The 90,545-nt window shown below is 44.0% G+C and carries 67 protein-coding genes (1 of these 67 cut by a window edge); 28 read left to right on the top strand and 39 right to left on the bottom strand.

What is annotated here, in order from left to right:
* The 4 genes from F0364_RS19435 to F0364_RS19450 all read left to right on the top strand — a co-directional run.
* Positions 1-296, top strand: partial view of a dienelactone hydrolase family protein gene (locus tag F0364_RS19435; protein WP_153799468.1) — the 3' portion only. It extends 556 nt beyond the left edge of the window; 296 of the gene's 852 nt are visible here — the last part of the coding sequence; the start codon falls outside the window, past its left edge; it ends in the stop codon at positions 294-296.
* A gap of 249 nt (positions 297-545) precedes the next feature.
* Complete coding sequence (locus F0364_RS19440; RefSeq protein WP_153799469.1) at positions 546-1,046, top strand: hypothetical protein; 501 nt, start codon at positions 546-548, stop codon at positions 1,044-1,046.
* A gap of 355 nt (positions 1,047-1,401) precedes the next feature.
* The gene (gene ypfJ, locus F0364_RS19445) at positions 1,402-2,235 is read left to right on the top strand and encodes a KPN_02809 family neutral zinc metallopeptidase (RefSeq protein ID WP_153799470.1); all 834 of its coding nucleotides are present in this window, start codon (positions 1,402-1,404) and stop codon (positions 2,233-2,235) included.
* 410 nt (positions 2,236-2,645) lie between these two features.
* Complete coding sequence (locus F0364_RS19450; protein WP_153799471.1) at positions 2,646-4,097, top strand: YitT family protein; 1,452 nt, start codon at positions 2,646-2,648, stop codon at positions 4,095-4,097.
* Here F0364_RS19450 and F0364_RS19455 read toward each other — a convergent pair.
* Positions 4,094-4,303 carry a hypothetical protein gene (locus F0364_RS19455; protein WP_153799472.1) on the bottom strand — a complete coding sequence of 70 codons (210 nt, stop codon included), beginning with the start codon at positions 4,301-4,303 and terminating at the stop codon, positions 4,094-4,096. The genes F0364_RS19450 and F0364_RS19455 overlap by 4 nt on opposite strands.
* A gap of 139 nt (positions 4,304-4,442) precedes the next feature.
* Here F0364_RS19455 and F0364_RS19460 point away from each other — a divergent pair, with 139 nt between their 5' ends.
* The 4 genes from F0364_RS19460 (at position 4,443) to F0364_RS19475 (ending at position 10,322) form a co-directional block, all read left to right on the top strand.
* Positions 4,443-5,576 (top strand): sensor histidine kinase, encoded by a 1,134-nt coding sequence (locus F0364_RS19460; RefSeq protein WP_207632775.1) that lies wholly within the window; start codon positions 4,443-4,445, stop codon positions 5,574-5,576.
* Between the two features lie 3 nt (positions 5,577-5,579).
* Positions 5,580-6,308 (top strand): LytR/AlgR family response regulator transcription factor, encoded by a 729-nt coding sequence (locus tag F0364_RS19465; RefSeq protein WP_153799473.1) that lies wholly within the window; start codon positions 5,580-5,582, stop codon positions 6,306-6,308.
* Between the two features lie 390 nt (positions 6,309-6,698).
* Entirely contained in the window at positions 6,699-7,034 is a 336-nt protein-coding gene (locus tag F0364_RS19470; protein ID WP_153799474.1) for a hypothetical protein, read from the top strand.
* Between the two features lie 720 nt (positions 7,035-7,754).
* Entirely contained in the window at positions 7,755-10,322 is a 2,568-nt protein-coding gene (locus F0364_RS19475; protein WP_153799475.1) for an alpha-L-arabinofuranosidase family protein, read from the top strand.
* 69 nt (positions 10,323-10,391) lie between these two features.
* On the opposite strand, the gene F0364_RS19480 is transcribed toward F0364_RS19475, so the two are convergent.
* The gene (locus F0364_RS19480) at positions 10,392-12,755 is read right to left on the bottom strand and encodes a PDZ domain-containing protein (protein ID WP_235921160.1); all 2,364 of its coding nucleotides are present in this window, start codon (positions 12,753-12,755) and stop codon (positions 10,392-10,394) included.
* A 300-nt stretch (positions 12,756-13,055) separates the two neighbouring features.
* Between F0364_RS19480 and F0364_RS19485 the strand changes: the two genes are divergently transcribed.
* Both F0364_RS19485 and F0364_RS19490 read left to right on the top strand, forming a co-directional pair.
* A complete protein-coding gene (locus F0364_RS19485) occupies positions 13,056-13,673 on the top strand; it encodes a hypothetical protein (RefSeq protein WP_153799476.1) in 618 nt (205 codons plus the stop codon).
* 269 nt (positions 13,674-13,942) lie between these two features.
* Positions 13,943-16,750: a TonB-dependent receptor gene (locus tag F0364_RS19490; protein ID WP_153799477.1), complete on the top strand. Its 2,808-nt coding sequence runs from the start codon at positions 13,943-13,945 to the stop codon at positions 16,748-16,750.
* A 619-nt stretch (positions 16,751-17,369) separates the two neighbouring features.
* Here the strand turns inward: F0364_RS19490 and F0364_RS19495 are convergent.
* Complete coding sequence (locus F0364_RS19495; RefSeq protein ID WP_153799478.1) at positions 17,370-18,092, bottom strand: GLPGLI family protein; 723 nt, start codon at positions 18,090-18,092, stop codon at positions 17,370-17,372.
* A gap of 113 nt (positions 18,093-18,205) precedes the next feature.
* Here F0364_RS19495 and F0364_RS19500 point away from each other — a divergent pair, with 113 nt between their 5' ends.
* The 4 genes from F0364_RS19500 to F0364_RS19515 all read left to right on the top strand — a co-directional run bounded on the left by F0364_RS19500 (position 18,206) and on the right by F0364_RS19515 (position 21,243).
* The gene (locus F0364_RS19500) at positions 18,206-19,738 is read left to right on the top strand and encodes a sensor histidine kinase (RefSeq protein WP_153799479.1); all 1,533 of its coding nucleotides are present in this window, start codon (positions 18,206-18,208) and stop codon (positions 19,736-19,738) included.
* Positions 19,735-20,421 carry a response regulator transcription factor gene (locus tag F0364_RS19505; protein ID WP_153799480.1) on the top strand — a complete coding sequence of 229 codons (687 nt, stop codon included), beginning with the start codon at positions 19,735-19,737 and terminating at the stop codon, positions 20,419-20,421. The genes F0364_RS19500 and F0364_RS19505 overlap by 4 nt, the downstream gene beginning before the upstream one ends.
* Positions 20,422-20,600: 179 nt before the next feature.
* Complete coding sequence (locus F0364_RS19510; RefSeq protein WP_153799481.1) at positions 20,601-20,864, top strand: hypothetical protein; 264 nt, start codon at positions 20,601-20,603, stop codon at positions 20,862-20,864.
* Entirely contained in the window at positions 20,854-21,243 is a 390-nt protein-coding gene (locus F0364_RS19515) for a retropepsin-like aspartic protease (protein WP_153799482.1), read from the top strand. The genes F0364_RS19510 and F0364_RS19515 overlap by 11 nt, the downstream gene beginning before the upstream one ends.
* Before the next feature lie 163 nt (positions 21,244-21,406).
* Here the strand turns inward: F0364_RS19515 and F0364_RS19520 are convergent, their stop codons facing one another.
* The 6 genes from F0364_RS19520 to F0364_RS19545 all read right to left on the bottom strand — a co-directional run bounded on the left by F0364_RS19520 (position 21,407) and on the right by F0364_RS19545 (position 32,343).
* Positions 21,407-22,648, bottom strand: a complete 1,242-nt coding sequence (locus tag F0364_RS19520) for a glutamate-5-semialdehyde dehydrogenase (RefSeq protein ID WP_153799483.1) — start codon at positions 22,646-22,648, stop codon at positions 21,407-21,409.
* Between the two features lie 294 nt (positions 22,649-22,942).
* Entirely contained in the window at positions 22,943-23,977 is a 1,035-nt protein-coding gene (proB, locus tag F0364_RS19525) for a glutamate 5-kinase (protein WP_153799484.1), read from the bottom strand.
* A gap of 292 nt (positions 23,978-24,269) precedes the next feature.
* On the bottom strand, positions 24,270-25,628 hold the full coding sequence (locus F0364_RS19530) for a Gfo/Idh/MocA family protein (protein ID WP_153799485.1): 1,359 nt from the start codon (positions 25,626-25,628) through the stop codon (positions 24,270-24,272).
* 927 nt (positions 25,629-26,555) lie between these two features.
* Positions 26,556-29,789, bottom strand: a complete 3,234-nt coding sequence (locus F0364_RS19535; protein WP_153799486.1) for an error-prone DNA polymerase — start codon at positions 29,787-29,789, stop codon at positions 26,556-26,558.
* A gap of 232 nt (positions 29,790-30,021) precedes the next feature.
* Positions 30,022-31,524, bottom strand: coding sequence for a Y-family DNA polymerase (locus F0364_RS19540; protein ID WP_153799487.1), 1,503 nt, complete (start codon positions 31,522-31,524; stop codon positions 30,022-30,024).
* A gap of 84 nt (positions 31,525-31,608) precedes the next feature.
* Positions 31,609-32,343 (bottom strand): ImuA family protein, encoded by a 735-nt coding sequence (locus F0364_RS19545; protein WP_207632776.1) that lies wholly within the window; start codon positions 32,341-32,343, stop codon positions 31,609-31,611.
* A gap of 439 nt (positions 32,344-32,782) precedes the next feature.
* On the opposite strand from F0364_RS19545, the gene F0364_RS19550 reads away from it, so the two are divergent.
* Complete coding sequence (locus tag F0364_RS19550) at positions 32,783-33,280, top strand: hypothetical protein (protein ID WP_153799488.1); 498 nt, start codon at positions 32,783-32,785, stop codon at positions 33,278-33,280.
* On the opposite strand, the gene F0364_RS19555 is transcribed toward F0364_RS19550, so the two are convergent.
* Positions 33,281-35,785: a ligase-associated DNA damage response DEXH box helicase gene (locus tag F0364_RS19555; protein ID WP_153799489.1), complete on the bottom strand. Its 2,505-nt coding sequence runs from the start codon at positions 35,783-35,785 to the stop codon at positions 33,281-33,283.
* Between the two features lie 828 nt (positions 35,786-36,613).
* Here F0364_RS19555 and F0364_RS19560 point away from each other — a divergent pair.
* The 4 genes from F0364_RS19560 to F0364_RS19575 all read left to right on the top strand — a co-directional run bounded on the left by F0364_RS19560 (position 36,614) and on the right by F0364_RS19575 (position 39,435).
* Positions 36,614-37,297, top strand: a complete 684-nt coding sequence (locus F0364_RS19560; protein WP_153799490.1) for an adenylate/guanylate cyclase domain-containing protein — start codon at positions 36,614-36,616, stop codon at positions 37,295-37,297.
* A gap of 23 nt (positions 37,298-37,320) precedes the next feature.
* The gene (locus F0364_RS19565; protein WP_153799491.1) at positions 37,321-37,713 is read left to right on the top strand and encodes a DUF6010 family protein; all 393 of its coding nucleotides are present in this window, start codon (positions 37,321-37,323) and stop codon (positions 37,711-37,713) included.
* 250 nt (positions 37,714-37,963) lie between these two features.
* Positions 37,964-38,314 carry a hypothetical protein gene (locus F0364_RS19570; protein WP_153799492.1) on the top strand — a complete coding sequence of 117 codons (351 nt, stop codon included), beginning with the start codon at positions 37,964-37,966 and terminating at the stop codon, positions 38,312-38,314.
* A 176-nt stretch (positions 38,315-38,490) separates the two neighbouring features.
* A complete protein-coding gene (locus F0364_RS19575) occupies positions 38,491-39,435 on the top strand; it encodes a GlxA family transcriptional regulator (protein WP_153799493.1) in 945 nt (314 codons plus the stop codon).
* A gap of 298 nt (positions 39,436-39,733) precedes the next feature.
* Here the strand turns inward: F0364_RS19575 and F0364_RS19580 are convergent, their stop codons facing one another.
* From F0364_RS19580 to F0364_RS19605, 6 genes are all read right to left on the bottom strand, one after another.
* Positions 39,734-40,432 carry a 3-keto-alpha-glucoside-1,2-lyase-like domain-containing protein gene (locus tag F0364_RS19580; RefSeq protein ID WP_235921163.1) on the bottom strand — a complete coding sequence of 233 codons (699 nt, stop codon included), beginning with the start codon at positions 40,430-40,432 and terminating at the stop codon, positions 39,734-39,736.
* A gap of 203 nt (positions 40,433-40,635) precedes the next feature.
* Positions 40,636-43,104, bottom strand: a complete 2,469-nt coding sequence (locus F0364_RS19585) for an ABC transporter permease (RefSeq protein ID WP_153799494.1) — start codon at positions 43,102-43,104, stop codon at positions 40,636-40,638.
* Positions 43,105-43,497: 393 nt separating this feature from the next.
* Positions 43,498-44,157, bottom strand: a complete 660-nt coding sequence (locus F0364_RS19590) for an energy transducer TonB (protein ID WP_153799495.1) — start codon at positions 44,155-44,157, stop codon at positions 43,498-43,500.
* 86 nt (positions 44,158-44,243) lie between these two features.
* The gene (locus F0364_RS19595; protein ID WP_153799496.1) at positions 44,244-44,744 is read right to left on the bottom strand and encodes a VOC family protein; all 501 of its coding nucleotides are present in this window, start codon (positions 44,742-44,744) and stop codon (positions 44,244-44,246) included.
* Positions 44,745-44,928: 184 nt separating this feature from the next.
* Entirely contained in the window at positions 44,929-45,681 is a 753-nt protein-coding gene (locus tag F0364_RS19600) for a DUF1835 domain-containing protein (RefSeq protein ID WP_153799497.1), read from the bottom strand.
* 403 nt (positions 45,682-46,084) lie between these two features.
* Positions 46,085-46,942 carry a hypothetical protein gene (locus tag F0364_RS19605; protein WP_153799498.1) on the bottom strand — a complete coding sequence of 286 codons (858 nt, stop codon included), beginning with the start codon at positions 46,940-46,942 and terminating at the stop codon, positions 46,085-46,087.
* Positions 46,943-47,163: 221 nt separating this feature from the next.
* On the opposite strand from F0364_RS19605, the gene F0364_RS19610 reads away from it, so the two are divergent.
* A complete protein-coding gene (locus F0364_RS19610) occupies positions 47,164-47,418 on the top strand; it encodes a hypothetical protein (protein WP_153799499.1) in 255 nt (84 codons plus the stop codon).
* A gap of 1,216 nt (positions 47,419-48,634) precedes the next feature.
* On the top strand, positions 48,635-48,982 hold the full coding sequence (locus tag F0364_RS19615) for a phage integrase N-terminal SAM-like domain-containing protein (RefSeq protein ID WP_153799500.1): 348 nt from the start codon (positions 48,635-48,637) through the stop codon (positions 48,980-48,982).
* Between the two features lie 81 nt (positions 48,983-49,063).
* Here F0364_RS19615 and F0364_RS19620 read toward each other — a convergent pair whose 3' ends face one another.
* From F0364_RS19620 to F0364_RS19680, 13 genes are all read right to left on the bottom strand, one after another.
* A complete protein-coding gene (locus tag F0364_RS19620) occupies positions 49,064-50,530 on the bottom strand; it encodes a WD40/YVTN/BNR-like repeat-containing protein (protein ID WP_153799501.1) in 1,467 nt (488 codons plus the stop codon).
* Positions 50,531-50,790: 260 nt separating this feature from the next.
* Entirely contained in the window at positions 50,791-51,363 is a 573-nt protein-coding gene (locus F0364_RS19625; RefSeq protein ID WP_153799502.1) for a hypothetical protein, read from the bottom strand.
* Positions 51,364-51,600: 237 nt separating this feature from the next.
* The gene (locus F0364_RS19630) at positions 51,601-53,088 is read right to left on the bottom strand and encodes a hypothetical protein (RefSeq protein WP_153799503.1); all 1,488 of its coding nucleotides are present in this window, start codon (positions 53,086-53,088) and stop codon (positions 51,601-51,603) included.
* 200 nt (positions 53,089-53,288) lie between these two features.
* Positions 53,289-53,831 carry a hypothetical protein gene (locus F0364_RS19635; protein ID WP_153799504.1) on the bottom strand — a complete coding sequence of 181 codons (543 nt, stop codon included), beginning with the start codon at positions 53,829-53,831 and terminating at the stop codon, positions 53,289-53,291.
* Positions 53,832-54,035: 204 nt separating this feature from the next.
* A complete protein-coding gene (locus F0364_RS19640; protein WP_153799505.1) occupies positions 54,036-54,788 on the bottom strand; it encodes a hypothetical protein in 753 nt (250 codons plus the stop codon).
* Positions 54,789-54,814: 26 nt separating this feature from the next.
* The gene (locus F0364_RS19645) at positions 54,815-55,327 is read right to left on the bottom strand and encodes a hypothetical protein (protein WP_153799506.1); all 513 of its coding nucleotides are present in this window, start codon (positions 55,325-55,327) and stop codon (positions 54,815-54,817) included.
* Between the two features lie 334 nt (positions 55,328-55,661).
* The gene (locus F0364_RS19650; protein WP_153799507.1) at positions 55,662-56,306 is read right to left on the bottom strand and encodes a hypothetical protein; all 645 of its coding nucleotides are present in this window, start codon (positions 56,304-56,306) and stop codon (positions 55,662-55,664) included.
* Positions 56,307-56,552: 246 nt separating this feature from the next.
* Complete coding sequence (locus tag F0364_RS19655) at positions 56,553-56,819, bottom strand: hypothetical protein (protein ID WP_153799508.1); 267 nt, start codon at positions 56,817-56,819, stop codon at positions 56,553-56,555.
* Between the two features lie 362 nt (positions 56,820-57,181).
* Positions 57,182-57,496, bottom strand: a complete 315-nt coding sequence (locus F0364_RS19660) for a hypothetical protein (protein ID WP_153799509.1) — start codon at positions 57,494-57,496, stop codon at positions 57,182-57,184.
* A 276-nt stretch (positions 57,497-57,772) separates the two neighbouring features.
* Positions 57,773-59,728, bottom strand: a complete 1,956-nt coding sequence (locus F0364_RS19665; RefSeq protein WP_207632777.1) for a sensor histidine kinase — start codon at positions 59,726-59,728, stop codon at positions 57,773-57,775.
* A 1,174-nt stretch (positions 59,729-60,902) separates the two neighbouring features.
* A complete protein-coding gene (locus F0364_RS19670; protein ID WP_153799511.1) occupies positions 60,903-61,379 on the bottom strand; it encodes a hypothetical protein in 477 nt (158 codons plus the stop codon).
* 251 nt (positions 61,380-61,630) lie between these two features.
* Positions 61,631-62,386: a suppressor of fused domain protein gene (locus tag F0364_RS19675; protein ID WP_153799512.1), complete on the bottom strand. Its 756-nt coding sequence runs from the start codon at positions 62,384-62,386 to the stop codon at positions 61,631-61,633.
* A 168-nt stretch (positions 62,387-62,554) separates the two neighbouring features.
* Positions 62,555-64,195, bottom strand: coding sequence for a DUF3863 domain-containing protein (locus F0364_RS19680; protein WP_153799513.1), 1,641 nt, complete (start codon positions 64,193-64,195; stop codon positions 62,555-62,557).
* Positions 64,196-64,452: 257 nt separating this feature from the next.
* Here F0364_RS19680 and F0364_RS19685 point away from each other — a divergent pair, with 257 nt between their 5' ends.
* A complete protein-coding gene (locus F0364_RS19685) occupies positions 64,453-65,205 on the top strand; it encodes a sulfite exporter TauE/SafE family protein (protein ID WP_153799514.1) in 753 nt (250 codons plus the stop codon).
* A 353-nt stretch (positions 65,206-65,558) separates the two neighbouring features.
* On the opposite strand, the gene F0364_RS19690 is transcribed toward F0364_RS19685, so the two are convergent.
* The 4 genes from F0364_RS19690 to F0364_RS19705 all read right to left on the bottom strand — a co-directional run bounded on the left by F0364_RS19690 (position 65,559) and on the right by F0364_RS19705 (position 68,498).
* Positions 65,559-65,996, bottom strand: a complete 438-nt coding sequence (locus F0364_RS19690; RefSeq protein ID WP_207632778.1) for a protein-tyrosine phosphatase family protein — start codon at positions 65,994-65,996, stop codon at positions 65,559-65,561.
* 133 nt (positions 65,997-66,129) lie between these two features.
* Positions 66,130-66,690, bottom strand: coding sequence for a dihydrofolate reductase family protein (locus tag F0364_RS19695; protein WP_153799516.1), 561 nt, complete (start codon positions 66,688-66,690; stop codon positions 66,130-66,132).
* A 279-nt stretch (positions 66,691-66,969) separates the two neighbouring features.
* Positions 66,970-67,728, bottom strand: coding sequence for a hypothetical protein (locus F0364_RS19700; protein ID WP_153799517.1), 759 nt, complete (start codon positions 67,726-67,728; stop codon positions 66,970-66,972).
* A gap of 245 nt (positions 67,729-67,973) precedes the next feature.
* Positions 67,974-68,498, bottom strand: coding sequence for a helix-turn-helix domain-containing protein (locus F0364_RS19705; protein ID WP_153799518.1), 525 nt, complete (start codon positions 68,496-68,498; stop codon positions 67,974-67,976).
* A gap of 248 nt (positions 68,499-68,746) precedes the next feature.
* On the opposite strand from F0364_RS19705, the gene F0364_RS19710 reads away from it, so the two are divergent.
* Together F0364_RS19710 and F0364_RS19715 are read left to right on the top strand one after the other, a co-directional pair.
* Entirely contained in the window at positions 68,747-69,169 is a 423-nt protein-coding gene (locus F0364_RS19710; protein ID WP_153799519.1) for a hypothetical protein, read from the top strand.
* Positions 69,170-69,497: 328 nt separating this feature from the next.
* On the top strand, positions 69,498-71,852 hold the full coding sequence (locus F0364_RS19715; RefSeq protein WP_153799520.1) for an ABC transporter permease: 2,355 nt from the start codon (positions 69,498-69,500) through the stop codon (positions 71,850-71,852).
* A 218-nt stretch (positions 71,853-72,070) separates the two neighbouring features.
* Here the strand turns inward: F0364_RS19715 and F0364_RS19720 are convergent, their stop codons facing one another.
* Positions 72,071-72,730, bottom strand: a complete 660-nt coding sequence (locus tag F0364_RS19720; RefSeq protein ID WP_153799521.1) for a hypothetical protein — start codon at positions 72,728-72,730, stop codon at positions 72,071-72,073.
* Between the two features lie 281 nt (positions 72,731-73,011).
* Positions 73,012-75,033: a serine hydrolase gene (locus tag F0364_RS19725; protein ID WP_153799522.1), complete on the bottom strand. Its 2,022-nt coding sequence runs from the start codon at positions 75,031-75,033 to the stop codon at positions 73,012-73,014.
* A gap of 239 nt (positions 75,034-75,272) precedes the next feature.
* On the opposite strand from F0364_RS19725, the gene F0364_RS19730 reads away from it, so the two are divergent.
* Entirely contained in the window at positions 75,273-76,319 is a 1,047-nt protein-coding gene (locus F0364_RS19730; RefSeq protein ID WP_153799523.1) for an NAD(P)-dependent alcohol dehydrogenase, read from the top strand.
* Positions 76,320-76,687: 368 nt separating this feature from the next.
* On the opposite strand, the gene F0364_RS19735 is transcribed toward F0364_RS19730, so the two are convergent.
* Positions 76,688-77,326: a response regulator gene (locus F0364_RS19735; protein WP_153799524.1), complete on the bottom strand. Its 639-nt coding sequence runs from the start codon at positions 77,324-77,326 to the stop codon at positions 76,688-76,690.
* A 314-nt stretch (positions 77,327-77,640) separates the two neighbouring features.
* The gene (locus F0364_RS19740) at positions 77,641-79,194 is read right to left on the bottom strand and encodes an ATP-binding protein (RefSeq protein WP_153799525.1); all 1,554 of its coding nucleotides are present in this window, start codon (positions 79,192-79,194) and stop codon (positions 77,641-77,643) included.
* A 779-nt stretch (positions 79,195-79,973) separates the two neighbouring features.
* Between F0364_RS19740 and F0364_RS19745 the strand changes: the two genes are divergently transcribed.
* Together F0364_RS19745 and F0364_RS19750 are read left to right on the top strand one after the other, a co-directional pair.
* Positions 79,974-81,764, top strand: coding sequence for an MEDS domain-containing protein (locus F0364_RS19745; protein ID WP_153799526.1), 1,791 nt, complete (start codon positions 79,974-79,976; stop codon positions 81,762-81,764).
* 375 nt (positions 81,765-82,139) lie between these two features.
* On the top strand, positions 82,140-82,940 hold the full coding sequence (locus tag F0364_RS19750; RefSeq protein WP_153799527.1) for a ceramidase domain-containing protein: 801 nt from the start codon (positions 82,140-82,142) through the stop codon (positions 82,938-82,940).
* A gap of 764 nt (positions 82,941-83,704) precedes the next feature.
* Here the strand turns inward: F0364_RS19750 and F0364_RS19755 are convergent.
* Positions 83,705-86,464 carry a TonB-dependent receptor gene (locus F0364_RS19755; protein WP_153799528.1) on the bottom strand — a complete coding sequence of 920 codons (2,760 nt, stop codon included), beginning with the start codon at positions 86,462-86,464 and terminating at the stop codon, positions 83,705-83,707.
* Between the two features lie 303 nt (positions 86,465-86,767).
* Positions 86,768-87,286 (bottom strand): hypothetical protein, encoded by a 519-nt coding sequence (locus F0364_RS19760; RefSeq protein WP_153799529.1) that lies wholly within the window; start codon positions 87,284-87,286, stop codon positions 86,768-86,770.
* A gap of 402 nt (positions 87,287-87,688) precedes the next feature.
* Here F0364_RS19760 and F0364_RS19765 point away from each other — a divergent pair, with 402 nt between their 5' ends.
* On the top strand, positions 87,689-90,094 hold the full coding sequence (locus tag F0364_RS19765) for a beta-L-arabinofuranosidase domain-containing protein (RefSeq protein ID WP_153799530.1): 2,406 nt from the start codon (positions 87,689-87,691) through the stop codon (positions 90,092-90,094).
* Positions 90,095-90,545: the final 451 nt, after the last annotated feature.

The raw sequence follows: 90,545 nt of genomic DNA on the forward strand, positions 1-90,545 counted from the left end.
TACCCATGCTAAAAGCGGCCGTGCCGTTTTACGGCAGGCAACCTGCGGCTGAAGATGTGCCTAAAATAAAAGCGGCACTTCAACTGCATTACGGCGGTCTTGATGAAAGGGTAAATGCGGGTATCGGGGCTTATGAAGCGGCTTTAAAGCAAAACAACATAAGTTACGAATTGTACATGTATGAGGGCGCACAGCATGCCTTTTTTAATGATACTTCAGGTGAGCGTTATAGCCCAGCCGCAGCAAAACTTGCCTGGGAAAGGGTGTTGGCATTCTTTAATAAAAAGCTTGCCTAACACAGGCTTATAAGTTGAAAGATAACTGGTAACCAAACTGTTAAATTCAACTTTTATTCAATTTCAATTCTTGCCTGCCGGTATCACTCCGCAAATTTGTTGTACGTAATTACTTCACATTTTTCTGAGGAGTTTTGTTGAAAGTTTAATTACCTGTTAGCTGCCAGGAGTCCATTCAAATCTCAATGAATTAAAAATTGTAAATATTTCAGTTTCTATACCTTTACGCACTACTAAAAATTAATATTTATGGCTAAAGCTGGTACTCGTACAAAAAAGTATGACAAGATTAATTTAGAAAATCTTTCAAAAAAAGACCTGGATCATCTTACCCTAAAGCCCCAAGATGTAATGAAAAAATATAAACTGGATAAACAATCTGTTTATGCCAGGCGCTTTGCGTTAAACAAAAAAATCTCTTCCGCGGGTGTTACCGTTGAGCAATTAACCGGCCAGGCGGCTGCGCCTGCTGCTGTTGAGGCAGAGGCCCCTGTTAAAGCAAAACGCGGCCCTAAAAAAGGCCGGCCACGCAAAGTAAAAGCAGCAAAACCTGAAGCAGAAAAACCCGCCGCCCCTGTGGTGGAAGTAGCGCCTACTACAGGCCGTGAATTGATGATTGTAGATAAACAGGTGCCGGTAATTATGAAGCCTATTGAAATTAATTTTGACAATTTCTCTGTAAAACTCAACGGCGTTCCCAAGAAAATATCTGTTAACCCTGATACGAACGCTATTGAAATAGATTTATAAATTTCATTTTCTTTTTCAGCACATATCAAAACCCGATGTCAACTTATAAATCAGCCCCTGCAGCATGGCAGGGGCTTTTTGTTTTTACTACCGTTTGTACAAAATCATTTCAATCAGGGGCTGTGGGCCGTACAACTTTTATCAACTTCAGTTCCGGCCATCCGTTCCAAGTCCTCACACCGCCTTCGGACGGTGTTGCGGGCTTTCCACTTCTGTCCGGCAGCCCGTCATCAGTATATCTCTTCCCGGCTTTTCCCGCAGTATAAATCTTTCCTCATCCCTGCACCCTGAGGTATTTTTTCAACATATAAAATCTGGCTTTCTTTTTGCCTTTTGAGTTATAAAACTAAACTATATGCTTTGGCAAGGAAGAAGAGAAAGCACTAATGTTGAAGACCGCCGCGGTATCGGCGGAAGGGGAGTAGCTGTAGGCGGCGGTATTGGCGCTATTGTAATAGCCGCTATTGTGTACCTGCTGGGGGGAGACCCCGGCGCTATCCTGAATAACCAGCCTGGCGCCGCTACAGAGTTAACGCCTGAGCAGCAGGCAGGGGAGGATAAATCAGCCAAGTTTATTAAAGTGGTATTGGCAGACACAGAAGACGTATGGACAAAATTATTCAGCCAGGCCAACCAGGCTTACCAGCAGCCAACCCTGGTAATGTTTAACCAATCTACCCCAAGTGCCTGCGGCCATGCCAGCGCTGCAACAGGTCCGTTTTATTGCCCTGCTGATGAAAAACTTTACCTGGACCTTTCTTTTTTTAACGAGATGGAACATCAGCTACAGGCTGGTGGCGATTTTGCCCAGGCCTACGTAATAGCTCACGAAGTAGGGCACCACGTTCAAAAACTGATGGGCACCACCCAAAAGCTGGATGCCATGCGTGGCCGTGTTAGTGAGAAAGAAATGAACGCTATGAGCGTGAAGCTTGAATTGCAGGCAGATTTTTATGCCGGCGTTTGGGCGCATTACAATAACCAGGCGTTGCAGGAAGGGGATATAGAGGAAGCCTTAAACGCTGCCAATGCCATTGGCGATGACAGGCTGCAAAAACAATCGCAGGGTTATGTAGTGCCGGATGCTTTTACACACGGCACCTCTCAACAGAGAATGTACTGGTTTAAAAAAGGCTATACTACCGGCGATTTACGGCAGGGAGATACATTTAATTCCCATGAATTGTAGCATAGATAAACCTGTTAATACCAGTTAGGCGGCGCCGCGGCAAGCGGCGCCGCTTTTGTTTTACGGGGTAGTAAGGCAAGGCTATTGCTATATGGTTAATTTTTATTCTTGCGTGGTTAATGCTGATAAATACTTTATTTTGGGCTCCGGTAATGCGGCCCTGTAACTAACATGGTTGTATTAACCGGCATTGAATAAAGCTGCCTGGCATATTGCCGGGTATGTAAAACCAGAAACTGAAGATGCCACAGGCACTGCGGATGAAAGGATTGCGACGCAAGGGACGATGCCATGAAAACCGATGCCGGTATTAAAAAAATGTTCACTTGCAGCATAAATGTTCAGCATTTGGTTGCTATTTGTAACGGCCGGTATAATTACCATAACCATTTTTAAATACGCTATTGTTTATGAACCTGGAGGCGGCAAAAGCTTTTGCAATTCAGAAACTGGAAAAAGAACTACCCTCTCATCTCAGTTATCATAGTGTACAACATACCCTGAATGTGTTAGAGCATGCAACCGTAATTGCAAAAGAAAACAGTATATCCGGCCAGGAACTTGCGCTTTTACAAACGGCAGCATTGTTTCATGATATGGGTTTTATACAGGATGCGGCCGGCCATGAAAAAATTTCCTGCGATTATGCACGCCAGTATTTGCCCGGCTTTGATTATAATGAAGCACAGGTTAACGAAGTGTGCAGCATGATTATGGCCACAGAATTGCCTCAACGCCCTGCCACCACCCTGGCCGGTATATTATGCGATGCCGATTTGTATTACCTGGGCACTGACAATTACGCAGAAATAGCAGAAACACTGTTCCAGGAACTCAACAGTGCAGGCCGCCACCTGGAACGTGCAGACTGGCAGCGTGAGCAAGAGAAGTTCTTGAAAGCGCACCATTATTTTACAAAATCTGTTACTGACAGGTTGTATGCCAAGCAGCAAAAAAACCTGGAAACGTTGCAGGCAGATGAGCATGAAGCCAAGGCTGTACAACATGGCGATTTTGGCGTGGGCGACATTATTTTGATTATCGTAGGCGTGCTGATAGCTGGTTTTGCCTTAATGGGTTTCCTGGTACCCAACCAATTTTTTGATGGGGGCGTAACCGGCATTTCGTTATTGATTCATGAGCTTTATCATTTCCAGATAGCGTACGTAATTATACTGGTCAACCTGCCGCTTATAATAATGTCGGCATATATCATTAATATCAGGTTTGCGTTAAAAACATTTTTTTGCATAGTACTGCTCGGGTTGTGCCTGCTGTATGTGCCCTACCCGGTAATAACATCCGATAAATTGCTGGTATCTATTTTCGGCGGCTTTTTTCTGGGTATGGGCATTGGCCTTACCATGCGGGCCGGCTGCGCGGTGGATGGTATTGAAGTACTGGCCCTGTACACCTGGCGCCGCACCAGCTTTACCATCAGCGAAATTGTACTGGCATTAAACATCATTATATTCAGCCTGGCGGCGTTTAAGTTTGGTTTGCAAACATCCCTGTATTCCATGCTCACCTATTTTACCGCCTCTAAAACGGTGGATTATGTGGTGGAAGGTATAGAAGCTTATACCGGTGTAACCATCATATCCGGAAAAAGCGAATTGATAAAACACCGCCTGGTTAACGAGCTGGGCAGGGGAATAACCATCTACAAAGGAGAGCGTGGTTACCTGCCGGGCAAGTTTGATGTGCACAGCGATGCCGATATCATTTTCACGGTAATAACAAGGCTTGAAATGCGCAGGTTAAAAAACCTGGTTAACGAGGTAGACCCTAAAGCTTTTGTGTTTGCCAGCACCATTAAAGAAGCTTCCGGGGGTGTTATTAAAAGAAGGCATGTGCACTAATGCTCATCGGTCAGGTACAGGCCAAACGTTTTCATAAATCCTTCGTCCTTCATTATTCCTTGTTCGATATTTGGTGGTGAATGGTGAATGGTGAATGGTGAATGGTGAATGGTGAATAGTGAGTTGCTTTTTCCTTCGTCATTCATTACTCCTTGTTCCCTTTCGATATTCAGTCGTGAATGATGGGTTGCTCTTTCCTTCGTCATTCATTACTCCTTGTTCGCTGTTCGATATTCGGTCGTCGGGTTCCTTCGTCTACCAAAAATGTATTTCTGTCGCCAATGGGCCTTGTTGCCTCCGCCCCAAAGCAAATTAGTTGTAGTTTCAGGTTGTTAACAGGTATGCATGAAGCCTTCGCCCTTTATATTTTCAAATCAAAGAAAGTACCGCCTGCGGCGGCATATTGCCTTCTGGGTTTTCTGGTGGTTGTTTATGGGGTTTCTGTATGCGTTTATGCCAAACCGCCAGGACTATTTTACTGAGCAATTGCCCCTTTCAATGGTAGATGCCTTGCTGTACATGCCGGCGCACATTTTTCTTACCTACAGCCTCATTTATTTTATTATACCCAGATACCTGGTAAAAGGTAAATACCTGCCCGCCGCCTTACTGGTGGTAGCGGCTTTTTTGCTTACGGCACTTATTTCCAATTTTATCTTTATACAGGTACTAAGCAAGGTAAATGTTTGGCTGTTTCCATCTGCGCCCAGGATTCAGGAAAAGAAAAGTTTCTTTTTACAGTTGCTGGCAGGCTTGCGGGGCGGCATAACGGTAGGTGGTATTGGCGCGGCCATTAAGCTGATGAAGTATTTTTATTTTAAAGAGCAGCAAAACCTGCAATTGCAAAAAGAGAATGCCGAAGCGCAGTTGCAGATGCTGAAGGCGCAGGTGCACCCTCATTTTTTGTTTAATACGCTTAACAATATTTACGCTTTTACGCAGCAGACATCGCCCGAAGCATCCCGGCTGGTGATGGACCTGTCAGACATTTTGCGATATATGCTGTACGAAGGTATAAAGCCCACCGTGCCGCTGGAAAAAGAGATTAAAATGATAGAGGAATTTATACGGCTGGAGCAGGTGCGTTACGGCAATATGCTGGAGCTGCATGTAAACCTGCCGGAAGATACCCGGGGCTATTATATTGCCCCGCTGCTGCTGATACCTTTTGTTGAAAATTGTTTTAAGCACGGCATCAGCGATATGTATGAGCGGCCATGGCTTAGCCTGGATATTGTGCTGGACGATGGCATGACCATGAAGCTGCTGAACGGTAAACCCGCCAGGAATGCCGCAAGAAAACCGCCACCCGGCATAGGCATACAAAACGTTCGCAAAAGGTTGCAACTGTTGTACCCCGGTGCCCATGAACTTACCATTAAGGAAGAAGACGAAATGTTTATTGTAAACCTTAAACTGCGCCTGGAAAAGAGGGCGGTTAAACCCACGGCCGCATATGCGGAGGTAAACCATAATTAATGCATGAATACACCTGCATCAACCATACAATGCCTGCTGGTAGATGATGAGCCGCTGGCAAGAGAAGTGTTGAAACGCTACATTGCCGAAGTGCCCCTGTTGCGGCTTGCCGGCGAATGTGCCAACGCGGTAGAAACGCTGGTGTTTTTGCAAAGCCACCCGGTTGACATTATTTTTCTTGATATACGCATGCCGCAGTTGAATGGTACAGACCTGGTGCGCACCGTAAAAAACCTGCCCAAAGTTATTTTTACCACAGCCTACTCCGAGTATGCGCTGGAGGGCTACGAACTGGATATTGTAGACTACCTGATGAAACCCGTACGCTTCCACCGCTTTTTACAGGCTGTAAACAAGGCTTTCTCCCTTCAGCAATACAAACCCGTGGTTGCGGAAGCGCCGGCAAAGGAAAGCCGCGACGGCTCATTTGTGTACCTGCGTGTTGACCGTAAGATGATCAAGGTGCTTTTCTCCGATATACTGTACGTAGAAAGCATGAAGGATTACGTAAAAGTAGTAACTGCCGGCGCCACACTGGTTACCAAACAGTCACTGTCTTCCGTTGAAGCCATGTTGCCCGAAAGTTTATTCATGCGCATACACCGCTCCTTTATTGTTTCTGCAGACAAAATAAAAGCCTACACCGGCGACAGTATAGAAGTAGGCAAGCCTGCCATATCTATCCCTATAGGAAAGTTATACCGCGATAATGTGCAAAAACGCCTTGCCTGATGGGGAATGCCCTGCCATGTGGGAAAGAGTTTTAGGGGGTGCCCCCAAGCTATCGCAAGGGGTCGGGCTTTCCGCTATTACTCCGCCACAAGGCCCATGCACAAAGGCCTCAACGGGGTAACCGCTTCAATCCCTCACCCACGGGTGATACTTCGTATTTGTTTGCAGCCAGGCTGCCTGGCAGGGTTCATCTTCACGCTATCTTTATTCTCTGCGTTTATGTTGCGTTGGGTGTATTGTTTAGTGGGGTTCAATCTAACACAAGTACTTTTTTTAGTCGCCATATATACCCGTTTAGTCTTTCTGTCTTTCAATGGATGATGTTGGTCTACTTAGATAAAATAGCCTGCTTTACCATTTTAGTTTTACGGCATGATTAACAAAAGAAATATGAAAATAATTGCCATCATAGTCGCCACCCTGTTGTTTCACCTGCTGGTTATTTCATCTGTATTTTCACAGCAGCCTGTTTCTTTTAACGAAGAAGGCTATTGGGTTGTGGAAAGCAATATATATGTAAAAAAGCAAGCGACTATACGCTTTTACAGCAACGATAACCGGCTGATATACGAGGAAAAAATTACGGGCCAAAAGCTGCGGATAAACCAAAGAAAAACGCGGCGTTGCCTGCGCCTGGGCCTGGCCAAAGCCATACTTGCCTATAAAGAATGTAATGCCGTGGTAACCGGAAAAAACTGGGTGGCTTCCCTACTTGCTGCCAGGTAAATTATCTGTAATTGACAAAGCCCTGAAGAGCTACCGTGTGTACACAAATATTAAATGGAACACGGATGACACGGATAGAACGGATACGCAGGATTTTTAATGCTGCATTGCAGCATTAGCCGTGCAAATCCCTTTTCCTGGTGTGTAAGTTTGATTTTTCACTGTTTGTTTTCGCATTTGCGAAAACAAACAGTGAAAATCCATTTTAATCCGTGTCATCCGTGTTCCTTTTGGTTCTTCGAAAAATGTGTACACACGGTAGCCCTAAGAGTGCGACGCAACAGGCTTAATAGTAGCAATTCAGTTTGGCTCATTAAAGAAAGCTGCCCGGCCTTTGTCGGGCAGCTTTCTTTTGTAAAAAGTATTGAACTGGTTGCGCAGCTCTGTGCTGATAGCCGGGTTTGTTGTGGGCAGAGATGTAATGAACCGATATTTTTTCTCAAAATAATTGTCATTTTTACTATTTTTCCATCCCGGGAGAACAATCTTGCTTCTTCGTTATGGAAATCACCTTAAATAAATGGTTATATGTTGATCACTAAAAGGGGCTGAAAAGTCGCCAAATGAACCGGACGATGAAGTGATTGCGACGCAACGAAGATGCTATGAAATACCGCTGCTGGTATTACAAAATTTTCAGTGTTATTGAAATTGAAGTAAATAATGCAACTGTGATTGCACCATATGTTCTTTAAGTTTAAACTTGACAAGCCTGCTAACATGAAAAGAATTTTTGCTCTGCTGTTGATAACTGCTTTTTCATTGCCTGCATTGGCAAATGAGCCAGATTCAGTGTATCTTTTTTCTTACGCTACTGAAAAGAATAACAACCATAACGGCTTACAGTTTGCCTGGAGTACAGACAAAACAAATTGGAAGACCATCGGCAACGATTATGGTTTTTTACGGTGTGATTATGGCCGCTGGGGCGCGGAAAAACGTATGATAACCCCCTATCTTTTACAGGGGCCTGATGGTGTATGGCAATGCGTTTGGAGCCTTAATGAACGGGAAAATAAATTGGCACATGCAGCATCTAAAGACCTGTTGCATTGGGGGCGGCAGAGTTATCCTTTATTTGAGAAAGGGGAAAACTGCATGATACCTGTTATAGCTTACGATAAGGCCGCGGCAAGGTTTGTTGTAGCTTATAAAGACAAACGTGGCGAAAAATATGTTTTGCATACCAACAATTTTAAAACCTATAGTTATAATGATGCGGCTTCGTATCAGCAGGCGGATATGCGCACCACAGTAATGCTGCCAGGTGGAGAAGCTACAGGACAGGTTCACCGGGTGGCATGGGAACTGGTGGATAAACTGCTTAAAGCTTATGACCTGCAACAGTATAAAAACAGCCTCAACTATCAACGTGCAGCGCAGGATGTGCAAAGGTTTGAAGGCCTTGCACCGGTAATAGCAAAAATCACGATAAACGCTGCTAAACCAAAACGTATCAGTGATATCTTGATGGGTGTTTTTTTTGAAGATTTAAATTATGCGGCAGACGGGGGATTGTATGCTGAACTCGTTCAAAACAGGGATTTTGAATATGCTTTGTCAGATAAAGAAGGTCACGACACAGGCTGGCACAGCACACACTCCTGGACTTTGAAGGGAGCTAATGCCAGCTTTGTGATTGATAGCGCGGCGCCGGTTCACGAGAACAACAAACACTATGCTGTGCTTACCACAACTGCAACAGGGGCTTCCCTGCAAAACAGTGGGTTTGATGGAATTGCCGTAAAAAAAGGAGAGGCGTATAACTTTTCAGTGATTGCAAAAAATGCAGGCAGCAAGGCCGGCAGGTTGAAAGTGCGGTTGGCCGGAAGCGCAGGTAATGTATTGGCAGAAACAGTGATAAAAGTTGACAGCAAAAGCTGGAAGAAAATTTCTGCTGTACTGGCTGCAGCAAACGATGCCAGCGATGCGCACCTGGAGCTTGTTCCTCAGGCAGAAGGCAAGTTAATGCTTGACATGGTATCCCTGTTTCCGCAGAAAACTTTTCGCGGCAGGTTCAATGGCCTGCGCAATGACCTTGCAGAAACCATTGCCGGCATACATCCCCGCTTTGTGCGTTTTCCCGGTGGTTGTGTGGCGCATGGTGATGGCCTTGAGAATATTTATCGCTGGAAGAATACCATTGGGCCGCTTGAAAGCCGCAAACCCCAGCCCAACCTTTGGGGATATCACCAAAGTGCAGGGCTGGGTTATTTTGAATACTTCCAGTTTTGCGAAGATATCGGCGCCGTTCCTGTACCTGTGATAGCTGCCGGCGTGCCCTGCCAGAACTCTGGCAATGGCGGACAGCAGGGTGGCATACCCTTACAGGAAATGGATGCATACATACAGGATATTTTCGATCTTGTTGAATATGCTAACGGGGATGCCAGTTCAAGGTGGGGTAAGCTAAGGGCGCAGGCTGGCCACCCTGCACCATTCAATTTAAAGTACATCGGTATCGGCAATGAAGACCTTATTTCTGATGTGTTTGAAGAACGCTTCACCATGATATTTAATGCGATGAAGCAGAAGCACCCGGAGATAACCGTTATCGGTACCGTAGGACCGTTTTATGAAGGGACAGATTACGAACAGGGATGGGATATAGCCGCCAAACTCGGGGTTGAAAAAGTAGATGAACACTATTACCAGCCGCCGGGATGGTTTATTTACAACCAGGATTTTTACGATAAATACGACCGCTCAAAATCAAAAGTGTATTTGGGTGAATATGCTGCCCATTTACCCGGCCGCCCCAACAACATAGAAACGGCGCTTTCTGAAGCATTGTACCTTACTGCCGTTGAACGCAATGGCGATATTGTAAGCATGGCATCCTATGCACCCTTGCTTGCCAAAGAAGGACATACGCAATGGAACCCGGATCTCATCTACTTCAATAATACACAGGTTAAACCAACGGTAGGTTATTACGTGCAACAGTTATACGGCCTCAACAGCGGTGATGAATACCTGCCCGGCAGCATTACCGTTAACAACAACCAGGACGCTGTTAAGAACCGGGTTGCTTACTCTTCTGTGCGGGACAGCAAAACCGGCGACCTTATTATTAAACTCGTAAACATGCTGCCGGTAACGGTGAGCACTTCCCTGCAACTGGATGGCTTTACAACGCAGCCGCAGCAGGTAACAAAAACTGTATTGCAGGGAAACCCGGCAGATAAAGATGCCAAGCCGGTTAGCTCTGCTTCTTCTTTTGCTGAAGTGCAGTCGCCGCAACTGCCACCGTATTCATTTGTTGTATATAGGGTTGCCGTTAAATAAGCTGTCTTGCATACATGTTTGCGTACATAGCCGCATTGTTGCAACCTGCTGCATCTAACAAACAGGAAACTACTTTAGCAACAGTTCCAGTTTTACTACCTGCTGGTTGCGGATAATCTCAACCGGTATCTTACCCTTCCAGTTAGAAGACTGGTTTACTTCAAGCAGGTCTTTTATTTCTTTAACAGCCTTGCCATCTGCCTTGCGGATAACATCTTTTGCCTGCAGGCCGGATTTTGCCAGCAAGCTATTGCTAACCGCATCAAGTACCACTACACCCGTTTCATCAGGAAGTCCGTAAGCAGAGCGGTCGCCAAGGCCATCAATAGATTTTATTTTACCCCCTAAAAAGGAAATGGTTGCAGATTTATCAGCCTGGTTTTTGCTGTTCATCAGCATGGGTATAGCTGGCTGTTCCGCTATTCTTTTAAGCGATGGTTTTTGTACGCCAAAGCTGTTCATGGAAAAATTAATAAACCCTGCTGCAAGGGCCGGCGAATTGGCCGGCACAGTATAGTCACCCGCAGCAGCATTCGTAAACAAAGGGTCGCCTGCTTTGCTGTGTACATCGGTGTTATGCTGTTGCGCCTGTTGCAAGGCAATGCTGTCGGGAAAAAGATTGTAATCAACTTCCTTTCCCCAGTTGTTCACCTGTATAGGAAAATAGGGCTTCATCACAATATTGTGCTTAAAAACATCGCCGCTGTTATTAAACCATACATGTGGGTGAAAGGAATTGTTGACTAAAACATTGTTCTCTACCACCCTGTAAAAACCCTCCCTCAGTTTAAGGCCGCCATTCAGGCACACGTTGTTGTAAATATGGTAGTTGGATGAGCCATCGTCCAGGTCTATATCCCAGCCATGGTCGCAACGGAAACGGTTGTTGCGGATGGTGGTTGTTTGCTGTGCATCCAGCAGTATAAGTTCCGGGTGCGCCGAAGTAATGCTGTCCATATAGTTCCTGTCCGGCGACCAGTAGCGGTCACGGCCCCAGGAGTTGAAAGCCCCGTGGTCGCCGGTTTCCAGCACGCTGTTAAACACGTCGTTGTATTCCAGCAGGTGGCCGCCAAAGCAGCCATCGCCAATGTTAATCCCGGCACGGGGCGTGTTGTAAATGCTGTTATGGCTAACGGTAATGGCAGATGATATTTCAATCTGCACACCGGTGGCCTGCTTTTCAATTTCGCCCAGGTTATGCAGCAGGTTGTCTGTTACCACGCATTGTTGCGGGTAGTTATTGGTTAAAGGCCCGGGTGTTTTATCCAGCTTATCGTAAGGCGTGTAATCTTCATAGCGGAAAGATGGCGAACGTACTGATTTTGTATCACCAATAAAACAAACAGCGTTTGCGCCAATATGGGCAATATGGCAACCGCTAACGGTATCCTGCTTGTTGTAGTTGCTGAACATAATGGCGTTGCCGCCTATATGGCCAAAGCTGCAGTTTGTAATACTGCAGTTTTCTGTGCCCTCCAACAGTATGGCGCCGCCGCGGTAAATAGTCCAGTCGCTGCGCAGCAGTGGCTCTTTGGTTTCCCAAAAACTGCGTTCGTTGTGTATGAAGTTGAGGTTGGTAATCCGCACATTCTTTAACGGCTTTTCCACGCTGCCAAGCAGTTCAATACTGTTCTTTAGCTGGGAAACATCAACCACTGCCTGTGGCAGTTTAACGTGTGCAGGAGGGTAGTAATAAAGTATGTGCCGGTCTTTATCCAGCCACCATTCGCCGGGTGCGTCCAATTCTTCAAAAATATTTTCAACAAAACGGTGTTCCTTATGCATGTCGTTAGGCCGGTTGTTTTGCCAGCCACCTTCCAGTTGCAACTCGCCATCTGCTGCAGCGCTTTTAATGCGGTAATGAAAGCCGCCCCATTCATGCGCATGCAGGGCATGCACATAACCGCCTGCCGGGTTCTTCCATTGCTTTACACGCTGTGGCGATAAAGCATCGGCGGCAGTACCGTTAAACACCCGTGCCGAAGAATCAAAATTGGGATACCTCGCCAATACCTGCGGCTGGTTGTTAATGTACAATCTTTCAAAAACCACACCTGCGGTAACCGCAGCCTGGTAAATGCCGTTACGGTAAGGTTTCCATTGCAGGCGCAGGCGTCGGCCGGCGCTGATGTTCACCTGTTCATCTCTATAACCCGATATGGTAACAGATGCGGCCGTAATATCTTCCGCATGTAACTGCAGGCTGTTGTTAAGGTAATATGTGCCGCCACGCAGTTGTATGTTTACGTGGCTGCCCGTCGCTTTTTGTTTGGCCAGTACTAAGGCTTTAGACACCGTTTTGAGCGGGTGCGTCAATGTGCCCTTGTTATTGTTATTGCCGTTTGTTGAAACATATATGTTAAGCTGTGCCCTTACCGGCAACAGGCAAAGCATGCAGTACAATGCAAAAGCGGCGGCAAAAAAATTCTTCATAAGTAGTAATGCTGGTTCCTTCTTTACAAATGTATATGCCTGTTAATAATCACCCGTAGAAAAATGTGTTGGGGCTTTCGGCTTTTGTTCATCTATGCGGCGTAAGTCCCGGCTTTTCACTGCAACTCCGCCACAGGAACCGCCGCACGGAGCCCTCAGCGGGGTTTTCGTTTCAATCCGGCAGCCATTAGGCTTTGCCAATACTGACCGGGCAGCAGCATAAACGAGTGTAAATTGATTATAAACGGTTATATATTTGAGTACGCCAATATAACGTTGGCACTATACCATTTTCACTCTATGCTAATTAAAATTAACAGGCAAGACTGCTTAAAGAACTATCCGTCTTTCCCTCTCCGTAGCTACAACTATGACAAGGACGAAGAAGAATTTTATTATCCGGAGGTTTTTAAAAGTTATATACTGACGCTTACTTCAAAGTCTTTTAAAGGACATATCAAACAACTGGCGACGGGTTTACTAAAATTGACAAAGCAATTAGGTTATGACAGATTGATTTTTCTTGGCGACACGGAATTGCCTTGGCTTAATCAAGACAATAATTACAAGCCTGCAAAAGAAGCGCAGCAATATTTGGTTGATAATAAAATCGGGAAAAGATTCAATGGAGCTTTACAAATTGAAAGCTCAGGGCTGCAGGTTTTTGTTAAACATCTTTCGTGGCTCACACGATGTAACGCAGGATTGCCTTACTTTCATTTTACAGATAAGGAGCAAAATATTATCGGCAATATCTGTAAATATGGCAACCTGCATCTTGATACATTAAATGAAAAAACTGATACTTTGGTGAAGGCATTTGTTGACGCAAGTAAATTTTTAATTTTAGAAGATAACAATTGTTTTAATCAGTTTGGGAAGGCAAATGCAATTGGCGGACGACGTATCATTGTATGACCGAGAAGTCAAGCCTGGTTATATTGTATTGACATATTTATCTCCCTCTTCGCTTCAATAAAAGCCGCATAGCGAATCCACCAGTACAAGAGTGCGACGCAAGTAAAGCCTCATGCATGTTCCTCCTGCCGGGCCCATAAAATTTTCCACTATAGATGACTTAATTCCCCTTCCGAGGGATGGGATGTTTTAACCTTCATTAACCTTTCTCTAAAGCTGGTTAACCATGTTTGCACGGGGTGGCCAATACATTTGGCAAAACAGCTTTTATGCCCAAAATTGTACTCTGCGTTATCTCTGTTTTTTTGCTCGGTCATGCATTCTCTCAAACATCCACTGTTAAAGGCCGCATTGTTGATACCTCCGTAAACAAGGGGCTTGCTTATGCAACGGTCTCACTGGTAAACGCCGGCGATTCAACACTGGTAACCTTTTCACGGGCCGATTCATCCGGTTGGTTCAGGTTCAGCAATATCGAAAAGGGCAGCTATCTTATCTCCGCTTCTTATGTGGGGTACGGGCCGGTATGGCACCCGGTAAAGGTTACCGGTAATATGGCAACGCAGGATATCGGGCTGGTACATTTAATCAATATAGCCCGCTTGGCAAACGTAACCGTAGCAGATAAACGGCCGCCCGTTACCATTAACAATGATACGCTTGAGTTTAACACAGAAAACTTTAAAACGCAGCCCAATGCCGTGGTTGAAGAGATGCTGAAGAAAATGCCGGGCGTTACCATTGACAATGACGGAACCATTAAAGTAAACGGGCAAACCGTAAGGCGTGTGCTGGTTAACGGCAAAGAATTCTTTACCGGCGACCCCAGGATGGCGACAAAAAATTTATCGGCCGATGCTGTTGACAAAGTGCAGGTGTTTGATAAAAAAAGCGACCAGGCGGAGTTTACCGGCATTGATGATGGTAACCAGCAAAAAACCATTAACCTTAAGCTGAAGAAAGATAAGGCCAATGCTTTGTTTGGCCGCGTTACGGCAGGGGCGGGACCAAAGCGGTATGATGCGCAGGCTAACCTTAACCGCTTTAATGGGGATGAACAGTTGTCTTTTATCGGCATGGGTAATAATACCAACCGGCAAGGCTTTAGCATGCAGGACGCATTGAATTTTTCCGGGGAATTATCACGCGGTATGCGCAATGGCGGGGGCGTTGTTATAAGAACAGGCGGCGATGATAACAACAATGGTTTGCCTGTTACCGGGCTTGGGCAAAACCAGCAGGGCATTGCCAAAACCTTTGCCGGCGGTGTTAACTACAGCAATGCCTGGAACAACCGCCGCAGCGACTTTAACATGAGCTATACCGCAAGTGATATTAACCTGCAAACCAATAAGCAAACCTTTACCCAAAACCTGTCTCCGCAAAACCCTTTTAACCGGGTTGATAGCAGCAACAGCGTTAAAGAAGTCACCCAGCACCGCATTAACTTAATGCTCGATCAGAAGCTGGACACATTTACATCGCTTAAAATAACACCCTCTGTAACGTTCCAGGATAACCGGTCTGTAAACAACAGCCTGTACCAGTCAGTTAACGAAAAAAGCGTACTGCTTAACAATGGGTACTCCAATACCAGTACCGATGCCAGTGCTTTCAATTTTACCAGCGATATGTTGCTGCGCAGGCGATTTGCTAAAAAGGGGCGTACTGTTTCGGCCAATATCAGCCTGGGGTATAATAACAGTAAGTCGGCAGGTGCGCAGCACTCACTAAACACCTTTTATGATGTGGCACAAAACCCTGCGGACTCACTGATTAACCAGCGCAACAACCGCGACGCGGTTACGAAAAACTTTGGCGCCAACATGGTTTATACAGAACCGCTTGGCAAACATGCTTTGCTGGAGGCAAGCGCTTATTACAACATTAACAAGGGAGAGAGCGATAAACAAACATTCAATTTTAATAATGGCAGTAACAAGTACGACAGGCTGGATAGCCTGCTGAGCAACAGTTTCAGCAGCAGGTATGCATATACCGGCGGAGGCCTGCGTTTAAGGAGCAATAAAAACAAAACCTCTTTTTCAGTTGGCGCACAGGTGCAGTATGCCATCCTAAACAGTTACAACAATACTACAGGTAACAACATACGCCAAAGTTTTAATGATGTGTTGCCCGGCTTTAACTACCAGTACCAAATCAGCCGTACAAAGAACCTGCGTGTTGATTATTCAACCTATACCACACAGCCTTCTGTTATGCAACTGCAGCCCGTTGCAGATATAAGCGACCCGCTTAACATCAGCATCGGCAATGCCTTGCTCCGGCGGCAGTATAACCATAACATGAGCATCAATTATTTTGGCGCCAACATGGCTACCCGCAAAAACCTGATGTTGTTTTTTAGCGGAACCATAAGCAAAAGCGCTATTGTTTATTCAGACGAATTAGCCCCTAACGGCAGCCGCGTTACCCGGCCCGTAAATGCTGATGGGGTGTACAGCATCATCAGCAATATTAACTATGGCTTTCCGTTAAAGAAACTTAAATCAAGGCTGGAGCTGGAGTTAACCACCACTTACAATAACAACATCTCGTTCATTAACGCGAATAGGAACACCATCAAAAACTTTTCCGCAGGCCCCCGTATCAATTACAATTTTGATATAGATACAACCATCAGCCTGCAGTTTACGGCAAGGCTTACTTACAATAGCACACAATACACTTTACAGCCCTTGTTTAACAATAAATATTTTCAGCAGTCTTATGCTGTGGATATGACCAATTTTCTGCCCGCCGGGTTTACGGTTAATAACCAGTTTACTTATACCATCAATACGGGCCGTACCAGCGGTTTCAATGCAAGGGTGCCATTGTGGAATGTATCATTGGCACGGGGTTTTATGAAGAACAAACGGGCCGAAGTGAAGCTTGCCGTTATGGATGTACTAAACAAAAACATCGGCATTACCAGGAGTGTTAACCAGAATTATATTACCGATCAAAAATACAATGTGCTTAACCGTTATTTCCTGCTCAGCTTTACGTACGGCCTCAACAAATCTGGCTTGCAGGGCGGCCCCAGGGCTGTGATAAGAATGATAGGAGGGTAGTTGTTACCAACAGCAATTACAGCAGCAATCATCATTGTTCTCCATGCACCGGTAATAGTACTCAAGCTTAAGCTTGCTGTAAAGCAGCAGTATTGCAATCGTTATTAAAACAATCATATACCTGGCCCTTTGTGTCATTGCTGTTGTTTTATGTTGGCGCCTGCTGCCAGGCCGTTTTTTGTATTTATCACTCACTATTCAATGCCGTTTATTTAACAAACGAATGTTAGGTTGAGCTTGTAGAAACCGTTTTTACGTCCGTTGCTTTTTACGCATCCGCCTTCGACAGGCTCAGGCTGACATCTTTAACTAAACGACATTGACTCACTACTCACTACTCACCACTCACTATTATGATACCAGCCGCGGCCTTTCATGGTATCGTCCCTTGCGTCGCAATCACTTTATCGTTCTGTTCATTGGGCGGCTTTTCAGACCCTGGTAGACCGGGACTATATAAGTTTTTACAATACCCCTAAAGATTAAATGTTAACAGGATAAAAACTGCAAGGGGTTGGATGTTCCTGCTGCGCATTGTTGTGTTGTTTGCTATGTAACAATATCGTTCAACAAAAAATTCCTGCCGCATGCGGCAGGAATTTTTCGAAAGCCTGAACAATTACATTCTTATCATACGCCTGCCACCCGGGCCTGGAGGGCCGAATAACTCATCCATCTTTTTTTGAAAATCCGCTCTTGTAATATGCTGGCCATCTTTGGGCAGGGCCAGTTCTTTGCTGTTCACTTTTTGCTCAATAGCTGCTGCGGAAAAAACAACTTCCCCCTCATTCATGTCAAGCAGTAAAATGGCGCCGGGCAGGCCGCCAAAGTTTTCCGGGCCCGCGGGTGTGGCAATATCTTCCGCGTACCAGGCAGTTACATTGCTTCCGTTCCTGGTAGTAAGTGTGGCTTTTTTACAGTTGTGGCCTAATATGTTCTTTGTTTCTTCGGCCAGCTTCCAGGGCTGCAGCCTTATGCTGTCATCAATAATATAATTTTTGTCTGCCAGTTCTGTTTGCTCCTGTAACAATTGCCTGGAGAAATTTTTGTAAATAACACTGCCTTCGCCGGGGCCCATGCGTATTACAACCCTGGCGCCGCCATTATCCTGGTCAAATGGGTCTGGTGCCTCTTCTTCCTTAATGGCCTTATACACAGAAATGCTGTCGCTGAAAAGCAGTATGTGTTGCGTGGTCCTGAATTGCGGCAGCATGGCCTTCATTTGCTCATCTTCCATCCTGCGGTGTACATCTACCTTGCGTTGGTAGGTAATGGCGCCCTGCTGCGCATGCAATGCGGTAAGGCTGCTAACCAGCAGGCTGCACAGTATCATATTTTTCATAATTTAAAGTTTGGTTTCAAAACTATGCCCGGGGCTTGTTAACCATTCTTGCTCTTAGGTTAATTAAGGTTAATGCGTTGCCGGTGGCTAATGCTGCCGCTTATTTTTGCAGGATGAAGAAAAAACTTGGTTTATCTAAAATACTGATGGCCGCTACCATTATGTTGATAGCGGCGTTTCAGTGTTACTGGATAACCAGGCTGTATAAAGAAGAACGAGATAACCTGCGCAAAGAAACGGATGTGCTGTTTAGAGAAGTACTGTACAAACTGCAGTTGCAACGCCTTAAGTCTGATACCAACTACACAAAGCATGGCCTGCCGGATAACCTGTTTGCATTTGATGTAATGAATGAACTGAGGCAGAGAAGAATAAACGGCCCGGGGCCAGGAAACAGGAAAGGGGATACCATGGAAAAAAAGCTGGTTATTTCCATGAACGTCAGAACGCCGGGGGAAGAGCCGGGATTTTTTCCCGGTACAGATTCCTTCAATATGCCGGTTTTGCCGCCGGGCCCGCCACGGGTGGTAACGTTTATAAACAAGGGTGGGGGCCTTATAGATTCGTTGCCACTGTCAGTAATTGACTCTGCCTACAAAGCAGAACTTGCCAGGAACAGCATTAGTCTTTCCTACGGTATCCGGTGTATAGCTGCCAGGCCGGAACAGGCAGCTATGCCGCGGCTGCGCCGGGACGAACTGAAAACCAGTTTTATATTCGTTGGTTTAAACCGTTCCTATGCGTACCAGGCAGAATTTGATAATCCTTTTTCCTACATTATACGTAAGCTTAGCTGGCCTATAGTGGTATCGGTATTACTGGTATTGTTAACATTGGTATCCTTTGTTTTTTTGTACCGTAACCTCCGCGAACAACAGCGCCTTTCCGCTGTAAAAAATGAATTCATCAGCAATATTACCCATGAATTAAAAACACCCATTGCTACTGTAAACGTGGCTGTGGAGGCGTTGCGCAGCTTTAATGCACTGGATGACCCTGCCAAAACAAAGGAATACCTGGATATTTCCGCTGCTGAGCTGCAACGGCTTTCGCTGCTGGTGGAGAAAGTGCTGCGGCTTTCCATGTTTGAAACCAGGGAAACCGAACTTAACAAAGAAACCTTTGACCTTAAAACCCTTACGGAAGATGTGATGGCGGTTATGCGACTGCAGTTTGAAAAGCAGGGCGCTACCGTATCGCTGGTAACGGAAGGTGATAATTTTACCATTCTTGCCGACCGTACGCATATGACAAGCGTATTGTATAACCTGCTGGATAACGCGTTGAAGTATAAAAGGGATAACCCTCAAATTGACATATTTTTAAAGAGCCACAGCATGCATGTGGAAGTAAAAGTGAAAGACAATGGTATTGGCATTGCGCCGGAATACAAGAGCCGTGTATTTGAGAAGTTTTTCCGTGTGCCATCAGACAATGTGCACAACACCAAAGGTTACGGGCTGGGCCTTAGCTATGTTAGCCATATACTTAAACGGCACATGGGTTTTATAGAACTGGAAAGCCAGCCCGGCATCGGCAGTGTTTTTACAGCGCATATACCTTACCGTGAAGCGGATGTGATTTATTTTGACGACAAGCGCCGGGCCTTTAAAGAAACCATTTCACTAAGAAGAAAAAAGCAATGAGCACAAAAATACTTTATGTGGAAGATGAAGTGTTCCTGGGTAAGGTGGTGAAAGAATCGCTGGAAACAAGGGGTTATGAAGTGGTGATGGAGGCTGATGGCGCCAATGTATTGCCTGTGTTCAGGAAGATAAACCCTGATATCTGCGTACTGGATGTAATGCTGCCCAACAAAAACGGCTTTGAACTGGCGGAAGAGATCCGCAGGATTAACCACGACTTACCGCTTATTTTTCTTACAGCAAAAACGCAAACGCAGGATGTGGTGCGGGGCTTCCAGAGTGGCGGTAACGATTTTATCCGCAAGCCTTTTAGTATGGAAGAGTTGATTGTGCGGATAGAAAACGCGTTGCGCAACAAAAAATCCGCTGCACCGCAGCCTGTACCCGACAACGGTATAGCACTTGGCGCTTACACCCTTAACCTTAAGCGGCAGGTTTTGCAATGCGGGAGCGAAGAAAAAAAGCTTTCTTTTCGTGAAGCGGAGCTACTGAAATACCTGTGGCAAAACCGCAACCATATTATTGACAGGAGAAATATGCTTAACGCCATCTGGGGCAACGACTCCTTCTTTAACAGCCGCAACCTGGATGTTTACATTACCAAACTCCGCGGTTACCTCAAAGATGACCCGGCCATTGAAATACTCACCATCAAAGGCGTGGGTTACAGGTTTGTGTGTTAAGAGGGGTAAGCTGTTAGCTACGAGTTGCGGGCTGTGAGCTATGAGTTAAGAGCTGCGAGTTAAAGCCAGCAAGCAGTAGCCTGCATCCTGCAACCAGTTGCCAGAACTTTCCTGGAAATCTCCCGAACCCAGGAGTGACAGTTAAAAAGTTTAAATTTGCATCGAAAAAGCACAGTAAAATGGGACAACTACTAAATATAGCCGACATCAAGGCACTATACCCAGATGAATGGGTATTGCTTGGAAATCCAATTATGGACGAGAGCAAAATTGACGTTCTTTCAGGAATTCCTTTGTTTCACAGCAAGGACAAAAAAGAAGTTTGTTATATCGGTAGGGACAAAACTTCAAACTTTAACAAAATAACACTGATATATACAGGTACTTTCAAACCGGCCAGAAAAATTACAGGCATTTTTAATCGTGTTAAGAATGACCAGTAAATTTAAACGGGAGCCAGAAAGCGGGCTAATGCTTGTAAATATTGAGATTGACAATAAGTATGAGTTGAAAATGATTTTGGATACGGGTGCTACAAATACAACTATTGACAGCAATGCTTTGTATTTACTTGGACACGACCTTAAAGACAGCGCCGGAACTGTGAAAATTGAAACTGCCAATGGAATTATTGAAACCGAAATTTTTGAGATCGATACTTTTGCATCTCTTGGTTTAACAAAAGAAAAATTTCAAATTCAGGTTTACGACTTTTTAGCTCACGGTATTTTTTCAGACTACAATGGGCTTCTTGGACTTGATTTTTTAGAAGGTACAAAATTTTGCATTGACACAAGAGAAAATACAATAACGCTATCTTAGGAAAAGCAATCTCGACAACAGCCTGTTGGCAAGATTGCAGGGCAATGAATATTTTTTGCCGCACCTGCGGGCTCGTTATCGTCAAAGAATTTCACTTCCTATATTCTTTCCTGATAACTTTATTCAGCAACAATTACGGGTCACGACTTGCAAATACCACTTCCTACCTCACCTGTCCGCTGCCTTCCAGCAGCCATTTTTCTGTTACCAGCTTTTCCAGGGCAAAGGGCCCGCGGGCATGCAGCTTTTGTGTGGAAATGCCTATTTCTGCGCCCAATCCAAACTCCTCCCCATCTGTAAACCGGGTGGAGGCATTGGTATAAACGGCGGCAGCATCCACTTCCTGTAAAAAGCGTTTGCAGTGCTGCCTGTTTTCTGATACTATCGCCTCGGAATGTTTTGTGGAGTACTTACTGATATGTGCCAGCGCTTCATCAATGTTCTTCACCACTTTAACGGCACATTTTAGGCTCAGGAATTCACGGTTGTAATCAGCTTCTGTGGCACGCTGCAGGTAAGGGTATTTTTTTAGTATGGCCTGCGCTTTGCTATCCGCGAATATTTCAACTTTTTCTTTTTCCAATAAGGGGGCAAGTTCTCTTAATACCTCTTTGGCTACCGCCGCATCCACCAGCAATGTATCCATAGCGTTGCAAACAGATGGACGGGATACTTTGGCGTTGTAGGCAATGCGTATTGCCTTTTTTAGGTTGGCTTCTTTTTCCACATACACATGGCAAACACCGGCGCCGGTTTCTATTACCGGTACCAGGCTGTTCTTGCGTACAAACTGTATCAATCCATCGGAGCCGCGGGGTATTAATACGTCAATATATTTGGTGGCTGTGAAAAGCTCATTAACCGTTTCCCTTGCTGATGGCAGCAACGTAACACAATCCGGGTTAATGCCGTTTTGTTTCAACACCTTCTTAATGAGTTTTATGGAAGCCAGGTTGGTATGTTCCGCTTCGCTGCTGCCCTTTAGTACGCAACCATTCTGGCTGCGCAGGCATAGTGCCGCAATATCAAAAGTTACGTTGGGCCTCGATTCATACACGGCCGCGGCAACACCCAGGGGCACCGCTATCTTTTGCAGCTTAATGCCATTGGGCAGTGTGTATTTGGTAAGCACTTTGCCGGATGGATTGGGCAGCCTGCTTACCTTTCTAATGCTGTTGGCAATGCTTTTAATGCGTTCTTCGTTCAGCATCAGGCGGTCGTTGCGTTCGTTGGCCGGGTCTTGTTTGGCCAGGTCTTTTTTGTTGGCGGCAATAATTGTTTTGCTTTCTGCTTCCAGCGCACTGGCTAAGGCCAGCAAGGCTGTTTTGATGGTTTTATCTGTAGCCGCCCGTAAATCCTTCGCTGCTTTATGTGTTGTAATAATCAGGTCAGTTGTTGTTTGCATGGTTGCAAATTAATGCAGTTTGAAAAAATGGTTCTTAGGGTCGGTGTTGCTGATGAAAAACTGTGACGCCAAAGGCGGTAACAGCCAAACTACCCTGCGGGAAAAGCCGCGCAGAGAATCCAACAGCAGAAGAGTGCGACGCAACGGAAGCCTCATTCATGTTCCTGCTGCCGGGCCCATAAAGCTTATTCAAATAATTGCGCAGCAATTATTCCTCCGTGTTTCCGTGGCAATATACATCGCCTCACCCCAATTCCTCTCTGCCCGGAGAGAGACAATTACCTGCGTGGCAAACTAAAAAACAACAATGTCATCCGCATGTGCAGCCACGCTGTTTTTCTGGTGCAGGTTTTCCATTATTGCCAGGTAGTTCATCTTTACTTTGGCCACACCTATAATCTGCTGCTCTTCGTTGGTAAGCTGCACTACTTCGCCGGTTTCAAACCTGCCGGATATAGCTTTAATGCCCACGGTAAGAAGGCTTTTGCGCTGTAGCAGGGCTTTGGCGGCGCCTTTGTCAACCTCTATACTGCCGATGGTAATGGAGCCGCTGGCCAGCCATTTTTGCCTTGCCTTAAGGTTGCTTTGCTGTGGTAAAAACGTGGTGCCGTTGCGCTGCTGCATCGCATCCTGAAAAGGGGTGTCGCCCTTAAGCCCGCAGATAACAACACGTATGCCCAGCGAGCTGGCGAGGCGGGTAAAGGTAAGCTTGGACGTCATGCCGCCCAGCCCCACGCTGCTTTTATCGCTGCGTACATAGCCAAGTATGGTGCTGTCAATTTTTTGCACCAGGGGTATAATGTTCTGCGACGCATCCATAAAGCCGCCGGCCGAAGTGCAGAGCAGCAGGCTGTCAGCATCGAAACTGATGGCCAGCAGTGTAGCCAGTTCATCGTTGTCAGAAAACTTCAGCTCCACATTGCTCACCAGGTCGTTTTCATTCACTACCGGCAAAATGCCGTTTTCCCAAAAAGTGTCAAAAGTTTCTTTCAGTTGCAGAAATTGCGGCCGGCTGGAAAAATGGTGCCTTTCGCAAAGCGCCTGCGCTACCGGTATGCGGTGGGCCGAAAAATATTTTTGATAAAGCTGTATCAGCAGCGGGTTGCCAATGGCTGCCGCGGCTTTGCGTTCTGTAAGCGTGCCTTTATAGTTGCGTATATATGCTTTGCCACTGCCTACCGCGCCGCTGGATACCAGCACTACGCGGTACCTGGCGCTTAATTCCGCAATGCCGGCCGCCACTTTTTTAATAACCGTTTTGCTGATGGCGCCATCAGCGGCGGTAAGTACCGCCGAGCCTAACTTAATAACTAATACGGGGTATTGCATCGCCGCAAAAGTAATGCAGCGGCATGTAACACTGCCAGCAAAAAACTAACCGGGTTTTACCGGGCAGCCTTTGGGTAATTTTTGGTAGTGGGCCAGGTGTTTTATATGTTTCAGTTTGGGGCTTTCTGCTTCAGGAATTTTAATCAGGCGGCAGTCCGGGCTATCCGCTGCAAGTCCTCACCACCTTCGCTAAGGCTACGGTGGTTGCGGGCTTTCCGCTTCTATCCCGCAGCCCATCAACTGTATAATTTCAATTAAGCAGCCCACATGGTAGATGTAACAATGATACCACCTACGGCATCGGGTGTACCCATGGCCCGCGGTAAGGCCTTGCCAATAAAGCCGTGGCTTCAGCATCGTTCTTAACGGTGCGTGTTTGCGGGTCGTACACCAGTGGCCGGCCTGTTTTCATAGACAGGTTGGCCATTATGCAGCAGGCGGTGGAAATATGGCCTTCTTCAATATCTGCAACGGGCCTGCCGCCATTTTCAATAGCCTGCAGAAAATTAAGCATGTGCAGCCGGGTGGCCGGTGCGGCGTTTAGCTCTATGTCTTTTTCTTTCAGGTCTTCCGGGTACTTTTCTTTTTCATACACCACATCCTTATGAATTTTTTCGCCTTTCTCAACCGGTATAAAATCATACTGCATGGTGCTGCCTTTTAGTGTGCCTTTTTCGCCATACAGGGTAAAGCTCCAGGGGTATTCAGGGTCTGCAGGGCCACCCCAGGTGCGGTGTTCCCAAACGCAGTTAAGTCCATCATATTCAAACAGGGCAGTTTGCGTATCGGCTATGTTGGATTTGCCTTCTTTCTGCACATAAATGCCGCCGGATGAGGTAATGCGTTTGGGCCAGCCCAGCTTCAGCATCCAGCGGACGGTATCAAACATGTGTACGCACATATCGCCCATAATGCCATTGCCGTATTCCATAAATGTACGCCACCACCGCACATGGGGTATGCCATCGTAAGGCCGCAGCGGTGCAGGGCCTGTCCACATGTCATAATCAAAATAATCAGGCACGGGCTGTACCGCCGGGTTGCCATTGTTGCGCATGTGGTAATAGCAGCACATTTCCACATGGGATATTTTGCCCAGCAGGCCGGCATCTACAATATTATTTTTAGCCTCAATTAAGTGAGGTGTGCTTTTGCGTTGCGTACCTACCTGCACTACACGGTTGTATTTGCGTGCCGCGGCCACCATAGCTTCGCCTTCCAGCACATCTACACTAATAGGTTTTTGAACATATACATGGGCGCCGGCTTTTACCGCGTCAATCATTTGCAGGGCATGCCAGTGGTCGGGCGTGCCGATTAATACAATTTCCGGGGATGTTTCTGCCAGCAGTTTCTGGTAATCTGTGTAAAGCTTTGGTTTTTTGCGGCTTTGCTGGCGCTGGCTTACCATTTCACCCGCGGCGTTTAGCTGGTTTTTGTCCACATCGCAAAGGGCCACCACTTCTACCGGCGCCACCTGTATCAGTCGAAAAAGGTCACTCTTGCCGTACCAGCCTGTGCCGATTAACGCAACACGGTAAGTTTTGGCCGGGGCAGCGCCATAGAGGCCGGAAAAGTTGAATGCACCGAGAGCAAGCGAAGCGGCTGCGCCTTTCAGCAGGCGGCGGCGGTTAATGTCGTACAGGTTCATCAGAAACTCTTAATTACGTTTGGGAAAATATGTTAGCAATCTTCAGCAGGCAAAGCGTTTTCACAGATATGCTTTACAAAAGAAAGATACGATATCACTTTAAAACAGTTTTAATTGTTTTGCTGTTGCAATGGTTTTCATCGGTAAATGGTGTTGGGTTGTTTAATGTCCGGTTGTTTAATGTTCAATGTGGAGGTAAGTGGAATAAACGCGAAAGCTTATTATTTCCCGGAGAGCAATGTCATTAAGTTAAGCATTAAGAAACATGCCAGCCAAAAAAGCCTTCTATAAAAGCCTGCAAGGCTTTACTAAGAATAGCCCCGGTTGCAAACCGGGGTTGCCGCATCGGGGCAGATCAACCCTACAGGGGTTGAACCTTCTGAGTATTCACCCATACAGGGTTGTTGTACGGTTAATTATTCAACCACGGGTTTCACCCGTGGCTATTATCATTTGTGCCCTTCGGGCAAACGGCAGGGTTTTCTGTACCCGGAACATTTATTCAAAACACCGTATCAACGTATCGCACCTACGGCGCTCATTCCAAGCCGGTTCTTTTCTTATCTACTAACATGCCGCCTCTACGAGGCTTTGGTTGTTCAATGTTCTTTTGTTCAACGTTTAATGTAAGCGGTTTAATGAAGACAAACTGGCTTTAATATTCAACAGACTGGTAACTTGTAACCGGTAACTTTCTTCCGGGTGAGGGATTGAAGCGGCTACCCCGGTGAGGCCCCCCTCCAACTCCCCCTGAAGGTGGAGGGTCAGCGCTGCTTTGTGCCGGAGTAAGAGCACAACTGAGTTAAAAGCAACTAAACGTTGCTTTTGACGAAAGTTGCGAACGCAGTTCTGCCCAGTCCGAGGTACGAGGGACAACCCTTGAAAAATTCAATCAGTTTTGCTGTGTTTTGTGAAATGTTGATGCTCCTATTTGAAATTTCTCGCCCCGGGAAAAAGCTCTTCCTGGTACACCTGCCGTACCTGTGTGCGTTTGTTTTCTGCTTTAAAAGGAAAACCATCATTCTCATCCCTTGGGGATAAGGTGAGCACGGGAATACTTTCTTTATTGCTGGCGGTTAAGCTCCGCAGCAGTTTAGACCAATCCTCACAATGCCTTACAATTACATGGATTACTTCTCCCTCTTTCTGCAGCTTGCCTTCTACCATCAACAATTTGGAATGAAGTATTTGTTTGCGGTAAATGTTTTCAAACAGGTTTCTGAACACTACCAGGTTGGCCGTGCCTGTTTCGTCTTCTATAGTAATGAAACATACGCCGCCGGCAGTACCGGGCCGCTGCCTTACAAGCACAAGGCCTGCAACTCTGATAATATCGCCGTTATTACCAGCCGAAAGGTCTTTGGCCTGAACAATATGCAGCAGGTTTAGTTTTTCGCGTATAAAACTTACAGGATGGGCTTTAAGGGAAAGGGCGGTGGCGCCATAATCCTGCACCACATGCTCTGATAAACTCATTTGCGGCAAGTTCACACCTGTTTCGGTGTGGCTTTCTGATGGCTGCCCTGTAAACACTCCGGTGGGGTGATCGTGCAGCGCCGTTATCTCCCACAAAGCCTGCCGCCGGTCAACACCCAGCGACCTGAAGGCATCCGCATCCGCCAGTTTTTCCAGCGCGGCTATAGTAACACCGGCATCCACCAGTTGGTTAATGCTGGTAAATTGTTCTTTGCGCCCGGTAATGAGTTTTTGCATATCATCCTGCCGTAGTCCTTTTACCTGCCTGAAGCCGAGGCGAAGGGCAAAAAGATGGGTAACTTTTTCTTCCAGTATATTATCCCATTGCGAATAATTGATGTCCACCGGCCTAACCTCTACCTGGTGCCTGCGGGCATCGCTTACTATCTGCGCCGAGGCATAAAACCCCATGGGCTGGCTATTTAGCAGTCCGCAGGCAAATACATCCGGGTAATAGCATTTTAGCCAGGAGGAAACATACACCAGCAATGCAAAACTGGCGGCATGGCTTTCGGGAAATCCATAGCTGCCAAAGCCTTCCAGTTGCTTGAATATTCTTTCCGCATATTGCTGCGGGTAACCTCGTTGCAGCATACCGCTGATGAGCTTATCGTGAAACTGTTTAACCATGCCTTTCAGTTTAAAGGTGGCCATGCTTCTTCTCAGTTCGTCGGCTTCTGTTGGTGTAAAGCCGGCTGCTACAATGGCTATTTGCATGGCCTGCTCCTGGAACAAGGGCACGCCCAATGTTTTTTTGAGTATTACTTCCAGCTCCGGTGAAGGATATTCTTCTTTTTCTTCACCGTTACGCCGGCGCAAATAAGGGTGTACCATATCGCCCTGTATGGGGCCGGGCCTTACAATGGCCACTTCAATTACCAGGTCGTAAAAACTTTTGGGTTTAAGCCTGGGCAGCATGGACTGCTGTGCCCGGCTTTCTATCTGGAAAACACCAATGGTATCCGCATGGCCAATCATGTCGTACACGGCAGGGTCATCCTGCGGTATATTGGCCAACGTAAAGTGCCGCCCATGGTGTTGCCTGGCTTCATCAAAACATTTGCGTATACAGGTTAACATGCCCAGTGCAAGCACATCCACTTTCATAAAGCCAAGGGCATCAATATCATCTTTATTCCATTCAATACAGGTACGGTTTTCCATACGGGCATTAAGGATAGGGCAGAGGTGGTGCAGCTTTTCCTGTGTAATAACAAAGCCGCCGGTATGCTGGCCCAACTGGCGTGGAAAGCCGATATACTGCTGTGTTAGTTCCAGCACTTTTTTAAGATGCGAATCTTTAAGGTCAATACCCTGTTCGTTCATGCGGTGCTCATCAAACCATTCATCGGTAAACTCCCACACAGATTTGGATAGCCTGTTTACCGTATCTACCGATAAGCCCATGGCCTTGCCCACATCTCTTATGGCGCCTTTCTGGTGCTGCTGTGTTACGGTGGCTATAATGGCTGCCCTGTCCCTGCCGTATTTCTGGTAGATGTACTGCATCACTTCTTCCCGGCGCTCATGTTCAAAATCCACATCAATATCCGGTGGCTCATTGCGTGCCGAAGAAATAAAACGCTCAAACAGCAGATCGAATTTAGATGGGTTAACAGATGTAATGCCCAGGCAAAAGCATACTGTGGAGTTGGCGGCAGAACCACGGCCCTGGCAAAGAATATCTTTGCTGCGGGCAAAACGCACAATATCATGCACCGTAAGAAAATACGAAGCATAATTCATACGCTCTATAAAGTCAAGTTCGTACTGTATGGTAGCGGCTATTTTTAGTTCAAGCCCGTCTTCAAATATTTGCTGTGCGCCCTGCCAGGTAAGCATTACCAGCTCTTGTTGCGGCGTTCTTCCCCCGGTGGTAAGTTCTTCAGGGTATTGGTACTTCAAACTGTCAAGGCTAAACTGGCAGGCTTCGGCAAAAGCAGCGGTTTGTATTATGGCATCAGGGTGCTGGCTAAACAGCCGCTGCATTTCATCCGCTTTTTTAAGGTAACGTTCTGCATTGGCATGTAATAAAAAGCCGGCATTGTAAATGGTCTTTTTTTCGCGGATGCAGGTTAGTATATCCTGCAGCTCCCGCCGTTGCGGGTTATGGTAATACACATCATTGGTGGCCACAACAGGTAGCTGATAATGGTTTGCCAGTTGCAGTATGCGGAAGATTTTTTTATAATCATTGCTTTCATAACAGCGGGTGGCGCCAATATACAAATCCCTTCCCAGGGCTTCATGGTATTCCTTTACTGATTGCTTAAAACCATCATCAACATCAAAGTTTTCTGTCAGTTGCTCCGGCGCCACTGCAATAAATTTCATGCCTTTGGCATGCTCATATACATCTTTTTTATACAGCAGGCATTTGCCTTTTTCTGTTCTCAGGTTGCCTTTTGTTAGCAGGCTGCACAGGTTGGCGTAAGCTTCTTTATGGGTAGGGTAGGCCAGCAGGCTGGTGCCATCGGCTATGTCTAACCGGCAGCCGGTTATAATGCTGATTCCCCTTTTTTTGGCAGCGGCATGTGCCCGTACAATACCGGCAACGCTGTTCCTGTCTGTTATGGCTATTTTTTTGTAGCCCAGCAATGCGGCTTGCTCCACCAGTTCTTCAGGGTGCGAGGCGCCCCTTAAGAAGCTGAAGTTGGTGGTTACCTGTAATTCAATATAGCTCATAACTGCCTGTTTGTTGTATGTGGGCTGCTGCGGTGAGCAGGTATATTATTTTGATACCAGCAATGGTTTTTCATGGGGACTTCGTTGCGTCGCAAGCACTTCATCGTTCGGTTCATTGGGCGGCTTTTCAGACCCGGAGAGAGAATATCGAACAAGGAACAAGGAATGCTGAATGAAGAATAAAAAGCCACTCACGATTCACCATTCACCACTCACAGATATTTAGCATTCCTTATTCAAAAAACCCATGGATAAACCATCCGGGCTTTACCTGCTCATCATAATGTCCCAACCGGAAAAGCCAGTACCTTTTTCCTTCCTCATCTTCCACAACATAATAATCACGGTGCAAGCCCCTTGCTATCCACCATTCGGCTTCAATGCGTTCACAGGCATCTGCTTTCTTCACTGTATGCAACTTTCCTTTATACCTGAAATTCATGGGTGGGTAATCAGGTATGGGCGCTGTTACTTCAATTTGTTGTGGCTCTCTTAGTAAATGAATGGGCCTTACTTTGCCGGAAGGCCAGGCTATGGAAGGTTGTTCATCCAGGGAACTGGCCAGTTGCAAAGACTTTTCCGGCAGGTGATGTTCCGCAGGCAGGTAACGGTTGATGGCTGCATTACCAAACCTCGCGGCAAGGTTATCCAGCAGTTCTGCCAGTTCGCGGCTTTGAAGGCTGCTGTTGAGTGTAAAAAAAGTTTCCTGTACTGGTTTTACATCTTCTGTTTTTACAGCTTCCAGCACAAACAATTCAATGCCCCATCCCGGTTTTAGCAAACTTATTTCCAGTTCAAAAAGTTTAAAAAGGTGGCTGCCGTTGAGTGATGCATGGTTGGTTTCAACAGAAACCGTTTGTATGTCATCATCTACCCGGTAGCAGTTAAGTACAGCTTTGCGGATTCCTATACCGTTCCGTTGCATGCGGCTGCATAGCTGCTGTAAAAGTTGTTCCAATGCTGCTTCAATGCCTTTTCTTGTAGTAATGGGTTCCATGCAGGGCAACCTTTCCTGCCAGGGTTCAACAGGGCATAAAGGAGTAATGATTTCCTCTTCTAACCCCAATGCCTGGTTTAGCCTTAACAATAATTCTTTACCAAACCTGCGGCGCAATACAGAGCGTTGCATGTTCATAAAACTACCCACCTGGTATAGGCCAAGCTTGTGTAAGCGTTCTGTAACCTCGGCAGGTAAACGTAATGCGGCGGGTGGTAAAGGTGTTATGGACGCAGCTTGTTCTCCTGTACCAATAATGGCTTTTACCCTGCCATATCTTGATATAGCCCATGCTGTACCAATGGTATCTGCTATAGCAACCCTGGTATGGTAGCCTAATTTTTTGAACCTGTTAAGCATATCTTTCAGGTAAGTTTCTTCCCCGCCCCATAAATGGGCGCAGCCGCTAACATCCAGTATTAAGCCATCCGGAAAATCAACAGCTGCAACCGGCGTAAAACGAATGCTCCAGTGCCCCATCTTTTCCAATAACCCGGCCGACAGATTTTCCTGGTCATCTACAATTTGAATGCCGGGCACCAACACTTTTGCATCTGCTGCCACCATACCTGCGTAAATTCCCTTTGCTTTAGCAATAGCCGATACTTCAGTAATGCGTAACCTTCCATGATCCTGCAATGCCAGTGCAAATGCTGTTTGTGCCAGTTGTGGCTGGCGTTTAATTAGCCAGTCTGTTTTTAAATGACGGAACCATATTGCGACAAATCTTTTTTGCATATTCCTTTTCCTGGATTGTTCAAAGTTTAATCTGAGTAAGCTTTACCATTTACTTTGGCCTGGTGTCTTATTGCATTGAACCTTTTAGCCTACTTTCAGCAAAGGCATGCTGATAATTTTACTATCCTGTTTGGTAACATCTGCAAAACTATTACCGGCCCATTCTATCTGCCAGTTGCCGGGAATGCCATTACGCACTTTTTGTAACGCAACATTCCACCTGGGGAAGCCTACACCCGGCATACCTGCCTGCGGCTCACTGGCAATGGAACTGATGCGCCATCTTGAAACACAGGCAATGGTATTGGCGGTACGCGGCTGGTGGCGAAGTATAAAACCGGTAACCCTGCTTTTCTCTGTTGCCAGTTGAAACCTCCTGGACATTTTAAAATCAACATCTTTTACTTCTGCTATTACGGTGGTAAGCCTGTTGCATTTTAATGCTTCTTCCATGGCAAACAGCACTTCTTTTTCTTTTTGCAGGTCTATAAAAATGATTTGATGCGGTTCCAGTCCAAATCTCTTTAACGCAGAAGGAAAGAGTGTCCTTGTGGCGCTTATCCATGCACAGGCGCCCCCAAACTGCATTAACCTGCCTGATAACGCAGCAACAAATGCATTGGTAGCCGCTGCATCTTCAATAGTTTGACTGATGAACTCATGCATGCAGCCGGTGGGAAAAACTGCATTGGGAAAATTTGCTTCAATGGTGGGTATTCCTATGCGCACTGTATTATCAGCAGGTAATGTTTTAAAACCCTGCAGGGTTAAAATATCCTTTTTAACCCGGTTGATAATATCGAGGTTTATTGATTTCAAAATGCTAAATTAATTAGTAATTAATTACTAAACAATTAAGCGTGTAACGTTATTTATATTGTTGGGGCAGTTTAATGTGAAACAGGAGGCGGGGCGGACACAACAATCCTCTTGCAAAGAAATAACAGGTTACTCTTCGGGTGAGGGATTGCAGCGGCTACTCCCGTGAGGCCCCCCTCCAACTCCCCCTAAAGGTGGAGGGCCAGCGCTGCTTTGTGCCGGAGTAAGAGCACAACCGAGTTAAAAGCAACTAAACGTTGCTTTTGACGAAAGTTGCGAACGCAGTTCTGCCCGGCCCGAGGTACGAGGGACACCCCCTGAAAAATCAGTGAGTTTTGCTATGTTTTTAAATCTTTTATGTTGAACCAGCGTATAATGCAACAGTATTGTTATTTTTAAATGTCTAAAAAAATCACATAGCTATTAAAAAACTCTACACATGGATCAGCACTATCTTGACCCGATGCAGGAGAAAAAACTGCCGGGCTCTATTAATGTATTAACCATTCTTACTTTTATTGGAAGCGGTATAACGCTTTTATTTAGTGTCTTCGGCTTTGTGCGTGCAGAACAGGGTTATAAGGATATGGAAAAAGCAATAAACAGCGATGACTTTGAGAAAATGCCCTCCTTTCTTAAAAACATGATGACCCCGGAAATGTTGGAAGCAGCAAAAAAAAGTTTTGAAAACAGGGTGCCTATTTTAATCCTTAACCTTATTGCTGTTGGCCTTTGCATTTACGGCGCTATGGAAATGCGCAAGCTTAAAGCAGGTGGCTACTGGATGTGGCTGGCGGGAGAATTGTTGCCTTTTATTACAATTATTTTGTTTTCGGGCATGGCTTATCTTACAGGTTTTAACGGGTACATAGGTATTGGTATAGCTTTACTCTTCATCATCCTCTACAGCACGCAACGCAAATACTTAACCAAATAATTACTTCCTTTTTTCCGTTTGCTGCTGCATGCGCCTTACCCTGTCTTCCAGCTTTTCTGATGAAAGGTTGTAACGGCTAAGTCCATCTACAATAATGGGGAAGGATAGCGGTGTGTACCTTTCAGGAAACGTAATAACAATGCGGCTTTGCTGTATGCGCTGCAAAGCGTTGCGCAGCCTTACTTCTTCCATCTGCTGGTCAAAAACTTCCTGGTAAGCCTGGCGCAGCAAAATGTTTTTGGGGTCGTGTTCACTAAATACTTTAAACAACAGCGAGGCCGATGACTGCAGGTGCCTCGCTTTTTTTTGCTCACCGGGATAACCCTGGAAAATAAGGCCCCCGATAACTGCAATGTCGCGGAATTTGCGGGTGGCCATTTCAACACTGTTAACGCTGCGCTGTATATCCGCTATCAGGTTATCGGTGGTAAACAGGTCTTGAACATTGGTATCGTCAACAGGTATGGGTTGGTCGCTCAGCAGTTCAAAGCCATAATCGTTCATGGCTATGGAAAAAGTAATGGGCGTAATGTTGCTGATGCGGTGCCCCATTAACGAACCCATGGCTTCATGCACCTGCCGCCCTTCAAAGGGGTACACCATCAGGTGATAGCCGTCTTTGTCTTCAATATGTTCAATCAGCAATTCGTCTGCCTGGGGAATATGCGATAGCTGTTGCTGTAGCTGAAACAACGGTAACAGGCTTTCCATTTCCCGCTCCACTTTAGCGCCCGGCGGCAGTTTGTCGCCGGTAATCAGCGCAGCCTCGCTGAATGTTTCCCGCAGTACCCTGCCCAGGTTAGCGGTAAGGCTCATACGGCCGCCCATCCAGCTTGGTATAACCGCTTTTTTGGCGTTAGATTTACGCACCAGCGCCGTCATGTCTTTTATGGAAACCAGTTCCAGCTTTTTGCCGCCAAAAGTAAAGGCATCGCCAGGCTCCAGGCGGCTGATGAACCATTCTTCAATAACGCCTATATAACCGCCGGTAATAAACTTAACCTTCATCATCGCGTCGCTTACAATGGTACCAATGTGCAGCCTGTGGCGCATGGCTATGCGCCGGTTTTTAATGCGGTAAATACCATCTTCGCCCACTTCCACCTTTTTGTATTCATCATAATACTGCAGGGCGTTGCCGCCGTTGGTAATATGTTGCAGCACTTCCTGCCATTCCGCGTCATTCATGTCGGCAAAACAATGGGTGCGTTTAACCTCCTCAAAAATTGTGGCAGGTGTAAAGCCTTCTCCAATGGCCAGCGTGCACAGGTATTGCGTAAGTACATCAAAGCAAAGCAGCATTGGTTCGCGGCCTTCAATAAGCCCCTCTTTGCTGGCCCGTTTAAGGGCCGCGGCTTCCACCAGTTCAAGGGAATGAGTGGGCAGAAAAAAAATCTTGCTGATATCGCCGGGCCGGTGGCCGCTGCGGCCGGCCCTTTGTAAAAAACGCGACACACCTTTGGGCGAGCCCACCTGTATCACGGTATCCACCGGGCGAAAATCAACGCCCAGGTCAAGACTGGCCGTGCATACCACCGCTTTCAATTTTTGGGTATGCAGCGCTTCTTCTACCCAAATGCGCAGTTCCTGTTCTATGCTGCCATGGTGCAGGGCGATGGCGCCTGCCAGTTGCGGCGCAACCGTCAGCAATGTCTGGTACCACATTTCGCTCATGCCCCTGGTATTAATGAAAATAAGGGTGGTATTGCTCTGCTCAATAATAGGCACTACTTCATTCGCCAGCTTAATGCCCAGGTGGCCGGCCCAGGGAAATTTCTCAATTTCCTCCGGTATAATAGAAAATATGGACGTTTGCTTGTGTATGTTGGCACGTATGATTTTAATATGCTTTGCGGCTTCCTTGGGTAAAGGCGCCAGTAAAACCTCCGCAGCCTGCTGCAGGTTGCCGATGGTAGCGCTGATGCCCCACAGAGAAAGCCGCGGATTTATACCGGTAATACGGCTAAGCGCCAGCTCAACCTGCACACCGCGTTTGCTGCCCAGCAGTTCGTGCCATTCATCAACAGCCACAACGGCAAGTGTTGTAAACACATCGTGGTAGCCCTTCTGGCCAATCAGCAGGTGCAGGCTTTCGGGGGTAATAATCAGCGCTTCGGGCATATTGCGCTTTTGTTTTTGCCTTTCAGCGGTGTCTGTATCGCCGTTGCGAATGCCCACTTTCCATTGCATGCCCAGGTCGTTAATCACTTCTTCCATAGCACGGCCAATGTCTTTTGCCAGTGCCCGCAGGGGCGTAACCCACAATAGCTGCAGGCCATTCTTAGCTCTTGCTTTATAGTCTTTGGGATGGTGATTGATGAATTGGAGAATACTGCCGAGAAAAACGGAAAATGTTTTACCGCAACCGGTAGGCGCATTCACCAGGCCGCTGCCGCCGTTGATGATTTGCTGCCAGGCCTGCCGCTGAAAATCGAAAGGCTCAAACCCTTTACGCTCAAGCCATGCCGCCACAATTTTGTACCCTTCTGTTTGTGTAAGTTCCATCGCTGTAAACGATGAATGTAAACAATTTTTAAAAAGCAGCCTGCTGTTTTTGGTGATAGCAGGGGGGCAAAGTACTGCCACGGAAACATGGAGTAATAATTGCTGCGCAATTATTTGAATAAGTATTATGGGCCCGGCATGGGGAATAAGAATGAGGCTTTGGTTGCGTCGCACTCTTGTGCGGTTAGGTTCGCTATGCAGCTTTTCCCACAGTACAGCCTATGCTTCTGCCGCCTTTGGCGCCAGAAGCTTTACCTAACGCGGCTGCACAAACACAGCAATTATTTTTGTTACGCCGCAGCAGGATGACCAGTTTAACCTGGAAAGGCAGGTAACAGTTTACGCATCAACCAGAATTAATATCCTTCAAAATGTTCATTCTTCAACCAATGTCGTTTAGTTATACTCCATCCCGCATAAAACTGTGCAAAAACAGCCTGGCCGAACATTGCCGAATATAATTACCAGGCGTAGAAGTGAGTGACACAATCCCGAAGTTTCGGGACCTCATAGTAGCACTATTGCTGGTCACCAAAAAATTGTTGAACAAATTTATCAGGCAAGCAGTATAAGGATGACAGCCTGGGCCTGTCAAGGACGGGTACGCCAAAAGCAAGGGACATAAAACGGTTTCGGAATGCTTCGATAAACTCAGCATGACAATACTCAACCTGGCATTGGTTGCTTAAGTAAACGACATAAGTTCCTCAACCAGGAATTTTGTTTTGCCAGCGATGGCTAAGTTGTTGTCCGTTTTTGACATTTTGATGTCTGTTAGGCTCTTTACACACGGGATACCTTTGTATTACAAAACAACAGTTAAATTAAATGGAAAAAAATATTGCCATCCTCATAGCTGATTTATCAGGTTACACCGCGTTAACAGAAACCCATGGGCCGGTAACGGCTGCCGATTTGATAGACAGGTATGTGCAGATTGCTGAAAAGTGCCTGGTAGGCGGCAGCAGTATTCACGAACGCAGGGGAGATGAAATTATGTTCGTCTCCGATTGCCCGGAAATGTTACTTGCAACGGCACTTAAATTAGAGGCCAATACTGTTTGCGAAGAAAATTTTCTCCAGGTGCATGGAGGGCTTCATTTCGGCAAGGTTTTAAAAAGGGCTGACAGCTATTTTGGTTCTGCCATTAACCTGGCATCAAGGATTGCCGCAAAAGCGTCGCCTGGTACTTTCTGGTGCTCGGATGATTTTATAGGTTCGATAGAGGATAAATCTGTTTGCGGCTTCCTGTCAAAAGGCAATCATACATTTAAAAATATTTCAGGCGCAAAAGAAGTGTTTGAGTTACAGGTAGAAAGATTAAGCAGCAGTTCTATTGATCCGGTTTGCCGTATGTTAATTGTTGACCGCCAAAAAGCAATTTATTCTCCGGATAATGCCGGGCATTACTTCTGTTCAGCCCAGTGTGCTGAATTGTATCATGCAAGCCACAGCTTCCGTCAAGCTTTTCTTGGTAACTCTAATTACCAAATTAGCCAGGCATTTAATTAAGGTAACCATTAAAAAGCAAAGCTATGATACCCGTTATTATTGGCATTTCATCGGGGCTGTTAATCATCTTCGTGTTTATTTTGCTGAAGCAGTTTGACAAACCACTGATTTATGGCCTGGTTCTTTGTGGCATTGGGTTTCTATATGTAGGGTTCGACTGGTCAAATACCCGGGCCCTGGTTATTAATTCTGCCCAGGCTGTACTGTTCGTCTTTATTGCCTACTATGGAATTAAAAAAAGCAAGAACATTTTAGCATCCGGTTATTTCCTTCACGGTATATGGGACTTGCTATACCACAAGTTCCAGGATTCAGGTTTAATCCCACCTCAATACGACCTGTTTTGCCTGTCTATTGATTTTACCATGGGTTTTTATATACTGGCGATTAAAAAAGCGGTAAATAAAGCGAAGTAAGCGAACAATTTAAGCTAACCGGCAAACATGTAAAATTTTAAAAACAAATATCATGAAATCAACATTTGAACTGAGCAGCAACAATCAAAAAGACAAACACACATGCGGCAACCCCGGTTGCACCTGCGAAAATTGCAAATGCGGCAGCAATTGCACCTGCAAAAACTGCAGGTAACAAAACATGCCGCCTTCCTGAAGATGGGCCGCTCTGCCAAAGGGTGGCTCATTAAATAAATTAACCGCAAAAAAAATGAAAAGAATTATTATTTCAGCGTGTATAGTTCTGGCGTCATCTGCCTTATTTGCCCAGGCGGATACTTCAAAAATTGAACAGTATTGCCAGGTAATTGCTACACCAAGACTTTTAAGCAATAGGGTAACTATTGACATTGATTTTGGTGAGCAAAAGAGTTTTTGGAGAGACGAAAGGCTCAGAAGTTACGATGGCAGGTTAAAAAAATTCAATACAGTTATAGATGCCCTGAATTTTATGGGAAAAGATGGCTGGGTTTTTATCAATGCCTACCCGGTTATCAATGGCAGTGCCCAGGTATATCATTTTGGTTTTAAAAAGCTATTCAACCGGTCAGAGGTTCAATAGATAAAGAGTTGTAACTGCCTGTTTTTAGCATTGTAATGTCCTGTCATGCTTTAACATTCATGATACTTCTACATCATCAGTAAATAAAACGATTAAAATACAGCTTTGATATTTCGTTATCTTACAAATGGGCGTAAATACCGGGAACCTTTTTGTTTTAAACTTAAATAGGAACAATGAAAAAATTTGCTTTTATAATTCCACCTTTTGTTGAAATATTGGATCTGGGTGGCCCTGTACAGGTATTTACTGAGGCAAAATTTAACGGTTACGAGTTATGCCTTGAGTATTATACTTACAGCGATGAAGTTGTCAGCACCTCTGGTTTGGGTTTTGGAAAAATTGCCAGTTACAAGGAAGCGGTACTTGGGGATGGTGATTTTGTTTTTATGCCGGGGATGGATGATAAATATGTGAGAAGTGTAAGTTTTAAAGCCGAGATTGAATTTTTTAAGTGGCTGAAAGAATGTGCTGATAAAAAAGTTTTCGTTTGCTCAATTTGCAATGGCGCATTCGCATTAGGCTATGCAGGTTTGTTAAGGGATACTGAATGTACCACGCACTGGCGGAGAATAGAAGAAATGCAGGCTGCATTTCCAACGGCTAAGGTAATAACAGATATACTTTTCAAAAAAAGTAACAATGTGTACACAAGCGCAGGTATAAGCGCAGGTATTGATCTTGCTTTATCTATTCTTGAAGAATTAAAAGGGGCTCTCTTTACACATAAAGTAGCAAGAGGGCTTGTGGTATACCACAGGCGAAGTTACAACCATACCCAGCAAAGCATTTACCTCGACTACCGCAACCACATTAACCCAAACGTACATGTGGTGCAGGATCATCTTATAGATCATCTCTCAGATGAAAACAGCATAGAAGATCTTGCCTCACTTGTTTCGATGAGCCCAAGGAACCTGAGCAGGGTATTCAAAGAAAAAACCGGTACTACCATACTTGAATATCTTACAAAGCTGCGATTGGAATTTGCGAAAACGATGCTCAATAACCCGGAGTTCACCATTGAATTTATTGCAAAAAAATGTGGCTTTAAAACAGCAAGGCAATTGCAACGTATTTTAAAAGCAAATCAAGCGCCTTTAAAACCAGTAAAGGTTTAAAGCGTAGTTAGTTTGCAGCAATATCCTGATGCTGAGCGAAGGTGCGGTTGGTATAAATTTTTAAACCAGTAAAGAGCATTTGAATTATTGCCACTAAAACACGGAGTAATAATTGCTGCGCAATTATTTGAATACATAGTATGGGCCCGGCATGGGGAACACCTGTTGAGCATCGTTGCGTCGCACTCTTGTGCGTTCTGTTCTCTATGCAGCTTTTTAGCCCGGGTAGTAAGGTTCAGCAGCATTGAGCTGTTGAACCCTGCTACGAAAGAAACTGGTGGAGGTATCAGAGAAAACCTTAAGGTTCTTTTGCCACTTTAATGTCCCGGAAAAATGCATCCGTACCACCATCCACCCAAAGTCCAATAGCTCCGCTGTTGTCGGTGCCCAGCTTCAGGTCGTTCACAATTAGCACCGGCTGCAGGTTATCGTTCAGGTAAAGTTTGGCCTGGGCATCTTTTACCACAATCTTCATTTTTATCCATTCATTCAATCCCATGTCGGCATAGGATTCATACTTTCCCTCTGCCTCTTTCCGCAGCCTGTCGAAAGGATAGTCAGGATAAGAAAAATATTGCGTGGAATGGTTCCTGCGAACCTGGTCCTCAGCCCTTCCGTTGGTGGGCCGTATATAAATGGATTCAAACTTACTGTTGTCTTTATTAATCCGGAATGCCAAACCAACAAAGCCCCTTGCATACGCACCAGCGGTGGGCAGCAACCGGCTTAGCAGCATTACTTCAATGGTGCCATTGCGGAAACCGTCTGTATTATTTAGTCGCACAAAGGTGGGCAAATCAGATCCTTTGGTCGCGGTGTCCCTTGACACCCTCACTGCTTTTTTGCCATCAATATCTGTAACAGACATATTTACCAGCACCGGTTGCAGGTGATGGTTTTCAAAAAGCACCTCCTGGGCAAATACCATGCAGCAAGGCAACAATAACAACATACCCATTATGGTGCCGCGCAGCAGAGAAATGGTTGATAAAAACATAACGATCTTTTTGAATTGTATAATGAGGTTTTAATGATTATCCGCTATTAGAAATAAACCCGCCAGTGTTGCTGCGGTTGTTGCACAATGGCGAATAGAAATACCAAACGCAGAAGAGTGCGACGCAAGTAAAGCCTTATAGCAGCAACTTCAGCCGGGCCCATAAATCAAAGAGCCCAATAACGGGTAGTTATTGATGATTGTTATTCGCTCCTGAGGCTTTTGGTAGGATTGGCAATTGCGGACCGCACCGTTTGAAAACCAATTACCAGCAATGCAATAACCAATGACAGCAACCCTGCCAATGCGAATATCCACCAACTGATGTTGATACGATAAGCAAAATCCTGCAGCCACAGATGCATGATATACCATGCAACAGGTGAAGCGATGATGATTGCCAGCAGCACCAGTTTGATAAAATCTTTAGACAGCAGCAGTATGATGCCCGTTACGGAAGCGCCCAGCACTTTTCTTATACCGATTTCCCTGGTGCGCTGGGAAGAAGTGAGCAGCGACAACCCGGATAAACCGAGGCAGGCAATCAGTATGGCCAGTGCTGCAAATAAGCCGAACACTTTGCCGAACAGGTAATCGTTGTTGTATTGCGTATTGAATTTTTCATCAAGGAAATAGTAATCAAAAACATTCCCGGGAAAATAGCTGGCGTATAGCTCCCGTATCTCTTCAATAAGGGCGGTAAGATGTTGAGGGTCCACTTTTACGGAGATCTGGCTGTACCGCCCCTGTAGCTGCAGGGTGGGCAGCAGTAACACCGGCTCTATCCCGCTCTTTAATGATTTCTGGTGAAAGTCAGCCACTACGCCGATGATATTCCAGGTGCGGTTGAATGCCGTTAGCGATTTGCCAACCGCTTCCTGCGGCGATTGAAAATGCAGTTGCCGCAAAGCAGTTTCATTGATGACCAGGTGATGTACTTTGGCGAAGTCGTCATTATAATCCAGCGGAGAAAAATTTCTGCCTGCCAGCAGCTTTACCTGGTATAGATGAATGAAACGTATGTCCACGCCCATGTTCGTCATGGTGGCCGGGTTATTCATGGCAATATCAGTGCGGTTTACATTGTTGATCTTGCCCAGTTCTTCTCCCGGTATACGGCTTGAAATTGCAGCGCCTTTTACACAAGTAAGCCGTTGTACCGCATTTACAAATTCATGCGCATTGTTCAGGAACCCGGCGCTCGGGTTACTCAGCACCGGCTTGCGTAAAATAAGCATCTGCTCCATGTTGTATCCCAGCGATTGGCCGGTCATAAACCGGAGTTGCCTGTACACAACAAAAGAACCGATGATCAGTAATATGCTGATGGCGAATTGCGCCGTAACCATGCTCTTCCTGAGAAATACACCGGATACAGACCGTGTAAATTTTCCTTTCAAAACTTTTATCGGTTTGTAGGCGGAAAGTACAAATGCAGGATAAAAACCGGATAAGAAAATACCCGCAACGGAAAACAGCACAAACAGGATGGTAATGCCGGTATCCGACATTTGTTTTGAAAACAGCATGCCGATAGAAAGTTCACGGTTCACCAGTTGGTTAAAACTGTTCTGCAGCAACCCTGTAAGCAAAACCGCAATGATAATCGCAACTGTGTTTATCAGCAGCGCTTCGGTAAGGAACTGTTTAACCAGTTGCAGCCTTGACGCACCTGCTACTTTCCTTATGCCCACTTCTTTTGCTCTTTCCAGCGACCTGGCAGTAGATAAATTGATATAGTTTATCCAGGCCAGCACCAGTATAAACAGTGCGATTACCAGCAGGCTCCATACAATGCGGTAATTGCCTGTTTTACCTATCTCATATTCAAAATCGGAATAGAGGTAGGCCTTTTTCAATGGCTGCAGGTGAAATACTTCTTTTATACCGGAGGCTTCCGCTTTGGGAAAGTATTTTGTGTCCAGCGCTGCAAATTTCCTTTCTACTGTTTCAGGGTTGGCGCCTTTCTTCAACTGAATGTATTGCCAAAAAGAGGGTTGTGTAAAATCATAATCGGCCTGCGCAAACCGGTTGTTGCCGCTGTTGCTGTAAAGTGAGATATACGATATCAGCAGATCGAAATGTAACTGTGATTTACCGGGTGCATCCTTGCAGATACCTGTTATTTTGTAAGGAATGGAATCCGTATCAAATACTACCATCTGCCCAAGTAAGGATTGCGGTTCTTTTACACCCAGTTGTTCCCTTGCCATTTTTTCCGAAAGAATAATACTGTTAGGCTCCAGCAAAGCTCGGTGCGGGTCGCCTGCAAGCAGGGTATAAGTAAACATGGAAAGAAAAGAGGCATCCACCAAAACGGCACGCTGGTCGGCTATTTTTTTATCCCCCCACGAAATAATTTCAACCCTGTAAGGTGTTACACGGCAGTATGACTCTACTTCAGGTATTTCCTCTTTCATGGCTTTGCCAATTCCAGAATAGGTCATGGTGCTGTGCTGCACCAGTGAGCCTTGCTGGTAACGGTCATTAACCACCCTGTACAAATTATTCAGTTTTGTATGAAAACGGTCGACACCCAGTTCCGCGTTTACATATTGGATGATCAGTATACAGGCGCATAAACCAATGGAAAGCCCCGCAACAGAAATAAATGAAAAGAATTTGTGCTTAACCAGGTTTCGCCAGGCAGATTTGAAGTAAATGGTAAGCATAGGCTGATGTATAAAGTATGGGATTGATTTCTGGCGCCAAAACGGGTGCCATTTCTCTATCTGCCTGATTTACAAATGAAAAAGACTTAATTGAGGGGGGAAGGTTGTTCATTTCCGTACAAAAATTGTCCGGTTGTGAACAATGTAAAAAGCTATGGTTTGGTTTTTTGTTACTTTAAACAGGGCAGTGGTTAAAACTTAGCGCATCGTAAAGTTTTGAAATTTTTTTATGGGCCGGGCTTTGACATTTCATGGAATCGCCTGTTGCGTCGCACTCTTGTACTTTCTGTTCAATATTCAGCAATGCACAGTTTAATCATGTTCCACTATTCATCAGTTTCTGTTCAATAGCAGCAATTGAACAAACGAAGGGCAGGAATAATAATAATACCGCTATTCCAGCTTAAACTGAATTGGAGCTTTAATACAAAAACTTTGTGGTTGCCCGTTAAGTATTGGTGGATTTGAAAATTGTAGTTTCCTTATTACCCGGATGGCTTCTTTGTCCAGGATGATATTGACACCTTGCGTTACAAAAATGTTGTCAACACCGCCTTCTTTTGTGAGCGTGAACCTTACATATACAATACCTTGTAGGTTCTTATCTTTAGCACGTTCCGAATAAAAAATATATTTCTGGATAAAATGAGAAATACTTAGCTCACCTGTTTTAATTTTGGGGGCTTTATACCCTAAGCTGTCATTATCAACAAAGTAATTATCTAATTTAAGGCTGATAGAATCACTGCATTTTTCCTGGGCGTATTTTACAGGAAAATTATAATCAGCAAACTTGCCATGATATTCCCAAATGCCGAAGGGTTCATCGCCTTTAAAAGTTTCGCTGCGAACAATTTTGTCTCTTGTTAAGTCTTTTATTTCAGTCAATACAGTTCCGTCAATATTGTTTGTAACTGTCTCTGAAAACAACGCCTTTTTTTGTGAAACTTCTTTGCCAAGCCATTCGTTTGCAAAATACCTGGTTGTAGCAGTTTGTGCATTAGTAATCGTGTAAAAACCCAGTGCTAAAACTATCAATGCTGCTTTATTCATGTTCTATGTTGTCTGTTTTGTGTTGCAGCCAATTGCCAGGATAACAGAAAATGCTTTGTTATGTGCTGCTTTAATTGTGTAACAGCTTATTGTGCAGCATTCTTTTGTTGAACGTTTTCTACAATATCTGTAGCTGTTTTATTGCCGAGTTGTTCAGCCAATCCAATAAGAAGCCCTTCAATTCCGCGAATATAGCAGAGCCGGTAGATACCCTCATATTCAACCACTTCCCCCACAACTTCAGCGCCATGCCTTGCAAGCCTGGACAGCAATTCGTCAAGGTTGTCAACCCTGAACATGATACGGAGATAGCCAAGGGCGTTCACCGGGGCGGTCCTGTGGTCTGCTATGATAGGAGGGGTGATGAACCGTGAAAGTTCAAGCCGGGTATGCCCATCCGGGGTAACCATCATGGCCACTTCAACAGACTGGTTACCCAATCCCGTAACACGCCCGGCCCATTCGCCTTCAACCCTCATCCGCCCTTCAAGCGTTAGCCCTATCTCTTTAAAAAAAGAAATAGCATTGTCGAGCGACTCAACTACGATGCCCACATTGTGCATTTCTAACAATTTGCTTTTTGCCATAGGTTTATCTTTCCGTATAGGTTGATATTTTTTGTGAATGCTTGTTCTTAACGCTGCTTATAGGGTTTGTATTGCTGTATTGGCTGTGCAATTAAAAGTATTGTAATTCCCTTGCTTCAGCATTGCTTTTTTGCGTAGCAGAAACCTAAAGAGGCTGGGTATACTTAGGAGAAGAAAATCCATCTTAGTGGTAGTTCATAACTTTATCATAAAGATGTTTCAATTGAGTGTCCCCAAATCCGTAAATACTCTCCCTGCTCCAAAACTCTTTGAACACGTTACCAAAGTCGTTAGAACCATTTTGTATTATTTCTTCAATCACTTTTTCAGGCCTTCCTTTTTCTCCATCTTTTGGAAAACGGTCAACATGGGCTTTTACTACTTCCTGCAGGTATGGAAACGCAGAAGATTGCTTCTTTGAAAGATTTGTCAACACTTCCAGGTTACCTTTTTTATAGGCTTTCCACAATTCATCTCCTAAATGCATATCAGCCTCATTTAAAAGAATTCTCCTGGCATAGCAAATTTTTAGTTCATCTGCATTTGCAGGTCCAAATCCATTCCAGAAGAACTTACTGGTTTTATCTAAGTGGGAAGTATAAACAGCGTAAACCTTTCTCTCTATCGGTAAACTGTTGATAAGTGAAACAACAAACCACATATTTACCTGGCAGAACAAATCATATTCAAACCAAAGGTTCAATTCGCAACCGTCAGCAGCATCCATTAGTTTTTCAAACTCTTTTACAACGTTGTTGTAATATTCAGCTTCCGGCACGCCCATGTAATTGGCTCTTGACTGCCAAAAGTCCTGCGGATTATCACCCGATAGGTCTCCGTCAATAAGGCCTTCTCTTATTACAACTATATCTCCTTCAATATTAGCCTCGGGAAAGCTGTAGGCAAGAGCATCGCCATTTAAAATATGGTAAACCATGGTTGTGATGTTTTTGCATTAGCACCTGCGGCCAGGTATTGTGTGATTTTTAGAATGAACCGTAGCTGAGTAAAGTTAATGAAGATGCTGTATATTCTGTGGCCTGGCTTTATTCGTTCAGTGTGTACTGAAAGTCCAGCGAGTGGATACCTTGAAGAAAGGAAAATATTGCCTGGGCAATATGTAGAGGAGATTTTTTATGGGCCCGGCAGGAGGAATTACTATGAGGCTTTACTTGCGTCGCACTCGTTTGCGCTTTGTTCTTTGGGCATTCAAAATCCATAACTAATTTGCACGGCTACCCAAGCTTCCTCGCAATCCTGCGGGGCAGGCTAGTCAACATAGGCTTAAATCGAACCTCCGCTGTGCTCCGCTTCGTTTAAGCCCTATATGTTAAGCGTAGTTATTGTAGTCGCTTGATGACTTCGTGAAATTCCTCAAGCGTTGCTGCCTCCTTCAATTCGTCCCAATCTTTCTGCTTAAGCGATTTCAAGCCTCGTTCCTCTGCTGTGCTTGTTGCACCACCTATATAAATTTGATGGTGTACATATAAAGGAGGATCAGAATTTCCATAGTTTGACAAATCAATGTAGTCTAAATGAGGATAGATATCTTTTGCAGCAAGAATAACTTCTTTGGCAATTTTTAAGGGTACTTTGTATCCTAACCATATACTGCGATGATCCCTAAAATTACTCAACCCTCTTTCAGGTTCATAAATTTCTGTTGAATATCCTTTTCTTTCCAGTTTTCGAACTAATAAGCTTGCGTTGCTAAAGTTAGAAATACTTACTAATCTCTCTTCGTTTTTCTCTTCGGAATCAATGTCTTCGAATTGTTCTTTCTGTTCTAAGGTTTCTTTTAATCTAAGAATTTTAACTTCGCTTTCTAACCGTAAAAACTTATCGTCATTATCTTTTTTTAATTGGGTTATATTTTCATTTAAAATTGTTAACAGTTCATCAGGTGAAACTGTGACTTGTATTTTCTCTTGTTTTATAACATCATACTTGAATATTTTTATATAGTTTTCTTCATTGCTAAAATCAGAAGGTGCATATAGGGCTTTGTTGTTGAAATTTAAGGTTATGAAGAATACTGTTACTAAAACGCTAGGAAATATTATAAGAAAGTATATGAACGTTAATTGATTTGCTGGCGCAATGAAAGGAAGGACTATTGTTCCACTAACTTCTGCTATACCAGCAAATATCGCAATAATCGTAAGGGGATTTTTAATTGTGCCAATTTTTTCAGTCATACAGGTGGAATTTAATTACGCCTAACGGAGCGGGTATTGCCGAAGGCGGGGAATTTCAGCACTACCGCTCAATAGTATTTCAAATCTTTCATCATTTCCGTCAGCTTAATAGGTATCGTCAAGCCCCGCTTTTGGCAATACCATGTTGCACTAAACCTTCGGTAGCCTTTCCTGCTGTATGCCAAATTCGGAACTTATAGGTTCAACAAAAAACAATTACTATGAGTTCCATCAAAAGACAGTACAACACAGTTGTATCACAGGCAAAGAAAGGCGTACCGGGTTTTGCAGATGCATACGCCAAATTTATTGAAAAGGCAACAATAGAACAAAGCAGTAAAAGCCTGCTGGTAAACTACAGCCGCAGCCTGGATAGGGGGGAAAAATTTCATTTTGATGTAGAACAGTGCCCCTGTTGCAAAACAGGCAAAATGATAACATTATTAAGCTTCGGCGCCAACGGCCCTCCCCTGTGATATGATGACCCAATGCAAAACACAACAGCAGAAAACAAATGGCTGATTATTTTTTCAAAGCGGGACTTTGAAAGGGCATTCTCTTGTGCCTGATTTACAAAAACAACCTTTGCAACCATCAAAAGAACAGTCTTTACGTAGAGAACCTCCCTTAAAAAGCGCAACCCAAATAAATAATGCTGACATCAACAACCAGGCAAGCCCGTCAGCATCTTTACAATGCAGGCATTCGCTTCATTCAAAATCCATAACTAATTTGCACGGCTACTGAAGCTTCCCCGCAATCCTGCGGGCTGGCTAGTCAACATAGGCTTAAATCGAACCTCCGCTACGCTCCGCTTCGTTTAAGCCCTATATGTTGGCTGCAGGCAGTCGTTATTTAGAGAGCCCAAATATTTCCCCTTTATAAACTGAATTTTTGCTCCAATTTATGAAGTGTGATTCAAGTAGCATTATGTTCGTCGTTGTTGAATTTGGCAATGTCGGAAATATACTGTCTACTGAGATAATTTTATCAGCACTTACAATATAGGTCGCCGACGGGTATTGGAGAATTCTGTCTATATTAAATGATGTATAAACTTTCTTTGAAGCGTAAATTGTGTTCGTTTGTTTGATTTTGCTTTTTGTCGTGGAACTATGGTCTGTAAACTTAACCCTTATTGTGTCTCCAAATTTTGAATAAGTGCCAATATGTGTTTGTTTCACTACAGTATTATATTGGTCACGGTAATTTGAACTATACTTGATTACTTTTATTGATGAATCTCCATCAAGTACGATAATGTAATCTTCTTCCGTTGTCCCAACCAAATGGCAAGCTTGGAAATGTTTGTGAAAGACTTTACTTGTAAAGGGTACTTGTCCAAACAAAGAAAACTTTGTCAACAAAAGGAGTGTCAATATTTTGAAGTGCTTTGCCATTTTGAAATTTGCTTGCAGCTAACGAGCAGGTATTGCCGATGGTGGGGAATTTTATATTCGTCCGCCCGGAACTGCTGCGTGGCTTTTGATAAAGTTAAATATTAAGAACTAAAGCTGGGCTTTATTAGTCAAGCCCCGAACCGCAGTACAGCAGAATTCCACTGCTGATTGCTCCAACGTCAAGCCCCACTATTGGCAATACCAATGTTGCACTAAACCTTCGGTAGCCTTTGCTATTTTCTTTGCGGAGAAACGTTTGTAGTTTTTGATTTTTCACAAAAAATCTAAAATCATGAACACTACAAAACCTTCTCCGAAAAGTGCCACACTGTTAGCGCAGGCATGTACTAAAGTACAGGGATTTTCTGATATGTACCGCCATTTCAAAAGGCGTATGTCAACTTCAGGCCGAAGCACAAGTACACTTAGTAATTATGCCCGGCATATAGCGCAGATGGCACTATATTTCAACTGCCGTCCAACGGATCTGGAAGATGACCAGATAGAAGATTACCTCTATGTATTGCAACAGCAGCATAATACACCTTCAGAAACATATTTCAAACCTATCTGTAACCTAGCAACCCTCAACGACCCTCGCTTCAATTCAATCCCCATAATTATTCGTCCGGCTACCTAAGGTTCCCCCGCAGCGGTGCGGGGCAGGCCGTGCAACATCGGCTTCATCTTTGGCGTTTCACACCCGACGAAGCCTTAGTTGTTAGTAGCCGTTTTTGTACGTCATTTCGTTAATAATTCTTTGTTCAATAAGTCTATAAATAAGTTCACCAGCAAACAACTTGTCGTAATAGTTAAAGCCTTTAGGTAAAGTTGATTTTAATAGCTCCGTTACCCTTGTGTCATAAGTTTCAAAGGAATGTCCTTTGTATTCTATTGTCCAAGGAAGGCTAAATAAACTTGAATTTTTGCTTGTTATTTTTAGGGTGTCCGATTTGTTGTTAACTACATTTACTATTATGTATGGCTCATTGTCAGTAAAGGAAAATGGATAGAGCGAAAATGTTTTGTAAACAGTATCTAAAAGCTGCTGGTTTATTGTATCAATAGTCTTGTTCGGGTTTAAAAATAAATTGTTGTCAATGTTCAGCAAATAAGTAAAGTCGCCACCCCAAACTTTTTCTTCCTGCCTTATTGCTTTTAGTTTGTTATAGTAACTAAAATAATCAGCTACATCTTGCTCAGAAAACTTAAAAGATTGAGCTATTGGTTTCTCATAGTCTTCGCAAGTTGTAAGAATATTGCACAAAGCAGAAAATGATTCTGAATTCTTAACCTTTAACCCTTTTGAATTTTCCTTGTACAACGCAAATGGTATACAGCCGCCAGACATTTTATCGAAATCAAATTTTACTGCCTTAATACTTGTCAATTTTATATTGGAAGATAAAAATGAAGCTACGTCTATCTTTCCATTTTGTTGCGATTCATATAACTCTATATCTTCAGGTTGAATATATGTTTCAAGCAAATTCAACTTAGAATCCAAAACATACACCTTGTTTCTTATGCTGTATAGCTCAATAGACTTTTTTGATTGATTTACACAAAAATTTCTTGTTGGTATATTGAAAGTTCGCCAGTCAATCTGATTAAGTTTTGAATAATAAATATGGTCATTTTGGTCTATGAGTATAGTTGAATCTACAATTTGGACTTTATCAATTCTATTCCTTGCTGAATTTTTTGTAATACTGAATTTGTTTTGGTCAAGCGGTGAAGGAATTTGTTTTGTAGTTTGCCAATTGTCATTTGTTATAGCAAGTCCATTATGAAGTCCACCAGCTATTCCGTTTAAAGAATCAGTCATATAAATTGAAAGCACTCTGTTTATCGGGTTAAAGGGCTTTGGTTTTACTGCCCATGTTGTACCATAGTCGCTTGAATAGTGAATATATTCGTCAGAACCTCCCATCCAAACTTTTCCATCTTCTTGAAAATGAGTATTGTAAATCCAAGCATCACCTTTGAAATGGTTTTTCTTCCAATTTTTACCACCGTCAAAGGTTTGGAAAACTACATTCTTCGGTGTGTTGTAAGTTGAATTGTCTGCCAAGTATCCTGAAATCAGGAATGTGTCCTTATTAAATTGCATTATGTTGCCAAGCTTGTCATATTGGCTTAAAGTGAATTTGGATTTTAAACTATTTGCAATCATGTCATCTGTCAAACCCGACTGACCGAATAGTTTAGTGAAGCTTGTCAAAATTATCAATATGAGTATAAGGGTCTTCATAAAATGGCTACTAACGTTCGAGTATTGCCGATGGTGGGGCAATAGAATTCTGTCACGCTGGAACTAAAGTTGATGTTTGCAATATTGCTGATGATTTGTTTATAAGCCAAATTTATAATGTCTTGCTGAAACTGAAGCCAAATAGTTATATAGTTGTTGAAGTTTATACCGTTCAGCCCCGCTATTGGCAATATTTATGTTGTTCGTTCGTTTTTTGTCTTGAAGAATTCAATTAATGTAGATAGCTTCTTGTCTGAAATGCTAAATTTAAATAATGAGTACTCGTGAACTTGATTATCTGAAGTAAAAATTACGAGATAAGAACTCCTTCCACGTCCAACTTGTCGTAACAAAATTTGTGTATCTACAATCTCTGTCCAAGGAATAATCTTTCGGTCAATTTCGATGTAATTTTTATTAAGCTTAATAGCAAAAATGTATTTACGATTCAAAAAGGTATTCCAAATGATTATCCAAATTATAATGCTTATAAAAATAAGTCCCCCAATTGTGACTGGGACAAGAATATGCTTATTCAGCAAATTGAACAAAATAAGCCAACTTACTATTGAAAAAATAAGAAAAATTGTTGCTATGAACCTGTCAAAAAGTGAAGGATGAAATAATTTTTCAACCTCAATTGATATTCCTTTTGTCGAACCAGCTAATTCTTTTGTACTATAAATTTTTGGATAATTCATAAAGACTTTCTCAAGCCAAGTCATATTTGTTTCTTCTTGCTTAATAAATTCTTCTACTAAAGTCATATAAATTTTTAGGGTTTTTAAAAATGACGCACAACGAGCAGGTATTGCCGATGGTGGGGAATTATTATTCCGTCCGCCGGAACCGCTGCCTGGCTTTTTGATAAAGTTAAGTATTATGAACTAAAGCTGGGCTTTATTCGTCAAGCCCCGAACCGCAGCACAGCAGAATTACCGCTGCTGATTGCTCCAATGTCAAGCCCCACTATTGGCAATACCAATGTTGGCAGAAGTACATCGTCACTTGATGCCGTTGTCCTTTAATAATTTCGTGAACTCTTTACCTCCCCAATCCTTTCTCAATGCTGGGTTTGTCTTGGCTGTTTCCACAATACGCTTATTAATTTCTTTGTCTTTTAGTGCAATCAAAACTTCAGTTGCTTTCAAATAGATATGTGGGTTATCTTCCGTCTTAAGCCGGTCAAACACGGCTGATACGAAAGAAGTGTCGCCTAATTTTAATGCCTTGTCTGCGAATGTTGGAAACTGATGAACATTAATCTCTCTAACGTTTTTGTTGATTATGTCAATAGCATATGGTCTGTCTCTAACTAAAACTGTGTCAAGCATAACAGCTAAAAGGTTTACGGGTGTTTCTTCACCTTCACTGAAACCACCTGTGTTGAGATAATAAAAATCATCTGCATTTTGTAGCGTCTTCTTTGTTAGCTGAAATGCCTTGTCTGGATTTGTTGGGTATAGCAAGTTGAATACTTTAGTATTTATCTTCTTTTCATTTTCCCACATTGTCCAAAGAAGGTCATCATAAATTGGAATATAGAAATCTTGAACTGCTGCGAAAATAAAGTCTATATGATACTGTCGAATGTTTTCGTGTTTTGTCTGGGTGAATGGCACTTTTAAAAGTTGAAGTACAGTGTCATTTTTATAACTGGCAATAGCTTTATAAAGTTCTCTCCATTCCGTACTCCAAGCTCCTTTGTCGATTGCTTCATATAAAGACTTTTTCAGTAACGGAAGAAAGGCGTTGTTGGGAAATTCGCTAATTGCTTTGTATGTAAAGAAAAGTTGGTCGTAACGTTCACCTTTTAATCTGTTATTTAAAATTAGCGGTATATCCTGCTCTCTTTTAAATTTTGCTAACGTTACCAATGCCGACTGATTGTTTTCTTTCAAAACAAGTTCTCTGACCCTTTCATATGATGTTTCATTTTGTTTAGTTCTGTTTATTGCATTTCCCTTTGCGTACAACGTATTTGGAGTATATACAAGAATGCTGTCTAAATAATCATATTCTGCAGCTGTAAGTTTCTTTGAGTTTAAGTCAACATATTGCGGTGTCACAAGATTAATAAAGAAGTCGCCGACTTTTTCTCTGCTTCCTATGCAACCAAACTGAGTATTTACTGATGCTGTGTCAACAATATGTGCAAGAACAATGGGAAGTAGATTGGCAGAAGGTTTATAAGTCAAAGCCCAAAACGAATAGCAACGAACAACTCCATTTGGATGATTTGTTAATTCTACCAATTCGTCCTGTGTTGCTCTATTTTGTAGCTCTGCGAAGTTGTCGTATTGTGCTGGGCGAATTCCAGCATAATAAACTGCACTACCCATTAGCTCATTAGTCTTCGCAATTTTTGAAACAATTATTTCCGTCTGTCTGGAAATCTTTGTCTTGTCAAACTGAAAATGCTGCCCAAAACAGTTTAGGGTAAAGGTCAGGATGATTATGGTAACGAGATGTTTCATTTGTATTTCTGCCAACGGGCAGGTATTGCCGATGGTGGGGAATTTTATATTCGTCCGCCCGGAACTGCTGCCTGGCTTTTTGATAAAGTTAAATATTAAGAACTAAAGCTGGGCTTTATTCGTCGAGCCCCGAACCGCAGTACAGTAGAATTACTGCTGCTGATTGCTCCAATGTCAAGCCCCACTATTGGCAATACCAATGTTGGTTGCAGTTGTTAGTCCACAATTTTGAAAGTAATTTCATTTGAATAATTACTTTTTAAGTCAGACAACAATTTTTTGTCAGCTCCCATTGTCCACGTTTTATCGCCTATGAAATTATATTTAACCTTTGCTTTGTATGTCCCAACTTGTTGTGAAAAGTTTGATACAAAAGTGTGCCAGTCAAATTGTTTACTTATTGTGTCTTGGGGTGCAAGTTTAATAATGTCTCTCGTTGTAAAAGAAGGGGCACATCTTATATCTCCTGACCAAAATTTTGCGTCTGAACCATTGATTGAAATTGTCCACGGATGAGGGAATATTTTATAGGCTTCAGGATTTACAAAATAGATTGTGTCGTTACCATTGTTTTTTATGGTGCAAATTAAAACAACAGAAAACCAATCGTCCTTAGCTTTTGGTAATTTGTTTATTGTGTCCTTAACTTGAAGCGTTAAAGAAAGATTCCCTGTCTGTCCATTAGATTTAATTACGAACAGTGTCAGGAAAAATAATGTTATGTAAATTTTGAAGTGTCTCATTACAATTGCAACCAACGTCCAGGGCTTTCTGCTGTGCTGATATTCCGTGATTCGTCAGCCCGAACCGGTGCTGAGTAAAGTTAATGTAGTTGATATTATATTCTGCCGCTCGGTTTTATTCGTCCAGCCCGGACTACAGCTGATAAGCGAACGGGACGATGAGAATATATTCGTCAGCCAGCATAGCAGAAAACCCCATGTTGCATGCAGTTTTTTTCGTCAGGCTGTGTCATGGCCAAAAAAATATCCTTTGATAAACTTACTGTATGCTTCCGTGCTTTCGTAGTCAGGAAACTCCTTTAGTCCGTTTAACTCAGTTAAAATTTTTGGGTATTGATTTGCTAGTTTCGGGTTAGCCTTAAATTCTTCTTGAATATATTTGATAACATCATCGACTTCATGCCCAACACATATCATTTCTCTGTCAAGTCCTAAACCGGCGTCCATATTGTTAGCGTTAAACTTTGCGTCATAAATGATGAAAGTGTCTTGCAAGTCGCCGATGTCATATAAATAATAACAAAGCTGATATAGATTATCGTGTCGATGTGTTGCAAGTTCGCATTTCATTTCTTCAGCAAATAGTTGTCGAATGAGATGAATCTCCGCTTGCGAAAAATCATGCAACAAGCTTTCTACAATTTCAGCTCTGAATTCAAGGTTTGCGTCCATTAGATGTCCGTCGGTTGTACTAACAGGTTTAAATTCAAAACTGCTCGTTAGGTGCAACAAAGATCCTTGGTTGGGCAATTCTCTGTATGCTGATATGAGTTCAGAGGCTGTCATTAAAATTGCATGCAACGAGCAGGGCTTTATGCAGGTTGGGAATTCGTGTTCCGTCTGCCCACAACCGCTGCTGATTGAAAATATAAAGTTGAATGTAAGAACTAAAGTTGAAAGTTGTTTGTCCAGCCCGAACCACAGCTTGGATTTGCAATTGGTTGATGTTACAATGTCGAGCCCAACTTGCATAAAACCCAATGTTATAGGCAGCCTTGCTAAGTTTGTTCCTTAAAACCTTCCTGTCTTAGTAGAGTAGTAAATAATTCTAAGTCTCGCTTTAGGTCAGAAACTGTTTGTGAAACTTGTTGCCTTGTGTCATATTGCTTAACTACACTTCCAAGTCTAAATTCTGCGTTATGTTGTTTGAACTTTTCCGTCAAGTGACTGTACTCATTTTTTTCAAGTTTCTTCCATTCTACGGGTATGTCAAATTCTATAAAATGAAACCCCTTCTCTTTAGATAAGTCCATTCTTAGTGTGAAGTTATTTAGCTTCCCTTCTTTGATTTCTTCTGTCAATGCCCATTTAGAATTTTTGTCCAAATAGGCTTTATGGAACCCAATGTGTTCTATATCGTTAAATGGAAATTTGGAAAACGCCTTTTGTCTGGTCTTTCGTTTTAACAACCAAACGACATACCCAAGAAGCATTAGAAAAAGAGGAAAACCTACACCTGTTGTCAAAATAATATAAAAAAGCAATTGTCCGTTTGGCAAATTCCCTGTCAAATATGCGATTGTAAGAAACAATTGAAACCACTCCTAATGAGACAAGTGAAAGTCTGGCGAAAAGAGCTTTTAGCTTGTCTCTGTTTAATTGAAGGAATGTGTCCATAAAGGTTGCCTATAACGTTCGAGGCTTGCCGCAGGGCTGGAATTGTTGCTGTGTCTGCCCGGCAACTGAAGCCGATTGAAAAACTAATGTTGAAGTTAACAACTAAAAGCCAAATAGAATTCGGTCAAGCCCGATATTAGTTGATAGTAGTACAACAGCCGATTGTTATTACGTCCGCCAGCCTTGCGGCAAACCTTTTGTTATAGGCATGCCTTGTCGGTCCTCACATCAGAAGTCCAGCTTACCACTTTTAAAATACAGTTTCATATTATTTCTTAATTTCTGTCTTGGTAATATTTCTTGTCCGTCTGCTGAACCACTGCTTGCAAAATAGTTGCCGCTTTTAAATTCAACATATCCGTAAATAATTTGCTTTTTTGTAGAGTCTGGAATTTCCGATAAAATAATCTTTGTATCTGTGCAAGGAACTTCAAGTCTAAATATTAAGCTGTCATTTTCTTTGTATGCGTAAGATGGAAAGTCGTCAGAACTTAGCATATGATATAGTGTCGCTTTGTTTTTATAAATGTCAATGCCAAAGCCGACACCACCGAAAAGTCCAAATGCACCGTCAATTGTTAATGTGTCACCTTTCCACAAATAAAATGATTTAAAAGGTGCTTTCCCTTCTTGCTTTGCTGAGCTAAATATTAAACTGTCATTTTGGTATGATTCAATGAATCCAGAATTTAGATAAACTTGCATCTTGTCCTTAAACATATCAAGTTCTTTTGAGCTTTCAATATGCTTTTCAACTTCCTTTTTTATGCTTGGGTCAATTGTCAAATCTATTATAGTGTCAGAATCATTAGTTTGTCCACAAGCAGTGAGTGTCAAACAAAAAAGGAATATTGCGATTATGTTTCTTGTCATACGGAATGTGTCTAAAGGTTGCCTATAACGTTTGTATTGACGTATTAGCTGCACAAACAAAAGTATGCAATCCCCTCATAATCAACAATGTTCTATTGCGTTTTTTGTATAGCAGCATTGCGTCAATGAAATTGGTATTTCTCCCTTCAAGGCGCTGCCACCTCAATCACAACAGGTTTTAAGGTTGAGTGGGAAAAACAGCTATGCTTCAAGATGCGAAAAAAAAATTAAATACTACAATAGTTGTTACTGGTTTCCGGAAAAGCGCTTCGGTTTTTTTATATCCGCACCAAATACCTTCAAAACGGAACTGGTTCGCATTTGATGCTCAACGGTTATCTTCAAAATAGAACTGGTTTGCATTTGAAGCCCAACAAATACCTTCAAAACAGAACTGGTTCGTGTTTCAAGGCCAATAGATAGCTTCAAAACGGAATTGGTTTGCATTTGAAGCCCAATAAATACCTTCAAAGCAGAACTGGTTCGTGGTTCAAGGCCAATAGATAGCTTCAAAATCGAACTGGTTCGTGTTTGATGACCAACGGATACCTTCAAAACCAAACTGGTTCGTGTTTGATGCTTACCAGATAGCTTCAAGACAGAACGGGAAACTGTCTAAACCATGATTTTTCCTGATTTGGGTGATTAGCCTAATGATTTGGCAGAAGCGTGCCTGGTTTACAATTTTTCATGGTTTGGACGATTGGCCTGAAAACAATCCCGGAACAAAATGGCGGGTAAACGCGGCGGCATAAGGTCATCAAGTTAAGGAAACGAATGCCAGGTTGGGGGGGGCGAGTTTCGGAATCGAGACCCGTTATACAAGTCGCTTTTTCACCAATCCACCTTCGACAGGCTCAGGCTGACAGCTCAACTTAAATGACATTAGATGGCGACAAGATGGGCTTTTCCGTGCTTCCGTGGTATTCCCCAAAGTTGCTGCCGCCAAAGGCGGCAGCAACAAAGCCTACCCGGTGGGAAAAGCTGCGCAGCGAACCCAACCGTTGAAGAGTGCGACGCAACGGCAGCTTTATAGTAGCAATGCTGCCCGGCCCCAAAAAATAAAGAAATTGCCGGCAGGCAATGTGTAGGATGTGACCGACATGGTGTACTTCACAAACGCCGCTTTGAGAAACCGCCAGTGCCGGCAACATACAAATGGGGAGCGGGCAGGGATTAAGCTGCTGCATTCTTATTGTATGTATAACAATTGCCTGCAAGAGCAGAAGCGTGCTGCACTTTCGGCGAAGGTTGCCAACGGAGTTCTGTTCGTACCTCAGTTGCAAGGTACATCCCCGGTAAATCTCACCAGGCAGAATGCAATAATACCGTGGGTAGGGGTACAGGTTTTAATGCCTAGGCACAGGGTGACGGTACAATTTGTTACACGCCTAACAGGCCGGCCACGGCATCATAATGCTCTGCGCTATTAAACCGGGAAGATAATGAATGACATAAATTTTGTGTTATTGTTCAAGCGGGAACCTCCCGGTTATTTTGGTGCCGGTACCGCCTGTTCCAATGCTCACTTCGCCCTGCAGCAGGGCTACTCGTTGGGATATGGTGATAAGGCCGATGCCTTCATCGTGGCGCTGGTTTGTAATGCCTTTTCCATTGTCTGCAATTTCAAAAAAACAGTGCTTATCTATTTCATGCAGTTTTATGTAAATAATGCTGGAGCCACTGTGCTTCATGCTGTTTGCCACTGCTTCCTTTATTACCCGGTACATTTCTGCATGCTGCTGCGGGGAAAACCTGTTAGTTACCGGGTAATCATCCGTGTTCACTACCACCTGCAGGGATGCTTCTTTATTAAAGCGGAATGACAGGTTGCTTAGTAAGGTTGCAACGTTGTAGTTTTCGTTTGCATTGGCGTTTAGTTTATGCATGAAGTTGCGGGAATGTTCATACACATGTGTGGCCTCTTCCTCTATATCAAGCAACAAGGCTTTAGTTTCTTTGTCAGCGGCTCTTTGCTTTACATCAGTTATAAAAAACCTTAGGGCCGCAAGGCTGCTGCTAACCTCGTCATGCATATCTTTTGAAATGCTTTTTCGTTGTTCTGTCATGGCCTTTTCTCTTTCCCTGCGTTGTAAAAGGCGTTCCTGCTCCATTTGCTGCTCCATTGCATAGAGTTCATCGCTAAGCGCCTGCCGTTCTGCGGCCCTAAGCAGCTTCTGGCGTTTGCTGCGCATGTATAACAGCATTAAAGCGCTGCCCATGAGCACTACCACAACCAGGCCGCCCATCACCAGCTTATTACGGGTAGATTTTGCATGCAGGGATTGGTTTTGCAACTTAACTATCTGCTTTTCTTTTTGTGCAACGGCATACTTTTGTTCCGCTTCAAACACCCTTCCACGCTGGCCCAGTATGTTTAACGAGTCAAAGTAATTTTTATATGCTTTGTAGTACCGGTAGGCATTTCTGTAATCGCCTTTGCTATCGTAGTATTCAGACAATACCCTGTTTAACTCCTGCAAAGAAAAATAGTCGTCTGGTGGTACCTTAATATCCAATACGGCCGTAATGCCGCTACTGATGCCTTGCTTTATGCGGGAGAAATTATAATACAGGTTGGTTTTATACAGGCCGCTATAGCCATAACAACCTTCTTTTGCGTACCTGGGTTGCAGGGCAATGCCATAAAACTTTTCAGCCTCCTTGTAATTACCTTTTCCATACTGTAACTGTGCTATCATGCGGTAGCATTGCTGAAACCAAAAACCAGAGTCAATACCCGGCGTTGCCATTACTTTTTTTACAAGTGTTTCGGAAGAATCTGCAAAAGCGGGGTTTTTGCCGGCAGCATACATTAAGTTAAATATACCGGCTTTTCCAAGCTGCAGGTCAAGATAAACCCTGTCTGGCCCGGGGTTGGTATTGCCGTAAAAGCTTAGGCACCTGTTGGCAAAATCAATGGCCTGGGGGTACAACTGCAGGCTGCGGTAAATAGGTACGCTGGCCAGCCAAACGTAAAATTTAAGATTTGCAAGCGAGGTATCTGTATCCGTTATATCAACCGCATTTTGCAGGATTTCCATAGCCGAATCGGGCTTGTTTTGCTGCGAATACAGAATGGCAAAGTTCATATAGTTGTTGATAAGCAGGCCTTTTAACGAGTCAACGCCTTTTGCATTGCCTATCAGTTGGCTGTACCAGTATTTTTGCGGGGCTGTGATGTTGGCTAAAACATAAAATGTAACGATTACATGTGCATAAGCGACCTTGTCATCCCTGCTGTTTAAATGGGGGTATTTTTCTTCCAGTTGATGAACAATGTTCTTGAATTCTGCAAGATAATAGATGACAAAAGAATTTTGGTTTTCGGCCAGCATGTGAGATACCTCTTCAACACTGATGTTGTTCCTGTCTGCAGGGCGCAATTCTTTACGCAAAGCATTGTATAAACTGTCACTCATTTGGGCAGGGCTATTCATGCAACAGCAAAAGAACAGTGCCAGCAATATTGGCAAGCGGTAAAAAAGTAAGCGCATTTTCACTAAGGTATTGATGAAGCAAATTGTTTGTTTTGCAAGTACGCGGCGGTAAAGTTCCTGAATTATTGCCTTGGGATTTGTTTTTTTTGCGTTTTATAATAAGGAACCGGTGTGTTATCAGTTTGTACGTGCCCCTACAGTGGATTTTATATTAACTGCCGGTATTCTTAAGTTTTTCAGAAAGCAAATAAGTATTATATGCAGGATAGTGTACGTGCAGATAGCTTTCATCTTATAAGAAATCTGTTGACGGAATTACTATATAAGATTTTTTGTTTTGGATATTGTGTCAGAGTTTGTGCAAGCAATGGCTACCGTGTAGGTTGCTGATTATTATCTGCCCGAAATAGTTGATAAACAAGGATACAGAAGTAGGTGCTTGATCCTTTATCCTGGACTTTTTATTGCTTATTTTTCAAACGCCTCAAGCCGTTTAAGCGCAAAGCAGTAAGTTAAGCCAAGTTGATGTTCGTTGATGCCAGCCAATCCCTTTGTCCAGTTCCAGTTATAGCCGCTTCGCAGAGCGGGAAGCCCCGTTGGGGCGACATATCAGTAGTAACAATACAGTGCAGAAAGTGGAGCGCCGTAGGTGCGATATGTTTGTGTGAGGAGTATAATCAGGACATGATATATGGTTTACAACTTCTGTGGCAACAGGTTGCATAACATGCCGCCTCTACGAGGCTTTACAAAGCCGGGGATGTTTGTGAATAACTACTAACATGCCGCTCCTACGGAGCTTTAGGATAAGTTGGTAGTCCGGCATGTAAATACTTCCGCTTATCATTCTGCTTTTTTGGCCGCAATGCAGAATATACTTTATCAAGTCAGAGACTTAATGCATACAACTGGGAAGTCCGGAGACTTCGCAGAGCGGTTGCAAAGCGGCTGTTCCGTTTTTACTTAGTGTTTCTGGCGCCGGAGGCGGCAGAAACTTCTTCTATCCTGCGGGAAAAGCCCCATAAAGAACAAAACGTACAAGAGTGCGACGCAAGTAAAGCCTCATGCATGTTCCTCTGCCGGGCCCATAAAAAATCCCAAAAGCTGCATGCAGCTTTTGGGATGAATTGACTTTACGGTAAGCAAACACGATGGCTTAAAAGGCATACCTTATGCCAAGACCAAACCTTGCGGCGTTAAAATCTGAACCATGTGTTACTACAAAGGCGGGCCTCCAGTCAAAACCAAAGCTTAGCGGAACCTGGTTGATCTTGTAATCAAGGCCAATGATGGGCCTTATCAGCACGTCGGTAGTGCCATCGCTAAAGGCAACGCCGGGGCCAAAGCCGGCATACCATTTAAGCCCTGCCGCGTTTTCAATATCGCCGTGGTATTGATATTCCGCGCCGATAAGTGTTGTGTTGTTGCCAAACACCACATGCAGTTCGCCGGCATTGTGTGTGTCAAAAAAATGCTTGCCTGATATACCCGCGAAAGTGCCGTATTCACTACCGAACTCAACACGCATGCCAACGGCATTGGTGTAGGAAGTGCCGGAACTTTTCTGGGCCATTGATTTAACAGCGCATAGGGCCGATACGAACAGGAATGCAACTAAGATCTTGTGTTTCATGATTAGCTTTTAAGGTGATTGTTGGTTAATGATTTGCGTGTTATTTTGGTGCGGCGAAAATAGAGAGCGGGCAAGGCCGACTGTACTGAAACTGTAATGAGATGTATAATTGGCTGGCTGAACCGCAGAAAGGGCGGTTGGGTAAAGTGCAGGATGCGGCCCGGGCTTTAATATGTGTGGCAGCATTGAGTTGTAAGGGTGTGTGGCGCTTTTAGTAAGACTGGTTAAAGCCTGATAGGATATTCACTTAATTACCATAACCCTAAAAAGCCTTTTTTTAAGCAGGTATTAGGTCTTTTAATATCAACTATATCCATTATGTTACTTTGTTCAAATTTCTCCAGCAAAGCATCAACTCCTTTCCTTAATTTAAAATCCATTTCTTCTTTGTAAAGCGGGTATAAACAGTAAAATTTAATTGTCTTTTCTTCATTGATTTTTAACTGATAAAACTTTCCTCCTAAACTAAGGCTTGGCATCAGCATCATGCATCCCAACATGGTACTATCAGCAAAAGGACTGGCGTTTTCCCCGTTTGGTATGGTATGTCCGTACCCAACCCATGTATCGTATTCATGAGGAAACCTGGCGATAGTTTTTAACCAGCGCACAGGCCAGTAATTGTTTTCATCTTTAAAGGCTTCTTCCATTGCAAGGTAGTTTTCAGCCTTAATTATCCATTCTTCGGGCAGCAGGATGCATAACTCGGTATATCTGAATTTTTCCAGACCATCGGGAACGTTCATGGGCTTGTCGCTCATGCCGGAAGTAACGAGAGAATGAAAAGGGAATTTTGTTGATGGCTTTACCCAATAAACATCTATATGAACTAAGTCGGAAACTATTTCGTGAAAAACACTTTCAATTTTTCCGATATGCTTTTCGATGTGTTCTGAAATAGCGGCAATACAATCCCCATCTCCAATAGCTGGAGTAAAGCTTTTGCGGGAAGCATCCGTATGGCGATATACCGGCATGCCCGACTCTGAAAATTCCTGCTCTGCCATACTTTCTATTTGGTTACTGTTGAAGATATTACTTTTTAATATGCCATATTTGACAGTAAGAAAATCTTTTTATGCTATTGTAGAAACACATATACAATCCATAAGTTTTGGAACGTCAACTCTATTCACTGCCGGGCCCATAAAAAATTCGCTTTAAAGCATAGCCCCTTAATTGCTATCCAATTGTAATACTACTTTGCCTGCCTGCGGGCTTAACCGCCAGGCGGTGCCCTGCGGTTGTGAAAATGCACCGTTGGCGGCTTTAAAATGGTAAGGCATTTGCTCAAAGCTGCAATCTACTGTTTGGGTATTTATTTTTTGAAAGGGTAACTGTACACCGGATGCCGTTGTAAGGTCAATGAACCAGTTAATGTTTTGTTTGCTTACAAATTGAATATTGGCCTGGCCTTCGCTGCATGTTATTTCAACATGCCCGGCCACGTTTGTTAACGGCCAGCTAATATGCAGCAGGCTATCGCCTTTTGATGAAAAAACCGCTTTACCGCCTTGCAGCAATAATTCTTTTCCGTTTACAAGTGCTTTAAACCTTGCACCTGCCAGCAGGCCTGGCTTGCTCCACAAATAACCATCCACTACGGGCAGCGTAAAAAAACTGCATTCGTTACTGGTAGCTACCTGCGTTTCATATATAGAGGGCATTTTTTCGTTGAACAGGTGCAGGTCGCGAATGCGTAATGTGCCATCTTCCCACACCAGGTTGATGCGGTAAAACCGGCTGTTGAACCATGCTGTTTGCCTGTTGCTGCCATTGATATCGCGGGCAACAGTAAAAGAAGTGGGTGGCGTTACCTTGTATTTGTTGGTAAACCAGCGGCCGGATGCTTCCAGTGTTTCTACGGTTATCTTCTTTTCATCCCGCAGGCGGGCAATAAGCGGCAGTTGCAGTTGAAAACCTTTTTGCATGGCATTCCAGGTAAAAGAATTTTCCTGCCCGGCCTGTGTATAGTTAAAGCCTACGGAAGGGTCATCTGTAAAAGTCTGAAAGAACCATTGCACCCATGCCGAATCGCCGCCGCCAAATTTGTAAACGGGCTCTAATGTAACCACCCCTTGTATGGAAGTGCCCAGGCCGTTATCGTACTGGCGCACAGGATCGCTGCCCAGCATGCGGAATACCGGCACGGGTACCTGGCTGGCAGCATTTTGCGCAGGCATGTAAGAGTTGATTTTGCTGGGGTAATAAGCCTGGTTCCAGTAGCCGCCCCAAAGGGTATAGCCATCGGTGCCATACTGGTCTTTGCAGTTGGCGGAAGCCACAATATGGTACTTCTCGTACATGTAGTTAAGGCTGTAGGCATCTATAAACCAGGATGCGACTGATTTAGGATAATAGCCAAATACGTTATGAAAGTCTGCCATGTACACGTCAATCAGTTTTTTACGTTCTTCCTGTGTATAGCCGGTAGAGAAGCCTATATTGGCATGCCAATCCCACGGGTAACGGCCCCGCCAGGGCAGGCCCGCTTTTTCAACAAGAGGCTGCGGCAACTCCCACCAGGCGCCAATTTCAAACTGGTCTTTCGGCAGGCTTTTCAGCAGTTTCTGGTAGCGGGCATCCATTAATGCATCGTATTGCAGTAAAAAGCTGCCACCCAGTTGGTATTGCTTCATCATGTTCACCTGTTGTACTACCGTTTGGTAAAGAACATCCTGTGTAATGGCGGCGTCCCTCGGTTCCAGCAGGCGTATAAAGTTTACGATGTTCACAATTTTAGGCGCCTGTTGCGCATGCGCAGAGAGTAATAAAAAAGCAAGCAATGTGGTGATAATGTACCTGGCAGGTTGCATGGTGTTTATTTAAGGCGGCAAAATAATGAAGAAGCGATGAACAACTGTTATGTTCTGGTAGCGGGTGGCTTGTGAGGAGCCGTGGATTGCCACGGAAACAAGGAAGGTGATTGCTGCGCAATTAAAAGAAAAGAGACAAAAGAGGCATGCAGGGGAAAAGGCTTAAGTTGGGCCGGCGTGCCGCATTTCAATACTTTATGCGGTGCGAATATTTGCATGTAACACCTGCAGCAAACTAATATTAGCTAATTTCAAATATGGATTTCAGCACAACAGTACTGTTGTTTTTTTTGCTTGCTTTTGCCAGTGAGGTAATAGGTACAATCAGTGGTTTCGGTTCGTCGGTATTTTTTGTACCGCTGGCAGGTATGCTGTTCGATTTTCAAACCACACTGGCGCTTACAGGCATCCTGCATATTTTCAGCACTTCTGCCCAGGTACTGCTTTTTCGAAAAAGCATCAACTGGAAGTTAACGTTGCTGATTGGCATACCCAGTGTTGTAATGGTTATGTGCGGTGCATACCTCAACAATAAAATAAGCCTTAAATATGCGGAGTTGGCTATGGGTATTTTTCTTATTGCCTTTGCCGTCAGTTTTTTGTTCAATAAAAATTTAAAGCTACAGCCTTCTGCCTTTAATGCGGTAACCGGTGGCGCTGTTGCAGGTTTTTTGGCCGGGCTTATAGGGACCGGCGGCGCCATCCGGGGCGCAACGCTGGCCGCATTCGACCTTCCGAAAAATGCTTTTGTGGCCACCTCTGCAGGTATTGATTTTGCGGTTGACCTTTCACGCACGGTAATCTACCTTGCAAACGGTTATTTGCGCAAAGAATACTTTTGGTTTATTCCGGTATTAATGGTGCTGGCTTATGCAGGCGCATGGACGGGCAAGAAAATTCTTAATAAAATGCCCCAGGAAATTTTTAAGAAAGTCGTACTATCTCTTATTCTTTCTGTTGGCATTTTAATGGTATATGGTTTTATCTCCGGCAGTAATATTATACGGTAGGTTTAAATTATTCCAAAAGCTTAGGGTTATAACAACGCAAACAGTTTTACCGGCATTGCTCTCTTTTAAAGACTTCGCGAAAGTGAAAACAAATTTTATGGTACGGGCTTCAAAACATGCATGAGGCATCGTTGTGTCACTCACTTGTACGCCATCGCTATAAGCGGCTACAAATTACATATCCCTATACGTCAGACTGTGAAAAAACTAAAACGAAGACGCTTAGAATCGTTTATATGAAATGTACTTCCATCAGGTACCCGAATATTTCAGCTTCAAAAGATAGTTTTTTCACAAACTGCCGTTCGCGGTGCTGTTTTATTCAACGAAAAAAGGAACACTATGAAACTAATTTACTTTCTGTATTCCCTTGACATTAGCCAAAGTAATTGACTGTCTGTGTCTGGCACTTTTAGGCCACGAATTGAACTTATATTTTCAATACTGGCCTTTGCCTTAAATTTATATTTTAGTAAGACAGATGCCGCAATAATAGAAGAACGACCAATCCCCATTCGGCAATGAATAACTATAGATTGACCCTCGTCTATTTTCTTGGTTAAAGCTTCTATAAGTTTATTTGTGTCACTATTTTGTTTTGGAATATCTCTGTCCGGAATGGGAAAGTTGATGTAAGTGATATTTTTTGATTTGCAGATATCTTCTTCATGGTTAAGTTCAAGGTCGTAAATCTCATTTTTCTCAAGTAGGGAAACCACAACTCCTACCTTATTCTTTTTTAAGTTACTTATCTCGTCTTCAAGCCAATCGCCACCACGAGGTCTTGCCATAATGCCAATTTTTGCAGAATTCTCAAACCGGTGTATCCAATAAATCTTTGTAGGCATTAAGCGTTATTTGTATTGTTGAAAGAAATGAAATTGGTACGCAGCACGATAATCTGCTTAATATGACGTTAACGGTTCATAGTTTGTTGTCTTGGTCTTTTTCGTAGTAAAGTATTATTGCACCAGACTTAAACGACTTTGTTTTTATGAGTTTGAGACTAATCCTGTCATTGATATCCTTAAACAAGGGCAACCCTTTTCCTAGTATAACCGGGTGAATGCAGAGCTGGTATTCGTCAATTAAGCCTGGCGGCGTTAAGGATGCAATTAACCCTGGGCTGCCAACAAAAATGTCTTTGCCTGGTTGCTGCCTGAGTGCTGAAATCACTTCTTCCATAGGTTGACTGGCCAGTTTTGCACTGTGCCAGTCTACAGTTTTAAGCGTTTGCGAAAAGACTATTTTCTCAACTTTGTCTATCGCCTTTGCAAAGTCGTCCATTGATTTTTCACCTGAAGGTTTTTCTATCAACGTTCGCCAATATTCCATAAGCTGGTATGTTATCCTGCCATATAGCACAGTGCCTGCGTTATTCAGCAGGTCAGTGTAATGCTGATGTATTTCCTCATCAGGAGTTATTGCTGTATGGTCGCAAAAACCATCAAGTGTCATATTGATTGTTGCAATAAGCTTTCTCATATTTTTTCGGTTGCCAGGCCTTTGATTACTTGCCGTATGTTGCATTGTACTGAAAGCTGGCACATAAATTTATGCTGCCGGGCGTTACCGGCCAATGCTTGCGCCTGTTGACAGAACAAAGCAGCCCTACCAGGGTCTGAAAAGCCGCCCATTGAACCAACCGACAAACGGATTGCGACGCAACGAAGATGCCATAAAATACCGGACGCTGGTATCTAAAAAATCCGGGTTTATCCGCTAAGCACACTATCAGCTATGATAGCCGCATTAAAAGCTGTATTAGTAGGTATAAGTACGTTTCCCTGCATCTCCATTGTCTAACGAAATGGTTTCAACAGTAAGCCTGTTTTGGTTATCAAACGCGTAGGTGTGGGTGGCTACGTGGGTTTCGCCACTCTCGGATTGAGTGGTTTTTACCGGCAGGTGTTTATTCTGATAAAAGTACAACAGGCCTCTGTTAAGTACATTTTTCAGCGACGTATCATACTCATAAGTGGTTTCTGTAGATTGCCCTTTTATGGATGTATAGTTTCCATTGCTGTCGTAAGTGTAATAGCTTCTATCGGTTTCAACGGCCCCGCCTGTTGTTGTATAAGAGAACTCGTAAACGGCGGAAAGCCGGCCCAGCGGATCATGATGATATTTTTCTGTGATGGTATCGCCTTCGTCATTGTATTGAAATGTGCTGTCCACCAGTTGCCAGGTTTTATTAATAAAGAAATTTTCATGAATCACAACGCTGCCGCCATTGTAAATGTCCATGGTGAAAGTGCTGTCTGTAGGGTACTGGTAAATAAACTTGTCTCCTGCGTTGGTTGTTGAAATCATGGAAGTAACCCGCCCGTGTGTATCGTAACTTAGTTGTAAAGTAACAGATGAGTTACCCGCCGATGAAGAAGTTATTTCTTCCGTATATGTTTTTGGCAGGTTAGAGGTATCTACCTGGCCCGGGATAGTGGTGTCATCAATTCCTTTCTGGCAGGAACAGAATAGAAGCATAGTAACAACAAGGGCCTGAATTACGGATAAGTATTTCATAAATAACTGTTTCGCGGTGAGGGATAGAGTTTTAAGATGATTGGTGTTAATCTTTATACAACTGCGAAGATATACCCTGCAGCGTTATACAAATTTGCCGGAAAGCCGGCAACCCATATTTAAGCGGCTATTAATAAATATTTAATGGCGGTGGGTTATCTGCTTGCCTGGAACGTATTTTTTTCTCCTTTGCAGTTCGTTATTCAACTGGTAGCGGAAGCATGGCCGGTACTTTATGTTGCCGCTTAATCTGCCAGTAAAGACCGCAGGCCGGAAAGTTGGAATTCGAGGGTTTCTTTGTGCAGTTTCAGTTTTTGCTGCATGCCAGGGCTGTTTTCAACCAGTTTTTGCAACATGTCAGCCTCCGTTACCTGTAGCCACAATTTATCATATTCCCCCTGCTCACCCGGCACCAGGCTTTGTAATAATGCAGGTATGGCCTGCAGCACCTGCATGGCTTTGCTGTATTTTTTCTGCATCCGCTCAATTTTGCGGGCTGTTTTAATAAGTTGGTAGGTTAGCTCATCAACCTCCTGCTGCAGTGCTTTCTTTTCTTTAACGGAAATTTCCTGTAGCTGTTGCTGCGCACTGGCAGTAAGTGTTCCGTCATTTTTTGCGAGGGCGGTTTCCAGGCGGGCCAGTTTTTGCATCGCTTCCCTGGGTAAAAAGCGGCCGCCGGTTTCGTACATGGCAATTTTGCCGTGGCTAACCAGCAGGTATTGGGCCAGTTGCCGTTGGGTAAGCGGGTTTCTTTCACGATTTCTTTTCATAACGGTACGATTGTGCTTTGCGGATTTTGTTAGCAATTTTACTGTAGCAAATTTTTGCTACCAAAAAATTGCTAACAAATTACTTTTAAAGAAACTCTTTAATACGTGGTTTAAAGAACGCAACCGGCTGGCCAGCTTGCAACAAAGTGAGAGGTTATGGCTGGTACTTTTTTATTAAATTGTTAGTGGGTTTGTTGTATGCAAACTGAAAATTAAGGGCTTAAGGTATGCGTGTAAAATTCAGCATCTTGTTTACTCTTCTTTTTTTAATAAAGGGGTACGGGTTGTATAAAAACCCGGTTACGCTTCCAAAATTTCATTGTGCCAAAGAATTGGATAGCCTTACAAATAGATGGGTTTACACAACTGCTGATACCGCGCCGAAAAATATAGGAGGGCCGGAAGCATTTGCAAAGCTGTTGAGAAATATGGCTGCTGAAACAGATTCCGCTGATCTGCATATTACAAGTGTGGAAATAGCTTTTATTGTGGATACGGCTGGTAATATTTATGGCGGACGGATTGTTGATGACAAGACAAAAAACCAAAAAACAAGCTTAGCGTTACTTAAAGCCATGAGTTTGATAAAGTGGCAACCGGCCATTTGCAACGGGAAAAAAGTTGCCATGCTGCACAGGAAAAAAATCCGTATCGAAATTGAGGAGTTTTAAATTTTGCTTTGCGTTGACAAAGCTGCCGGGAGTTGTACCAAAATCACTCAGTTCATTGTATCATAAGCGAACATTTCGCATTTGACTGTCGTTCCAACTCATATAAAATCAATTGTTTATAGCTTGGCATGTTTTTGATGGAAATTCTTAAGTGCTGCATTTTTCTAACAGGTTTCATGAAGTAAGTAATACATAGGTTTGTATTCTGCGCCATGAAAGCGTTGATGGTCGCCGTTAAAATACAAGATCAATGAATAAAAGTTAGAAAAGTTTATTAAGCATAAGAAGCGTATAAAAAAATTGGTTATACAAAACCCCTGATAATACCATGCTCAGAAATTACCTCAAAATTGCCTGGCGCAGCCTCTTGAAAGATAAACAGTTTACTGTACTGAACATTCTGGGATTGTCTGCCGGCCTGGCCTGCTCCTTACTTATTTTTTTATGGGTAGATGATGAACTGAGTGTTGACAGGTTCTTTGCCAATGATGAGCGCCTGTACCGGCTGATGGAAATTGTAAACAATAGTGGGCAAACATCCCTTAACGAGGAATCATCGGGAAGATTAAGTGAAGCCGTTAAACAAAGTCTTCCGGAAGTGGAATACGCTGCTGCAATTGCTCCCGCCCGCTGGTTTGCACAGAATACGCTTTCAGTAAAAGACAAGCATATCAAAGCGGGTGGCCAATACGCAGAAAAAGACTTCTTCAATATTTTTTCGTTTGAATTACCTGAGGGCGACAGAAGCCGTGTGCTTGAAAGCAAAAGCAGTATCGTAGTTTCTGACGAGTTAGCCATTAAACTGTTTGGAACTACGACAGGCATTATAGGCAAGCCTGTAGAATTTGACCATGATACTACCTTTTATGTATCAGGTATATTCAAAAAATTGCCTTCTAATTCTACCCAGCAATTTGATTTTGTGCTTTCGTTTGAATATTTCAAATCTGTTAAAGACTGGGTAGCGCATTGGAATGGCTCAGGCCCACAGAATTTTGTGCTGTTGAAAAAGGGCACAGATATTACGGCGTTCAATAACAAAGTAAGAAATGTAATCACTGCCAATACGGGCGACACTACCAGGAAGGTTATTGCCACAAGATTTTCGGATGGTTACCTCTACAACCAACATGATGACAATTCGCGGGCAGGCGGAAGGATTGAGTATGTCAACCTGTTTTCGGCACTGGCTGTTTTTATACTGCTGATAGCCTGTATTAATTTCATGAACCTATCCACCGCGAAGGCTGCCCGCAGGTTAAAAGAAATAGGCATAAAAAAAGTTGTGGGTGCCAGGCGCAGCCAGTTAATATTCCAGTTTCTTACAGAATCGTTCCTGTTAACAGTTTTTGCTATGGTTATTGCCGGGTTGCTTGCTGCGGTCTTGCTGACAGATTTTAATCAACTCACCGGTAAATCAATCGAATTGAGTTTTACCTGGAAAATTGTTGCTGCAGTTGTGGGCATCGCCATTATCACTGGCTTTCTTGCCGGCAGTTACCCGGCGTTATACATTTCCGGCTTTAAACCCCTGGCCATACTAAAAGGTAAGTTGAAAACTTCCACTGCCGAACTGCTATCCAGGAAAGGCCTGGTGGTTTTCCAGTTTACCCTGTCAACCATACTAATCATAGCCGTGATGGTAATTTACCAGCAGGTGCAATTCATTAAAAGTGCAAATCTTGGTTACAATAAAGAAGATATTGTCCGCTTTGCTTCCGAGGGGGCGATACAGACCAACCAGGAAGCTTTCCTTTCTGAAATGCGCCAGATTCCAGGTGTGGTAAATGCGGGTTATACGTTCCATAGCATTGTTGGCAGAAAGTATAGCGATTTGCTTGACTGGCAGGGGAAAGATCCTAACAGGCACCAGTACTTCGAGGTATTTGGCGTCAGTCACAACTTTGTTGAAACGATGGATATGCAGATGAAAGCGGGCAGGGGTTTTTCAACAAATTTCAGCATGGATTCGCTCAACATCATCATCAACGAAGCGGCTGCTAAAGTGTTAGGCCTAAAAGAACCCGTTGGGGCCATTGTACGTTTCCACGGCTCTGACAGGCGCATTATCGGCGTGGTAAGAGATTTTCATTTTGAATCTATGCATGAAGCCATAAAACCTGCTTTTATGCACCTGCAAAAAGGAGAAGGCAGTATTGTAGCCCGTATCAAACAGGAAAATCAAAGGCTTACCCTTACAGCCATTGAAAACCTTTATAAAAGATATAATCCCGGGTTTCCGTTTACCTTCAACTTCCTTAATGAGGCCTACCAAAAACAGTATGCTACAGAAACACGTACAGCATCCCTGTCTGGTTATTTTGCAGGCCTGGCAATTATTATTTCCTGTCTGGGCTTGTTCGGGCTGGCAGCATTTACTGCACAGAAAAGACAGAAAGAGATCGGTATCAGAAAAGTAATTGGTGCATCTATTGCTGGCATTATTGCTATGCTGTCTAAAGATTTTCTGAAACTGGTTGGTATTGCCCTGTTAATCGCATTCCCAATTTCATGGTGGATGATGAGTAGCTGGTTACAGAGTTATACTTACAGGATCAGCCTGTCACCAATGCTATTTTTGATGGTAGCAATGTTGGTATTAGCCATTACATTCCTCGTCATCGGCTTTCAAACAATCAAAGCAGCTATTGCAAGTCCCGTAAAATCGTTGAGAACAGAATAACGGATAGATGGCCGGGAAACTATATGGGAATTAAGATGGCATTAATGGCGGCAGGCTTGGTTGAAGATACGTCCGTTCAATTCAGCATTGCCTTTTCCATCTTTCAAAAAGAGTCAATTGGCGCTGTCCCAGTCAGTTAGCCTGATATGTTGTTGATGCTTGGTAAGAAGAGGATTTATCCCTCGCAATGCTGGTGTAAAACCGATGCAGGGCGGTAGTTACAGTTCAAATACCCAGGTTAGCGTTTTGTTTTGGAATGCTCTTACAAATTCACCTGGTCGTTTGGCAATTAATTTCGTAAGCCCAGACACTTTATTTAAAAGATAAACAGACTTGTTATTATCTATTGCTATACAATTTTTATCTGACAAAGTGATAATGCTGCAATACTCTACATTCTCAATAGTGAAAACTTCACTGGCACATTTGTTATCAAGGTATTCGTCAATTTCAACAAAGTCGTCTATATACTCCAAATCCGCTTGATTAGTCCGAAACTTTGAGGTTGAAACCCTCTCAATAACAAATTGACTGGCATCAATATTATCTATAATTAAATTTTCCAGGTCATCGCCAATTTTAAGCCCTATTATTCCATGCTTATTAAGATAAATTTGAAATTCAATTTCTTTAGCGTTTATTGTGGGTACAAAAATATTTTTAAGCCGGAATGTGCTATCAAAGTTTTTAAAAATAACGTTGTTTGATGTGGGTATAGCAATCCATTTACTAATTAAAGATTCCCTAAAGAAACTTTTTGACCGTAACCTCAAAAAACTTTCATAAGCCTTAAGATAGTCTTTCGGCAGTTGTTCGATAGTTGTTTGTAATAGTCTTAAAAGTTTTGTAGTGTCGATATGGATTAAATACTCTTTCATTTGTAATTACCACTTACTCATAAATGTATATCATTACCTTCTATCAACCAATATCAGCTTCCTGAGCCTGTTTCACACTAACACCCTACCCGGGTCTGAAAAGCCGCCCATTGAACAGAACGACGAACGGATTGCGACGCAACGAAGATGCCATAAAATGCCGGACGCTGGTATCAAAAAAATACACGCAATGGCCTGGCAGTAAAGCTCAAGCGGCATACAAAGCCGCTGCCATTGGTACATGGCATAACAGGTAATGGGTATAGCCACGACAGTATCCATCAATCATCGCCCTTTCCTTCTACCAGCAGCTTGCGCATGGCTTCCAGCAATACATCTGACGTATTGGAATTGGTAAAAATCACGTAGCCATCCTTAAGGTCTTTGTATACTTCAAATTTGCATTTGAAATCGCCGTTGTTGCCACCATGGCCAAAAGATTTGCCGAAGGGTGTTTCCCTTATTTCCAGGCTCATGCCCATATAGGCGGGTATTTTTGGCTGCTCTTCTCCCGGGTCATAATTATACGCTGAATGTTTGCTGAATATGCTGGCATAGGTTTCAGGGGTTAAGCCTTTTTGCTCCAGCAGGTAAAGCATAAAACGGGTAAAAATGTTAGCTTCGGTATGCATGGAATAAGCCATGCCGGGAGATTCCGGAAGGTCATCGTAATTGGGCAGGCCATTAAAATGTCCATTGGCCACCATGCGCCTTAATGAATCGTTGCGGGAAAAGAAGGTATGGTACAGGCCGATGGGTTGTATCACTTCTTCCTGTAATACCTGCTCCACTTTTTTACCGGTTATTTTTTGTACCACCATTTTTAAATATTCAAAACCTTCGCCGGAATAACCGTAGCTGGCGCCGGGGGTAAATTTAAGGTCAAGCTTGCCGTCATTATTCATCCAGCGCCAGTTGGGGAAGCCTGTGCGGTGCGTAAGCACATGCCTTGCCGTTATAAGTTTATAGCGGTCATCATAAGCAATGTCTGGGTAGGGCATGTAACGGTACAGCGGGCTGTCAAGGTTAATAATGCCACGCTCAGCAAGGCGCTCAACCGCAAAAGCGAAAACCGGTTTGGTTACCGATGCTGCTTCAAACAATGTATTGCTGTCTACCGGTTGCCCGGTAAAAGTATTGCGGACGCCGTATGTTTTATGATAGATAACCTTACCATCTTTTATCAATGCAAGCGATGCGCCGGGTATTTGGTAATACTGCTGGTAAGTTGTTACGAATTTGTCAACCTGTTTGGCTGAAGCCGCGGTAAAATTATCCAGCAGCAGGCCCTTTTCCGGCAGAAGGTCCGGTGCAGGAGTGGCCGGTAAAGTAAGCGCAGGCACTGTTGCGGTTTTGTTGGCCACAGCATTAACAACAAGGGTATTTTGCTTATTTGCTGCGTACACTTTGTTATCACGCATTAAATAAGGTTCGGTAAAGCTTATCTTGTATTTTCCGGCGGGCACTTCTACGGAATACTTACCCAGGCTATCCGCTGCCGCGGTTAGCCATAAGGTGCTGTTTTTTACGTTTGTTAAACGTACATGTTCCGGCAGGCGCAGTGCCGTGTTGCCCTGCCATGCCACAGTGCCGGAAACAGTGGCAAGCTTTTCATTGGCGGGCATCAGTACCACATCGCAATGGCTGCGCGGGTTTACATATTTACTTTCGCCGGCGCCCCAGGAAGAAAAGGAAAAACTTTTATCGGCATCCAGGTCAAATACAAAAAAATCCAGCCCTATGGATTTACCCACAGCAAACTGGTTGCCCAGGTTAATGCGCCACTCGTACAGCCGGGCATTTCCTTGTATGGTGTGCGCCACTTCTATAATGTTCCATTTGGCATCTTTGGCAAAATCATCGTAGTAAGCGTTGTTGGTATTGCGCAATTTTTTGCTGTACATAAAAGAGGCAACGCCCGAGCCAAAGGGCAGGTGCTTTGCATCAAGGTACAGCTCCAGGCCATCCTGTGTATTCCAGCGTACATTGGCTGAAGTATCTTCGGTAAAGTAATCATCAGTTACCTGTATGGCCAGGTAAAGGGAATGGTCTTCCGCACGGTAGCCCATTTGGAAAAAACCGCTGAAATCAGCCTCATTCACAGGTTTTGTTTCAGAACCGGTAAAGCCTATTTTATAACGTGTAATGTCTTTTGGCCAGTCGTTAAAACTGCCGTCTACTGTAATCTTGTTTAAAGGATAAGCGTAACCCACAGTTCCGTTATGGGCAAGCAACTGCAGGCTTAACAGGCTTAAAAAGAAAATGATACCAACCTGTTTTGCGGAAAATTGATATAGGCGCATGGCGTTTTGATTGTGCATTATTGGTTAATGGCTAATGGCAGCGGTAGCTTTTACGTTCAGGGTGTTAAAAAGTTACTGTAGGTAAAATTTATTTTTGGATCTGTGCTTTTACAAGCATTGTGCTGCATGCACAATGTTTGAATTTCGCAATAATCGGTTTGAATATTGCAGTTACCCGCTTCTTTATACAGGTTAGTTTTGCGCTGTTTTCAGCATTTTCAAAAAAAGTAATTAATTATATGATACCAACAAAAGGTTATGCGGCACAGGATGCCACATCAGATCTTGCACCCTGGAGCTTTGAGCGCAGGGAAGTGGGCCCTCACGATGTTCAATTTGATATTTTGTATTGCGGGGTATGCCACTCCGACCTGCACCAGATTAGAAACGACTGGTTTCCCGGCATTTTTCCCATGGTGCCGGGCCACGAAATTGTTGGCCGTGTAATAAAAGTGGGTGGCCACGTAAAAAAATTTAAGGTAGGCGATCTTGCCGGTACCGGTTGCATGGTTGACTCCTGCCGTACCTGTGCCAATTGTAAAGACGGGCTGGAGCAGTACTGCGCCAACGGCGCTGTGTTAACGTATAACAGCCTTGAAAAATATACGGATGGTTCACCTACCTATGGCGGCTATTCCAACACCATCGTGGTAAACGAAGACTTTGTGCTGCATATTTCCGATAAGCTTGACCTTGCAGCTACTGCGCCGTTGCTCTGTGCAGGTATCACTACTTATTCCCCATTGCGCCACTGGAAGGTAGGCAAGGGGCATAAGCTGGCTGTGCTGGGCCTTGGTGGCCTTGGGCACATGGCAGTTAAGTTTGGTGTGGCTTTTGGCGCCGATGTTACTGTGTTAAGTACCTCCGCCAAAAAAGAAGGAGATGCAAAAAAGTTAGGCGCCCATCATTTTGTGGTAACGTCTGATGCAGGCCAGGTGGAGAAAGTAAAAGAGTCTTTCGACTTTATACTGGATACTGTAAGCGCCCCGCATGATTTTGGTTTTTATCTCTCACTGCTTAAGACCAATGGCACGCATATCTGCGTAGGCGCTCCTTTAGAGCCTGCTAAAATTTCGCCATTTGCTATTATAGGGGGTAGAAAAAGTGTTGCCGGTTCTGCTATTGGCGGCATTCCTGAAACACAGGAAATGCTTGACTTTTGCGCGGAACATAACATTGTTTCAGACATTGAACTGATTGATATAAAGAACATCAGCGAAGCATATGAAAGAATGGAGAAAGGCGATGTACGTTACCGTTTTGTGATTGATATTGCTACCTTATAGCCACCGCCATCCCCCGGTTTCTACACTTGTATTTTCAACAGGCAGTTTGTTACATTTTGTGCAACTGCCTGTTGTGCTGTAAGGATTATGATACCGGCGATTGTATTACATGGCATCATCGTTGCGTCGCAAACCTTTCATCGGTTCGTTCTTTGGGCGGCTTTTCAGACCCGGATAGACAGCAAGTACGATTTATGAAGTACCTTGATGCAAAAGAGGATGAGGTAGTAAGATTGCCATTTACGTTATGTTATGTTCCTCCAGAACAGGTTGCGTAATGCGATCCTCCGCACAGTCTCCTGCAAGAAGCTTTGCTGAGAAGGTTGTGTACCGCCGTAAAATAAGTTTGCAGTTTTTTTTGATTTTTCTTAGCAGCGGTTGTCAGACAGTATGTTATGAGCGTAAGCGTAACGGGTTAAGTCAAAATTTGTATGGCAATCCAGTTTATCCATAATCCTTTTGCGGTGTGTGCTTACAGTAGTTGCTGCGAGATTCAGCATTTCAGCAATCTGTGAGGTGGACTTTCCTGCGGCAATCAGTTTGAAAATTTCGAACTCCCTTGCTGACAGGGTTTCGTGCAGTACCGGATTTTTTTGATGCTCCATCAGGAGTTTTTCAGCTATTTCCTGGGTGATATACTTTTTGCCCATTCGTATCCGTTCCACCGCTTTAATCAGTTCATTTGGCGCAGAGGCCTTATTAAGATAGCCGGCAGCCCCGGCCCTCAACGACCTGATGGCATACCTTTCTTCTGTATGGATACTGAGTATTAGCACAGGCAACTCTGGCCGGATTAACCTCAATGTCTCAAGAACTTCAAGGCCTCCTTTTCCTGGCATCTCCAAATCAGAGATTACCAGGTCCCATTGTTTTTCGGTCGCTTCATTAATCAGGCTGTCTCCGTGGGCCACCTCGCTGATTTCTGCGAAGGGATAGGCTTCCCGAAGGATCTTCGAAAGCCCCAGTCTTATAAAAGTATGATCATCAGCAAGAAGAATTTTTTTCATATAAGAATTGTCTCTAAGTCAGCAATGTGTCCGTTCGTGGATGCAACGCTGCATGCACAGTGGCGCCATCCCGATGACGGTTAATGTGTTGAGTGTTCCCCGAGGGCTTCTGGACGTTGAAGGCCGGAAAGAAATCTGCCATTTTCCATGACAACTGCCAATAGCTTGCTTAGAATACGTCGGACGGATTGAGGACTCACCTCGGAAGCGTAGAAAGGGGGGATTGTGTCTGTGGCATGACGATGGGGGTCTCCGGTGCAGCCTTACTTCAGCCATGCAATCTGCATCAGCCAATCGCTTAACTGCGTACTAAGTTAATGTAAATGTTTATTATTTCTATTCAGCGGAATGCTAAGTGTAAAGATACACCCTTCGCCCCGGCGGCTCTCCACACTGATTGCGCCGCCGGCCGCTTCTGCAAGTGTTTTAACCAGGCACAAACCCATGCCCGTGCCAGGCTGTCCTGTATCAAACCGCTGATGCATTCCGAAAACACGGTCTTTGTGTTTAGCCATGTCAATACCCTTGCCGTTATCGCTAACGGACAATCTGTATCTTTCCTGGTCTATATACAGGGAAACACTGATTTTACATGCCCTTTCTTCGCTACGGAAGCGTACGGCATTATCCAGTAACTGTAGAAGGATGTCCGTGAGCAGGCTGCGGTTAGCATGCACTATGTCTGCCCCAATGAAGCCACATGTTATCTCTGCCTGATGGCCATGGGTACGAAGAATTTTCGAAGCTGTTTCCCTGACGAGTGATGCAAAATCTATGTCTTCCCGCTGCTCTAAGTTTCTGCTGCTGTACCTTAATATATTATTCAGATCCCTCACAACGCTGTCCAGTCCGACAGTTACTGATGAAAGAGCCTGGGTATAAAGTTCCCTGTCTGATTCCGCCACGCTGCCGCAGGATAGTTCCGCTGTAAGCGCCAGGATGTTGGCAACAGGCGCTCTTAAGTTGTGCGAAACGATAAATGCGAACCGTTCCAGCGCCTGGTTACGCCTGGCCAGGTCCTGCGTTATTTTTTCCCTGGCAATTTCTTCCTGCTTGCGCTGGCTGATATCGGTAATAGCCATTACCAATCCTATACTCTCCATGTCTGCCCCGGGAATATTGAACCAGCGCACATTAAACCAGCGGCATTTACCGTCTGGCTGCTCGTAACAGGTTTCATAACTGGTGAGATGCCCCTGCATGGTTCGCTGCATGATGGAGTAAATGGCCGCTTGTTTTTCCGGGGGAAAATAGGAAAGTGCATCGGTAAATTCCCGTAGTTCTTTTCCAAAAAAGGTTAGCGCCAGCTCTGATGCAAGCGGGTTGAAGGATTTTATTTCCATACACCTCCCAATGAGTATGTATGCCATATCAATGTTGCAGAAAACAGTCCTCAGGTTTGCCTCTGACTCTGATAGTTTACTCAGTGCCCTTGTAACTATCGCCCCGCTTTTCTGAACATCTGTGGGCCCTTGCCCGCTTTTTGCAACCATGCGCCACTTTTCTATAGCAGTTAGTACCGCAGAAGGCAGCCTTTCCATCCTGTCCTTCTGTATATAATCATCCGCGCCCAGGCTTAATAAGCCTGCCGCGGTGTCGTCCGGAACGGTTCCCGTTACGAGAATGAACGGGATATGCCAACCTTTTCTCCGGACGAAATGCAGTGCTTCTATTGAGTTGAATTCAGGGAGCGAATGATCGCAAAGGATAATGTCTGGCTGGGCCCCACCGAGGCTGGCCATGAATTCCTCTTTTTTATCCACGACAAGGATATTGCATGCGATCCCGCCTTTTTCCAGCATGCGCCTGACCAGTGCCGCGTCTGTTGGGGTATCTTCGATGTGCAGGATTTTCAGAGGAGCATCCATGGTTATGCTGTAATTTATGAAGGATGATATGTTATTCGCTGATTAAAGGCCAGCAGTACCGGGCAATCATGGTTACAGTTTCCGCAAAAGGCCCGAGGTATCTGGATTCTCCGGTCCTTTTCAGACATTTCCCCTGTTTTACCGTTTTTATTGGTAATGGCGGGTGTTTTTACATTGGCAGGTCAAAAATAGCGGCGGGCAAAATCCCCGACTATAGCATTATTTTATTTTTTTGTAGAATTATTACTATAGCCTACTTTGATTTTGCCAATAAAACCTGGCCCATCGTAAGAATGCGTACCTGGCATCCCGTAAAATTATCCGAAAAAATTTGGGGCTTTCAGTTATAGTATTTCAGTGTAACTACAGTCCCGGCTTTTCACTGCAACTCCGCCACCAGGCCCATTGCACAAGACCTTCAGCGGGGTTTCCGCTTCAATCCGGCAGCCAGTCAGGCTTCACCGCGTTACCCGGCTTATGGCTTTACGTTCACCCCCTGATGTTGTGTCCCTAACTAGTCAAACGTTTAGATACGGATTTATAATGAACTAAAATTTCGTAGTGACAGTGCAGACGAAATTCGGGTGGGCTTTTGTTGGTTTACTTCAGCTTTCACTTATAATTTAGCTTCTGTTCATGGCAGAGAGTTGGTCAATCCGTCATCTAAACTGGGATACTTTATTCTTTATCATTTGTATGAGTGTACTGGTAAACCGGCAAAACAAATTAAAGCCCTTATTGCGGATACAAAAAAGTATATTTAAGGGAAATATGCTCCTATGTCCACCGATTCGGCCATTCAGGGCGTTGATGCTGAACTTAGAAATTCCGGAATAGAAGTTCTTGGTGAACTGCCATGGGGGTCTCACTTTTGTAATTTTTTTGAATCAAGAGACGACCTGCTCCAAATACTGGTTCCCTATTTTAAGGCCGGGTTAGTAAACAATGAGTTTTGCCTCTGGATAACATCTGATCCTGTAACTGTAGAAGTTGCTTACGAAGCATTGCGAAATGAAGTTGACGATTTTGCTGATTATGAAAAAAAGGAGCAAATCACAATACTTTCCCATACAGATTGGTATTTGAAAGATAACACATTCGTACCGGACATTGTTATCAATGGCTGGTATGAAAAGCTTGAAAAATCATTGAATAAAGGATTTGACGGAATGCGTGTAAGCGGCAACGAGGCCTGGTTGGACAGGGATGTTTGGAAGGATTTTGTAGACTATGAACGAAACCTGAATAACAGCCTCAAAGAGCATCATATGATTGTTCTTTGTACCTATCCCCTTGACAAATGTGATGCGCAATCAGTATTTGACGTATCGCAGGTACACGAGGTAGCACTGACAAAAAGAAAAGGCAATTGGGAAATTGTAGAAGTCCCGGCAATCAAACAAACAAAATCACAACTTGCCAGGGATAAAAAAGCACTGGAAGATAAAGTGGCAGAACGTACTAAAGAGCTGACAGTTATCAATGCAAGATTAATAAGGGAGATAGAGCAGCACAAAATCACCCAGGATTCCCTGCTAAGAACTGAAGCCAAACTCCGCACAGTATTTGACGCAACCGATACAGCTTACATTTTACTTGAATCTGACTTGTCCATTCTTCTTTTTAACCACCTGGCGGCCGATTTTGTCAGAAAGGTATTTAATTGGGATCTGAAAACCGGGGACCATATTCATGATTTTCTTACAGCAGACAGGCAAGTACTTTTTACTGACAGGGTACAAAAAGCAGTGAAAGGGGAACAGATCAGCTATGAAACCAATTATGTATTGAAAGATGAATCCTTATTATGGTATCATGTACGGCTTTTTCCTATTCCCAAAGACGATGATGGTATATTCGGCCTGGTGCTTGCATTAACCGATATCACAGAAAGAAAACTGTTAGAAAACCAGCTCGAAAAAGAAAGAATAGAAAAGCAGTTGGAGATTACTAATGCTGTTATTACTGCAGAAGAAAATGAAAGACAGGAAATTGGCCGTGAATTGCACGACAATATCCAGCAAATTCTGGTTAGTGCCGGCCTTTTTCTTTCTATGATTAAAGAAAAGGATATTTCGGCATCAGGCTATTCATACCTGCAACAAACAAACCAAATGATTTTGTCTGCCATTAATGAGATCGGCAATCTTTCTCATTCCATGATTACTCCATTTGTGGAGAAAACTACCCTGAAAGAGGCCATCGAAAAAGTTATACACACTACAACATGTACCAGCGGAATAAAAATTAGTATGGAAGCAATCGGGCTAGACGAGACGAAGCTATCTGAAAAGTTACGGCTTACTTGCTATCGGATTATACAGGAACAGTTTAGTAATATCCTTAAATACTCAAAAGCGTCCTCGGTATTGTTGAAAATTGTTCAGGATAATGAGAAGCTGACATTGACAATACAGGATAATGGGATAGGCTTCGACATGTCAAAAAAAACATCGGGCATAGGGCTGATGAATATTAAAACAAGGGTTTCTCTTTTTAACGGGGAAGTTAGTATCCGTTCTTCGCCGGGACAAGGCTTTGAGTTGTATGTGTTAATGAAGCTTAAATAATTTTCTCCGCTGCTGCCTGCCTTCTATTTTTCAATCCCTTAGACAATAATACATTTCGCACCTTTGAGACTTCAATGGACAAAACGCAAGAGCCTTAGGCAACATAACTTTTTGTCAAATATAACAGCGGGCCGGGTGCTGCTAATGGGTAGGCTTTGCCCTTACGTTGAAGCGCCTGTGTTGCAAATGAAAATAAGAGCTTTTGATTCTGCTGTTTTTTTGAAATGCTGCCAAGCAAAATCAAATATTGTTTTCTAAAAGCTCAATAATTGTGATATAAGTTGAATTATCCAGGCTTCATTTATTGCCACTTCATTTTTTGATTTTTGTCAAAACAAATTTCTTTGAACTGAGCTAAACTGCATACAAATATACATGCATGACAAAACCTGTTTCCGTACAAAACAAAACAAAACACTGTTGCTTTTATTGCTAAGCCTAGTTTCTATAGCTATTATTCCGTTTTTACCAAAGGTTGGGCAAGCCCTTTCTTTTCACCATTTCAGTGATGCAAGAACCATCCTGCACGTACCGAATTTTATGAATGTAGCCAGCAATTTTCCTTTCCTGCTGGTAGGTATATTGGGGCTGGTAAATACCTGGCGGCAATCCAATGCCGCGGGGGCCAAGTTATTATACACCGCTTTATTTACCGGTATTTGTTTAACGGCTGTCGGCTCGGGGTACTATCATTTCCAGCCAGGCAATAACACGCTTGTTTACGACCGGATTCCCATGACAGTTGTTTTTATGGCGTTCTTTTGCGTAACAATCGCCCGCCTGGTAAGCAAAACCGTGGGTGTATTATTATTGGCGCCATTGGTAATAGCTGGTGTTGCCAGTGTTGTTTACTGGCATGTTACTGAGTTGCGCCACCAGGGCGATTTGCGATGGTATGGCTGGGTGCAATTTTACCCGGTAGTGTTCATCCCCCTTGTTATGCTGCTTTTCCGCACTCGGTCTTCCCCGCATCAGTTCAGGCTGCTGGGCTATGCAATTTTATGGTACCTGCTTGCCAAAGTACTGGAACATTATGACCAGGCTATTTATCATGCCACAAAACAAATAAGCGGGCATACACTCAAACACCTGGCGGCTGGTATGGCCACGGTTTGTATTTACAGGTTGCTCTTCCCAAAGAAAATGCAGGATTTTGGCAGTGGCCAGGTAGTATAAAATTAGCAGTAGCCCGAAGGGCTAAACTTTTAATAGCGCCGGATGCAATCCGGGGTTACCGTATCCTAACCCTGCAGGGGTTGAACCTCTTGTGTATTCAACCCCTGCAGGGTTGCCGGGCGATTCATTCATTAACCCCGGGTTTCACCCGGGGCTATTATTATTTATGCCCTTCGGGCAATGATGAAAACCGCTGATTTCTTCACTTAATGACATTACCCAGAAGGAGATAGTAAGCTGATACGCTTATCCTGGTTAATCCTGTATTGAATGTTTCTCCTGCACTTCATCATCCAAAAAAATGCAATCAACAGACCGGTAACTGGCAACCGTCTTTGCAGCAGCTTTTGCGAGGTACACCCAAAGAAACATGCCGCACCTACGGCGCTCCCGTCAACCCCGCTTTCGTTAGCTACTGACATACCGCCTCTACGAGGCTTTGGTTGTTGAATGTTCTTTTTTTAGCGTTCAATGTTAGCGGCTCTACGGAATTTGCAATTCATCATCCTGAAACAACCGCAATCACTTACACAATCAACAGCCCGGCAACTTGTAACCGGTAACCTGCAACGGGCTGTCGGGTGAGGGATTGAAGCGGTTACCCCGGTGAGGCCATCGCAGCAGGGCTTTTGTGCCGGAGTAATAGCGGAAAGCCCGACCCCTTGCGCAGCTTGGGGGCACCCCCAAAAACTATCAACAAAAAAATAAAAACCCCTGCAGGTTTATACCTGCAAGGGCTTTGTGTATAAGTGCCGGTAAAGTAATTAATTCAGCAGGTTGTCGAATGTAAGCGACACATAGTAAACACCGCCGATAGTGGGGGAGCCATACGCAGTGTACACATGATTATTCAACAGGTTGCTGGCGCCTACTTTTATCATGGCATTTATCTGCGGTAATTTTTTGTTCACCTGCAAATCAACCAAAGAATAAGCGCTAACTGGGCCGGGTCTCATACCATTGAAGGGGCCGTACCAGAAAAATGCATCCTGCCAGTGCCAGGCAACATTAAACCCGAAATTGCGGTAAACATTACTGTTGGAAAACGTAAGGTTAGTGCTCCATTTGGGGGTATTAAAAGGCGCTACTTTGCTGGCATCAGCCTTGCCTAAAATAAAGGAAGACCAGGTAACATTGCCGCCAATGGTGTAGCCTTTTTCGAGATTGTAAGAAAGACCTACGGTAGCGCCCTGGCCGGCAGCTTTATCAGCCGCGTTTGTATATAGCTGGAAGGATTGTACGCCGCCATTGAGTATGTCGGCAGCCGCGGCAGCATTGATAGTGCCGTTTTGCTCTATGGTGTTCTGCGGACGAACCACAACCGCGTTAAGGATAAAGTTGGTATAGCGGCTGTAGTAGTAGTTAACATCCACAAACAGCCTGTTGCCAATTACGGCTTTGTAGCCTACTTCAAACGCCCTTTGTTTTTCGGGGGTTATGTAGGGGTAATTGGCTTTAACCAGCAATTGCTTATTGGCTTCAATCGCTTCCTGCTGTGTGGCGCCGTTGGCTACAGAAGCTGCATAAGCTGCTGTGAACTGGCCCACTGATGCTGAAGTGAAAGAATTTTCATACACATTCATGCCCTTGCTGTTGTTGGGCACGCCGCCAAGTATGGTGATGGGGCCGGCGTTCAGCTTGATGTATTGGTCAATGGGCGTTGGGTTGCGGAAACCTGTTTGAAAGGATGCCCTGAAATAATGATTTTTCACCACTTCATACACGGCGGAGAACCGTGGTGTGTAGCTGCCATTGAAGTTTTCATTTTTATCGTAACGGATAGAAGCGGTTAGCTTCAGTTTGTCGTTGATTAATTTTTTAACACCCTGCACAAACGCGCCATATTCTTTGATGGATATTTTTTTGTCTTTATCATCAATAAGGGTACCGTTGGTGTTCATGTCGTAATACCTGAAGCTGGCGCCCACTAATATATCAACAGCTTTTACTGCCTCCACTTCGTACTGTCCATCTGCATGGTAAAATTTGTTATGGCTAAAGATGCCGGCGCCCTGTGTGCCAAAGCGGCCTGTAATTTCTTTTTTGGCCTGGTTAAAAGCATCGGTGCCGGGGAGGAAGCGGCCTTCATCAGCAAAGCCGCGGGCAGCGGCATGGCTGCCTTGTGCTACGCCGCTAACAGAGCCGTTATAAGCGGCGGCATAACGGGTAAACCAGGTGGCATCAGCTACATTGGGCGCTACGGTATTGCCATCCAGGTCTTTCACCCAATAACGGTTAATGAATTGGCCGAGTGTCCTGGTGTTGTAGCCATTGTCGCAAATTTCACCGGAGCTGTAAGCCCTGATGAAAGAGTTTTTGTGCCGCAGCTCAATACGGTGTGTTTGCAGTATAAAGCCATTCACATTCATGCGGGCACTGCTGGTAAAACAGGCAAGGGCTTGTGCACGGTTGTATTGATAGATGATCCGCGTATTCTCGCTTAGTTTGTATTGTAAAGAAGCGCTTGCTTTAAAGCTGTAGGTGTTGTAATTCATCAGGTCTTTTTCTTCGTAACCGGTACGGGATACCAGCCCGATGCCAGGCAGTGTGCGGGATACTTCATCACCATAAATATTAAGGCCATCACGGCCGGGATTATTAGGGCCACGTTTGTCGGGTGGTGTTTGTGCGCTTATATCAGTATAGTCTGTAGCATACCAGTCAAGCCCGTTAAAGTAACCCAGGTTGAGTTTAAAGGCAAAACGGTTAAAGGCTTTGGCATAGCGTATGGACACATCGTTAACGGCCTGTGGCTTGGCCACATCTTCACCAATATGGTTAATACCTGTTTTTAAATGCACGGATAAGCCCTGGTATTTATAGGGGTCTTTTGTTTGAATGCTCAACATACCGTTAAACGCGGCCGGACCATACAAAGCCGATGCCGCGCCGGGTATAAGCTCCACACTTTCTACATCAATATCCGACACGCCAAACAGGTTGCCCATGGGAAAGTTAAGGCCGGGCGGCTGGTTGTCAATACCGTCAATCAACTGTAGGAAACGTGCATTGGAAGTTCCGTTAAAGCCACGTGTATTAACCGTTTTAATGCCCAGTCCGGGTGAATACATCTCCATGCCTTTCAGGCTTTGCATGCTTTCGTAAAAGCTGAGCGAAGGCGCTTCACGTACGGCCTGGTAATTCATTTTTTCTATACTTACCGGGGATTGTAATAATTTTTCTGTGGCCCTTGAAGCGGAAACCACTACCTCGTTAATGGCAGACCGCTGGTCAAGCTCAACAGATATGGAGGAAAATGCCGATTGTACCAGCACTTGTTTCTCGGCATGGTTTACCGAAGATACAATGAGGGTAAGGGGGAATTTCAGTTTGGAAACGTCCAGTGAAAATTGCCCTTTATCATTGGAGATAGCGCCGGTTAATTTGTTTTTTACCATTATACTGGCATTGCCTACAGGTTCTTTGGTTATGCTATCGGTAATGGTTCCGGTAAGCCTGGCGTTTTGCGCAATGGAATTGAGGGATATAATCAGCGCAAGTACTGCTATAGTACAGTATTTCATTTTACAAAAGGTTTGAAAGATGATGCGTTAGTTTTGAATATGGAGGTTAGCCTGTAAAACAGGCATTAGCGTGTGTTTTACGCTGCAGGCGGTAACACTAAATAAGTGTGCAAATTTTTTTGGATACCGGTTTTTGATTTTCATGGCATCGTTCCTTGCGTCGCAATCACTTCATCTGCAAATCAATTGGCGGCAGCCCACAGTTTGCTCCAAAGCTGATGATGCTTAAAAAGCATTGCAATAATGTTTTGCAACCGTTAAATGCCAACATGAAAATTATACAGGTAAACTACAAAGGATATGTCAGCTAAACACTTCGGGCGGAATATCATACGCACCAACATAAGATTGCGGCAAACATACACAGATAAATGTGTAAGCAACATTTGCCCGGGTGCAGAGAGGCTTTAAAGAATAGTCATTCTCAAAGGCATGGTATAATGAGAAACCATTTTCTTTTTTGGTAATGCCTTTATTCGGCTTTTCATCATCAAAATCATTGGCGGCACTGGCGTAGTCTTTCTTCGCCGTTTGCAGGTTATCCCTTTCCTTATTGGGCAGGCACATCAGGAAGAGTGTATCCTGCCATACTTTGCGCTTTACGTAGTTGTAATGGTTGCCGTTAATGGTTATATCGCCGGCCAATGGTTCGTATGCTTCCTGGGAGTTGTAGTAGGGCATGTTGAGCTTTACCTTCACTTCAACAAGGTCCGCTTCATGGTAACTATTCTGCTCAATTTTACCGGCCAGGCGGGCGGATGATTGCCGGCCCAAATAGCCGAATAACAAAGGGTACCCTGCAAGATTGAACAGGTAAACCAATAGCAGTGTTATGGCCAGCAGTTGTTTCAGAAAAAAATTTTGCTAAATGTATTTAAAAATATTGTTGCAGGCTTAATTATCAACTATTTGTTTTTGAACTTAATGGCGCAGGAAATGACGGTAGCCTGCACCACCGGGTGAGGGATTGAAGCGGCTACCCCGGTGAGGCCATCGCAGCAGGGCTTGTGTGCCGGAGTAATAGCACAACTGAGGAAAAGCAACTGAATGTTGCTTTGACGAAGGTTGCGAACGCAGTTCTGCCCGGCCCCTTGCGATAGCTTGGGGACACCCCCTGAAACTTTCTTTATTGCGAGCATGATAGCCTGAAGCCAAATAGTTTTGGGCGTTTTAGTATCGGTAGCCATAAACAACCGTCTTATCAAAACATCCAGTTTTTTAATTATGATTCGTTTTGTAAAAAGTATTGCTGTAATTGTTTTGGTTACCACCCATGTGTCTTTTTTACAGGCGCAACCGGCAAGGGTAAGGAGGGTTGAACCTTTTGCGCTGGAGCAGGTTACAATTACGCCCGGCACACGTTTGTACAACATGACAATGAAGAATGCGGATTACCTGCTGTGGATTAACGTTGACAGGTTGTTATACAGCTACCGCCAATACGCCGGGCTTGATACCAGGGGCGTAAAAGGCTACGGCGGGTGGGAGTCTGCGGACGGCCCCATAAGAGGAGAATTTGCCGGTCATTATATTTCCGCCTGCTCAAAATTATATTACCAGGTTAAAAAAACGCACCCGGAAAAAGCGGCGCAACTGCTGGAAAAAGTAAACGGCATGGTGGCTGGGCTTGCGGAATGCCAGCAGGCCATCAGCAATAAAAAGGGCGCAGATTACCCCGGCCACCCTGGTTACCTGAATGCGCAAAACGCATCGCAATTTGACAGGCTGGAATCTTTACAGGCCGCGGATGTACCCTATTACATTATCCATAAAATACTTGCAGGCTTATTAGATGCATACCGCTATACGGGAAATAAACGGGCGCTGCAGGTTGCCATACTGCAGGCGGATTACTTTAGCTGGCGCATGGGCAGGTTAAGCCAAAGCACTATTGAAGCCATGCTGAATACCAGGCGCTATACCGGCCAGTACCAGGGCTATTTTATGGAGTTTGGCGGCATGCAGGATGTATTGCTGAAGCTATATACCATTACTAAAAAACCGGCGCATTTAAAGCTGGCCAATACCTTCTCCCGCCCGTGGTTTACAGAAATGCTGGTGGGTAATGAAGATGAGCTTGGCCGCAATGCCCAGCACAGCAACAGCGAGGTGCCGGCAGTGCAGGGCATTGCGCACACCTATGAATTAACAGGCAATAAAACATACAAAACGGCTACTTTAAATTTTCTTACCTGGATGAGGGAAGGCCATGAGTTCAGTACGGGCAGCATCAGCGGTAAATCTGCCTACCCGGCGCCGCTGGATTATGGAGGAGAATTGTTTCATTATCCCAATAATATTAACTACCAGGTAAACAGTTCTCCCGGTCACCAGGGGCATGCCAGCGGAGAAACATGTTGTTCGCACAACCTGAATAAAATAACGCAGCTTGCCTTTTGCTGGACGATGGACGAACGCTGGGCCGATGCCTACGAAAGACGCTACGTAAATGCTGTAATGGCGCAGCAAAACCCTGATGATGGCATGTTTATTTATAACCTTAACCTTAGGCAGGGGGCGGTAAAGGAGTTTGGCGATGCGGAAAATGCTTTCTGGTGTTGTTATGGCAGCGGGGTTGAAGCTTATGCGGGCCTTTCTGAAGGTGTTTATTACACTGATCGCAAGAATGGTTTATGGATAAACCAGCTTCACCAGAGCAGCCTTAACTGGAAAGAGAAAGACTTAACCCTGCGACAGGAAACAAGCTTTCCTGAAAATGGATATAGCAAAATAACGTTTACTGCCAGGCAAAGCACCTTACTTACACTGCACATACGCATACCTGCCTGGGCCGGTAACAAAGCCAGCATAAAACTAAATGGCCGGGAACTGGATATTGCCAAAAAGCCGGGCAGCTTTGCTGTTGTACAACATGCATTTACAACCGGCGACGTGCTGGAAATTGATTTTCCTTATACCCTTTCTACCGCACCTATGCCCGATGCCCCGGAATACATAGCTGTTAACTATGGCCCGCATGTGCTGGTTAACACCGGCGAAAAAGGGGCTGTTTTTAATGGCAATGCGCAGCAGTTAACAGAAGGGTTGCAGCCGGGCAGTAAGCCTTGTGAGTTTACCGCAACATTAAACGGGAAAAAAGCAATTTTTAAACCGATTAGCAGCATAGTAAAAGAGCAGTACAATGGTTATACGCTTGTAAGTGCGCCGCAAAAATTGCAGTTAACGGATCAATTGCTTATTGGCGATGCTGCTTCTGAAAAAGCGCATAACCTGCAGGCCATACAAATGAACAGGGGCGAATTTAACGGCAAACAATGGATAGATGTAAACAATGGCTGGCTTTCTTTCAACCTTAAAAGCAGCCCTGCCAAAAACGTACACCTTAAGTTTAGGTATTGGGGCAGCGATAGCAGCGACAGGCAGCATGTGCGCCTCTTTGATATATCTGTGCTGGATGATACTTCAGGAAGGTATATTCCCGTAACCACCCAAAGCCTTGAAAAGCAGGCCCCCGGCCAGTGGTACGATGTATTGTACCCCATACCCGCCAGGCTTACCAGTGGCAGGCAGCAAATAAATGTAAGAATTGATGCAAAAGGCTTTTACGGAAAACCGGGTAAAGTGGGTGGCTTGTTTGAGGTTGTGGAGATAGGGTATTTGAATGAGTAAGCCGCTTTCAAGACAAGACATTTACATGGTACATCCCACATCAAACATCTTACATAGAAAGGTACTCCGTACTTCGTAACTTGATTACATCGTACATCCCACATCAAACATCTTACATAGAAAAGTACTTCGTAACTCGTACTTGATTACATGGTACATCCCACATCAAACATCTTACGTAGAAAAGTACTTCACCCTTCGTACTTGTTTTTTGGGGGTGCCCCCAAGCTATCGCAAGGGGTCGGGCTTTCCGCTCATACTCCGGCACAAAAGCTATGCTGCGATGGCCTCACCGGGGTATCCGCTTCAATCCCTCACCCAAAGGGCAGTTGCCGGTTACCGGTTACAAGTTGCCGGTCTGTTGAGGTTTAAAAGGCTTATAATTTGTTTGAATGATGAAGTGCAGTTTCCGGATAGTGGTTGAGCCGCTAACATTGAACGTTGAACAAAT

It is taken from the genome of Foetidibacter luteolus (assembly GCF_009650435.1).
GTDB classification, from domain to species: domain Bacteria; phylum Bacteroidota; class Bacteroidia; order Chitinophagales; family Chitinophagaceae; genus Foetidibacter; species Foetidibacter luteolus.

Coding starts and splice junctions, on each gene's coding strand:
- F0364_RS19440 (WP_153799469.1), top strand. CDS start 546: ATGGCTAAAGCTGGTACTCGTACAAAAAAGTATGACAAGATTAATTTA.
- ypfJ (WP_153799470.1), top strand. CDS start 1,402: ATGCTTTGGCAAGGAAGAAGAGAAAGCACTAATGTTGAAGACCGCCGC.
- F0364_RS19450 (WP_153799471.1), top strand. CDS start 2,646: ATGAACCTGGAGGCGGCAAAAGCTTTTGCAATTCAGAAACTGGAAAAA.
- F0364_RS19455 (WP_153799472.1), bottom strand. CDS start 4,303: ATGACGAAGGAAAGAGCAACCCATCATTCACGACTGAATATCGAAAGG.
- F0364_RS19460 (WP_207632775.1), top strand. CDS start 4,443: ATGAAGCCTTCGCCCTTTATATTTTCAAATCAAAGAAAGTACCGCCTG.
- F0364_RS19465 (WP_153799473.1), top strand. CDS start 5,580: ATGAATACACCTGCATCAACCATACAATGCCTGCTGGTAGATGATGAG.
- F0364_RS19470 (WP_153799474.1), top strand. CDS start 6,699: ATGAAAATAATTGCCATCATAGTCGCCACCCTGTTGTTTCACCTGCTG.
- F0364_RS19475 (WP_153799475.1), top strand. CDS start 7,755: ATGAAAAGAATTTTTGCTCTGCTGTTGATAACTGCTTTTTCATTGCCT.
- F0364_RS19480 (WP_235921160.1), bottom strand. CDS start 12,755: ATGAAGAATTTTTTTGCCGCCGCTTTTGCATTGTACTGCATGCTTTGC.
- F0364_RS19485 (WP_153799476.1), top strand. CDS start 13,056: ATGCTAATTAAAATTAACAGGCAAGACTGCTTAAAGAACTATCCGTCT.
- F0364_RS19490 (WP_153799477.1), top strand. CDS start 13,943: ATGCCCAAAATTGTACTCTGCGTTATCTCTGTTTTTTTGCTCGGTCAT.
- F0364_RS19495 (WP_153799478.1), bottom strand. CDS start 18,092: ATGAAAAATATGATACTGTGCAGCCTGCTGGTTAGCAGCCTTACCGCA.
- F0364_RS19500 (WP_153799479.1), top strand. CDS start 18,206: ATGAAGAAAAAACTTGGTTTATCTAAAATACTGATGGCCGCTACCATT.
- F0364_RS19505 (WP_153799480.1), top strand. CDS start 19,735: ATGAGCACAAAAATACTTTATGTGGAAGATGAAGTGTTCCTGGGTAAG.
- F0364_RS19510 (WP_153799481.1), top strand. CDS start 20,601: ATGGGACAACTACTAAATATAGCCGACATCAAGGCACTATACCCAGAT.
- F0364_RS19515 (WP_153799482.1), top strand. CDS start 20,854: ATGACCAGTAAATTTAAACGGGAGCCAGAAAGCGGGCTAATGCTTGTA.
- F0364_RS19520 (WP_153799483.1), bottom strand. CDS start 22,648: ATGCAAACAACAACTGACCTGATTATTACAACACATAAAGCAGCGAAG.
- proB (WP_153799484.1), bottom strand. CDS start 23,977: ATGCAATACCCCGTATTAGTTATTAAGTTAGGCTCGGCGGTACTTACC.
- F0364_RS19530 (WP_153799485.1), bottom strand. CDS start 25,628: ATGAACCTGTACGACATTAACCGCCGCCGCCTGCTGAAAGGCGCAGCC.
- F0364_RS19535 (WP_153799486.1), bottom strand. CDS start 29,789: ATGAGCTATATTGAATTACAGGTAACCACCAACTTCAGCTTCTTAAGG.
- F0364_RS19540 (WP_153799487.1), bottom strand. CDS start 31,524: ATGCAAAAAAGATTTGTCGCAATATGGTTCCGTCATTTAAAAACAGAC.
- F0364_RS19550 (WP_153799488.1), top strand. CDS start 32,783: ATGGATCAGCACTATCTTGACCCGATGCAGGAGAAAAAACTGCCGGGC.
- F0364_RS19555 (WP_153799489.1), bottom strand. CDS start 35,785: ATGGAACTTACACAAACAGAAGGGTACAAAATTGTGGCGGCATGGCTT.
- F0364_RS19560 (WP_153799490.1), top strand. CDS start 36,614: ATGGAAAAAAATATTGCCATCCTCATAGCTGATTTATCAGGTTACACC.
- F0364_RS19565 (WP_153799491.1), top strand. CDS start 37,321: ATGATACCCGTTATTATTGGCATTTCATCGGGGCTGTTAATCATCTTC.
- F0364_RS19570 (WP_153799492.1), top strand. CDS start 37,964: ATGAAAAGAATTATTATTTCAGCGTGTATAGTTCTGGCGTCATCTGCC.
- F0364_RS19575 (WP_153799493.1), top strand. CDS start 38,491: ATGAAAAAATTTGCTTTTATAATTCCACCTTTTGTTGAAATATTGGAT.
- F0364_RS19580 (WP_235921163.1), bottom strand. CDS start 40,432: ATGTTTTTATCAACCATTTCTCTGCTGCGCGGCACCATAATGGGTATG.
- F0364_RS19585 (WP_153799494.1), bottom strand. CDS start 43,104: ATGCTTACCATTTACTTCAAATCTGCCTGGCGAAACCTGGTTAAGCAC.
- F0364_RS19590 (WP_153799495.1), bottom strand. CDS start 44,157: ATGAATAAAGCAGCATTGATAGTTTTAGCACTGGGTTTTTACACGATT.
- F0364_RS19595 (WP_153799496.1), bottom strand. CDS start 44,744: ATGGCAAAAAGCAAATTGTTAGAAATGCACAATGTGGGCATCGTAGTT.
- F0364_RS19600 (WP_153799497.1), bottom strand. CDS start 45,681: ATGGTTTACCATATTTTAAATGGCGATGCTCTTGCCTACAGCTTTCCC.
- F0364_RS19605 (WP_153799498.1), bottom strand. CDS start 46,942: ATGACTGAAAAAATTGGCACAATTAAAAATCCCCTTACGATTATTGCG.
- F0364_RS19610 (WP_153799499.1), top strand. CDS start 47,164: ATGAGTTCCATCAAAAGACAGTACAACACAGTTGTATCACAGGCAAAG.
- F0364_RS19615 (WP_153799500.1), top strand. CDS start 48,635: ATGAACACTACAAAACCTTCTCCGAAAAGTGCCACACTGTTAGCGCAG.
- F0364_RS19625 (WP_153799502.1), bottom strand. CDS start 51,363: ATGACTTTAGTAGAAGAATTTATTAAGCAAGAAGAAACAAATATGACT.
- F0364_RS19640 (WP_153799505.1), bottom strand. CDS start 54,788: ATGCAAGTTGGGCTCGACATTGTAACATCAACCAATTGCAAATCCAAG.
- F0364_RS19650 (WP_153799507.1), bottom strand. CDS start 56,306: ATGACAAGAAACATAATCGCAATATTCCTTTTTTGTTTGACACTCACT.
- F0364_RS19660 (WP_153799509.1), bottom strand. CDS start 57,496: ATGCAGCAGCTTAATCCCTGCCCGCTCCCCATTTGTATGTTGCCGGCA.
- F0364_RS19665 (WP_207632777.1), bottom strand. CDS start 59,728: ATGAGTGACAGTTTATACAATGCTTTGCGTAAAGAATTGCGCCCTGCA.
- F0364_RS19670 (WP_153799511.1), bottom strand. CDS start 61,379: ATGAAACACAAGATCTTAGTTGCATTCCTGTTCGTATCGGCCCTATGC.
- F0364_RS19675 (WP_153799512.1), bottom strand. CDS start 62,386: ATGGCAGAGCAGGAATTTTCAGAGTCGGGCATGCCGGTATATCGCCAT.
- F0364_RS19680 (WP_153799513.1), bottom strand. CDS start 64,195: ATGCAACCTGCCAGGTACATTATCACCACATTGCTTGCTTTTTTATTA.
- F0364_RS19685 (WP_153799514.1), top strand. CDS start 64,453: ATGGATTTCAGCACAACAGTACTGTTGTTTTTTTTGCTTGCTTTTGCC.
- F0364_RS19690 (WP_207632778.1), bottom strand. CDS start 65,996: ATGGCAAGACCTCGTGGTGGCGATTGGCTTGAAGACGAGATAAGTAAC.
- F0364_RS19695 (WP_153799516.1), bottom strand. CDS start 66,690: ATGAGAAAGCTTATTGCAACAATCAATATGACACTTGATGGTTTTTGC.
- F0364_RS19700 (WP_153799517.1), bottom strand. CDS start 67,728: ATGAAATACTTATCCGTAATTCAGGCCCTTGTTGTTACTATGCTTCTA.
- F0364_RS19705 (WP_153799518.1), bottom strand. CDS start 68,498: ATGAAAAGAAATCGTGAAAGAAACCCGCTTACCCAACGGCAACTGGCC.
- F0364_RS19715 (WP_153799520.1), top strand. CDS start 69,498: ATGCTCAGAAATTACCTCAAAATTGCCTGGCGCAGCCTCTTGAAAGAT.
- F0364_RS19720 (WP_153799521.1), bottom strand. CDS start 72,730: ATGAAAGAGTATTTAATCCATATCGACACTACAAAACTTTTAAGACTA.
- F0364_RS19725 (WP_153799522.1), bottom strand. CDS start 75,033: ATGCGCCTATATCAATTTTCCGCAAAACAGGTTGGTATCATTTTCTTT.
- F0364_RS19730 (WP_153799523.1), top strand. CDS start 75,273: ATGATACCAACAAAAGGTTATGCGGCACAGGATGCCACATCAGATCTT.
- F0364_RS19735 (WP_153799524.1), bottom strand. CDS start 77,326: ATGAAAAAAATTCTTCTTGCTGATGATCATACTTTTATAAGACTGGGG.
- F0364_RS19740 (WP_153799525.1), bottom strand. CDS start 79,194: ATGGATGCTCCTCTGAAAATCCTGCACATCGAAGATACCCCAACAGAC.
- F0364_RS19745 (WP_153799526.1), top strand. CDS start 79,974: ATGTCCACCGATTCGGCCATTCAGGGCGTTGATGCTGAACTTAGAAAT.
- F0364_RS19750 (WP_153799527.1), top strand. CDS start 82,140: ATGCATGACAAAACCTGTTTCCGTACAAAACAAAACAAAACACTGTTG.
- F0364_RS19755 (WP_153799528.1), bottom strand. CDS start 86,464: ATGAAATACTGTACTATAGCAGTACTTGCGCTGATTATATCCCTCAAT.
- F0364_RS19765 (WP_153799530.1), top strand. CDS start 87,689: ATGATTCGTTTTGTAAAAAGTATTGCTGTAATTGTTTTGGTTACCACC.